This window comes from Lentzea sp. CC55, assembly GCF_021056325.1.
GTDB lineage: Bacteria > Actinomycetota > Actinomycetes > Mycobacteriales > Pseudonocardiaceae > Lentzea > Lentzea jiangxiensis.
In genome coordinates this window covers 1-115343 of record NZ_JAJCXE010000056.1, presented here as the reverse complement: position 1 = coordinate 115343, position 115343 = coordinate 1, and the positions used below count along the sequence as shown (strand labels likewise).

At 71.6% G+C, this 115343-nt stretch carries 78 protein-coding genes (1 of these 78 running past the window's edge); 41 read left to right on the top strand and 37 right to left on the bottom strand.

All coding sequences use genetic code 11. The annotated features are described in order from the left end of the window. The 4 genes in view from L6E10_RS41050 to L6E10_RS35445 are tightly spaced (at most 3 nt apart) and all read right to left on the bottom strand, a layout consistent with a single transcriptional unit that may run on beyond the window. Positions 1–734, bottom strand: partial view of a cytochrome P450 gene (locus L6E10_RS41050; RefSeq protein ID WP_236224536.1) — the 5' portion only. 505 nt of this gene lie to the left of the window's left edge; 734 of the gene's 1239 nt are visible here — the first part of the coding sequence; it begins with the start codon at positions 732–734; its stop codon lies off the left edge, out of view. Beyond that, positions 731–3112 carry an SDR family NAD(P)-dependent oxidoreductase gene (locus L6E10_RS35455; RefSeq protein WP_236224535.1) on the bottom strand — a complete coding sequence of 794 codons (2382 nt, stop codon included), beginning with the start codon at positions 3110–3112 and terminating at the stop codon, positions 731–733. Before L6E10_RS35455 ends, L6E10_RS41050 begins: the two co-directional genes overlap by 4 nt. After that, positions 3109–5349 carry a beta-ketoacyl synthase N-terminal-like domain-containing protein gene (locus tag L6E10_RS35450; protein WP_236224534.1) on the bottom strand — a complete coding sequence of 747 codons (2241 nt, stop codon included), beginning with the start codon at positions 5347–5349 and terminating at the stop codon, positions 3109–3111. The genes L6E10_RS35455 and L6E10_RS35450 overlap by 4 nt, the downstream gene beginning before the upstream one ends. 3 nt (positions 5350–5352) lie before the next feature. After that, on the bottom strand, positions 5353–6576 hold the full coding sequence (locus tag L6E10_RS35445; protein ID WP_236224533.1) for an acyltransferase domain-containing protein: 1224 nt from the start codon (positions 6574–6576) through the stop codon (positions 5353–5355). 503 nt (positions 6577–7079) lie between these two features. Here L6E10_RS35445 and L6E10_RS35440 point away from each other — a divergent pair. Together L6E10_RS35440 and L6E10_RS35435 are read left to right on the top strand one after the other, a co-directional pair. Then, positions 7080–8081, top strand: coding sequence for a hypothetical protein (locus tag L6E10_RS35440; RefSeq protein ID WP_236224532.1), 1002 nt, complete (start codon positions 7080–7082; stop codon positions 8079–8081). A 483-nt stretch (positions 8082–8564) separates the two neighbouring features. Beyond that, positions 8565–9680 carry a helix-turn-helix transcriptional regulator gene (locus tag L6E10_RS35435; protein ID WP_236224531.1) on the top strand — a complete coding sequence of 372 codons (1116 nt, stop codon included), beginning with the start codon at positions 8565–8567 and terminating at the stop codon, positions 9678–9680. Positions 9681–9718: 38 nt separating this feature from the next. Here L6E10_RS35435 and L6E10_RS35430 read toward each other — a convergent pair whose 3' ends face one another. Genes L6E10_RS35430 through L6E10_RS35405 form a run of 6 tightly spaced genes read right to left on the bottom strand, consistent with a single transcriptional unit; the run spans position 9719 to position 19588 of the window. Further along, on the bottom strand, positions 9719–12805 hold the full coding sequence (locus L6E10_RS35430) for an amidohydrolase family protein (protein ID WP_236224530.1): 3087 nt from the start codon (positions 12803–12805) through the stop codon (positions 9719–9721). Positions 12806–12812: 7 nt separating this feature from the next. Beyond that, the gene (locus L6E10_RS35425; RefSeq protein WP_236224529.1) at positions 12813–13679 is read right to left on the bottom strand and encodes a HemK/PrmC family methyltransferase; all 867 of its coding nucleotides are present in this window, start codon (positions 13677–13679) and stop codon (positions 12813–12815) included. Next, positions 13676–15808, bottom strand: coding sequence for an aminotransferase class I/II-fold pyridoxal phosphate-dependent enzyme (locus tag L6E10_RS35420; protein WP_236224528.1), 2133 nt, complete (start codon positions 15806–15808; stop codon positions 13676–13678). The genes L6E10_RS35425 and L6E10_RS35420 overlap by 4 nt, the downstream gene beginning before the upstream one ends. Beyond that, complete coding sequence (gene pabB, locus L6E10_RS35415; RefSeq protein ID WP_236224527.1) at positions 15805–17889, bottom strand: aminodeoxychorismate synthase component I; 2085 nt, start codon at positions 17887–17889, stop codon at positions 15805–15807. The genes L6E10_RS35420 and pabB (L6E10_RS35415) overlap by 4 nt, the downstream gene beginning before the upstream one ends. A gap of 32 nt (positions 17890–17921) precedes the next feature. Next, positions 17922–18221, bottom strand: a complete 300-nt coding sequence (locus tag L6E10_RS35410; RefSeq protein WP_236224526.1) for a chorismate mutase family protein — start codon at positions 18219–18221, stop codon at positions 17922–17924. Between the two features lie 17 nt (positions 18222–18238). Beyond that, the gene (locus L6E10_RS35405) at positions 18239–19588 is read right to left on the bottom strand and encodes a hypothetical protein (protein WP_236224525.1); all 1350 of its coding nucleotides are present in this window, start codon (positions 19586–19588) and stop codon (positions 18239–18241) included. A gap of 202 nt (positions 19589–19790) precedes the next feature. Here L6E10_RS35405 and L6E10_RS35400 point away from each other — a divergent pair, with 202 nt between their 5' ends. Both L6E10_RS35400 and L6E10_RS41045 read left to right on the top strand, forming a co-directional pair. Further along, positions 19791–21479, top strand: coding sequence for a class I adenylate-forming enzyme family protein (locus L6E10_RS35400; RefSeq protein WP_236224524.1), 1689 nt, complete (start codon positions 19791–19793; stop codon positions 21477–21479). After that, positions 21476–22477, top strand: coding sequence for a RimK family alpha-L-glutamate ligase (locus L6E10_RS41045; RefSeq protein WP_236224523.1), 1002 nt, complete (start codon positions 21476–21478; stop codon positions 22475–22477). Before L6E10_RS35400 ends, L6E10_RS41045 begins: the two co-directional genes overlap by 4 nt. Before the next feature lie 14 nt (positions 22478–22491). Here L6E10_RS41045 and L6E10_RS35390 read toward each other — a convergent pair whose 3' ends face one another. Beyond that, entirely contained in the window at positions 22492–23064 is a 573-nt protein-coding gene (locus L6E10_RS35390) for a GNAT family N-acetyltransferase (RefSeq protein ID WP_236224522.1), read from the bottom strand. Positions 23065–23195: 131 nt separating this feature from the next. Here L6E10_RS35390 and L6E10_RS35385 point away from each other — a divergent pair, with 131 nt between their 5' ends. The 6 genes from L6E10_RS35385 (at position 23196) to L6E10_RS35360 (ending at position 34173) form a co-directional block, all read left to right on the top strand. Beyond that, the gene (locus tag L6E10_RS35385) at positions 23196–24425 is read left to right on the top strand and encodes an MFS transporter (protein WP_236224521.1); all 1230 of its coding nucleotides are present in this window, start codon (positions 23196–23198) and stop codon (positions 24423–24425) included. A gap of 143 nt (positions 24426–24568) precedes the next feature. Next, complete coding sequence (locus L6E10_RS35380; RefSeq protein WP_236224520.1) at positions 24569–27778, top strand: amino acid adenylation domain-containing protein; 3210 nt, start codon at positions 24569–24571, stop codon at positions 27776–27778. Further along, entirely contained in the window at positions 27775–29292 is a 1518-nt protein-coding gene (locus L6E10_RS35375) for an argininosuccinate lyase (protein WP_236224519.1), read from the top strand. The genes L6E10_RS35380 and L6E10_RS35375 overlap by 4 nt, the downstream gene beginning before the upstream one ends. Next, positions 29289–30218: a kinase gene (locus tag L6E10_RS35370; protein WP_236224518.1), complete on the top strand. Its 930-nt coding sequence runs from the start codon at positions 29289–29291 to the stop codon at positions 30216–30218. Before L6E10_RS35375 ends, L6E10_RS35370 begins: the two co-directional genes overlap by 4 nt. Then, a complete protein-coding gene (aroF, locus tag L6E10_RS35365; RefSeq protein WP_236224517.1) occupies positions 30218–33334 on the top strand; it encodes a 3-deoxy-7-phosphoheptulonate synthase in 3117 nt (1038 codons plus the stop codon). Before L6E10_RS35370 ends, aroF (L6E10_RS35365) begins: the two co-directional genes overlap by 1 nt. 419 nt (positions 33335–33753) lie before the next feature. After that, on the top strand, positions 33754–34173 hold the full coding sequence (locus L6E10_RS35360) for a DUF1761 domain-containing protein (protein WP_236224516.1): 420 nt from the start codon (positions 33754–33756) through the stop codon (positions 34171–34173). Between the two features lie 125 nt (positions 34174–34298). Here L6E10_RS35360 and L6E10_RS35355 read toward each other — a convergent pair whose 3' ends face one another. The 13 genes from L6E10_RS35355 to L6E10_RS35295 all read right to left on the bottom strand — a co-directional run bounded on the left by L6E10_RS35355 (position 34299) and on the right by L6E10_RS35295 (position 49526). Further along, positions 34299–34484, bottom strand: coding sequence for a hypothetical protein (locus tag L6E10_RS35355; protein WP_236224515.1), 186 nt, complete (start codon positions 34482–34484; stop codon positions 34299–34301). Positions 34485–34542: 58 nt separating this feature from the next. After that, positions 34543–36465 (bottom strand): RICIN domain-containing protein, encoded by a 1923-nt coding sequence (locus L6E10_RS35350; protein WP_236224514.1) that lies wholly within the window; start codon positions 36463–36465, stop codon positions 34543–34545. Between the two features lie 207 nt (positions 36466–36672). Then, entirely contained in the window at positions 36673–37101 is a 429-nt protein-coding gene (locus L6E10_RS35345; RefSeq protein WP_236224513.1) for a hypothetical protein, read from the bottom strand. Between the two features lie 237 nt (positions 37102–37338). Further along, positions 37339–38157: an alpha/beta fold hydrolase gene (locus L6E10_RS35340; RefSeq protein WP_236224512.1), complete on the bottom strand. Its 819-nt coding sequence runs from the start codon at positions 38155–38157 to the stop codon at positions 37339–37341. A gap of 415 nt (positions 38158–38572) precedes the next feature. Next, positions 38573–38794, bottom strand: a complete 222-nt coding sequence (locus L6E10_RS35335) for a tautomerase family protein (protein WP_236224511.1) — start codon at positions 38792–38794, stop codon at positions 38573–38575. After that, positions 38782–42618 (bottom strand): amino acid adenylation domain-containing protein, encoded by a 3837-nt coding sequence (locus L6E10_RS35330; protein WP_236224510.1) that lies wholly within the window; start codon positions 42616–42618, stop codon positions 38782–38784. Before L6E10_RS35330 ends, L6E10_RS35335 begins: the two co-directional genes overlap by 13 nt. 146 nt (positions 42619–42764) lie before the next feature. Continuing rightward, positions 42765–43985 (bottom strand): MFS transporter, encoded by a 1221-nt coding sequence (locus L6E10_RS35325; RefSeq protein WP_236224509.1) that lies wholly within the window; start codon positions 43983–43985, stop codon positions 42765–42767. Continuing rightward, positions 43982–44119, bottom strand: a complete 138-nt coding sequence (locus L6E10_RS35320) for a hypothetical protein (RefSeq protein WP_236224508.1) — start codon at positions 44117–44119, stop codon at positions 43982–43984. Before L6E10_RS35320 ends, L6E10_RS35325 begins: the two co-directional genes overlap by 4 nt. Beyond that, positions 44116–45360: an acetyl-CoA carboxylase biotin carboxylase subunit family protein gene (locus L6E10_RS35315; RefSeq protein WP_236224507.1), complete on the bottom strand. Its 1245-nt coding sequence runs from the start codon at positions 45358–45360 to the stop codon at positions 44116–44118. The genes L6E10_RS35320 and L6E10_RS35315 overlap by 4 nt, the downstream gene beginning before the upstream one ends. Next, positions 45357–46640, bottom strand: a complete 1284-nt coding sequence (locus L6E10_RS35310) for an ATP-grasp domain-containing protein (protein WP_236224506.1) — start codon at positions 46638–46640, stop codon at positions 45357–45359. The genes L6E10_RS35315 and L6E10_RS35310 overlap by 4 nt, the downstream gene beginning before the upstream one ends. Then, positions 46637–47593, bottom strand: a complete 957-nt coding sequence (locus tag L6E10_RS35305) for a PLP-dependent cysteine synthase family protein (protein WP_236224505.1) — start codon at positions 47591–47593, stop codon at positions 46637–46639. The genes L6E10_RS35310 and L6E10_RS35305 overlap by 4 nt, the downstream gene beginning before the upstream one ends. Beyond that, on the bottom strand, positions 47590–48192 hold the full coding sequence (epsC, locus tag L6E10_RS35300) for a serine O-acetyltransferase EpsC (protein WP_236224504.1): 603 nt from the start codon (positions 48190–48192) through the stop codon (positions 47590–47592). The genes L6E10_RS35305 and epsC overlap by 4 nt, the downstream gene beginning before the upstream one ends. A gap of 107 nt (positions 48193–48299) precedes the next feature. Further along, positions 48300–49526 carry an MFS transporter gene (locus L6E10_RS35295; protein WP_236224503.1) on the bottom strand — a complete coding sequence of 409 codons (1227 nt, stop codon included), beginning with the start codon at positions 49524–49526 and terminating at the stop codon, positions 48300–48302. Positions 49527–49686: 160 nt separating this feature from the next. On the opposite strand from L6E10_RS35295, the gene L6E10_RS35290 reads away from it, so the two are divergent. Further along, positions 49687–52761, top strand: a complete 3075-nt coding sequence (locus tag L6E10_RS35290) for an AfsR/SARP family transcriptional regulator (RefSeq protein ID WP_236224502.1) — start codon at positions 49687–49689, stop codon at positions 52759–52761. An 83-nt stretch (positions 52762–52844) separates the two neighbouring features. On the opposite strand, the gene L6E10_RS35285 is transcribed toward L6E10_RS35290, so the two are convergent. Beyond that, positions 52845–53048: a hypothetical protein gene (locus L6E10_RS35285; RefSeq protein WP_236224501.1), complete on the bottom strand. Its 204-nt coding sequence runs from the start codon at positions 53046–53048 to the stop codon at positions 52845–52847. Between the two features lie 188 nt (positions 53049–53236). On the opposite strand from L6E10_RS35285, the gene L6E10_RS35280 reads away from it, so the two are divergent. The 18 genes from L6E10_RS35280 (at position 53237) to L6E10_RS35195 (ending at position 73161) form a co-directional block, all read left to right on the top strand. Beyond that, positions 53237–54121, top strand: a complete 885-nt coding sequence (locus L6E10_RS35280; protein WP_236224500.1) for a hypothetical protein — start codon at positions 53237–53239, stop codon at positions 54119–54121. 55 nt (positions 54122–54176) lie between these two features. After that, positions 54177–54830 (top strand): hypothetical protein, encoded by a 654-nt coding sequence (locus tag L6E10_RS35275; protein ID WP_236224499.1) that lies wholly within the window; start codon positions 54177–54179, stop codon positions 54828–54830. Further along, positions 54827–55021: a hypothetical protein gene (locus L6E10_RS35270; RefSeq protein WP_236224498.1), complete on the top strand. Its 195-nt coding sequence runs from the start codon at positions 54827–54829 to the stop codon at positions 55019–55021. The genes L6E10_RS35275 and L6E10_RS35270 overlap by 4 nt, the downstream gene beginning before the upstream one ends. Positions 55022–55281: 260 nt before the next feature. Next, entirely contained in the window at positions 55282–56592 is a 1311-nt protein-coding gene (locus tag L6E10_RS35265) for an ATP-grasp domain-containing protein (RefSeq protein ID WP_236224497.1), read from the top strand. Beyond that, the gene (locus L6E10_RS35260; protein ID WP_236224496.1) at positions 56589–57818 is read left to right on the top strand and encodes an ATP-grasp domain-containing protein; all 1230 of its coding nucleotides are present in this window, start codon (positions 56589–56591) and stop codon (positions 57816–57818) included. The genes L6E10_RS35265 and L6E10_RS35260 overlap by 4 nt, the downstream gene beginning before the upstream one ends. Continuing rightward, entirely contained in the window at positions 57815–59074 is a 1260-nt protein-coding gene (locus L6E10_RS35255; protein ID WP_236224495.1) for an MFS transporter, read from the top strand. Before L6E10_RS35260 ends, L6E10_RS35255 begins: the two co-directional genes overlap by 4 nt. Then, complete coding sequence (locus L6E10_RS35250) at positions 59071–60129, top strand: histidinol-phosphate transaminase (protein WP_236224494.1); 1059 nt, start codon at positions 59071–59073, stop codon at positions 60127–60129. Before L6E10_RS35255 ends, L6E10_RS35250 begins: the two co-directional genes overlap by 4 nt. 34 nt (positions 60130–60163) lie before the next feature. Then, a complete protein-coding gene (locus L6E10_RS35245; protein WP_236224493.1) occupies positions 60164–61381 on the top strand; it encodes a PLP-dependent aminotransferase family protein in 1218 nt (405 codons plus the stop codon). Next, entirely contained in the window at positions 61378–61989 is a 612-nt protein-coding gene (locus tag L6E10_RS35240) for a disulfide bond formation protein DsbA (RefSeq protein ID WP_236224492.1), read from the top strand. Before L6E10_RS35245 ends, L6E10_RS35240 begins: the two co-directional genes overlap by 4 nt. A gap of 301 nt (positions 61990–62290) precedes the next feature. Further along, positions 62291–62596, top strand: coding sequence for a chorismate mutase family protein (locus L6E10_RS35235; RefSeq protein ID WP_090104770.1), 306 nt, complete (start codon positions 62291–62293; stop codon positions 62594–62596). A 34-nt stretch (positions 62597–62630) separates the two neighbouring features. After that, positions 62631–64667 (top strand): aminodeoxychorismate synthase component I, encoded by a 2037-nt coding sequence (gene pabB, locus L6E10_RS35230; protein ID WP_236224491.1) that lies wholly within the window; start codon positions 62631–62633, stop codon positions 64665–64667. Continuing rightward, positions 64664–65557, top strand: a complete 894-nt coding sequence (locus L6E10_RS35225; RefSeq protein WP_236224490.1) for a prephenate dehydrogenase/arogenate dehydrogenase family protein — start codon at positions 64664–64666, stop codon at positions 65555–65557. Before pabB (L6E10_RS35230) ends, L6E10_RS35225 begins: the two co-directional genes overlap by 4 nt. Further along, the gene (locus L6E10_RS35220) at positions 65554–67233 is read left to right on the top strand and encodes a class I adenylate-forming enzyme family protein (RefSeq protein WP_236224489.1); all 1680 of its coding nucleotides are present in this window, start codon (positions 65554–65556) and stop codon (positions 67231–67233) included. The genes L6E10_RS35225 and L6E10_RS35220 overlap by 4 nt, the downstream gene beginning before the upstream one ends. Positions 67234–67347: 114 nt before the next feature. After that, on the top strand, positions 67348–68406 hold the full coding sequence (gene aroF, locus L6E10_RS35215) for a 3-deoxy-7-phosphoheptulonate synthase (RefSeq protein WP_236224488.1): 1059 nt from the start codon (positions 67348–67350) through the stop codon (positions 68404–68406). Positions 68407–68484: 78 nt separating this feature from the next. Then, positions 68485–70461 (top strand): FAD/NAD(P)-binding protein, encoded by a 1977-nt coding sequence (locus L6E10_RS35210; protein ID WP_236224487.1) that lies wholly within the window; start codon positions 68485–68487, stop codon positions 70459–70461. A gap of 112 nt (positions 70462–70573) precedes the next feature. Further along, on the top strand, positions 70574–71998 hold the full coding sequence (locus tag L6E10_RS35205) for an adenylosuccinate lyase family protein (protein WP_236224486.1): 1425 nt from the start codon (positions 70574–70576) through the stop codon (positions 71996–71998). Between the two features lie 4 nt (positions 71999–72002). Further along, on the top strand, positions 72003–72806 hold the full coding sequence (locus L6E10_RS35200) for an isocitrate lyase/phosphoenolpyruvate mutase family protein (protein WP_236224485.1): 804 nt from the start codon (positions 72003–72005) through the stop codon (positions 72804–72806). Between the two features lie 145 nt (positions 72807–72951). After that, positions 72952–73161: a hypothetical protein gene (locus L6E10_RS35195; RefSeq protein ID WP_090104761.1), complete on the top strand. Its 210-nt coding sequence runs from the start codon at positions 72952–72954 to the stop codon at positions 73159–73161. A 139-nt stretch (positions 73162–73300) separates the two neighbouring features. On the opposite strand, the gene L6E10_RS35190 is transcribed toward L6E10_RS35195, so the two are convergent. From L6E10_RS35190 to L6E10_RS35170, 5 genes are all read right to left on the bottom strand, one after another. After that, a complete protein-coding gene (locus L6E10_RS35190; protein ID WP_236224484.1) occupies positions 73301–74593 on the bottom strand; it encodes an MFS transporter in 1293 nt (430 codons plus the stop codon). A 95-nt stretch (positions 74594–74688) separates the two neighbouring features. Further along, positions 74689–75108 carry a cupin domain-containing protein gene (locus L6E10_RS35185; RefSeq protein WP_236224483.1) on the bottom strand — a complete coding sequence of 140 codons (420 nt, stop codon included), beginning with the start codon at positions 75106–75108 and terminating at the stop codon, positions 74689–74691. A gap of 51 nt (positions 75109–75159) precedes the next feature. Continuing rightward, the gene (locus L6E10_RS35180) at positions 75160–76875 is read right to left on the bottom strand and encodes an AMP-binding protein (protein ID WP_236224482.1); all 1716 of its coding nucleotides are present in this window, start codon (positions 76873–76875) and stop codon (positions 75160–75162) included. 15 nt (positions 76876–76890) lie between these two features. Continuing rightward, complete coding sequence (locus tag L6E10_RS35175) at positions 76891–78816, bottom strand: FAD/NAD(P)-binding protein (protein WP_236224481.1); 1926 nt, start codon at positions 78814–78816, stop codon at positions 76891–76893. 198 nt (positions 78817–79014) lie between these two features. Further along, positions 79015–79305: an SAM-dependent methyltransferase gene (locus tag L6E10_RS35170; protein ID WP_236224480.1), complete on the bottom strand. Its 291-nt coding sequence runs from the start codon at positions 79303–79305 to the stop codon at positions 79015–79017. Between the two features lie 257 nt (positions 79306–79562). Between L6E10_RS35170 and L6E10_RS35165 the strand changes: the two genes are divergently transcribed. Both L6E10_RS35165 and L6E10_RS35160 read left to right on the top strand, forming a co-directional pair. Further along, positions 79563–79802, top strand: a complete 240-nt coding sequence (locus L6E10_RS35165) for a hypothetical protein (RefSeq protein WP_236224479.1) — start codon at positions 79563–79565, stop codon at positions 79800–79802. Positions 79803–82586: 2784 nt separating this feature from the next. Beyond that, positions 82587–83372 (top strand): IclR family transcriptional regulator, encoded by a 786-nt coding sequence (locus L6E10_RS35160; RefSeq protein WP_236224478.1) that lies wholly within the window; start codon positions 82587–82589, stop codon positions 83370–83372. 4 nt (positions 83373–83376) lie between these two features. Here L6E10_RS35160 and L6E10_RS35155 read toward each other — a convergent pair whose 3' ends face one another. From L6E10_RS35155 to L6E10_RS35145, 3 genes are all read right to left on the bottom strand, one after another. After that, complete coding sequence (locus L6E10_RS35155) at positions 83377–84306, bottom strand: ACP S-malonyltransferase (protein ID WP_236224477.1); 930 nt, start codon at positions 84304–84306, stop codon at positions 83377–83379. An 86-nt stretch (positions 84307–84392) separates the two neighbouring features. After that, a complete protein-coding gene (locus tag L6E10_RS35150) occupies positions 84393–88655 on the bottom strand; it encodes a type I polyketide synthase (protein WP_236224476.1) in 4263 nt (1420 codons plus the stop codon). Continuing rightward, positions 88652–93823, bottom strand: coding sequence for a type I polyketide synthase (locus tag L6E10_RS35145; RefSeq protein ID WP_236224475.1), 5172 nt, complete (start codon positions 93821–93823; stop codon positions 88652–88654). The genes L6E10_RS35150 and L6E10_RS35145 overlap by 4 nt, the downstream gene beginning before the upstream one ends. A gap of 456 nt (positions 93824–94279) precedes the next feature. Between L6E10_RS35145 and L6E10_RS35140 the strand changes: the two genes are divergently transcribed. After that, positions 94280–101806: a type I polyketide synthase gene (locus L6E10_RS35140; protein WP_236224474.1), complete on the top strand. Its 7527-nt coding sequence runs from the start codon at positions 94280–94282 to the stop codon at positions 101804–101806. 303 nt (positions 101807–102109) lie between these two features. Here the strand turns inward: L6E10_RS35140 and L6E10_RS41040 are convergent, their stop codons facing one another. Next, positions 102110–103261 carry a DUF418 domain-containing protein gene (locus tag L6E10_RS41040; RefSeq protein ID WP_236224473.1) on the bottom strand — a complete coding sequence of 384 codons (1152 nt, stop codon included), beginning with the start codon at positions 103259–103261 and terminating at the stop codon, positions 102110–102112. A gap of 83 nt (positions 103262–103344) precedes the next feature. Between L6E10_RS41040 and L6E10_RS35130 the strand changes: the two genes are divergently transcribed. The 5 genes from L6E10_RS35130 to L6E10_RS35110 all read left to right on the top strand — a co-directional run bounded on the left by L6E10_RS35130 (position 103345) and on the right by L6E10_RS35110 (position 108534). Further along, positions 103345–103953 (top strand): TetR/AcrR family transcriptional regulator, encoded by a 609-nt coding sequence (locus L6E10_RS35130; protein ID WP_236224472.1) that lies wholly within the window; start codon positions 103345–103347, stop codon positions 103951–103953. 84 nt (positions 103954–104037) lie between these two features. Then, on the top strand, positions 104038–105486 hold the full coding sequence (locus L6E10_RS35125; protein WP_236224471.1) for a hypothetical protein: 1449 nt from the start codon (positions 104038–104040) through the stop codon (positions 105484–105486). A gap of 161 nt (positions 105487–105647) precedes the next feature. Beyond that, positions 105648–106985 (top strand): serine hydrolase, encoded by a 1338-nt coding sequence (locus L6E10_RS35120; RefSeq protein ID WP_236224470.1) that lies wholly within the window; start codon positions 105648–105650, stop codon positions 106983–106985. After that, positions 106982–107899 carry a sensor histidine kinase gene (locus L6E10_RS35115; protein WP_236224469.1) on the top strand — a complete coding sequence of 306 codons (918 nt, stop codon included), beginning with the start codon at positions 106982–106984 and terminating at the stop codon, positions 107897–107899. Before L6E10_RS35120 ends, L6E10_RS35115 begins: the two co-directional genes overlap by 4 nt. Continuing rightward, positions 107896–108534 carry a response regulator transcription factor gene (locus tag L6E10_RS35110; RefSeq protein WP_236224468.1) on the top strand — a complete coding sequence of 213 codons (639 nt, stop codon included), beginning with the start codon at positions 107896–107898 and terminating at the stop codon, positions 108532–108534. Before L6E10_RS35115 ends, L6E10_RS35110 begins: the two co-directional genes overlap by 4 nt. A gap of 171 nt (positions 108535–108705) precedes the next feature. Here the strand turns inward: L6E10_RS35110 and L6E10_RS35105 are convergent, their stop codons facing one another. Next, complete coding sequence (locus L6E10_RS35105) at positions 108706–109305, bottom strand: NADPH-dependent F420 reductase (protein WP_236224467.1); 600 nt, start codon at positions 109303–109305, stop codon at positions 108706–108708. A gap of 76 nt (positions 109306–109381) precedes the next feature. After that, on the bottom strand, positions 109382–110350 hold the full coding sequence (locus L6E10_RS35100; protein WP_236224466.1) for a chlorophyllase: 969 nt from the start codon (positions 110348–110350) through the stop codon (positions 109382–109384). 187 nt (positions 110351–110537) lie between these two features. On the opposite strand from L6E10_RS35100, the gene L6E10_RS35095 reads away from it, so the two are divergent. From L6E10_RS35095 to L6E10_RS35085, 3 genes are all read left to right on the top strand, one after another. After that, positions 110538–111143, top strand: a complete 606-nt coding sequence (locus tag L6E10_RS35095; protein WP_236224465.1) for a TetR/AcrR family transcriptional regulator — start codon at positions 110538–110540, stop codon at positions 111141–111143. A gap of 667 nt (positions 111144–111810) precedes the next feature. Beyond that, positions 111811–112374 carry a papain-like cysteine protease family protein gene (locus L6E10_RS35090; protein WP_236224464.1) on the top strand — a complete coding sequence of 188 codons (564 nt, stop codon included), beginning with the start codon at positions 111811–111813 and terminating at the stop codon, positions 112372–112374. A gap of 10 nt (positions 112375–112384) precedes the next feature. After that, a complete protein-coding gene (locus tag L6E10_RS35085) occupies positions 112385–113254 on the top strand; it encodes a hypothetical protein (RefSeq protein ID WP_236224463.1) in 870 nt (289 codons plus the stop codon). Positions 113255–113556: 302 nt separating this feature from the next. Here L6E10_RS35085 and L6E10_RS35080 read toward each other — a convergent pair whose 3' ends face one another. Continuing rightward, positions 113557–114369 carry a hypothetical protein gene (locus L6E10_RS35080; protein WP_236224462.1) on the bottom strand — a complete coding sequence of 271 codons (813 nt, stop codon included), beginning with the start codon at positions 114367–114369 and terminating at the stop codon, positions 113557–113559. A 387-nt stretch (positions 114370–114756) separates the two neighbouring features. Between L6E10_RS35080 and L6E10_RS35075 the strand changes: the two genes are divergently transcribed. After that, complete coding sequence (locus L6E10_RS35075) at positions 114757–115260, top strand: hypothetical protein (protein ID WP_236224461.1); 504 nt, start codon at positions 114757–114759, stop codon at positions 115258–115260. Positions 115261–115343 lie beyond the last annotated feature (83 nt).

Below are 115343 nucleotides of genomic sequence, written 5' to 3'. Positions count from 1 at the left end.
CCGGTGCCCAGCAGCGATCCGGTGGTCACGGTGCCCGCGCCGAGCAGGAACACCAGGTTGCTCATCAGGTCGCCGGCGCTGAGCCGGCCGTGGCCCGCGAGCGTGCGGACGAGTGGGGTTTCCCCGCCGACCGTGGCGTCCAAGTGCTCCACGAGTCGCGTCGCCGCCTCGTCCGCCACCGCGAGCGCCTTGTCCGGCGGGTGCAGCTCGTTGCGTTCCAGGAAGCTGTTGACCCACCCTGCCAACATCTCCTCGTCGTGCCGCGGCAAGCCGAGCAACTCGCCCATGACCCCGTTGGGAATCGTCGTGAACGTTCGCGCTGCGTCCACCACCGCACGGGCAGCGCCGAACGGTGCCGTGCCGGCTTCGGCGTGCCGGGTGATCATCGGTCGCATCCGCGCCACCTCGTCGGGACCGAAGAAGCGCGCGAGCAGCCGCCGGGCCGGCTGGTTGTCGGGCGCGTTGCGGAAGAGCAGGCTGCGGTAGAGCAGATCGGTCGACGGGAACGTGTGCCACGCCGGCCACAGCCGGTCGGCGCAGTGGCGGTCGGGAACCGGGAACAGCCTGGGGTTCACCAGGACGTCCACGCATTCTTGGTAACCGGTGACGAGCAGGCGCTCACGGGTGATCGGCAGGACGGGCCAGCGCTCGACCAGGTGCCGGTAGTACGGGTAGGGGTCGACGCGTCCCGCAGGCGACAGCAGGCCCAGCAACAGGTCGTGCGGTCCCGTCACGTCACACCGTCCCGTCCGCTCAGCACGAGCCCGGTCAGCGTCACGAGCACAGTGCCGCCATCGGTGGTGGCCACGCCGTTGGCGACGCCTGCCTCATGGGCCACGTGCAGGTGGACGCTCTCCGCCTGGTCGGCCAGCGCGAGGTCGTTGTGACGGGTGTGCAGACGCACCTCCGTGATCGAGAGCGGTGTCGCGTACCGGTGCGGAACGCCGGTGGCACAGGCGGTCTGCAACAGCGCGTCTATCAGCAGCCACGGAAGCCGGTGCGAGGAGAAGAACTCGCGGGCGGTCAGCGACGGCTCCCACCGGGCCGAGGTGGTGTCGCCGACGAGGTGGCAGTCGCGGACCTGGTCGAACAGTCCTGACATGGACATCGTCGCGGGTGCGCGGCGGACGCTCGGCCGAGGTGGCTGGAGGCGGGTGGTCACGTCGTCGCCGAGCGGAACCGCCAGCTCGACGTGGGTGACGCGGCGGTCGCCGTTCCCGGCCTCGAGCTGCGACTGGACGGCGACGCGGACCACGCCGCCGTCCGGGCTCGAAGGCATGAACGACGCCGCGACGGTGTACTCGGCCAGCTGCGGGTCGACGGCGACCGGAGCGCCGAACCTGATGTCCTGGAACCTGTCCACGAGACCGTGCCCGGCGAGGTGGTCGGTGGCGTGCGCGGCCAGTTCCAGCACGAGGGCGCCCGGCACGAGCGCTCGCGACTGGCGGACGTGTCCCCGCAGGTGGTCGTGCCGGGAGAGGTCCAACGGCCAGACGGTGTCGTCCTGACGGGTGTGCGGTGGGCTGCTCAGGTAGGGAAGCCGGATGCCGTCGTCGACCAGGCCGGGGAAACGCGTCCTCACCAGCCGCCGCTCCGCCTCGCCCAGCAGGACCGGCGAAGGGTGCCGCCCGATGCGGTCCGGCGCGACCAGGCTCGCGAACAGCCGCTGCCCTTCCGCGTCACCGAGGAGGCCGAGCTGCCCGGTCTTCGCCGTGTAGTCGGTGAACCCGGTGCGCGGACCGATCCCGGACTCGCCCCACAGGCTCCACCCGATCGCGCACTCGGCGTGCGAGCCGCGGCCCTGCTCGTAGCGGGCGGCGGCGTTGAGCACGTCGTTGGCGGGTCCGTAGTCGATCTCACCGGGCAGGCCGAACGCTCCGGCGACGGAGCTGAAGGTGCACCACGCCGATGGCGCGGGGTCGCGGAAGGCCGCCTTGAGGTTGTGGTGACCCGCGATCTTGGTGTCGCGCACCCGGCGGAACGTCGCGAGGTCTTTGGACCGCAGACGACGGGCGCCGCCGATTCCCGCTCCGTTCACGAGGAGGTCGATGCGCGACGAGTCCGCCGCGACCGTCGCCGCCGCACGCCGGACAGCGGCCGGATCGGTGACGTCGCACCCGAGGTAGCGCACCCGGTCCGCGCCGATCCGCTCGCGCAGGGCCTCGATGGTCGTGAGCGATTCGCGCGCCTGGCGGGCCCGGTCGTAGGTCGCCCGCAGCGCTGCGATGTGGACGCCCGGGTCCTCGAGACGTTTCGCCCGCACGTAGTCGGCACCGCTGAGGTCACCGATCTCCGCGGACAGGGCAGTCATGGCCTCCGGTTCGGTGCTGCCGAGCAACCACAGCATCGATGGCGGAGGGCTCATGCCTTCGAGACATCGCGCGGTGATGCCCCGCGCACCTCCGGCAGCGACCACGACGGGACCCGCGGCACCCGAGTGTCCGACGGCCGCGGCGAGTTCGCCGAACGGGACGAGCCGTTCCTCCCACCGGCCCACCGGGGCCGACGCCGTGCGGTAGTAGGCGACGGGCAGGCCTTTGGCGCAGCCGGACTCCACGCGGAGCTGGGCCACCGCGGCGGAGAAGCCGGCATCGGTGACCAGGGCGTGCACGTGTGTCTCCGGCAGCTCCCACACGACGGACTTCGCCAGGCCGGTCAGCAGTGCGCAGTGCGGGTGCGGCGCTCCCCCGTCCAGGCGGTCCAGCACCAGGATCGCCACCGACGAGTCGTCGTGAGCGGAGCCGGCCAGCCTTTTCAACGCGACGAACACCGTCTCCTGAAGAGCGACCAGGCCCTGCCGGGGCGAGGCGGGCCACTCGGCGTCGCGCAGCGACGTGATCACGCGCAGGTGACCGCCGACCGGCCCCGCCGCGGCGAGGAGGCCTGTCACCGTTTCCTCGTCCGAGGTGGCCATCGTCTCCGGTACGAGCACGACCGTGACGTCGTTCCCGGCGGTGGCGCGTACCCGGTCCGCGATTTCCGCGTCGTCGGTGAGCACGAGCGCGCCGGGCGGCAGCGGCTCGCGCTCGGGGACCCGGGGCGTCGCGGGGCGTGCCACCAGCCTCAGCGCGTACGGCTGAACCACCCCTCCTGCCACGACGGCGGACGTCATGACGGCGGGAGCACGTGGACGGCGGGACCGGACTCGGCCGAGAACCACTGCGGGAACTCTCCCCGCACGACGCACCGCACGACGTCGAACACGCCGTCCGCGGCCCGGTAGCGACCGCTTTCGCGGCGCGACGGCTCCGGCGCCGGGCCGAGGTCGGTCCGGACTCGCGCGAGCACCTCCCAGCCACGGGCCGTGGCGATCTCCCGGCGGGTGAGCGCGACCGCGACCGCGCCTTCGGCGACGTCCTCCTCCCCGATGCCGAGCGAGCGTGCCGCGTCCTGCGGCGCGGAAGCGTTCCACGCCATGACCAAGGCGAGGTCGACGTCGCCGCGACGCAGGTAGCTCCCCGCTGTGTGCAGCGCGGCGAGCCCGGAGGTCTCACCGGTGTCGACCATCATCGTGGGACCGCGCAGGTTCCTCCGGTTGCTGACCCAGCCGAGAGCGGTGGACGACATGCGTCCGACCAGGCTGTACGGGCTGATGGGCGCGACTCGTCCGCGAAGCTCGGCCAGGTAGGCCGCGGCGGCCGCCTTCTCCTCGCCTTCCAGCGTTTCCACGAACCCGTCGCCCAGGCACAGCACGGTGGACTCGACGGCCGACGTGCTGAGGCCGTACTGGGCGCCGAACACGCCGGTGCGTTCCTCGACCCCCTCCCAGAGGGGCGCACCGCCGGCGAGCCTGCTCGCCAGCTCGGCGGTGAGCAGCTGGCTCATGTCCAGCGCGGCCGCGACCTTGGGCGTGATCAGCGTGTCCGGGAACGGCGGAAGCGGGTAGGGGGACTCGAAACGGGTGTCGTCGGCCGGCTCGTCACCTCGGGCCAGCCGGGCCGCGACCTCGTCGTCCGACGGCTTGCCCGGCAGCAACGCGCTCCACCGCACCAGCACCAGTTCGTCACCGAGGTCGGGCAGGGCGGACCTCACGCCGGCCACCTCTCCGCGCGGCGAGCGGAGCAGCTGGTACCCGTTGATGCCGCCGAGCCCGCAGGCGAACACCCCGACGTACGAGGAGTTTTCGTCCGGCAGCCGCGTCGGTGCCGAGGGCACCCGCAGGGACAACGAGCGGGCGTACTCCGGCAACTCCACGTGGTTCGGCTGCCGCGGCACCGTCGACCGGTGCAGGCCGGTCGCGGCCTGGATGAGCGAGACGACACCGCAGGCCATGCCGGTGTGACCGAGATACCCCTTGTTCCCCGTCACCCACGGTTCGCCGCCGGGGTGCGCGGCCGCGATCGACCGCAGCTCCGTCGCGTCACCCGCCAGGGTCGCCGTCCCGTGTCCGATCACCCACGAGACCTCGGCGCCGGTCACCCCGTTGACCGACCTCGCCCGGGTCATCGCGCGGGTCTGCCCCTCCTGGCTCGGCGCGAAGATGGCCTTGCTCTTGCCGTCCGAGGCGGCACCGAACCCGGCGAGCACGGCCAGCACGTCGTCACCGTCCCGCAGCGCGTCGCTCCACCGCTTGAGCACCACCACACCGGCGCCCTCGGAGAACACCGTGCCGTCCGCGTCCACGTCGAAGGCGCGCAGCTGCCCGGAGCGCGACAGCGTTCCCATTTCGGCGAAGTACACCTGCCGCAGTGGCCCGTGCGAGCTCACTCCCCCGCAGAACGCGACGTCCACCGCGCCGTCCAGCAGGTGCCGGACGCCGAGGTCCACCGAGTACAGGGCGGACGGGCAGATGTTGTTCGACACGAGCGTTCTCGTGTCCGGCGGGAGCAGTCCGCGGGCGGCACGCGCGACCTGGCTGTGCGGGAAGAACTCGGTGTGTCCACGGCCCACGCAGGCGTCCGACTCGGCGAACCCGCGCCGGATCGCCTCGTACCGCCGGGCACGCCCGTTCTCCGGCAACCGCGCGGCGACCTGTGCCGCGAGCGTGTCCGCGGCGAGCGCCAGGTCCATCTCGTAGCTCGTGTCGGTCGAGGCCGAGACGAACAGACCGGTGCGGCCGGCGGGGGCGGACGTGGTGGCGAGGCACTGCCGCAGCGCATGGCGCAGCCACCCCACCTGGAGGTCACCTGACCCGTCGGCCGTCAGGTCCGGCACCTCCCCGTACCTGAGGTCGTAGGGCAGACCGGTTTCGCTGTGCTTCAGCGTGGAGGCCAACCCGGTCCCGCTGAAGCGGCCGGAACGGCCGAACAGGATCGGGCCGTCCTGTGCCCGCCGCCACAACTCTTCGACGTTCTCGCACCCCGGCGTCACGACACCGGCCGCGACGAGGCAGACCCGGTCGGTGTGCACGGTTCAGGCCTGTCCCGCCGCGCCCGCGTCCCTGACCATCCCGGCGACCGAGCGGACGGTGATCGTCGCGGGCGACTCGGCACGGCCGAGGTCGACCGACCACCGCTCGGCCGCCTTCACCAGCACCAGGCGGTGCTGCAGGGAGTCGAGTCCGAACTCCGCCTCGAGGTCGACGTCCGGAGTCACCATCTCCTCCGGGATCTCCAGCGCGGCGGCGTAGTTCTCGCGCAGGTAGCCGATCATGTCGTCGTTCGAGTCGGTCATGGCGTGCTCCTCGTGACTGGTGAGGTGGGCGGTGATCTGACGGATCCCGGCTTCGGCCGAACGTTTCCTGAACGGCGCGAACACGCGCGCCCGGTCACCGAGCGCCGCGGTGACCAGCCGTGTCGACGTGTCCTTCAAACCGCATTCGACGAACTGGCCGACCCCGGCCGACCACAACCCGGCGACGGCGCCGTGGAAGTCCAGTGGCCGCACCATCTGGAGCGCGGCGAGCAGGACCAGATCGTCCTCCGGCTCGAGAGCCCTGGCGAGCACCGGGGACCAGACAGCGGTGCGCAGCGGCGCGGCCTGGATGCCTCGCACGGACTGGAGGTAGCGCTCGAACGCGGGCTTGAGAGCGGGGTGGTGCTGGGCGTACGGCCCCGCGCGCAACGGAGTCACGGTGACGCCTCGGGCGACGGCGAGGTCTCCGAGTCGCATCATCTGGTCAGCGGGACCGGACAGAACCACCTGTGCGGGGCTGTTCACCGCCGCGACCGAAACGCCTTCCGCCTGTTCGGCGAACGCCTTTCCCTCCTGTGGCGACACCATGAACGCCGCAGTCGCGGCATCGTCATCCGCGTGGGCCGCGAGCGCGACGGCGCGTTCGCACAGCAGGATCGCGCCGTCCTCGACGGCAAGACCGTCCGCGGCCACCAATGCAGTGATCTCGCCGAGGCTGTGCCCGAGCAGAACGTCCGGACGAACTTCGAACTCGTTCAAGAGGACCTGGTAGCAGGCCAGTTGCGCGTGGTAGGTCTGCAGTTCGAGCAACGGGCTCCACGAGGCGAGATCGGGTCCGGTCAAGACGGACGGCCAGCCGTAGTCCGAACTGACGGCGTCGATCCGCCTCGCGATCCCTGCTGCGATGCCGCGACCGACCGGGTAGTAGGCGAACGGATCGGCGAAAACGGCTCCCGCACCGGAGAAGCAGAAAGCTGTCCGCCAGCCTGCGGAGGTGGGCATCTTCCTCCTCGGGTCGGATACCGGACAGCCGGTAATCGGTCGTGCGCACCGGCATGGTAGGAACACGCTCACACCGCGGCCAAGGCACCGTCTCGTACGTTGGGACCACTGCGGACGGAACCCGCGGCTGTCATCACACTTCGCCTTCATTGGAGGCTGTGGCGGTGGCACGGCGCTTGGACACCGCGCAGGCGCCGTGAGCGTGCTCGCGTGTCCCGTGCATCAGGTCGTCGCGGGCTTTCCGCACCGACCCGGGGTCCCGGCCGGTGATGACGACCGCCGCTCCGGCGCGGCACATCTCCTCCGCGAAGACGCGACCGAACCCGCGGCTCCGCCCGTGGCCAGAACCCCCTGCCTCATCGCGTTCCTCCGGCACCGACGTCGTTCAACTGGTGCACCAGCGCCTTGCCCATGGCGGAACGCGGAATCCGGTCGACCGCGGTGATCGACCGGATCTTCTCGCAGGGCTCTCACCGCGCAGGCTCAGCCCCGCCGCGCAGGAGGTGTTCCGCAGGCTCGCTCTCATCCCAGGAGCCCACTTCAGCGAGGAACTCGCGGCCATCGTCGCGGGCGTCCCCTCGGAGGAGGTCCAGGCACCGCTGGACGAACTGATCGAGGCGTCGGTGCTCACCGTGACCGCGGCACGGATGCGGCTGCAGTTCCACGACCTCGTCTGGTTGTTCGCCCGGGAACGCCTGGCGGCGGAGGAACCGGAGAACGTCCGGGCACAGCTGCAGGACGCCCTCCTCACCCACGTGCTGCGGAAGACCACCGCCGCCGGGAAGCTGTTCCTCACCACGGTGACCGGCGTGTCTGAGGGCAGCCCGTTCGCGTCCCAGGCCGAGGCGGAGGCGTGGCTGGAGCAGGAGGCGACCAGCTGGCTCCCGGTGCTCCGCCGGGCGACGGAGGCCCGCCGGTACCGCGAGGTGGTCGACTGCACCTGGCCTTTGTACAACTACGCGCACGGGCGATACGCGGGGTACCACTGGACTGATGTGTTCGAACTCGGTGTGCACGCTGCGAGGGGGTTGGGAGACCGAACGGCGGAGGTCGACCTGCCCACCCAGTACGGGGCAGCCTTCCAATGGGGCGAAGGTCTTGCGCTCGCCTCCGGGATCAGCGTCAGGGCGTTGCGCGAGCTGGAACGCGCGGTGACGTTGTCGAAATGGGTCGAGCAGGACCGGATCGATCGCGGCGGGATCTCGAGGGCGTTCTCGCGCTCGGTCATGCGCAAGCGGCGGAAGTCCGGGAGACGGCGAGGTGGCCGAAGCGAACGGCCTAGCGCTGCTTCCGCTGCTCTCGGGCAGTTCCGTTCTCGGCGAAGCCGTGAGCAACGGCCTCATCAGGCGGCCGGACACCGATCAAGACGCCCGCACCCGCAACGCCCTGCTCATCGGACACAGCCGCGTCCCGTGGACTTCGCCACCAATCCCACGAATTCGGCCGCATCACCGAAGACGCTCTCGGCATCACACATTTCAAACATGGCCAGCTCACTGAACTGATTGAGCTCACCTCAATGCTGATCCAATCGGGTCGAAGACGAGGAAACCCGGTCGCTGCGAGCGACAAATCCGCCTGAATCCGGCGTCGTTGGTCCACTCAGGTGAACATGTCCACACGATCCAGAATTTCTTGACCCTCAATGGATGGCCTCCTAGTGTTCGAAGCATGCGAGTGTCGGGGGGCGCGCGAAGCGTGAGCGCGGTAATTCACATTTTCGACCTCTGTGAACGGGCTGGTTGTCCGTCCCAGGTCATTCCGAGCTGATCTCGGCGCGCGGCCGGGCGGACGAAATTCCGCCGCGGCGACGACCGCGGCGCGCGGTCTGTTCGTGCGACGTCGTGGAGCGCTCGTCGTACGTGGCCGTGCGCGTCCGTGCGGCGCCCGAGTCCCGAGCACGCCCACTCGTCAGTGGACCTTGTGCAGGTGGACCCCTGCAGCCACATGTAGACGCGTGCAGAACACGCACGCCATCTGGAGGAGCAATGACAGCGGTACATCCGGACGCACCGTGCTGGTCGCGGCGGCCTGCGGAGGCCAGTTCGCTGGAGCGCTACTTCCCCCGCCGAGGTGAGGCCGACGTCGAACTGCCGCTGCCGGAGCGGCACGACCCGGTGGTGGTGGCCTCGCTGATCGGCGCGGACGCGATGGCGCGCGGGCGCAGCGTGATGTGCGTGACCAGCGACGACCAGGTGGACCACGTCCTGGAGCGGCTCGCCGTGCTGCCCGGTCCCGAGGCGGTGGACCTGCACCGGGGTGACAACCCGCTGCGGGACCTGGTGGCCCACCACACCGGGCAGGCGCTGGGGGTGTCCGGTTTCTCCAGCTACTTCGGCCCCAACCCGGGGATCGACCCGGCGGACGTGGTCGTGCTGGACGCGGACCGCATGAACGACACCGTGATCGGCGCACTGTTCGCGGTCCGGGTGGACCGCCGCACGCACCCCTCCGTCCACCGGCGGCTGCGCGAGCTCATCGGCGACGTGCACGCCCCGCAGGTGCTCGAACCCGCGCGCTGGAAAACGCTTGCCGCACGCGTCTGCGCGATGCTCACCCCGGTGTTCTGCGGCGAGGACACGCGGTTCGCCTGGCTGCGGTTGCAGCCGTTCCTCCCCGAGTGCCGCGTCGTGGTGGGCGTGGACGACATCGTGATCAGCCCTCCCGGCAAGCTGCTGCACGCGCTGCCCGGCTACCGGCACGCCAGACAGCGTGTGCACCTGCGCGTGGTGCCCACCCCGGCGGCCGAAGCGGGCGGCGAACCGGACGTGTCCGGTCTGTCTCCCAGCATCAGGTACGCGGTCGACTACCTGCGCACCTGCTTCACCGACCCGGACCTCACGCTGAACCGGGTGGCCAGCGTGGCCTACATGAGCCGCTACCACTTCTCCCGCAGCTTCCACGAGCAGACCGGGCACCGCTTCATCGACTTCGTCACCTCGCTGCGGATGGACGAGGCGCGGCTGCTGCTGCGCGAGTCGTCGACCTCCATCACCGAGGTCGCCCGCGCCGTCGGCTACCGCGAGCTGAGCCACTTCCAGCGCATGTTCAAAAAGCGCTTCGGCATGTCCGCCTCCGCCTACCGCACCGCCGCCGGGAACTAGACGGGCGGCTCCCCACCGGGAGCCGCCCCCGGGCCACCTCAGTCGCAGCACTGCTCCCGAGCCCACTCCGGGCGGTGCCAGTAGTGCTCCGGCCGCACCGCGGCCGAGGCGAACGGCGGGGCCGTGGTCACCGCGCCACCCGGCGCGGCCGCGGTCGCCGCGCCGGCGAAGGGTGCCAGCAGGCCGGGCACCGTGTGCCGCACCCCGCCCACGAACACCTCGCGCACGGCGGCCGCCGCGCGGATGTCGGTCAGCGGGTCGCCCTCGACGGCGATCAGGTCGGCGAGGTGCCCCGGCGCCACCGCACCGAGCGTGCCGGCGTAGCCGAGGGCCTTCGCGGCGTTGCCGGTGGCGGTGATCAGCGCCTCTCTCGGGGTGAACCCGTACTTGACCAGGGCCCGCAGGTTCTGGTGCGCGCTGATGCCGATGTCGTCCAGCGGCGCGTCCGTGCCCGAGACCACCAGACCGCCCGCCCTGTGCACGCGCAGCAGCGCGTCGGCCATGCCCGCGGTGATCCGCTGGTACAGCGGGGCGTACGGGCCCGCCGCGCCGTCGGCCTTGGCGACGAGCCGGGCGTACTCCCAGTCGGGGTACAGCGTCCTGGTCCGCTCGTCGAGCACCAGCGAACGGTCCTCGGCGAGCAGTTCGGAGGCGAAGATCATCGTGGTGGAGACCCACATCCCGCTCGCGACGAGCACCGCGACGGCTTCCTCCGACAACCGGTACCCGTTGTGGCTGAGCGTGCGGGAGTAGCCGAGGCGGTGCCCGCCACCGGGGTGCTCCATGCCGTCCAGGCCGCTGTGCGCCGCCGGGTAGAGGTAGTGCGAGGCGACCGGGATGCCCTCGGCGTGCGCCCGCTGCACGGCTTGGCGTTCGAACGGCACGGGCAGCCGCATGTAGAGCTTGACCATGTCGTAGTCCAGGGCGGCGGCGCGGTCTAGTTCCCGGTCCAGCGCCTTCGCGGACATCACGGTGCGCACGAAGTTGTACGAGGCGCGCGTGCCGTCGAGGGCCTCGCCCGAGCCGAGGTAGCGGGGACCGACGCGGGTGCCCGCCTCCACCGCCTCCCGGTTCTCCACCATCTGGTAGGCGGGGTCGCCGGGAGACCGGCTGGTGGTGACGCCGTAGGACAGCCACAACCTGCCCTGCCGGTCACCCCACTGCCGCCCGCGCATGTGCCAGTGGTTGTGCGTGTCGATCAGGCCGGGCAGCACCGTCAGCCCGGACAGGTCGACCACCTGGGCGCCGCTCGTGCCCTGGCTGCCCGTGGGGACGATCGCCGCCACCCGGTCGCAGTCGAGCACGATGTCGACATCGCGCCGCAGCGCGCTCGCGGTGCCGTCCCACACCGCCCCGGCGCGCAGCACCACCTTGCCCTGCGCCCTGGCGGGCTGGTACCGCAGATCGGCCCGCAGGGTGCGGGTGGTGCCGCCGCGGGTGAGCCGCAGGGCGCCGTTGTTCAGGTGCAGCAGCGTGCGGCCGTCCGAGGTCGCCGCGACGGAGTCGGTCACCTCGTCGGTCAACCGCACCGGCGCTCCGGTGATGGTGCCCGCCGCGTCGGCGGGCACTCGCCAGGCGAGGCTCTCGGCCACGAGGACGAACCCGTCCCGCGTCCACACCGGACCGTCGTCGCCGCGGGTGGAGATCGAGCGCTCCGGGGCGATGGCCTGGTAGCGCAGCACTCCGGTGGACAGGTCGACGGTGAGGATCTGGTTGTGGCCGGTCGCGGTGCGCCGGGAGTAGGGCACCAGGGCGGCCACCGCGAGCTTGCCGCCGTCAGGCGACCAGGCGGGCCTGCCCGGCTGGTAGAGGGCGGGCAGCACCTGGCGCGTGGTCCGGGCCGCGAGGTCGAGCACCCAGGTCGCGCCGGACTCGTCCTGGTAGGCGACCTTGGTGCCGTCCGGGGAGATCCGGGGCAGGAACTGGCCGTTCGGCGCGTCGGTGAGCCGCTCGGACCGGCCGGAGCCCAGGTCGAGCCGCCACAGGTTGATCGTTCCGGCGCGATCGCTCGCGTAGACGAGCGATCGGCCGTCCGGTGCGAAGTCCGGGTCGGTGGCGACGTAACCGTCGTCGACGACCTTGCGGGCGGTGCCGCCGACCGGCAGCAACCACAGGGCGTTGAGCGCCCTGAAGGCGACCTGCGTGCCGTCGGCGGACAGCACCGGGCCGACGATTCCCTTGGCCTGCCTGGCTTCGGTGGCCCGCAGGTCGCGCGGGGCGCGCCGGTACGGGGCGGCGGCCAAGGCCAGCTCGGCGGTGAACGGGACGTCGACGGCGGCGCCGTCCAGCGCGCGCCTGCGCACCTTCCCGCTCGCGCTGTAGAGGAACTCGCGGGCCGACACCCACGCCACCGGCAGCGGGGCGAGGTCTTCGCCGGTGACCACGGTCCGATCGCCGACGACCAGGTCGGTGGCGGCGCCGTCGATGCGGACGTAGGTGAGGCCGGCACCGTCCGGGGTGAAGCCGGGCGCGGCGAGGACCACCTCACCCGCGACCGGCCGGGTGCGCGCACCGGAGGCCAGGTCCAGCACCTCGATGGCGGTGTCGCCGACGAGGTAGGCGAGCTTGGTGCCGTCCGGCGACCACGCGGGACTGGTGTGCACCTCGTCGGTCTCCGTGACGGCGGTCAGCGTGCCAGAGGCGGTGTTCAGCACGTAGATCCGGCTGACGTGGTCGCGGTCGGAGGAGAAGGCGACCTTGGTGCCGTCCGGGCTGAAACGGGGCTCGGTGTCGTACCCGGGCCCGGAGGTCAGCCGGGTCAGCGCGCCGTCGCCGACGTTGACCGTCCAGGCGTCGAAGGCACCGTCGCGGAAGGACTGGAACAGGATCCTGCGGCCGTCGGGGGCGAACTGCGGGCGCGAGGCGTCGTGCTCCAGCGGCGTGACCAGCCTGGCCGCGCCGCCCGCCACGGGCAGCACCCAGATGCCGCCCGAGACGTCGATCGCGAGCGTGCGCCCGTCCGGGGAGACCGCGACACCGAGGTTGGCGCTGTCCGAGACGGTCACCACGCGGCTACTCGAGCCGCCGTCCGGCCGCGCCGACGCCGGGACCGGCCCGGTCGCCAGCCACAGCGCGCTCGCGGCCGCTCCGCCCAGGCGCAGCGCTCCGCGTCGAGAGATCTCCATGTGCGTCCTACGCCTTCCGCGCCGTGGTGTACCTGGGCAGGTCGTTGTGGTCGGTGTGGTCGGCGATGTCCTCGAACACACCGAGGTCGTCGAGCAGGGACATCACCGCCGGGGCCTGCTCGTCGTCGTGTTCGATGGCCACGCCGCCACCGGGGCGCAGCAACCGCGCCGCCGCCGAGGTGACCGCGCGGATGACGACGAGGCCGTCGTGCCCGGAGAACATCGCCGGGTGCGGCTGGTGCTGCTGCCACTCCGGTGGGAGGACCCGGCCGTCGACCACGAACGGCGGGTTGGCCAGCAGCAGGTCCACCCCGCTGTCGAGCTCGGCGAACAGGTCGGGAGCGGTGACATCACCCTCGTGCAGCGTGATCGGGGTGTCCCCGGCCTCGGCTCTGGTTGCCGCGTTGCGCCTGGCCCAGACCAGCGCCTCCGGGGACAGCTCGACCGCGTGCACCCTGGCGTCCGGGCGTGCGTGCGCCACGGCGAGCGCGATGGCCCCCGATCCCGAGCACAGGTCGACCACCACGGGGTCGGCCACCTGCCGGATCGCCGCCAGCCCCCACGCCAGCAGCGGCTCGGTGTGCCTGCGCGGGACGAAGACGCCGGGTCCCACCTCGACCTCGATGCCGCCGAGCCGCGCGCGGCCGGTGAGGTACTCCAGCGGTACCCGCCCCACCCGCCTCGCCACCAGGTCCCGCACCCGTTCGGCGGTGGTGGCGTCGAGCCGCGTGTCGCCGAGCAGCTCCCCGGCCGGACGACCGAGCGCGTGCGCGGCGAGGGCCTCGGCGTCCGCGCGCGGGGCCGAGACATCCGCGTCGGCCAGCGCCTTCTCGGCGTCGTCGAGCAGCTCTGCCAGTGTCGGCGACTCGGTCATGCGTATCGGGTCCCTTCCAGGATCTTCGCCGCGGTCTCCAGGTCGGCGCGCTCGTGCAGGGCCGAGAGCGCGAAGCGGACGAGACCGGTGCCCTTGGCGACGGTGGGGAAGAAGGCGGGCAGGATCAGCACGCCCGCGTCCTTGAGCGCGGCCGTGGTGGCGAACGCCTGCTCCTCGGTGGCGAAGTGCGCCCCGCGCACCGGCGACCGCAGTCCGGCGTTGACCAGCCGGCCCCCGGTCAGCTCGTCGAAGTCGGCCGCGTTGTGCCACAGCCGCTCCTGCAGCCGCGCGACTTCGCCGTCGACGTGCAGCCGTGCGGCGGCCACGTTCGCGGCGAGCAGCGGGAGCATGATCGAGTGGCCGAACACCAGCGGGTTGGCGAACTTGCGCAGCACGCGCACGTCGGCCTCGCCCGGCACGAGGGCGAACCCGCCGGAACCACCGAACGCCTTGGACAGCGAGCCCGCGATCACGACGTTGTCCGGCAGCCGGTCGCCGAAGGTGTCGAAGGCGTACCCGGCGCCCAGCGGGCCCGCGATGGAGATGCCGTGCGCGTCGTCGACGTAGAGGTGCCCGCCGTACGGCCGCAGCGCCTCCAGCACGCCGGCCACGTCGATCAGCCCGCCCATGGAGCCGACGCCGTCGACCAGCGCGATCGGGGTGCGGCCGGTGGCCGCGACCTCCCGCAGCGCGGTCTCCATCGAGCCGGGCTCCTCCAGGTCGAACCGGCGGGCGGGTCCGATCTGGCCGAGCAGTCCGCGCAGGATCTGCATGGACGAGTGCGCGGTCTTCTCCACCAGGAACGCCGCGCCCGCGGGAGCGATCGGGTAGCTCGGCAGCGCGCCGCTGCCCAGCAGCGGCAGCACCCCGAGGTGCACGGTGCCCACCGAGGTGAACGCGACCGCCCGGTTGCCCCGGTAGACCTGCCCGAGCAGGTCCTCCAGCTCGGGCAGGTAGTGCGGCCGCATCCGGTTGCGGGAGGAGGAGAAGTGCACGCCGAACCGGTGCAGCGCGTCCTCGGCGGCCCCGATCAGCGCCGGGTGCTCCTCCAGGCCGAGGTAGGAGCAGGAGACGAACTCCAGCGCCTCCCCGCCCTCGGCGAGCCACACCCGCTTGCCGCGGCGGGCGGTGATGGTGTGCCCGGTCAGGCCCTGCTCGAAGGCTCGGTCCAGGGCGTCCGAGGTCCGGCTGATCCTCGACTCGACCCAGTTCGCGGTCTGGGTCGCCGATTGCTGGGTCATGCTTCCTCGCTTGGCGGTAGATCCCCGCTGGGGGGTGGATCGGAAGAGCTGGGCGCAGTGGTCGGCGTGCGGGGACAGCTCCGGGCCGAAGTAGTCGCGAAGCCGGGCGAGCGCGGCCCCGAAACCCGCCTCGTCGCCCCGGTCGACGAGATCGGCCACCTGGCGCAGGCCGTCGGCCAGCGCTGATCGGGTGGCCCGCCCGCGCGGGTTGGCGGACTGGACGTCCCAGTAGACCTCCGGTGTGCCCGCCGCGATCCTGGCCAGCAGTGCCAGCAGGGTGCGGTGCGGCGGCGTGGCCAGCGGCGCCACCTCGCCGACCCCCTCGGTGAGCTCGGCGAGCGCGAGGCCGAAGCCCAGCACGGCGGCGTGGGTGAGCACCTGGGTGGCGCCCGCGAGCCGGTCGTGGTCGGCGGCGGACAGCCGCACCACGTGGGCACCCCACTCTCCCACCAGCGCCAGCAGCTCGGTGGCCTTCGGTCCGTCGTGGACCACGACGGCGGCGACCGACTCACCCGCGAACCCCAGTGACGGGGCGAACATCGGGTTCAGGCTCACCGCCTCCACCTCGCGCAACCCGGCCAGCACCGGTGCGACCGCGCTCTTGACCGACAGCGTGTCGGCGACCAGCGCGCCGGGCCGCACGTGCTCGGCCAGCACCGGCAGCGCGGCGAGCGCGACCCGTTCCGGCACTGCGAGCAGCACCAGGTCGGCCGCGCCGATCTCGGTGCGCAGGGCGGCGTCCGGGGCTGTGGCGTCACCGCTGCCGGTCGCCGGGTCGGCGACCACCACCTCGGCCCCCGCTTCCCGCAACGCCCGCGCGAACAGTCCGCCCACCGCGCCCGAGCCGCCGAGCACGACGCAGCGGCGCAGCGACCGGACGCCGCTCACAGCGCGCCGCCGACGGCGGGCCGCAGCGCCGTCTCCGCCACGGCGGTCAGCACGGCGCGGGACTTCACAACGGTCTCCTCGAACTCCGCGACGGGGTCCGACATGGCCACCACCGCGCCGCCGACCCCGAAGCTCAGCCGCTCGCCGTCCACGACCAGCGTGCGGATCACGATGCTCAGGTCGGCGGCGCCGGAGAGGGAGAACCAGCCGATCGCACCCGAGTACACCCCGCGCGGCCCTTGTTCGAGCCGGTCGATGATCTCCATCGTGCGCACCTTCGGCGCGCCGGTCATGGAACCGCCGGGGAACGCGGCGCGCACGCAGCTCACCGCCGTCTCCCCCGCCCTCAGCGTGCCCCGGATGGTGGAGACGAGCTGGTGCACGGGGGCATAGGTCTCCACGTCGAAGAGCACGGGCACGTGCACCGAGCCGATCTCGCACACCCGGTTCAGGTCGTTGCGCACCAGGTCGACGATCATCAGGTTCTCCGCGCGGTCCTTCTCGTGCGCGGACAGGTCGAGCCGCAGCAGCTCGTCGTCCTGCGGTGTCGCGCCGCGCGGGCGGGTGCCCTTGATCGGCTTGGACTCCGCGACGCCCGCCGCGTCGATGGACAGGAACCGCTCCGGGGACGCGCTGAGCACCGCCAGGTCACCGAAGTCGAGGAAGGCGCCGTAGGGCACCGGGCTGATCCGCCGCAGCGCCTCGTAGGTGCGCCGCGGGTCGATCCGCTCGTCGACCTCGACCGCGTTGGTCAGGCAGATCTCGTACGACTCGCCGTGCCGGATCTCCTGCAGGCAGGTCGCCACGCGGTCGAGGTAGGCGGCCCTGTCGTGCCTGGGCCGCACGGTGTCCAGCCGCACCATGTCGGTGCCCGCCTCGGCGTCGAGCGCCTCCACCACCGAGTTCCCGCCACCGGCCGCCGGCAGCGCGCACAGGCGCGTCGCTGTCTCGTCGAGCCAGGTCAGGGCGGCGGCCTCGGTCTCGGCGGTGGCGAGCGCGAGCAGGTACGAGCGGTGGTCGGCGTGGTCGATCGCGAGCATCCGGTCGGCGAACAGCAGGGCCGCGTCCGGGGTCGGCGACCGGTGCGCGGCGGAGCCGGAGGTCTCCGCCTTCAGCTCGTAGCCGAGGTAGCCGACGTACCCGAGGTCGAACTCGAACGGCAGACCGGGCGGTGTCGGCACGGCCCGGCGCTTGACCTGCTCGTCCAGGTAGCCGAAGAAGTCCTGGCCGACGTGCTGCTCGCTGCCGTCGGCCCGGCGCACCCGCACGGTCCGCTCGTCGACCCGGTAGGTCAGCGTCTCCGCGTGCGGGCCGCGGTCGTCGCCGAGGAAGGAGAACCGGGACTGGCCGGGCCGGACGTCGCTGGTGTCCAGCCAGAAGCTGTGCTCCGCACCCGCGAAGAGCTCGCGGTGCGCCGCGGCGGCATCGGGCTCGCGGTCGATCTCCCGCATGTGCACGCGCCACGCGGCGCGCTCCGGCGCCACCGCCGGCGCCGGGCCGGCCGAGCCCCACGACAGCGCCAGGTCGCGGAAGTTGGCGAGCAGCTGCCTGCCGTACTCGCTGCTGATCGACTCGGGGTGGAACTGCACGCCCCACAGCGGCTCGCTGCGGTGCCGCAGTCCCATCAGGATGCCGTCCTCGGTCCACGCCAACGCCTCCAGCTCGTCGGAGAGCCGGGTGACGGTCAGCGAGTGGTAGCGCACCACGGAGATCGGCGACGGCAGACCGGCGAACACGTCGGTGCCGGTGTGGTAGACCAGCGAGCTGCGGCCGTGCATCGGCTCGGGAGCCAGGTCGACGGTGCCGCCCAGCAGGTGCGCGATGCCCTGGTGGCCGAGGCAGACGCCGAGCACCGGCAGGCCGGACTCCTTGATGGCCTGCGCGCTGATGCCGACGTCGCGGCCCCGGTCGGGCCGCCCCGGCCCCGGGGAGACCACCACCGCGTCGAAGTCGTCGGCCACCCCGGCGGGCATCGCCTCGTCGTTGCGCACCACCACCGGCGCCCGGCCGGTCACCTCGCCCAGCAACTGGTGCAGGTTGTAGGTGAACGAGTCGTAGTTGTCGATCAGCAGCGTCCGCATCGCGGCCCGTCCTCCAGTTCCTCCGCCGTGGCTCACGGTGTCGTTCGCGCGCCGATGACCTCGTCCTCGACCCGGCAGGTCTCGCCGATGACCAGGTCGTAGAGCGACCGCAGGAACGCCTGGTCGATGCCGTGGCTCGCGCCGTAGCGCGCGGCGCGCTCCTGCACGACGCCGATGCGGTGCGGCTGCATCATCGGCACGTCGAACTCGCGCTTGTGCTCGGCGATGCGCACGCACAACCGGATGCGGTCGCGCAGCGCGTCGAGCAGGCGCAGGTCGATGCCGTCGAGCTCGGCCCGCAGTGCTTCCAGCCGGGCGTCGGGATCGGACATGTCTCGCTCCTCCTGGGTCATCCGGCACTCGGGTGGGTGTAGAGCACGGGGACCTTGCCCCGGTCGGTGCGCGCGAACAGCTCGGCGGGCACCCGCTCGACGCTGAAGCCGAGGCACTGCGCGCTGGTGAGCACCGCGCGCAACTGCTGGGCGTCGCTGAGGCAATCCACCACCGCCTGGGTCGTGATCCACTCGGGGGTGCGGCTCGAGAGCAGCAGGCGCAGCCGGTGGCCGTGCGGCTCGGGCAGCACCTGGAGCTGGCAGTCGGCGGGCTCGGTGATGCCGAGCCTGCCGAGCTGGCCGAGCAGCAGGTCGGACGAGACCACCTCGGTGTCGATGTTGAGCGAGGTCGCCGTGCGGCCGTGCAGGGTCAGCAGCCGCGCGGCGCTGCCGCACGTGCACGGGCTGGTGCGGAACGCGCCGACATCGCCGATGCGGTAACGGAACAGCGCCATCCCGGTGTCGCTGAGCGCGGTGATGACCACCTCGCCGGTGGCGCCGTCGGGCAGTGGCTCCCCCGTCCGCTCGTCGACGACCTCCACCACCACCGCGTCCTCGTGCACGTGGTGCGTAGCGCCGGACAGCTGCTCGCACTGGTAGCCGATCGGGCCGGTCTCGGAGGTCGAGTAGGCGAGCGAGCGGACGGTGAGCCGGGGCGCGGCCTCCGCGATCGCCGCGCGGCGCGCCTCGCCGAGCAGTTCGCCGATGTAGAAGAAGTACCGCAGGGAGGCGATCAGCTTCGGTGAGGACCCGGTCAGCACCTCGACCCCGTAGCCGGGGTTGGCCGCCAGCGCGTCCACGGCGTGCTCGGCCACGACCGCCGCTGTCTCGGCCGGGCTGGTCTGGCTCGCGAGCGGGTAGGAGCGGGCGTTCGCGAGGCGGATCACGTCCTGGGTGAACAGGAACGCGCCACCGCTGAGTTCGGCCGGGTAGAAGCAGTTGGCGACCCGCCTGGCGGGCGCGGACCGGGTCGCGGCGAGCAGACCCCGCGCGCCCAGCGTGCCGACCTGGTGGTTGAACTCCCAGGAGTGGTACATCATCTTGGGCTTGCTCGCGGTGCCGCTGGAACGCAGGACCATGCCGGGGCCGTCGCCGCCGAGCTGGAACTCCGGCGAGTGCGGCGGGCTGCCGTCGGCGAGTTCGCGGCTGCTGAGCAGCGGGAGCCGCCGCAGGTCGGCGGTGGTCATGCCGGGCGCGAGGTCCGGCCAGCGGCGGCGCACCGCCGGGGTGGCGAGCGCCGCGTCGACCATCGCGGTGAAGTTGAGCTCCCGCAACCGGTCCAGCTCTGCGCGGTCGACCACGTCCTGGTCGCCGGCGAGCCGGATCCGCGACGCCCGGTGGCTTCCTGGGGTGCCGGCCGCGTTCATGGGCGTGCTCCTCTTGGCGCTGCGGTGATCGGGTTTCCCAGATATACCGCGCACTTCCGGCGCCGGGACCGGTTCTGGCGGTGCCCGGCAACAAACGCGGCGTGCTCCGGTGCGACAGGGCACAACCGCAACAAATCCCTCGCGGCGGCGGGTGTGGGTGAGCACGATCGGGACGAGCACACGGACCCGAAAGGCGCACCCCATGTCTGCGATGGCCCTGTCCGCCAGAACCCTGCTGTCCCCGGACGGTCGCGCGGCCCTCGCGGCGGACCAGGACCTGGGTGGCGGGAACGTGCTGCGGTCGGCGCTGGCCGTCGCCGCGCACCCGGACCTGCCCTTCATCAGCTCCGGCAGGCCGATCGCCACGCCTCGGGGGCAGTGGCGGAGCGAGTTCAGCCTGCTCGACCTCGACGAGCTCGCGCAGAGCTGGTCGGTGCACTACCTGGAACTCGGGGTGCGGCCGCGGGACCGGGTGCTGGTGTACCTGGAGGACTCCTTCGCCTACTCGGTGCACTTCCACGCCCTGGCGCAGATCGGTGCGATCGGGGTGCTGGTCAACAGCAAGGCGCCCAGGGCATCGGCGCTGCACCTGTGCCGGCGCACCACTCCGGTCGGGCTGTACACCACCCGAACGCGACTGGCCGCGCTCGGTCCCGAGTTGTCTGAAGTGGACAGTCTGCGGTGGACGCTCACCGCGGAGGACCTGCCCGCCCCACCGCCGGCACGGCTGCCCGATTCCGCCCGGTTCCGGCACGCGCCGGAGGACCCGGTGTCGGTACTGCACTCGTCCGGCACCACGGGCTTCCCGAAGCCGGTGATCCAGACGCACCACTCCAGCATCGCCGGCCCGAGGTTCAGGCTCACCGACTTCGTCGACGGGCCGGAGGCGGTGATGATGGCCGCGCAGCCGCAGTCGCACCTGGGTTCGGTGATGTACGCCAACTACGCGATCCTGGCGGGCACCCCGCTGGTCCCGCTCTACGACCCGACCGGCGCCGAGCTGGCGGGCGCGATCGCCGAGTACCGGCCCACCACGGTGATGGCGTTCGCGCACGCCTTCGCCGAACTGGCCGAGGTCGAGGTCGCCGACGGCGCGCTCGACTCGGTGGACGGCTGGGTCACCATGGGCGACGCCATCCACGAGGCGCACCTGCGGGCGATCCTCGCCAAGCGCAACCCGGAGCTGCCCCCGGCGGTGTTCTACGACCGCTTCGGCGCGACCGAGCTGGGCTGGGGAATCATGGTGCAGCCCCGGTCCCTGGCCTCTCAGCGCAACGACCGCTGCGTCGGCCGCCCCGACGCGGTCGCCGAGGTGGCGGTGCTGCGGCCCGACGGCACCCGCGCCGAGCCCGGCGAGATCGGGTTGTTCGGGGCGAAGGGCCCCACCATCACCGCGGGCTACTGGAACGACTCCGACGCCACCTACCGCAGCAGGCTCGGCGGCTGGTGGCTCTCGGGAGACCTCGCCTACCAGGACGCCGACGGCGACTTCTACCAGGTCGACCGGGCGGTGGACGCGATCGAGACCGAGCACGGCACCGCGCATTCGGTGCGGCTGGAGGAGTTCCTGCTCAGCGAGGTGCCGGTGATCTCCGACTGCACCGTCGTCGCCGGGCGCCACCGGGGCCGGACGGTGCCGGTGGCCGTGGTCGCCACCGCCGACGCGGGCCTGACCCCGGACACGCTGCTGGACACCGCGAACGGGGCGCTGCGCTCGGCGGGTTTGCTGGAGCTGGCTGTGCTGGAGCTGGCCACGGACGAGGGCGACATCCCGCAGGGCGTGACCGGCAAGGTGCTCAAGCGGCAGCTGCGGGACAAGTACGCCGCCCTGGAGGAACTGCTGGCCGCGGGCTCGACCTCGAAGCTCGCCACGACCCTCTCGGAGGCGTGATCGTGTACTCGCCGTTGCGGCCCGCCGACCCCCGTTCGACCGCACCGGTGGAGCGGGTCGTCAACTGGGTCTACAACCCGGACGACTTCAACCCCAGCCACCTCGACAAGATCATCGCGGACATCACCGACAGGTGGAACGCCCAGGCAGCCCGGCACGGGTTCGGCTTCCGGTTCATCCCGGCGAGCGAACTCACGCCGACCTGCGTCGACCGGCCCCGGCTGTGGCGCGGCGGGGTGGACCTGCTGGAGACCCGGCAGTGCTACATCGTCGACGACATCGGCAACGACCAGCAGGCGGTGTCCTACCTGCACGGGATCTCCCGGATCATCGACGCCAGCGACTCGCTGGTGCTCAACCACGCCATGGCCGCGCCGGAATGGCTCGAGCGCGACAAGCTCGCGATGATCGGGCGGGCGGCGCAGCTGGGCCTGGCCGTGCCGAAGACGGTCGCCCTGCCGTTCCGCAGGCACGCCCGCGAAGGTCTGGCGGTGGTGCGCCGCGAGATCGGCGACGGCCCCTACATCCTCAAGGCCCGCGAGTCCGGCACCGGGTTCGGCGTGCTCAAGGTCGACACCTTCGAACAGTTGCGGTCCGCGGTGGACATCGCGGCGCAGACCGGCAAGGGCTACCTGGTGCAGGAGTTCCTGCCCAACACCGGCGACCTGAGGGTCGCGGTGGTGGAGGGCGAGGTGGTCACCGGGATGCTGCGCGAGCAGGTCGCCGGCCGGTACCTGTCCAACATCGCCCAAGGCGGGGAGGCCACCCCCGACACCGATCTCTCCGGCGTGCTCGACGACTGCCTGCGCGTGGTCGGGGCGCTGGGCGCCGACTACCTGTGCGTGGACTTCCTCATCACCGAGCGCGGTCCGGTGTTCGGTGAGTGGTGCACGGTGATGGCCAACTTCTCCCAGTTCCCCGAGCCCGCGCGGACGGACCTGGCGGACGCCTTCTTCCGGTGGGCGGGCCGGTTGCTCGACCAGCGCAGCCGGGGCTGAGCGGGATGCCCCGCTCAGCCCCGCGCGGCCTGCTCGGCTTGCTCGGCCGCCATCCACTCGGTGGCGAGCATCGCGTACACGGCGAGGTCGACGCGCTCGCCCTTGAGCATCTCGCCCTGCACGAAGAACGCCTCCCGGCGCATGCCGAGGCGCTCCATAAGCCGCTGGGAGCTGTGGTTTTCGCCGTTGCACAGCCCGATCACGCGGTGGAAGCCGTGTTCTTCGAAGGCCAGGCGCAACACCTCGCGCCCCGCCTCGGTGGCGTAGCCCCGGCCGGCGTGCTCGGGGTTCATCACGAACCCGATCTCGGCCCGGCCCAGCTCGGCGCTGATCCACTCCAGGTTGAAGTCACCGATCAGCTTGCCGGTCTCGCGCAGCACCACCGCGATCGCCAGGTTGTCGCCCTCGGCGCGCAGCTCCGTCTGGCCCACCCTGGTGGCGAGCGCGGCTTGGACCTCCTCGCGCGAGCGGGCGTGCCACAACACGTACCGCGCGACGTCGGGGCGGCGCTGGATGTCGTGCAGGTCGTCGAGATCGGACTCGGTGAACGAACGGAGCAGAAGTCGTTCCGTCACAACGGGTCGCATGGCTGGAGTAGCTCCGAATCGTTGGCTCACTTGGGAAATCACGGCGCGCGGTGGTCCCGGGCGCTGCCGTGGCGCTGCGATGCTAGCAGTCCCCGGCGAAGCGGTGCGGCCGCGCGGGCGGGGTGTGGCCGATGAGCAGGACCCCGCTGGTCGCGCTGATCGGCGCGGGCGCGATCGCCACGGTCGGCTCGACGATGACGCTGATCGCCGTGCCGTGGTTCGTGCTGCAGACCACCGGCAGCGGCCTCACCACGGGTGTGGTCGCCGCCGCGGAGACGCTCGGGTTGGTGCTGTCGGTCGTCCTGGCCGGACCGCTGATCGACCGCTACGGCGCCCGGCGCGCGAGCATCGCCGCCGACCTGTTCACCTGCGTCGCGGTGGCGGCGATCCCGCTGGTGCACCACGCGATCGGGGTGCCGTTGTGGCTGCTCGTGGTGCTGGCGTTCGGGGTCGGTGCCGGACGTGCACCGTCCCGCAGCGCGAAGCAGGTGCTCATGCCCGCCGTGCTGGCCGTCACCGGCACCAAGGTGTCCCGGGGCACCGGCGCGGAAGAGGCGGCGCAACGGGTCGGCGACCTGCTCGGCGCGGTGCTCGGCGGTCTGCTCATCGCGGCGACCAGTCCCACCGCGGTGTTGCTGGCCGATGGCGGAGCGCTGCTGGTCGCGGCCCTGTTGGTGGCGTTGTTCGTGCGCGTGCCCAGGACGCGGGGCAGCGGCGGCACCAGCTACCTCCAAGAACTGCGGGAGGCGTTGGCGTACCTGCGCCGCGATCGGCTGCTGGTGGTGCTCGGCGCGAGCAACGCGAGCGCCAACGCGCTGACCACCGGCCTGCTCTCGGTGCTGCTGCCGGCCTTCGGTGTGCTGGTGTGGCACGACAGCACGCTCGTCGGCGTGATCATCGGTGCGGCCAGCGGCGCGAGCGTGCTCGGCACCGCCTGCTACGCCCTCTGGGGATCCGGGGCGCACCGCTGGCGCACCTTCGCGTTCTGCGGCCTGGTCTCCGGGCCACCGGTGTACCTGGTGGTGGCGCTCGACCCGGCGCCGGTGGTGCTGGTCGGGCTGCTGGCACTCGGCATGCTAGCCAACGGCGCGATCAACCCGGTGATCGCGGCGGTCAAGTACGACCGCGTGCCGGAACCGTTGCGCGGCAGGGTTTTCAGCGCCCTGCACGCCGTCGGCAGCGCGGCGATGCCGATCGGCTCGTTGGCGGCGGGGGTGCTGCTCGACGGCATCGGCCCGCACGGCGCGGCATACGCGTTCAGCGGGTTGTGCCTGCTGGCCGCACTGTGCCCGTTCGTTTTCCCCGTGTGGCGGCAGATGGACGACGTGCCGGCCGCGCAGGGCGTCGATGCGCCGGGCTGACCGCACGTGCCGTCCGCAAGAACCGCTGTGTCCGTGCGCAACAAAGCCGGTTCGGTGCGTCCGCGTGATGCCTAGTGTGAAAGGGAAAGGGGGATCCGCGCTGTCGCCTCCGGCGCGGACCGCTTGCTGCGCAGGGAGATCACGTGTACCTGAGTTCGCCTGATCCGGCCTCGGAGCGGGTGGCGAGCACCGGCCCGTCACCGGGGGTCGTCACCGCCGTGCCGCGCTGGCCCGCTCCCGGCCCCGCCGTCCCGGTCGACTGCCACCGGGAGGTTCCGGCGCCGCTGCGGCACCGGCTCGGCGCGACGGCCGACGCCCTGGGCACGACCGTCGACGCGCTGCTGCTGGCCGCGCACCTGGCCGTGCTGCGGGCGATCACCGCCGAACCGGCCCCCGTCACCGGACTCGTCACCGGTGCGGCCGTCCGCGCGGTCTCGGCGCAGGTCGCCGGCAGGCGCTGGACCGAACTGGTGAGCGGCGCCACCGAGGTGCGCGGCGCGCCCGGTGGCCAGGCACTCGGAGGCGCACCACGCGGGGAGCAGCAGGTCGAGGCCGTGCTCGACCTGTCGCCGGAGGGTGCGCGCCACGAGGCCGTGCTCGGAGTGCGTTTCTTCGCGGGCGCTCTCACCGTGACCTCGCGCTCCGACCTGCTCTCCGCCGACGCGGTGGCCAGGATCGCCGGGTACCACCTGGCCGCCGTACGGCTGCTGTGCGCTGACCCGGACGCCGTCCACCGCGTCGAGGACCTGCTGGACGCGGCGGAGATCCGCCACCAGCTCGACGAGCTGTCGGGACCGCGCGTCCCCCTCGGTGACCGGATGACCGCTCAGCTCATCGCCGAGCAGGCCGCGCGCGAGCCGGACGAGGTCGCTGTCTCGCACCGCGACCGGAGCTGGACCCACGGGGAACTGGACGCGCGGTCGGCCGAGGTGGCCGCCGCCCTGCTGGAGCGCGGGCCGGCGGTCGGCGAGATCGTCGCCGTCGTCACCGATCGCGGCCTCGGCTGGGCCGCCGCCGTGCTCGGCGTGCTGCGTGCGGGCGGCGCCTACCTCCCCGTCGACCCGGAGGCGCCGGCGGGGCGGATCGCCTCCGTGCTCGACCGGGCCGGGTGCCGGGTGGTGCTGACCGGGCAGGGGGTCGAGCCCGGCGCGTGGGCGGCAGGGCGCGCGGTGCTGCCGATCGACGGGCTCCTCGGCACCGGCGCCCACGCCGACCCGGTCCCCGTCTCCCCCGGTTCCCTGGCCTACGTCTACTTCACCTCCGGCTCGACGGGGACGCCCAAGGGGGTGATGTGCGAGCACGGCGGCCTGCTCAACCACCTGCTCGCCAAGATCGCCGACATGGAGCTCGCGGCGGGCGAGGTAGTGGCCCAGACCGCCGCGCAGAGCTTCGACATCTCGCTGTGGCAGCTGCTGGCGCCGCTGCTGTGCGGGGGCAGTTCGCGGATCGTGGACGCGGAGGTGCTGCTCGACGCCGACGCCTTGGTCGAGGAGCTGACCACCGGGCGCGTGCGGGTCGCCCAGCTGGTGCCGTCCTACTTCGAGGTGCTGCTGGACCGGCTGGAGAGAGGGCCGGGCGGGTTGGGTGCCGTGCGGGCGCTGTCGGTGACCGGCGAGGTGCTGCGCCCGGACCTGGCGCGCCGGTGGTTCGCCTGCTGCCCCGGCACCACGCTGGTCAACGCCTACGGCGCCACCGAACTGTCCGACGACACCACTCACGCCGTGTTGCGGCACGCGGACGAGCAGGTGACCCTCGGACGTCCGGTGCGCAACGTGGAGGTCTCCGTCCTGGACGACACGAAGTCGTTGCTGCCGCTCGGTGCGCCGGGCGAGATCGCCTTCTCCGGTGTCTGCGTGGGTCGCGGGTACCTCGACGACGAGGAGCAGACCGCGCGGGCCTTCGTCCCCGACCCGCACCGGCCGGGCAGGCGGCTCTACCGCACCGGGGACATCGGCCGCTGGCTGCCCGGCGGGCGGCTGGAGTTCCTGGGCCGCCGCGACGAGCAGATCCGGGTGCGCGGTGTCCGGGTCGAGATCGGCGAGATCGAGCACCGGCTGGCCGGCATCGACGGGGTCACCTCGGGCGCGGTCGTGGTCGACAGCGGCGCGGGGCGCGAGCCCATCCTGGTGGCGTTCTTCACCGGGTCCGGCGCGCTCGACGGTGGAGCGGTGCGCGGGCGGCTGTCCGAGCAACTGCCCGACCAGCTGGTGCCCACCTACGTGCACCGCCTGGACCGGCTGCCGCTCACCGCGAACGGCAAGATCGACAAGGTGGTCCTGGCGACCGTCGCGGCGACGCTCGGGCACGCCGACGGGCCGTACGCGGCGCCCGTCACACCGACCGAACGCGCGCTCGCCACGGCCTGGGCCGAGGTGCTGCACGTGCCGCTGGAGCGGATCGGGCACGCCGACCACTTCTTCCGGCTCGGCGGCACCTCGCTGTCGGTGGTGCGGTTGCTGCTGCGGCTCGACGGGCTGGTGTCGCTGCGCCAGGTGCTCGCGCACCCGGTGCTCTCCGAGCTGGCGGCGGTGATCGACGAGCAGCGCCCGACGCCCGCGCCGCCACTGCTGCACCAACTGTCCGATGTGGACCACGAACCGGTCGCGACGCTCGTCTGCTTCCCGCACGAGGGCGGCAACTCGGTCAACTTCCACGAGCTGGCCCGCGAGCTGCGCGAGCACGGGGTGCGGGTGCTCGCGGTCGAGTTGCCGGGGCACGACCTCGACGCGGAACCGGGGCAGCTGGCCGAGGTGCCCGCCATCGCCGAGGCGGTGCGGGCGGAACTGCGGGCCCACCTCGGGGCCGACGCCCCGCTGCTGCTGTGGGGCCACAGCAGCGGCGCCGCGCCCGCGCTGGCCCTCGCCCGTCTCCTCGACCGCGACGGCGAGCCCGCGCGGCGGGTGTTCCTCGGCGCGGTCCGGCCCGCCACCGACTCGGAGCTGCGCGCGGAGGACGTGCGGGTGGCCGCCCTGGACGAGCGCGACCTGGTCACCGCGATGCTGGAGGACAGCGGCTACATCGAGGTCGACGGCGGCAGTCCGCGCCGTGCCCGCGTCGTCGGCGCCGCCTACCGCCACGACGTGCGCGCCGCCAACCGGTTCTTCCGCGACGTGCTCCGCGACCCCGGGGCACACCGGGTGGCGGCACCGGTCGACATCGTCGTGGCGGCCGACGACCCGCACACCGCCGGGGCGCGGGAGCGCCTCCCCGCCTGGGCCGGCCTCAGCGACGTGCTGACCCTGCGGGAGCTGCCGGAGGGCGGCCACTACTTCCCGAGCAGCCGGGCCGCCGAGGTCGCCCGGATCGTGCTGGGGGCCTGTCCACGCCCGACGAGCCCGAGGAGCCTGGTGTGAGCACCGACCACGTGGAGCTGACCGGCCGGATCTCGGCGGGGCCCGACGACCTGCTGCGCACCGAGGTCCTCGAACCGCAGTTGCGCTTCGAACTCGCCACCCTGCTGCCGCAGTACGTGCGGCTGGAGAAGGTCCTGCTCGTCGAGTACGCGCGAATGGGCCTGCTGACCGGCGCGCAGGTCGGCGACATCGACATCGCGCTCGACGCGGCGACACCGGAGGCGGTGGGACGCGTCGCCGGGGCCGCCATGAGCGATCTGGCGTTCGGCCTGGAGCGGTTCGTGACCACGCGTCTGCCCGGCGTCCCGCCCGCCTGGCACGTCGACCGCAGCCGCAACGACCTCCAGGCGTCCGCGCAACTGCTGCACGGCCGCGCCCGCCTGCTGGACACCGCAGACCTCCTGGTCGAGCTGGGGCGGGCGGCGAGCAGGCTCGCCGCCCGCACCGCGCACCTGGTGATGCCGGCGTACACCCACTCCCAGGCCGCCCAGCTCGTCAGCCCCGCGTTCTACTTCTCGGCGCTCACCGAGCAACTGCTGCACACGCTGTCGCGGCTCGAACCGGTGTACCGCACCGCGAACACCTGCCCGATGGGCGCGGGCGCGATGGCCGGTCAGGAGTTGGCCTGGGACCGCGACCGCATGGCACGGCTGCTCGGGTGCGACAGCGCCCAGCGGCACGCGTTGCGCGCGGTGTCCCAAAGGGACTGGGCGCTGGAGGCGTGCGCGGAGTTCTCCATGCTGGGCGTGGCGCTGAGCCGCTTCGTCACCGACCTGATGACCTGGGGTGGCACGGGCTACGGCTTCATCGACCTGCCGGACGACTGGTCCGGCATCTCCTCGGCGATGCCGCAGAAGAAGAACTTCCCCGTGCTGGAGCGGATCCGGGGCCGCACCGCGCACCTGCACGCCGCCTACCACGGCATCGCCACCGCGCAGCGCGCCACGTCCTACAGCAACTCCGTCGAGGTGTCCAAGGAGGCGAGCGCGCAGGTGCCCGCCGCGTTCGACCACCTCGCCTCGATCGCGCGGCTGCTCACCGGCGTGCTCGACCGGCTCTCGTTCGCCGAGGATCGCCTCGCGGCGGCGTGCGCGGCGGAGTACTTCGGCGGCTTCACCCTCGCCAACCAGCTGACCTTGCGCGCGGACGTGCCGTGGCGCACCGCCCAGGTCGTCGCCGGGCGGTACGTCGTCGCCGCCGTCGGCGCGGGGCGAGCGCCCACCGATCCCGATCCAGCGCTGCTGGAGGACGCCCTGGCCGATCACGGGTACCGCACGCCGCACTCGGCCGCGATCCTGCGCGAGTCCATGGACGTCACCACCGCGCTCGCGGCCAAGCGCACCGCCGGGTCCACGGGGCCGGGGCCGGTGCGCGACCTGCTCGCCGCGCAGGACGCCGAACTCGACCGGCTGGCGGCGGACTGGGCCGCGCGCCGCGCCTGCGTCGCGGACGCCGACACCGCGCTCGCGGCCGCACTCGCCGAGGCGCGGCAGGACAGGCGGGTGCGGTCGTGACCGGGACGGTGGGCAGTCTCGCCGGTCCCCGACCGCTCTACCGGGGCGTCACCGGCGTCGGCACCGCTTTCGGGGTGTTCGGCGAACTGCTGCAGGGCGTGCTGCCCGAGCAGGACGGCGACTTCCTGGTCACGCTGCCGATCGCGCGCTGGTCCGTGGCGACTTTCCGGGGCAGCGCCGAGGCGGGCGAGCTGACCGTGTGGCCCCCGCACAAGACCAAGGCGCTGCGGCTGGCCGGGATGGTCCTGCGGGACGCGGGCCGCCCGGTCGCGGGCGAGATCCGGATCGACAGCGGCCTGCCGGAGGGCAAGGGCATGGCCAGCTCCTCCGCGGACCTGGTGGCCACCGCCCGCGCCGTGGCCACCGCCTTCGGGATCGACCTGCCGCCCCGGCGTCTCGAGACCTACCTGGCGGGCATCGAACCCACCGACGGCGTGCTCTACCCGGGGGTGGTCGCCTTCTACCACCGCAGGGTGGCGCTGCACTCGGTGCTCGGCTCGCTGCCGGCGATGACCGTCGTCGGGGTGGACGAGGGCGGGCAGGTCGACACCGTCGAGTTCAACCGCATCCCCAAGCCGTTCACCCTCGCCGACCGGCGCGAGTACGCCGGGCTGCTGGCGCGGATGACCGACGCGGTGGGCCGCGGGGACCTCGCCGAGGTGGGCCGGGTGGCCACCCGCAGCGCGCTGATGAACCAGGTGCTGCGCCCCAAGGCGCTGCTGGAGCGGGTGCTCGAGGTGTGCCGCGAGGTCGGCGGGCTGGGCGTGGTCGCCGCGCACAGCGGGACCAGCCTCGGGGTGCTGCTGGACCCGGCGGTTCCGGGCTACCCGGAGCAGGTCGCGGCGGCGGCGGGCGCGTGTTCGTCCATCGCGGGCAACGTCGCGGTGTACCGGTGTTTGAGTTTCGACGGACTGGAGCGGCGCTGATGCTGAACGAGAGCCTGATCGACGCGATCGGCGGGACCCCGCTGGTGCGACTGCGGACCGGTTCCGAGCGCGGCGTGCTCGTCCACGCCAAGCTGGAGATGCAGAACCTGTTCGCGATGAAGGACCGGGTCGCCAAGAACATCATCACCCGCGCTCGCAGGTCCGGCGAACTGGCCGAGGGCGCGCCGATCGTGGAGAGCTCCTCCGGCACGATGGCGCTGGGGGTCGCGCTGGTCGGCACCCTGCTGGGCCACCCGGTGCACATCGTCACCGACCCGCGCATCGACAAGATCACCATGGCCAAGCTGACCGGTCTCGGGTGCTCCGTGCACGTGGTGTCCGAGATGGACGGCAACGGCTGGCAGGGCGCTCGACTGTCCAAACTGGACGAGCTGATGACCACGCTGCCCGGCGCGTTCTGGCCGAGGCAGTACTCCAACCCGGAGAACCCCGCCGCCTACCGCGCACTGGCCGACGAGCTGGTCGCCGAACTGGGCGAGGTCGACGTGCTCGTCGGCGCGGTCGGCAGCGGCGGCTCGCTCTGCGGCACCTCGCGGGCGCTGCGCGAACGCCTGCCCGGCCTGCGGGTGATCGGTGTGGACTGCGTCGGCAGCGTCCTGTTCGGACAGCAGGACTGGCCGCAGCGGCTCCAGAGCGGGCTGGGCAACAGCCTGCACCCGCCGAACCTCGACCACGAGGTCATCGACGAGGTGCACTGGCTCAACGACCGCGAGGCGTTCGAGGCGACCAGAGCGCTGACCAGGGAGGAAAAGCTCTTCGGCGGCAACACCTCCGGCTCGGTGTACCGGGTGCTCACCTGGCTCGCCGCCACCGCGCCGCCCGGCACCCGCGTCGTCGGCATCCTCCCCGACCGGGGCGACAGGTACTCCGACACCGTGCACGACGAGGCGTACTGGGCCGAGCGCGGTCTGCCCGACCTGCCGCTCGCAACCACCCCGCGCCGGGTCGCGGCGGGCGTCCAGGTGTCCAGCTGGTCCTACCGGGTCAACGACAGCGACCGGCCGCCGCTGTTCGTCTTCGTCGAGGCGAACACCACGGGCACGGGCATGCGGGCCCTCGGCGTCGCCCGCGAACTCGGCTACCGGGCGGTGCTGGTGACCAACCAGCCGGAGCGCTACCACGGGCTGGCCGACACCGGTGCCACCGTCGTCACCTGCGACACCAACGACGAGGACGCGCTGGCGCTCGCCGTCGCCAGGGTCTCGGGCAGGGACCCGGTGGCCGCCGTGACCACGACCAGCGAGTTCTACCTCGCCACGGCGGCCCGGCTCGCGGCCCGGCTCGGCCTGCCCGCCGCCGACGCCGACGCCGTCGAGCGCTGCCGGGACAAAGCCGCGCTGCGGAGCGCGCTCGCCGACGCGGGGGTGCGGCAACCCCGCTTCGCCGTGGTCACCGAGGCCACGACGACCGGCGACGCCGTCGCCGTCGCCGGACTGCCGTGCGTGGTGAAACCGGTCGGCGACTCGGGGTCGACGAACGTGCTGCGGTGCGCGACCACGGCGGAGGCGACAGCGCAGGCCGCCACGATCCTCGCCGTCACCGCGAACGCCCGGGGCCAGGCCACCCGGCGGGCCGCGCTGGTCGAGCAGTACCTGGACCAGCCGGAGTACAGCGTCGAGATGTTCGGCACCGGCAAGGAGCAGCGGCTGCTCGGCATCGTCGAGAAGACCGTCACCCCCGGCCCGCACTTCGTCGAGACGCGGCACGTCCTGCCCGCCGCGCTGCCCGCCCCGGTGGCCGAGGAGGTGGCATCGACGGTGCGCGCCGCGCTCGCCGCGGTCGCACTCGAAGCGGGTCCCAGCCACACCGAGGTCAAGATCGGCCCGGACGGCGCGTCCGTGGTCGAGATCAACCCGAGGCTGGCGGGCGGCATGATCCCCGAGCTGTTCCGGCTGACCACCGGAGTCGACCTGCTCGACGCGCAGGTCCGCGCGGCGGCCGGCGCGGAGGTCGAGCTGCCGGAGTCGGTCGACGGCCACGCGGGCATCCAGTTCCTGCTGCCGCCGGAGGCGGGCGTGCTCGACGAGGTGACCGGCGTGGCACTGGTCGAGGCACTGCCCGGCGTACGAGCGGTGACGATCACCGTCCAGCCGGGGCAGCAGGTGGCGCCGCCCGTCGACTTCCGGGGCAGGGCCGGGTACGTGATCGCCACCGCGCCCACCCGCGCCGAGCTGGTCGAGACCCTGGATCGAGCCGCCGCGCTGATCGGTTTCCGGCTGCACCAACCACAGGCGCGCCCGGTGTCGGCCTACCCGCTGGTCGACCGCGCCGCGCGGGAGACCCGCTCCACCGTCGAGGTCGGCGGGGTCGCCATCGGACCGGACACCTTCACGCTCGTCGCCGGCCCCTGCGCGGTCGAGTCCCCGGAGCAGACGATCGAGGCGGCGAGGCTGGCCAAGGCGGCCGGCGCGGTGCTGCTGCGGGGCGGCGCGTACAAGCCGCGCAGCTCCCCCTACGGCTTCCGGGGCCTGCGGGCCGACGGGCTGCGCATCCTCGCGGAAGTACGCGCGGAGACCGGGATGCCGGTGGTCACCGAGGTGGTCGACAGCCGCGACGTGGAGCTGGTCGCCGACTGGGCCGACATGCTCCAGGTCGGCACCAGGAACATGCAGAACTTCGGCTTGCTCGAAGCAGTGGGCGACAGCGGGAAACCGGTGCTGCTCAAGCGCGGCATGAGCGCGACCGTCGAGGAGTGGCTGTTGGCCGCCGAGTACATCGCGTTGCGCGGCAACAGTGACATCGTGCTGTGCGAGCGCGGCATCCGCACCTTCGAACCCTCGGTCCGCAACACCCTGGACCTGTCGGCGGTGCTCCTCGCGCAGGCCCGCTCGCACCTGCCGGTCGTGGTGGACCCCTCGCACGCCGCCGGACGGCGTGAGCTGGTGCGACCGCTGGCCCGCGCCGCCGTGGCGGCGGGCGCGGACGGCGTGATGATCGACGTCCACCCGGACCCGGCGTCGGCGCTGTGCGACGGCCCGCAGGCACTCACCTCATCCGACCTGTCCGGCCTGGCCGGGCAACTCGAGGACTGGGCCGCGCTGGCCGGCCGCCTGCCCCGGCAGCTGCTCGACCCGGAGCGCGGGGCGGTGCGGTGATTCAGCTCTGCGTGGAGGCGCGGGCCTCCACGGCGTCTCCGTCGTGGAGCGCCTGTGCGTCGAGGCCGGGGAGCCGGTCACGCTGCACCCGGTCGGCGACGGCGGCGGGCTGACCGAGCCAAGGCGCACAGGGCAATCCTCGACCACATCAGGGACTGGTAACCCCACCCGCCGCGGGCATCTCACACAACCGGCGACGGCACAGCGGAGGTACGCGGCGTACCTCCGCTGTGCGTTCGTTCGGGGCTTTCGCCCACGTCCGCTCCCACAGCCGCCGCTCTGTGCAGGAACGCCCCGGACGAGCTGTGTCTGAGGACACTGCAGAACTCCTGGGGGTAGAGGACGAACCCTGTCCTACCGGGTCGCGAGAGTAGACCCGCACACGGCACCAGGCCGTTGTTATCAAAGGAAAAGCGGACATGAATGTGGTCAGTGCGTTGGGTTCGGTCAAGTGGATCGCCGTGCTCCTCGCCGTTGTCGCGTACACCGTTCTGGGCGGTGTCTGGTTCGCCGGCTTGTTCGCCAAGCCGTACGCCACGGCCCTCGGCAGGGAGAGCACCCCGAAGCCGACCCAGCCGGCGTTGTTCTTCGGCGGTCCAGCCGTCGCAACGTTGTTCGTCGTGACGACCACGGCGGCGCTGATGTCCGCGCTGGGCATCGAGACCGTCGTCGACGCGGTCGTGTTCGCGCTGGTGGTCGGGATCGGTTACCTGGCCGCGAACACCGTCATCATCGCCATCAACCCGAACATGCCGCGACCGCTGTCCTACAGCCTGATCTCCGGTGCCTACCACCTCGTCGGCATCGTGATCACCGCGCTGATCCTGGTGGCGTTCTGATCAGGTAAGAAGCCGCTGCGGAGTCGTTGTGCCGTCTGGTGAAAGACTTGATCAGCGTCGCGGTCGGCGCGGACTACGTCCACCCGCTCGAAGTGTCGGCACCCTTGCCGCATTCCCTCAGGGCGTCACGGCCGACTCTCGGCGGTGACCATCCGGATGAGCGTGCCGACCAGCTCGTCGGCACTGGTACGCCACTCGTCCGCGCCGAGGTGCCCGCTGTGCTCCCACCCTGCGATGCCGTGCGCGCCGGTCAGCAGCAACGCGCGGTATGGCTTGCGGATGCGCGGGCGCCACTTGGCGAGCAGCTCCATGACCTCAACCCGACGACCACCCACCACCCCGGGTGGTCGTCGGTCTTCCGCGCGGGCGCTACGAGGTCGGGGGTCCTACCGGGACACGTCGATCGCCGAGGTGGTTCACCAGCTGCACAGCAGGAGAAGTGCCGTTGGTGACCATGGTGGTCGTGACGGTGATCTGGATCAGGCCTGGCTGCGCGTGGTGGAATGAACCGTTGGCGCACTGGGTGTTCACCAGCTGGTAGTCGTCTGTTGTGGACTGTGCCGTCACCGACACGTTGCCCGCCTCCAGCACCGCCACGTCCATGTGCCCGTGGAAGGTCGCGACCGGGGTGGACGTCGACACCGCAGGGTTGAAGACGTTGAAGCCGACATCGGTGTTCATGGTCTCGTTGGTGGTGCCGTAGGTGATGCTCGACCACGCCGCCAACGGCCGGGTCGCCGCACCGGCGACGAAGCTCGTCTGGTTCCAGGTGCACGCCGTCACCGACAGGTCGTCGGGGGTCTGGTTCCAGATCGTCGTGTACAGCGTGTTGGCGTCGCAGTCCTGGTAGTGCGTGTACAGGCTCCACCCGTTCTGGTTGCCGAACACGTCCTGCGGCAGCGCGCCGTTGTTCCAGATGTCGGCCAGCGCCGCCTCGCTGGGGCAGTCGCCGGAAGAGGCGCCCGAGGCGAGCAGGTTCACGTCGTAGGCCCCGCCGGGCAGGGCGACGCTGTACTGCGCGCCCTGCGGGCCGTTGACCGGGCCCTGCGACTGCGGGTATTGCGCCCACAGCTGGTTGCCGTACCGCGACGGGATCAGCGCCTGCATGATCGCGAGCGAGTAGCCGGGCGTGGCCGCTTCCACCAGTTGCCCGGTCAGCTCGGCCGACCAGTTCAGCTCGCCGTCGGCGATGCCCGACTGGAAGGCCTGCATCTGGGCCCAGCTCTGCAGGACCGAGTTCTCCGTGGACCCGGCCGCCGCCAGGATGCCGGTGTAGGCCTCGCTCAGCGCGCCCCACAGGTCGGCGAACGCGCCCTCGAACGTCGCCAGGGGGTTCTTCGTGGTCGTCTCGTAGACGTTGTAGGCCGTGCTCATCAGGTTCGCCACCACCGAAGCCACCGGCCCCAGCGCCGACAGCGCGGTGTAGACGGTGCCCTCGACCAGGGCGAGGACCGTGGCGCCGGTGTGCGACTGGGACCCGAGGCCCACGTCCGCGCCCAGTTCGTCCAGCAACGCCTCGCTGTCGATGAAGAACGAGTTGATGAACCCGGTCAGCTCGCCGAACAGGCGCTGGATGTCGTCGGCCAGGCTGAGCTGCTGCTGCAGCGAGGTGACCACCGCGTTCCAGTCGGTGGCCGACACCCCCGTCGGGCACGTGGCCGAGGAGCCGATGAACAGCGACAGCGTGAGCGGGCTGATGGTGAGGTCGCTGTAGGACTGCTCGACGGTCATCGTGCGCGGCAGCAGGTCGGCTTGCTGGAGCTGCTCGTTGATCGAGTCGTAGGCGTTGCCCTGGCCGCCGGTGTAGGCGGGGAACTGCCCGGCCGGCAGCCCGAGGATGCCCTGCACCGGGTAGGTGGGCCACAGTGCCCAGGTCTGCGCGGGCGACCCGGTGTAGGTGTCCACCACCACGGGTGTGCCCGCCGCCGTCGACCCGCCTTGAACGGTGAGCGCGAGCGTCCCGTTGCCCAGCGAGCTCATGAACGCGCCGTCGGTCAGGGTGAAGACTTCGTTGTTCTCACCGTTCGCACGCCAGGCGATGACCTGGGTGCCCGGCGTGGTCAGACTCGCGGTGACGTTCGCGCACAGGCCGTTCAGCCGGTTGACCAGGAGGTTGCCGTTGACGCACCACAGCTGGTTGGGCCGTGGACCTTGCGGCGCCGGCGTGGAGGTCCGCGGGTTGAGCACCAGCGGTGTCAACGGCTGGCCATCGGCACCGGCCAGGTCCAGGACGAACTTCGTGCCGGTCGGCTCGGACAGGTCGCTCACCACGAACGAGTGCCAGTTCTGCATGACTGCCCACTTCCCACGGCTGGATTACGCGACCGATGGCAACACGTCCGCCCCGAACCCGCCAGGAGGGTCACCCGGAGGTGTGTCACCTTGAATTGCCACACCTGGCACGCGCGGTGATCCTCATCGCGACGGCTCAGCCCGCCCTGCCGGGCGGTTCCGCGCGAAGAGGCTGCCTGTCCCACCTCCGGCACATGACCGGATCGCTCAGCCGGTGAGCGACTTCCTGATGATCGGGCGGCTCGCCGGGGTGGCGTGCACCCGGTCCTGATCGCGCGTGCCGGCGTACCGGACGGCCAGCCGGCGGCCGTCCGGGCAGTCGAGCGCGGTGACGAACGACTCCGCTCGCCGGCTCCTCCCCACCGGTCCCGCCCGGCGGCGAGGAGCTTCGCGGCACCGCTGCACGGGCGCCGGCACCAGCTCCGCCAGCGCCCGGGAACCGCGTCGATCCGCACATCCTCTGTCCCGCAACGCGAAGACGCCGTGCCCACCGGCCGGCGCGACGAGGACCGGCAGGGTGGACTCGCGGCCGAACGCGATCCAGCCGAAGCACTCGGACTCCGGAAAGCGGGCATTCGCAACGACTCCAGCGTCGGGAGACCCGGCGTTCTCGACTACAGAAGGCCTGGTTCGCACGCCACAACGGTTCGGACCTCACCCTTGGGAGTGGAGTGGAAGTGGGATCTCCCCACAGTCGATTCGCCGGCAGCTCACACTCTCACCACCATCCCCCGCGACTCGGGAAAGCTCCCGCTGAAAACGCAAAGTCCACCGCGAATGGAAACCGGCGCACGCATCGCGCCGCTCGGGTGAGCAACCTTCTCGTTCCACAGCTCGATCTCGCTCGCGGGTGACCACCGCGCACGCTGACGATCAGTCCCGGAGGAAGGCGGCCACCGCCGCGCGGAAGTCGGGGCTGCCGCCGACGATCGCGTGATCGCCGGCGACGAGCACGAGGCGGGCGTCCGGGATCGCGTCGGCGAGCACTTCGGGCCGGGCCGCGAGCGGGTCCCGGTCGCCTGCGATGACGAGCGTCCGCGCGGTGATGCGCGCGAGCTCGACTCCTCCGGTGTGCACCGCCCGTGCCTGCGCGGCCAGGGACGGGAGGTCCGCGCCCACCGCCTGCGCGAAGGTGCGCATGCCGGCGACCTCCGGCGGGAGGGAGCCGGGGTCGTCGACGAGCAGTGCCTCCGCGAGCACGTCGTTGGGCAGCACCCGCGTGTCCACCCCGCCGAGCTCGACGACCCCGGCGCCGACACCGCCGACGACCAGCTTGCGCACCTTCGGTTCCTCCGCCGCGACGAGCAACGAGATGATGGACCCCATCGAGTAGCCGACAAGATCTACCTCGTGTGAGTCGAGAAGATCGATCACCGCGCGCAGGTCCCGTGCCATGCGCGGTTCACCGTAGCGGCGGGGATCCGGGGACTTCTGCGACTGGCCGTGGCCGCGGGCGTCGACTCCGACGACCGTGCGGCCCACCGCGGTCAGTGCCGTCACGGTGCCACTGCCGGCCCAGTCCACCATCGTGTTCGCCGTGAACCCGTGCTGCAGGACGACCGGAACGGGATGTGCCCGGACGCCGGAATCCGGCTCCCAGCGGTGGTACGCGATCTCCGTTCCGTCGTCCACGACGAGCACGGCCGTCCGCGGTTGTGGGGCCGCGGCGAGGGCGGGCACGGGATCAGTCATCGAGGACCTCGAAGGACATACCCGTGACAGTAAGGGAACGCCGGGCTTCTTCCCACAGGTCTCCGCGACTTCGCCGCCGGACGACTGGCCGCGCGGGTAGGTGCGCGGGCCTGCCGAACCGATCGAGGAACAACCGCCGGACGTTCTCGGTGCCGGCGGCCGTCTCGATCCCGTAGCCCGTGGGAGTGCACAACAACTCCGCTCGTTCTCCGCGCACGGAGCGACGCGGCCGGCGAACCGCTCGCGTTGACAACGGGCGGGCTGCCCGGGCCTGCCGACGAGCGTTGCGACGAACACCGCGATCGGCGCCGCTACAGGGCGTTTGCGGTGGACATAGCGGTGGGACCGGCTCAGAAGACGCCGAACGGCCTGTCGCCGAGGTCGTCGACAGGCCGTTCGCAACGCGGGGTGAGCGTCAGTACCGCGGCTGTTTGAGCAACGAGTCCCGCCCGGCGATCTCGGGCTGGTACACCTGCTCGTCCCAAGCCTCGGCCGGCACCGGCTGCAGCGCGATCGAGACGACGTCGTCCGGACATCCGAAGGCCTCGGTGATGGCCGAGGTCAGCGCGGCCGACAACGCGGCCGACCGCTCCGGGGAGAGCGTGGCGGGGAAGTGCTTGACGGTCACGTGCGGCATCGAGGGCCTCCTTGGACGGAACGGATGTGTTCGACGAGCGTGTCGACGAGCGGAGGGCGGAGCATCCCGTAGTGGTCCGCCGGCACGTCCACGAAGGACACCGAGGCGCGCACCGCCGGGCGCTCGATGAACGACGGCTGGTCGCCCACAGCGCGGAACACGGTCACGGGGGCCTCGATCGCGCGCATCGCCAGGTCGCGGTCGGTGTGGTCGAAGCGGTACGTCTGGTGCACCACGCGCGCGATCCTGCGGACCAGTTGCGGGTCCAGGTCCAGGCGTGAGCTGACGAACGCGGTGAACGTGGCCTCGTCCCGTGTCGCGCGCAGGCACTCTTCCAGCAGGTCGCCGGAGACGGCGCCCGCGAAGACCGAGAACAGGATCGTGACGTAGCCGCGGCTGCGCCAGCTCGGTGTCCGGTCGGTGCCGCCGGCCCCCGGGTTGCCCGGCGCGATCAGGAAGAGCTGTTCCACGCGCTCTCCGTCCCGCTCGAGTTGGCGGGTGGCCTCGAAGGCGACACGCGCGCCGAACGAGTAGCCCCACAGCGTGTACGGGCCCTGGGGTTGTCTGCGGCGCATCAACTCCAGGTCGCGGGCGGCCATCTCGGCGATCGACGGGTACGCGGTCTCGCCGGCGTTCACACCGTGGGCCTGCACGCCGTAGAACGGGCGGCCTGCTCGCGCGGCCAGCTGCCGCAGGTTCATCGGGTAGCCGCCGAGGCCAGGCCAGCAGTACACGGGTTCGAGGCTGCCCGCGGCGGAAAGCCTGATGAGCCTGGACGTCGTGTCCGCGGTGCCACCCTCCACCACCTTCGCCAGGGCCTCGACGGTCGGTGCGTCGAACAGCACCTGCAGTGGCAGGGTCAGGCCGAAGTCCCGGTTGATGCGGTTCACGAGGCCCACCGCCAGCAACGAGTTGCCGCCCGCGGCGAAGAAGTCGGTCCGCACCGAGACCGTCTCGACCTTCATGAGCTTGCCCCACATCTCACCGATGCGGCGTTCGGACTCGGTGCGCGGTTCGACCACCGGCTGGTCGGAGAAGTCGGCGGCGGCGAGGTCCGACCCGGCCAGGGAGCGCGTGTCGATCTTGCCGTTCGCGGTGTGCGGCAGGCGGTCGAGCACGATCACCTTGTTCGGCATCATGTAGTCCGGCAGGAACGAACGCAGGTCGTCTCGGATCAGCTCGGTCGGCCCCTTCATGTGCACCGCGTCCTCCTTCATGCCCCGGTGGCGGATCTGCTCCTCGCTGACCTTGCCGCCGATGAAGAAGTACGACGGGCCCACCGGCAGTCCCCGCTCGGCCAGCAACGCCGTGAGCCGGCGGTGCGAGGGCAGGTCGTGACCGCTCTTCGAGCTGTAGCCGGAGGACATGAGTCCCAGGCCGCGCACCGCCTGGTAGCGGTGCAGCACCCGGCCGAGCTCCAGGTAGGAGAGCCAGTCCTGGCCGGTGCGGCTGACCAGCGCGACGCCGAACGCGGCGCGTTCGTAGGCCTGCTGGTTGATGGCGATGACGTGCCTGCGTTCGATCACGCCGTCCGCGACTCGCTCGAAACCGCCGCCCTCGAACCGGTAGAGGCCTGCCGGCAGACCGGGGACGCGGTCGCCGTGCGCCTGCACGTACACGTCCACGGGTTCCTCGGCCGGTTCCGGGTGCGCGGGCACGAAGTCGAACGCGCCCAGGTAGTAGTCCTCGGGGGCGCATTCGAGGTGCGCCATGACCTCGGGTGCGTGCCCGGCGGCGCGGACGGTCAGCCCGTGCTCCGGCAGGATCTGCTCGAACAGGCCGACCATGTGCCCCGCCTCGATCTCCAGGACCTCGACGATGTTGGTGCGGTACACCGGTTCGACGGCTCGCCGCCTGCCGACGAAGTGCACGCGGGCGCGCTGGTGCGGACCGGCGGCCTTCGGCTGGATGAGGTACAACCGGTGCTCGACCGGGTGGTAGTAGTAGAACCCCGCCTCCAGGCCGAACAGGCCGTCGACCTCCAGGTACAGCTGGGTGGCGTAGAGCGAGCCCGGCGAGGCGTACCCGTACTTGGGCAGCAGCCGCTTGACGCTGTGGAACTGCCCGAAGTACCGCATGATGCGGCCGAACTCCTGCTGCCCCACCGACGCCGGGTCACGGGAGGTGGTGGCGGTCGTCCGCGTCCGCAGCAGCTTCAAGACGTCGTCGCTGGAGACGGTGCCGCCCTCGTAGAAGCGGTAGGTCTTGCGGGCGAACACCGTGCGGCGCTGCAACGCCGTCGGCTCGCGGCCGGGCAGGTCCAGCACCGGCTTGCCGCTCAGCTCGCCGGATTCCCGGCACCCCAGGTTGGACAGCTGCGCGCGCAGCTGCACCCGGCCTTCCTTGGACTGGTGGTGGGCGCCGTGGCTGCCCTGGTCCATCAGGGCGGCCTCCTTGGGGTTCAGCTCGACGAACGCCACGAGGTTCTGGAACCCGGTGCGCGGGTCGTCGCGCACCACCACGGCCGCGTGCTTGATCCACTCGTGCGTCTCCAGCGCCAGGCGCACCTCGTCGAGCTCGACCCGGAACCCCCGCAGTTTCACCTGGTTGTCCGTGCGGCCGACGAACACCGCTGTGCCGTCGGGGTTCCAGTACGCCAGGTCGCCGGTGCGGTACAACCGGGGCGAACCGAAGTCGGCGTGGAACGGGTTGTCCACGAACCGGTCCGCGGTCAGGTCCGGCTTGCCGAGGTAGCCGCGCGCGAGCTGCCGCCCGCCGATGTACAGCTCGCCGATCTCGCCGACGGCGACCGGTCGTCGATCGCCGTCCAGGACGTAGTACTGCGTGTTGTGCACCGGTGTGCCGATCGGCACGGTCGGCGGCCCGTCCGCGACCACGGCCGGGTCCACCCGGTGCGAGGACGAGTTGATCGTGCACTCGGTGGGTCCGTAGAGGTTGACCAGCTCGCGGTCGGGCAGCTCGGCGAAGAACCGCTGGGCGAGCGAACGGGAGAGCGCCTCACCGCCGCAGAAGACCTGCTGGAGCGTCGTGCACTCGGTGATCCGCTCTGTGTCCACGATGGCCTGCAGCAGTGTCGGTACGCACTGCAGCGTCGTCACGCCGTGCGCCTTGATGGTGTCCACGAGCGCGTCGGGGTCGCGGTACACGCCGGGCGCGCCCATGACCACGGTGCTGCCGCAGGCGGACGCCAGGATCTCCCACTGGGCCGCGTCGAAGCTCATCGGTGTCTTCTGCAGCACGACACGGCGGTGGTCGATGCCGTGCGTCTCGGCGAGCCAGCACATCTGGTTCACGATCGCCCGGTGCTCGATCATCGCTCCCTTGGGCTTGCCCGTGCTGCCGGACGTGTAGATCACGTAGGCGAGATCTCCCGGCGAGGGCGGCACCGGCGGGCCCGCGGGGGTGCCGATGTCGTCGAGCACGACGACGGTGGTCTGCGGCGGCACCATGCGGCGCAGCTTCCCGGCGAGCTCCCGCTGCGTGAGGACGAGGTCGCCGCCGAAGTCCTCGACCATGTACCGGAGGCGGTCCTCCGGGTACTCCGGCGCGAGCGGGAGATAGGCGCCGCCCGCGTGCAGCACTCCCCACGCGCCCACGATGAGATCGGACGACGGGTGCACGAAGAGTCCGACGCAGTCGTCTTGGCGCACCCCCAGGTTCCTCAGGTGGACGCCCACGGCCGTGGCCCGTGCCGAGAGCTCCGTGAACGTCAGCCGCTCGTCGCCGTGCACCACCGCGATGTCCTGGCCGCGCCGGCGCACCTGCTCGTCGAGCAGGTCCACCAGCGTCCGGTCCGGCACGTCCCGCAGGGTCCGGTTGAACTCCCGCGTGTGCGCATCGGCGTCCAGCAAGGCGCGTTTCACGTCGACCCCCTTCGTTGCAGCGGCCCTTCTCCCTGTCAGGTTCAGAAAGAACGCTGTCGAAGCGCTATCGGTCCGGTAAGGACGGCGGAGAAGCGAGAACGCCCGGCGGGTGAACCCACCGGGCGTTCTCAGTCCACAAAGGATTTTCAGGCCGGTTGCGGCACCGGGACCGCGATGCGCACCGCCTCCTGCGGCAGCCTGGGTTCCAGGCGCACCAAGGCCAGCGCGGACGCGGTCACGCCCGCGGCCAGCACGAGCCACATGCCCGTCGCCGAGAACGTCATCAGCCACGTCAGCACCGCCGGTGCCAGGGCGGTCGGGATCGCCCAGGAGAACTGGTACACCGACAGATGACGCCCACGCGTCTCGGTCGGTGCCGCGGAGGACACCAGCGCCGAGGCGGTCGCCCCGTGCATCAGCTCCCCCAGCGTGAACAACGCCGTGGCGGCGAACGCGCCCACGAGCAGCACGGCGGTCGACGACGACACCACCCCGAGCGCGGCGAACACGACGAACGACACGCCGATCACCACCGCACCCGCCGCCGTGGTCCTGGTGCGCTGGTACCGCACCAGGTACCGGGTGACCGGGATCTGCAGCAACGCGATCCCGATGGTGTTCACCGCGTACAACGTGCCCACGAGACTGGTCGGCGCACCGAGCTGCGTGGTGATGTACACCGGCAGCGCCACCGCCAGCACCATGTACCCGAAGGCGACCGGTACGTTCAGCGCGGTCAGAACCATGAACGGCCGGTTCGCCAGCACCGTCCGGTACCCGCCGCGCGCCGGGGTTCTCACCCGGGGCGCCGCCGGCCGGTACCGGATGGAACCGACGATCACCGCCGCCAGCACGAACGCGAGGCCCGTGCCGAGCACGATCGCCTGGTACGCCGCGTCACTGCCGAGCGTCAGCGCGCCGGCCGCGACCAGACCACCCGCACCGAGTCCCGCGTTGCGCAGACTCCGTTGTGCGGCGAGCAGCTTGTCCCGTTCCGCGCCTTGGGCGATGTCGGCCACCAGCGACTGGATCGACGGGGAGAACGATCCGTCGCCCACCGCCACCAGGGCTACGGCGAGGAACATGCCGGACGCCGAGTCCACGAACGGGTAGAGCCCGAACCCGAAAGCCCGCACCAGGTACCCGCCGACGACCACGGCCCGTGCACCGAACCGGTCGACGAGCACCCCGGCGATCGGGTTGCCCACCAACGCGAACAGCGCGCCCGCTGTCATCAGCACGCCGACCCGTTCGATCGGCAACCCGGTGACGTGGTGGAAGTACAGCAGGGACAACGGCAGGTACATGCCCGCACCGGTCGCGTCGACGACCATCCCGGTCAGGTACCGGGTACGCCAGCCGTTCATCGCCGGTCCTTCCTCCGCTGTTCGGGAATCCGCGCGGCGGGCCGCTCGACGCGGGCGCCGCTCGGGTTGGCGGCGACGAGCACCAGGTCGACGGATGTGAGGACGTCCATCTCCGGCAGGGTGTGCTTCTTCACGACGATCCCTCCTGGACTATGCGTGTCTGGGTCTCGAACCTGGCCCCGAGCGCGCGCAGGCGGGACTCCGCCTCCGCCCGGTCGGCGCCGGTGGCCACGGCGGCGAGCAGGAAGTCCGCGGACCCCGCTGCCGGTGGGATGACGTCGCCGACGGCCGCGTAGCGCCAGAACCGCGCCAACCAGGGTTCGACGACCGTCGACGGCAGCGCCTCCACGAGACCCGGCCGCTTCATCATCAGCACCTGCCCGGACATCCGGGCGGGGACGGGCGGAGGACCGCCGGCGAGGGTGTCGGCGAGCAGCGGCAGGGACAGGCCCAGCTGCGCACGCGTCACGTACTCGCCGTGGTTGATGCCGAAGATCGCGGCACCGACCTCGCGGATCTTGGCCCCACCGGTCCTGGCCGCGATCTCGCACACCACGAGCCGGTCGTCGGGCGTGTGGAACACCTCGGCGTGGAAGGCGTGCTCGAGGTGCCGGTCCGACGTCCGCAACGCGGTGACGGCTCGCCCGGTCAGCTCCAGCAGCCGCGCCGACAACGGGTCCGCCACGTCGAGCGTCAGGTCGACGCGCGCACCCGGATCGGAGCCGAACGACGAGAGCGAGTACTGGTACTGCGACGCCCACTGCAGCACGACGCGCCCGCCGACGACCAGGCCGTCGACGTGGCACATCCGGCCCGGCACGAAGGCCTCCACGAGCGCCGGACCGCGGAGCTCCAGCGGCTCCGGGCCGTGCAGCACGCGCAGGCCGATCGAGTTGAACCCGGCGACGTCCTTGACGACGACCGGGAACCCGTTCTCCCCGGCGAACTCCCACACCTGCGCCGCGCTCGAGACCACGGCGTGGCGTGCGACCTCGATCCCGGCGGCGGCGAGCATCCGCTTCATGACCGACTTGTCCCGGTACGGCACGGTGTCCGCGGTCCACGCGCCCGTGAGACCCAGGTTCTCCCGCACCCGCGCCGCGACCAGCAGATCGGCCTCGTGGTGCGCGACGACGTGCGTCACCTCGAACTTCACGGCCAGCGTCAGCGCCTGGTCGAACACGAACTCCTCGTCGTGGAAGTCCGCCACGACCTCGAGGTGGGTCAGCCCCAGGTGATCGGCGGGAACCTCCTCCCCGGCACCGGTGATGCGGTCACGAGCGGCGAGGACGACGACGTCGTCGTCGTACCCGGACAGCCAGTGGCGGTACGGGAACGGTTCGAACGGGTTGCGGTGGATGATCAGCACGCTCATGCCGGCACCGCCTCGGCGATCTCGGCGGCACCCGCGCGCACGACGGTGCCGTCCTCGGTCTCGACCTGGATGTCGATCACCGACTCGATCAGCCTGGCGCCGTTCGCGACGGCGTCGTCGGCGTCGAGACCGGTGACCGCGACCAGCCCGAGCCGGTCCCAGTTGTCCCGCAGTGCGCGGACCTCGTCGCCGGGCTTGGCGCTCACCCGGACCACCAGGGCCACGGGTGCGGCGGCAGCGGCCTCGACACCCGAGACCGACAGGACGCGGCCGGGCGTTCCGACGACGAACCGGGTGCTCGCGCCCGCGCGGGCCACGGGCCGTTCCGGGAGTTCCGGGACGAGACCGAACGGCCAGCCGACCGAGTACGTGATCAGGTCGATCCCGTAGGCGCCCTCGACCAGGTCCGTGATGGCGTCACCGGCGACCCGGTTGTGGCTCTCGATCACCGCCACCCCGCGCGAGCCGACCCGGACCTCGGTGTGCGCGACACCGTCGCGCAGCCCCATGGTGGTCAGGAACCGCGGCACCTCCGCCCGGATCAGTTCCTCGTCGGCCGCGCTCATCCGCGCCGGCACGACGTGCCCGACCTCCGCGAAGGACCGGGGCTCGACCCACTTCTCCGTCACCGCGACCACGACGTGGCGCCCGTTGAAGCTGAACGTCTCGACGCTGTACTCCTCGCCGTCGATGTACCGCTCCATCAGGAACTCGCCCAGCAGGAACAGCGTCGAGACGCGGTCGGTGCGAGTCCCGCGAAGACGGGTCACGTGCTCCCACGCGCGCTCGAGCTCGTCCGGCCCGTCGACCTTCAGCACCCCGATCCCGGCGGTCGCGTCCGTCGGTTTGACGATGAACGGGAAGCCGTGGCGCGCCGCGTAGGCGTCGAGGTCACCGCGCTCGGCCAACGACGCCGCCGGCACCGCCGCGGGGTCGTGCAGCGCCAGATGTGCCCGCATGGCGAGCTTGTCGCGGAACAGCCGGGTGACCGCGAGACCGGTGCCGCCCAGACCGAACCTGTCGTTGATCCGCCCGGCGTTGTCGAGACCCGGTTCGGTCAGTGACAACGCGACGTCGAAGCCGTGGACGTCCCACAGCTCCTCGGCCACCGGCTCGACCGCGGACCAGCTCGTGAAGTCGACGATCCGGACGGCGTCGGCGGACGCCTCCTGGATCGCCGAGATCTTGGTCGGGTGCTGCAGGAGCAGCACCGTGACGCCGAGCTCCTTCGCTTTGACGACCGTGTCGTCCGTACCTCCGACCAGCAGCAGTGTGCTCATCGGTCAGCTCCCCTCGTGATGCCGGCCGACGTCAGCACGCTCAGGTAGCGCTCACCGGTGTCGGGCAGGATGGTGACGATCGTCTTGCCTTCGTTCTCCGGCCTCTCGGCGACGCGCAGCGCCCCGAAAGCGGCGGCACCGGACGAGATCCCGGCGAGCACGCCGGCCTGCCGGGCCAGCCACAGCGCGGTGTTCGCGGCCTCCTGGTCGGTGACCGTCAGCACGTCGTCGATCAGCGCGATGTCCGTCGTGGCGGCCACGAACCCGCCGTTGAGGCCGGGGATGGCATGGCTGCCCGCGTACCCCCGCGACAGCAGCGGGGACCCTTCCGGTTCCACGCCGACGGCCTGCACCAGCGGGTTGCGGGACTTGAGGTAGGCCGCGGTGCCGCAGAGCGTGCCTCCCGTGCCGATGCCGGCGACGAGGACGTCGACGGTGCCCGCGGTGTCGGCCCAGATCTCCGGCCCGGTGGACTCGAAGTGCGCGGCCGGGTTGTCGGGGTTGGCGTGCTGCTGCGGGAACCACGAGCCGGGCGTCGCCTCGTGCAGTTCCCTGGCCCGGTCGATGCAGCCCTGGTAGCGGAGCTCGGCCGGAGTCAGCACCACCCGCGCGCCCAGTGCCTCGAGCAGTCCGATGCGCTCGCGGGTGGCGTTGTCGGGCAGCACGATGACGCACCGGTAGCCGCGTGCGGCGCTCAACGCGGCCAGCGCGATGCCGGTGTTGCCGGACGTCGCCTCGATGACGGTGCCGGAACCGGGGGTGAGCAGGCCGTCGCGTTCGGCGCCGCGCAGCATCCACAGCGCCGCCCGGTCCTTGACGCTGGAGCCGGGGTTGGCCGACTCCAGCTTGGCGAGCACCGTCGCGTTCGCGGTGGGCAGCCGCAGCAGCGGTGTGTTGCCGACCAGCTCGTCGATCGACTCGGCTACCCGCGGGGTGCCCAGGGTCGTGGTCATGACGCCGCCCTCCGGAGGGTGTGGCCGGTGGACACCGCCGCCGTCGGCGCGAGCGCCGCGGCACGGCCGGGCACGTCGGCGACGACGAGAGCGCAGGCCCCGATGACGGCGTCGTCGCCGACGCTGATCGGGCCGAGCACGGTGGCACCCGTGCCGAGAACGACGTTCCTGCCGATCACGGGATGCCTGCGTTCGCCGGACGGGCGCAGGTTGTCGCGCCACCAGCCGACCGCGCCGAGCGTCACCTGGTGGTAGATCGTGACGTCGTCGCCGACGACGGCCGTCTCCCCGATGACGACGGCCGTGCCGTGGTCGATGAACACCCTGCGGCCGAGCCTCGCGCCGGGATGGATCTCCACCCCGGTCGTGGCACGCACGAGCAGCATCAGCGCGCGTGCGGTCCGCCGAAGTCCGCGGTTGTGCAGGAGATGCGCGACGCGATGGGCCCACATCGCGGGCAGCGCAGGGTGCAGCAGTCCTTCCACGTGGCCGCGGATCGATGGATCCCGTTCGACCACGGTGTCCCAGTCTTCACCGCACAGGCGCAGCAGTCCGAGCTCGGTGCCCGGCGCCGGCGCGGCTGTGGTGACCCGCTCCATCTGAGGGCCTCCTCCCATCCGTCGGTTGTCAGCAACCTCAGGGTGGGCGGAGGCCCTTTGGGTCGGCTTTCGGCGACGGACCGCCGGCCGATAGCGGATCGATAGAGCTAAACCGCCTGTTCAGACGGCACTGGACGGCTGCGGCGTGCCCAGGCGACCGCCGGACCGGTCGCCAGCGCGGCAGCCAGGAAGAGGCCGCCGAGCACCAGCCAGCCCACGGCACCGCCGTCGATCACCAGCGCGGTCAGCGCCAGCGGGCCGAGCGTCCTCGCGACCGCGATGCCGCTGCCGAAGAACCCCTGGTACTGCCCCTGCTTGCCCTCCACCGCGAGACCGAAGCTGATCTCCCAGTAGCCCGAGGCCAGCATCATCTCGCCGGCGACCTGCAGCACGGCGCCCGCCGCCAGCACCACCGCCGCGACCCAGGCCGCCTGGTTCCCCGACGAGAACGCGAACACCACGCACGCGGCGAGGAGGAACAACCCCGACAAGCGCACGATCCGGACCGCGCCGGCCAAGTCGTGCACCCGGTTCGCCACCGAGACCTGGAACAGCACCACCGCCACCGTGTTGATCACCATCAGCACGGACACCATCCAGCGCGGCGCCCCGGTGTGCCCGACCACCCACAGCGGCAGCACGACGCTCAACAACGGCATGTACAGCATCAGCACGGAATTGAGCGCCGTCAGCACCGCATAGGGGCGATCCCGCAGCACGACGAGCACCGGCTCGCCTTTCCCTGCCTTGGCGACCCCCGGAACCCGGGGCAGACGCCTCAGCACGAGTGCCGCGGCCAGGAATGTGGCGGCGTCCAGCGCGAACGCGATCAGATAGGCGGCCTCGGTGTCGAACTGCAGTGCAACGCCACCGATCACGGCGCCGATGGCGATGCCGGCGTTCGCCGTCGACTGCATGTAGGCGCGTGCCTTCGTCCGTCCGGCCGCGTCGACCACTCCCGCGAGAAGGGCTTGCCTGGCCGCGACCAACCCGCATTGGCAAATCGTGTAGACGCACGCGACAACGAGGAACGCGGGGAAGGACCGCACCAGCGCGAATGCCGCGACCGCAATCGCCGTGGCCGCCGCGAGCGCCACCGCCACGCCACGTGGACCACGCCGATCCGCCAAGTGCCCGAGCGGGACGCTCGCCAGCGTTCCCAGGGTCCACCCCAGGGTGAGACCCAGGCCCACCTGTGTGGGCGTCAAGCCGACTATTCGGGTGAAATACAGGACCGAACAAACATAATAGGCACCATCACCAATCGCATTGGTCAGCTGTGCAACGGCCAGACCTTGGGACGGCCCCGCCGGAGGGAGCAATTTTCTAAACATCGAGCTCCTTCTTCCTCGTCACGTGACATCATCACTCGGGAACCACCGCACCGTGGGCAGGTCGTCATCATCGGCTCACGGGGCAACGCATATCCGGTTCTTTCAGAACAGAAGAGACAAATCGGACTGCACTGGTGGGCAGTTGAGGGGCGGACTGGTCATGCTGAGACTTCTGGGACCAGTGGAACTGGTCGTGGACCAGCGTTCGCTCGATCTGGGCGGGCCTCGCCAGCGGGTGGTGCTGACGATGCTCGGGCTCAACGCCAACCGCGTGGTGCCGGTCGACCAGCTCATCGACGCGGTGTGGAACAGCTCCCCTCCCTCCACCGCGAAGGGCCAGATCCAGATCTGCATCTCGGCCCTGCGCAAGGTGTTCACCGACGCCGGCCTCCCCGAGGCGATCCGCACCAGGCCGCCCGGTTACACCCTGGAGATCCCCGACGACGCCCTCGACAGCACCCGGTTCGCCGCGCTCGTCGCGCGCGCCCGCGAGGAGAGCGACGCCGGCTCCGGCGAGATCGCGGCCGCCACGCTGCGCTCCGCGCTGGCGCTGTGGCGGGGTTCCGCGCTGTCCGGCGTCGCCAGCGACCTGGTCCAGCGTGCCGCGGTGCCGCTGGACGACCAGCGCCTCGCGGCCGTGGAGGAACGCATCCGGCTCGACCTCCTGCTGGGCAGGCACGAGGAGATCTGCGGGGAACTGCGGACCCTCGTGGACGACAACCCGTTGCGCGAACGGCTGCACGGCTTTCTCATGCTCGCCCTCTACCGCGCGGGCAGGCAGGCCGACGCGCTCGAGGTGGGCCGCGCCGCCCGCACCGTGCTGATCGAGGAGATCGGCATCGAGCCCGGCCAGGAGCTGCAGGACCTGGAACAGGCCATCCTCAACCGCTCCCCCTCCCTCAACGCTCCCCCGGCGCGTCAGAAGGCCCCGGCCGGCCAGGCCGCACCGCCCGCGACCGAGGCCCCGGCGACCATCCCGCGCCAGCTGCCCGCGAGCATCACGGACTTCACCGGGCGCGACGACCTGATCGAGGTGCTGCGCGCGGGCCTCGCGGCCGAGTCCGAAGAAGAGCGTTACGCCGTGCCCATCATGGCCATCTCCGGCAAGGGCGGGGTCGGCAAGTCCAGCATCGCGGTGCGGGTCGCGCACGAGGTCGCCGACCGGTTCCCCGACGGCCAGCTCTACGCCGACCTGCGCGTGCAGAGCCCGGACGACCGCACCGGAAAGCTGCTCGCCCGGTTCCTGCGATCGCTGGGGGTACCCGGCACGGCGGTGCCCGACGACATCGGCGAGCGGGAGGAGCTCTTCCGCAGCAAGGTGTCCGGCAAGCGGCTGCTGCTCGTGCTGGACGACGTCACCAGCGAGAACCAGGTGCTGCCGTTGCTGCCGGGCAGCGCGTCCTGCGCGGTGATCACCACGAGCCGGGCGCGGCTGTCCGGGCTGCCGGGCGCCCAGTGGGTCGACGTGGACGTCTTCGACGTCGACCAGTCCGCGGACCTGCTCGCGCGGATCATCGGCCAGGAACGGGTGAACGCCGAACCGGAGGCCGCGGTCGAGCTGATCACGTTCTGCGGCGGTCTGCCCCTGGCGTTGCGCATCGCGGGGGCCCGGCTCGCGTCGCGGCCGCACCTGCGCATCGACGGACTGGTCCGCAGGCTGCGCGACGAGGCGCGGCGGCTCGACGAGTTCCAGCACCACGGGCTGGAGCTGCGGTCCAACATCGGCCTGACCTACAAGGGCCTCGCCCCGGACGCCCAGCGGTTGTTCCAGCTGTTCTCGCTCATCCGCGCGCCCGAGTTCCCCGCGTGGACGGCGGCCGCGTTGCTGGACATGGACATCTACGACGCCGAGGACATCCTCGAAAGCCTCGTGGACGCGCAGCTCGTCGACACCGTCGAGTACGCCGACGCGACGGCCACGCGCTACCGGTTCCACGACCTGATCCAGGTCTACGCCAGGGAGAAGCTCACCGAGTCGACCACGCAGGAGGAACGCACCGAGGCCCTCGCCCGGCTGCTGGGCGCGTGGCTCTCGCTCGCCGAGGAGGCGCACCGGCGCGAGTACGGCGGCGATTACACGATCATGCACGGCGACGCTCCCCGCTGGGCGGACGCCACCTGGTCGAACATGGGCCTGACCGCGAACCCGATCGACTGGATGGAGAGCGAGCGAAGATCGCTCGTCGCCGCCGTCCGCCAAGCGGCCGGCGCGGGGTTGGACGAGTTGTGCTGGGACCTCGCGCTGACGTCGGTGACGTTGTTCGAGTCCAAGGGCTACTTCGACGACTGGCTGGAATGCGCGAGAACCGCCGAGACCGTCGCCAGGGTCGCCGGCAACGACGTCGGCGTCGCGGCGATGCGGTACTCGCTCGGCACGCTGCACATGTTCCAAACCCGGCTGCAGGAGGCCGCGCAGTGCTTCGGCGAGGCGCTGGAGGGGTTCCGGGCGGCGGGTCACGAGCACGGCCAGGCACTGGTGCTGCGCAACGACGCCCACGTCGACGGACTGCGTGGCGACATCGGCTCGATGCTCGTCAAGTACGGCGCGGCACTGGTGACCATGCGCGCCTCCGGTGACCGCATCGGCGAGGCGCACATCCTGCGCAGCCTGGCGAAGCACCACCTGGAAGAAGGCGACACGACCACCGCGCGGGGACTGCTCGACGACGCGGTGCGCATCACCCGCGAGGTCAACTGCCTGCGCGCCGAGGCCCAGGTGGAGCACCGCGTGGCGGAGCTGCACGTGGTGACCGGCCAGATCGACCAGGCGCGCAAGTCGTTGCACCGCGTCCTGCAGATCGTGCGCGACACCGGCGACCGCATCGGCGAGACCTACGCCCTCTACAGCCTGGGTGTGGTGCGGCACAAGGAAGGCCGCCTCGACAACGCCGAGACGACCCTGGTGCACGCCCTGGACCTGTCCCGCAAGATGGGCGAACGGCTGATCGAGGCGAAGACGCTGTACTCCCTGGGGCAGATCGCATTGGCCCGCGGCGGTGGCGCGGCGGGCACCACGCATCTCGAACGCGCGCGGCAGCTGTTCGAGGACCTGGGTTCGGCGCTCTGGCAGGCGAAGACCCTCCTCGCGCTGTCCGAGGCCTCCGAGACCGGCGACGACGCGCTGGCGGCCGTGCTGCGCGCGGCCGAGCTGCTCACGCCGCTCACTTCCAAGGAATCCGCCCAGCTGCTGGCCGAGGTGGAAATGACCCGCGCCGCGCTCTCGTCCTCCGTTTAGGAACGCGGCCCGGAGCGTTGTGCGCGACGTTCCGGGCCCGTTGGGTGCGAAATAGTGAATTCTCTTCATTTCTTGCCTGGTCACTAGTGCGTGTCTTCGACGCAGACCAGGAGGTCGGCGCTCCAGTGCGTGTCCTCGGGGCAGTCGTTCGGTCCCTGAACGGTGACGCCGGTGTTCTTCCCGTGCGTGTCGGCGGAGGCGGTGCCGCTCGCGATTCCGAGGACGGCGATCGTCGCGATGATGGCGGAGACCAGCGTCGAGGCGGCGGACTTGCGGCTGGCGAACATTTCTACCTCCGGGTTGTTCGGGGGTGTTCCCCCTGGCTGACACCAGTTCAGCCACCGGCTCCCTCGATCCTCGTTCCGTCCGCCATCGAGGTGCCTTAAACCGGCCGATAGAACCTTGAAAGTCGATCGACAGCCCGCCCCTGCAACGTTCGTCCCGTCGAGTTCAACGAACACGGGAGGGACCGGCGATGAACGCCACGACACTCCGCCTCAGCAACGACGACCTCCGACGTGTGGTCGAGGACGGCGACGCGGTCCAGGCGGTGGCGACGGCGTTGATCGCACGTTCAGCGGGCCGCGAGGACCTCACCGGCCTCGCAGCCGATGGTGCGACCGTCCGCGACGACGGTGAGACCGCGATCTACGAGACCGCGCAGGACAGGCAGCTGTGCGTGATGTCCGCCGCCGGCCTGCGTGAGTACCGGCTCGCGGTGCTCACCGCGCTGGCGACCCGTCACCTGGTGGTGCCCGGAGTCGTGACCGCCTCGGTCATCGGCTCGGGGTTCGCGCTGGAACTGCAGCTCACGATCCTGCGCACCCACGTCCCCAACGTCAGCCACGTAGCTGTGGCGACGACGGGGAACCAGCCGCCCGACAGGGCGGTGCTCGACCGGCTCGACCGCGACGGCATCGGGTTCTCCCTGGTGGAGACCCCCGCCGACGCGATGTTCGGCGCCAACCTCGTCGTGCTGGCCGGGGTCACCCGGCTCGACGCGCTGCGGCTGGCGAAAGGCGCGGTCCTCGTCAACACCACCGGTGCCGACCTGCCCGTCTCCCTGCTCGACGGCGTGCACGCGGTCTTCGTCGACGACCAGGAAGGGCTCGCCGGCAGCGGTCGGACGTTCGCCGGAACCCACCGGGCGGCGCGCAGGGGCGGTCGTGGACACAGGTCCCCGTCCGTCGTCGCCGACCTCGGCCGGGTGCTGGCGGGCGAACACCCCGGTCGCACGGACCACGACCACGTCCTGCTCGTCGAGCTGATCGGCGGCGGGACGGAGCTCGACCCCGTCCTCGCGGGCCGCATCCACCAAGCCGCCGCCGCGGCCGGACTTGGAACCTTCGCCGACCACTGATTCCACCCGAGAAATGTCCGTTCGCGGCGAGCAGCCGATACCCAAGGAGCCGACCATGTCCGTGTCCCAGAGCCACTGCGAGTTGCGCATCGTTCCTTCCTGCACCTCGACTGCGCGATCCGGTTCGCGCAGCTGCGACCAGTGCCGCCAGGCCCTGCGCGACGAGCTGCGGGCGCTGCCCGGACTGCACGAACAGTGCGCCCAGTCGCTCACGCCGGGTCGCCGGCCCGAGGTCGTGCAGATCAGGAACTCACGCGTGCCCGGTGGGTTGAGCCTCAACCTGACCGCTGTCTCGGTGCGCACGAGCATCCTCGGCGTGCTGGCCTCGTGGTCGTCGATGGTCATCGAGGAGACCGGCACCGTGAAGCCGCCCTCACGCCGGGTGCACGTGCTGTCGACGTTCCTGTACCGCAACCTCGACTGGATCCTCAACCACGAGGTGGCGCAGGACTTCGCCGAGGAGATCACCGACCTGGCCGACGCGGCGCGTGCCGTGCTGGACCCGTCGATGAGTGAGCGCCTCGACCTCGGCCCCTGCGGCGAGACGGGCTGCGGCATGACCGTCTACGCGGCGATCGGCTCCGGCGCCGACGCGGGAGCGCACGCCGCCTCCTGCGGCGCCGGCCACCACATCTCGGCCGGCCAGTGGCTGCTGCTCGAGGAGTCCGACGACGTCCAGCAGCACTCCGCGCAGGGGACCGTGGCATGAAACAGCGGACGCGCGGGCGAACCGTGCCGACCGAGCTCGCGGCGCTCGCCGCCGGAGTGCCGGCCGCCACCATCCGCAAATGGGCCAGCCGGGGAAGGCTCACCCGGTACGGCAGCAGGAACAAAGCCGAGTACAGCCTCGACGAACTGCGCGAGGTTCTGCGCGAGAACGCGGCGAGAATTGCAGTCTGAAACACGGCCACGAACAGGGTCCTTCCACACGGGAGGGCCCCTGTTCGCATGTCCGAAAAATGCGGGTAAAACTCCACAGGGATTTTGTCGGACAAAGGGTTGACCGCTCACCGCCGAAGTGTCACGCTGTTCTCGGGGCACCGCTTTGCCCGCTCGGCGGGCAGACACCGGAACCGACCCCGATTCCTTTCCTCCCACGCGACTGGATGCGCGTTGCGGAGATGACTGCATTTACTTGATTCTTTGTCTGGAGCGCCGCCATGTCCGAACCGTCGTTACCGAGAGCATTCATCCTGGCCGGTTCCTTGCTGGCCGTCTGCCGCGCGCCGCGTTATCTCGCGGAACTGCGCGAGCGCGGACTGCGGGTACTGCTGATCACCTCGGCGAACTGGCGAGCCGAGGCGGAGCGGGTGGCCGGGGACGCCGGCCACCCGCTCGCGGGCGTCGAGGACATCGCGTTCGTGGACGGTGGCGTGCGCCACGAGGGATCGCTCATCGCGGGCCCGATCGCCGCGGCGCTCGCCTGGCGACGCCGGTACGACGTCGTCGGCGCCTACGCGGTCGGCGAGACCATGGTGGAACCGGTGGGCCTGATCGCCGACGCGCTCGGCGTACCGGGGCCAGGCCTGCGCGCCAGCCGCGTGTGCCGCAGCAAGTACCTGCAGCGCTGGTACCTGCCGGAGTTCAGCCCCCGGATGGCCTTCGCCGGGGACGACCTGTCCGGCGTGCGGTTCCCCGCGGTGGTCAAGCCGTCGGGCCGGCACTCCAGCTCCGGTGTCGTCACCGTGACGGACGCCGAGTCGCTGCGCGCCGAGCTCGCCGCGTACGGCGACCAGGAGACGGTGCTCGTCGAGGAGAAGGTCGCCGGCCAGGAGTACTCGGTGGAAAGCCTGGTGCAGCACGGGAAGGCCATCTTCGCCTCGGTGACCCGCAAGGACACCAACGACCACGACGGCAGGCACTTCGTGGAGCTCGGGCACACCGTGCCGAGCGACCACGCGGCCGTCACGGAGCTCCTGCTGGACGCCAACCAGGCGGTCCTCGACCGGCTGGACGTGCGCGACGGGATCACGCACGCCGAGTGGCGGGTCACCGCGCACGGGCGCCCGGTCCTGATGGAGATCGCGGCCCGCCCGCCGGGTGACGGCCTGTGCTCGCTCTACGAGCTCGCCACCGGTCGTCCGCTGGAGACCGAGGTGCTGCGCATCGCGCTCGGCGAGCACGCCGACTACCCGGCGCCGCGGCGCCACACCCGGCAGGTCTACGTCGAGCACCCCGAGGGCGTGCTCGACGACGTCGTCGCGGACTGGCCGGGAGCGCGGGTCGAGTGGGTCGGTGAGGCCGGTGTCTGGGAGCAGCCCGAACCGCTGCCGGCGGACGCACCCGCCACGCTCCACGCCGTGCACGTGCACGCCGAGCGCGGCGCCGTGCTGGGCCCGATCACCTGTTCCGAGGACCGCTCCGTCACGTTCCTCGTCGACGCGCCCACCGCGGCCGGCCTCGACGAGATCACCGAACGCGTCCGGCGCGCCATCGACATCCGCACGACACCGAAGGGGGCGTCGGCATGAGCAACCTGCTGATGGTCATGCCGTACCGCGCCTACCTGGCGAAGGCCAGGGCCGAGGGTTTCCGCGTCGGTGCCGTCTGGGACCCGAAGGTGGCGATCGAGATCTTCGGCGGGCTCGCCGACCGGTACCTCGAGGACGTGCGGGCGCAGGCCGACGCGTTCTGGGAGGCCGACTTCGCCGACCCCGCGGGGTACGAGCAGGTGCTGCGCGAGGCGGCACGGGAGTTCGGCGCGGACCTGATCTGCCACGTCGGGCAGGAGGAGAGCATGGGCCTGGCCGTCCGGGTCGCCGAGGACCTCGGTCTCGCGGCGAACTCGGCGGAGTCCGTGCACCGCCTCAACGACAAGGTCGCGCTGCGCCGGCTGCTGGACGAGCACGGCCTCTCCCCCGTCCGGCACGCCGACGCGGCGGACTGGCGGTCGGCCGCCCCGCTGCTCGCGGGCTTCGAGCTGCCGGTCGTGGTGAAGCCCACGCAGCTGTCCGGCAGCCGCGGGGTGGTGCTGGTGCGCGACCTGGCCGAGTTCGAGGCCTGGGGCGCCGCGTTGGACGAGACCGGCTACACCGGTCCCGTGCTGGTCGAGGAGTACCTCACCGGCCAGGAGTACAGCGTGGAGACGATCAGCGTGCGGGGCAGGCACCACGTGATCGGCGTGACGCACAAGAGGCTCGGCGCGCCGCCGCTGTTCGTGGAGGCCGGGCACGCCCATCCCGCACCGGAGGCCGATGACGCCATCGGCGCCACGGTGGTGGCGATGCTCGACGCCGCCGGGTACCGCACGGGCCCGGCGCACACCGAGCTGCGCGTGACCCCGGCCGGACCGCGGATCATCGAGTCGCAGGCCCGGCTGGGCGGCGACCGGATCCCGCGCCTGGTGGAGCTCGCCACCGGCATCGACCTGGAGCGCGCGGTGTTCGCCGCGCTGGCCGGACGTGACCCGGCGCCGCGTGCGCGGCGGGACGTGGCGTGGATCCACTACTTCGCGCTGCCGCCGGGCGTGCTGCGCTCGGTGAGCGGCCTCGACGAGATCAGGGCGCTGCCCTTCGTCGACGAGCTGTCCTTCCCGTTCGAGCCCGGTGCGCGGGTGCCGTTCACGGTGGACTGGCGTTCGCGCCACGGTTTCGTGGTCGTGTCTGCCGCCTCGCACGAGGAGGCGGCACGCCGGGCCACGAACGTGGAGGCGCTCCTGCGGGTGACCGTCGACGATCTCGCGGAGGTGTCGCCATGAACGTCAGAACGCTGCACCCGAGCCTGCGCGTGCGCATCGGCGTCGGGTTCGTGAACCGGCTCGTGGACTCGATGATCACGTCGTTCATGGCGGTGCACCTGGCACTGGCGTGGGGCGTGGCAGCCGCCGGCCTGCTGCTGATCGTCGTGGTGGCGCTCGGCGTGGCCGGGATGCTCTTCGGCGGTCACGTCGCGGACCTGCACGGCAGACGGCGCACACTGCTCGCCGCCGAGGCGGGCGCCGCGGTCACGTTCGGCGTGATGGCGCTGGCCGACTCGCCGGTGCTGTCGAGCGCGCTGCTGGTATACCTGGCGTACGTGGCGAACAAGTTCGCCGCCAGCGTCGCCCTGCCCGCCAACGACGCGATGATCGTGGACCTGACCTCGCCGGAGACGCGCAAGGGCGTGTACACGATCAACTTCTGGGCGACCAACCTGGCGCTCGCCATCGGCGCGCTCGCCGGCGCCGCGCTCTACTCGCGGTTCGCGGTGGTGCTCGCGGTGGCGGCGGGGGCGACGCTGGCGGTGCTGGTCACGACGTACTTCCTCATCGCCGAGTCCAAACCGGACAGCGAGGTGCCGCGCGCACGCCCGCAAGGGGTCCGCGCGCTGCTGCGGGAGTTCGGGGACGGCTACCGGCTGGTGCTGCGCGACCGGCTGTTCCTGCGGCTCATGGTCGCCGGGACGCTCACGCTCGCCGTCGAGTTCCAGCTGGTGAACCACATCGCGGTCCGCCTGGCCACGGACTTCCCGACGCAGCAGCTGCTGTCGTTCGCGCCCGCCGTGGACGGGGTCGGGATGATCGGCCTGCTGAGGGCCGAGAACACGATCCTGGTCGTGGCGCTGGCGTTGTTCTCCACCGTGCTGTTCCGCGGGGTGTCCGACCGGGCCGGCCTGTACCTCGGCACGGCGTTGTTCGTCGGCGGGTACGCGGTGATGGCGGTGAGCGCGTCCGGCTGGGTGCTGATGGCGGCCGGTCTGGTGTTCACCGTCGGCGAGCTGATGAGCGTGCCGGTCAGGCAGGCGATGCTCGCCAACCTGGTGCCGGACCACAGCCGCACCCGCTACATGGCCGTCTACAACCTCAACATCCGGGTCGCGCAGGGACTTGCCGCCGGCTGCGTCACGCTCGGCGCCCTCGTGCCGGCCTGGGGCATGGCCGCGCTGTACGTCGCGCTCGGCGCGGTGATCGTGTGGCAGTACAGGTTCGTCCTGGCCGGAAGGCCGGTCGCCGAGCAGGTGGGGGTGCCGTCGTGATCCGTCCCGTCGTCGAGTCGCTGCCGACGTTCAAGCCGGGGCCACCGGTCGTCTCGCCTGCGGGCGAGACGTTCCTGTTGGCCGCCAACGAGTCCGCGGACGGCCCACTGCCCTCGGTCACGGCCGCGATCTCCCGCGCGGCCGCGGACGCGCACCGCTACCCCGACTACACCTCGGCCGAGCTGGTCGGCGAGCTCGCCTCGTCGCTGGGGGTCGCCCCCGGTCAGGTCGCGGTCGGCTGCGGGTCGTGCGGCGTGATCGCGAACCTGCTGTCCGCGGTGGAGGAACCCGGCGGCGAGGTCGTGTTCCCGTGGCGGTCGTTCGAGGCCTATCCCACGATGACCAAGCTCGCCGGCATGAACCCGGTGCCCGTGCCGCTGCTCGACGAACGGCACGACCTGCCCGCGATGGCGGCCGCGGTGACGCCGCGGACCCGCGCGGTGATCGTGTGCAACCCCAACAACCCCACGGGGACCAGCGTGCGCCGGGCGGAGCTGGAGTCCTTCCTGGACTCCCTCCCCCCGGACGTGCCGGTGCTGCTGGACGAGGCGTACTTCGAGTACGTCCGGGACGGGGAGTCACCGGACGGTCTGACGCTGCTGGCCGGACGGCCGTCGCTGGCCGTGGTGCGCACGTTCTCCAAGGCGCACGGCCTGGCCGGCCTGCGCGTCGGGTACCTCGTCGCGGACGAACGGCTCGCCGGTGCGGCGCGCACGGCGAGCCTGTCGTTCGGCGTGAACCGGATCGCGCAAGCCGCCGCCGTGGCGTCCCTGCGGGCAGGCGACGAGCTCACCGCCCGCGTCGAGGCCACGGTGAAGGAACTGGCCCGCGTCCGGGCCGCTTTGCTCGACCAGGGCCGGACCGTGCCCGAGTCCGAGGCCAACTTCGTGTGGCTTCCCCTCGGTGAGGAGTCGGTCGCGTTCGCCGCCACCTGTGCGGCGGCCGGGGTGGCCGTGAGGGCCTTCCCCGGCGAAGGCGTCCGGGTGTCCATCGGCGACACCAGGGCCAACGACGCCTTCCTCGCGGCGGCGGAGCACCACTCACGCTGCCACTAGGGCTGTCGCGACACACTGAGAGGAGGAGTCCGTGATGGATCCCTCGGAGAGATTCAGCATTCGCAGCCGGGGCCTGCGCGCCTCGGAGATCCGGGCGCTGTTCGCCGTGGCGGCGCGCCCCGGCGTGGTGTCACTGGCAGGCGGCATGCCGGCCGCGGACGCGCTGCCCAGCCAGGTGCTGGCGCGCATCCTCGGTGAGGTCGCCGCCGAGCCCGGCGCGCTGCAGTACGCCACCGGGCAGGGCGCTCCCGGCCTGCGCGAGATGATCTGCGGCGTGATGGCGGAGGAAGGCATCGCCGCACACCCGGACGACGTCGTCGTCACCACCGGCGCGCAGCAGGCGCTCGACCTGGTCACCGCCGTGCTGGCCGATCCAGGAGACGTCGTGCTCACGGAGTCGCCCGCCTACGTCGGCGCGCTGGCCACGTTCTCCGCGCACGGGGTGCAGGTCCGGCACGTCCCCGACGACGGCGCGGGCCTCAGCGGTTCCGCCATCGCCGAGGCGGTGGACGGGGCGCGCAGGTCCGGCCGGCGGGTGGCGTTCCTCTACACGGTGCCGAACTTCGGGAACCCCTCCGGCGTCACGCTCAGCGCGGCGCGGCGGGCCGAGGTGCTCGCCACGTGCGACCGGATCGGGCTGCAGGTGGTGGAGGACAACCCGTACGGGTTGCTGCGCCTGGAGGGCGAGCCACTGGCCGCGTTGCGCGCCGCGCACCCCGGCGTGGTGTACCTCGGGTCGTTCTCGAAGATCCTGGCGCCGGGGCTGCGGGTCGGCTGGGCACTCGCCCCCGCGGAGGTCACCGCCAAGGTGGTGCTGGCCGCGGAGGCCGCGATGCTCTGCCACTCGGGGCTCGCCCAGGTCGCCGTCGCCCGGTACCTGGCGGACGAGCCGTGGATCGACCACGTCAAGGCGTTGCGCGAGCTCTACTGGGAACGCCGGCAGACCATGGTCGCGGCGCTCTCGGCACTGATGCCGCGCGGCACCCGGTGGCAGGTCCCGGAGGGCGGCTTCTTCCTCTGGCTCGCGCTGCCGGACGGCGTGCGGGCCAAGGCGATGCTGCCGCGGGCGATCCAGGAAGGGGTGGCATATGTCCCCGGAACGGGTTTTTTCGCCGACGGCAGCGGTGACGACCACCTCCGGGTGTCGTATTCCTATCCAGAACCGGATGCCATCACGATCGGCGTGCGCAGGCTCGCCCGCGTCGTGAAGGAAGCCGCCGAACCGCAACCGAACCGGAGAACACCCCCATGACGGCCCAGAAACCGCGCGTCGACTTCTACTTCGACCCGGCCTGCCCGTTCGCCTGGATCACGTCCCGCTGGATCCTCGAGGTGGAACAGCACCGCGACATCGACCTCTCCTTCCAGGTGATGAGCCTGTCGGTGCTCAACGAGCACAAGGAGGTCGAGCCCTGGTACCGCGAGTTCTGCGACCGCGCCCGGGGCCCGGTGCGGGTCGCGATCGCCGCCGCCGGCAAGTACGGCGACCAGGTCCTGCGCGAGCTCTACACCGAGCTCGGCACGCGGATCCACAACGGCGGCAACAAGGACTACCCGTCCGTCATCGCGGAGGCGCTGGCCGCGCTCGACCTGGACCCGTCCCTCGCCGAGGCCGCCGGCTCCGACGAGTACGACGAGAGGCTGCGGGCCTCGCACCACCGCGGCATGGACCCGGTCGGCGAGGAGGTGGGCACGCCGACGATCCACATCGACGGCGTGGCCTTCTTCGGTCCGGTCTTCCTGTCGATCCCGCGCGGCGAGCAGGCCGCCCGGTTGTTCGACGCGGCGGTCGAACTGGCCGCGTACCCCCGGTTCTTCGAGCTGAAGCGGACCCGCACGGGCGAGTTCGACTTCAGCTAGCTCCCCCCACCGGCGAGGCCCCTGGCGAGACACGGCCAGGGGCCTCGCCGCGTACCCACAGACCCCGCACCTCCCGCTGGCGCCGCCCTCGGACGCACGAGCCACGCCGCACACCACCAGACCCCACACCTCCCGCCGACGAGGCCTCCGGACGCACGAGCCGGAGGCCTCGTCGCACACCCAGTCGGCGGCCCCCCGGACGTAACGAGCCAGGGGCGCCGCACACCCCTTGCTCCATCCCGCCGACGAGGCCTCCGGACGCACGAGCCGGGGGCCTCGTCGCACGTCCGGAGGATCCGACATGACCGCTCCGACCACCGTCCCCGTCACGAACGACGCCCTGGAAGCCCTGCGCGCCAAGCTCGACGCGATCGACGTCGTGCTGCTCGACACGCTGCGCCGGCGCATCGAGGTGTGCGTGGACATCGCGGTGCACAAGCGCGAACACGACGTGCCGATGATGCAGCCGCACCGGATAGGCATCGTCCAGCGGCGGGCGGCCGACTACGGCCTCGAGCACGGCGTCGACCTGGACTTCCTGCGCACCCTCTACGACCTGATCATCGCTGAGACCTGCCGCGTGGAGGACGAGGTCATCGGCGCCTGAGCCACCGCGAGAGCTGCGAAAGGGCGGCCCCACCATGCGCACGCTTCTGATCGACAACTACGACTCCTTCACCTACAACCTCTTCCAGCTGCTCGGCGAGGTCAACGGCGTGGCGCCCACCGTGGTCCGCAACGACGTCGACTGGTCTTCGATCGACGTGGGCGAGTTCGACGCGGTCGTCATCTCCCCCGGTCCCGGCAGCCCGGACGTCGACACCGACTTCGGGGTGAGCGCCAAGGCGATCCTGGAGAGCGGACTGCCCGTGCTCGGCGTCTGCCTCGGCCACCAGGGCATCTGCCACCTCTTCGGCGGCACGGTCGGGCTGGCGCCGGCGCCGGTGCACGGGCGGGTGTTCCCGGTGGAGCACACCGGCGTGGACGTCTTCGCCGGGCTGCCCTCGCCGTACAACGTGGTGCGCTACCACTCGCTGGCCGCGACCTCGCTGCCCGACTGCCTGGAGCCGATCGCCTGGACCGACGGCATCGTCATGGGCGTCCGGCACCGCAGCCTGCCGATCTGGGGCGTGCAGTTCCACCCTGAGTCCATCAGCAGCGAGTACGGCCGCGAGCTCCTCGCCAACTTCCGCGACCTCGCCCTGTCCCGCAGCCGCGGTTACCAGGTGCACGTGCGCAAGGTGGCGGCGCTGCCGGACACGGAAGCGTTGTTCCGCAAGCTCTTCGCCGGCGGCAGCCGGCCGTTCTGGCTGGACAGCAGCTCCGTGGTCGACGGCCTGTCGCGGTTCTCGTACATGGGTGACGCCTCCGGGCCGCTCGCCGAGTACCTGAGCTACCGGATCTCGGAGAACACGGTCACCGTCGAGAAGAACGGCACCACCACCGAGGTCGAGTCGCCCTTCTTCGCCTACCTCGACGAGCAGCTCGCCCAGCGCGTCATCCCGACACCGGAGGGCGTGCCGTTCGACTTCAACCTCGGCTACGTCGGCTACCTCGGCTACGAGCTCAAGGCCGAGTCCGGTGCGCACGCGGTGAACCAGGCGGAGGAACCGGACGCGGCGATGGTGTTCGCCGACCGGCTCATCGCGGTCGACCACGTCGCGGGCGAGACGTACCTGCTCGCGCTGAGCCTCGACGGCGTGGACGCCGACGCCCTGGCCTGGCTCTCGGTCATGGGCGACCAGGTCGCCGCCACGACGAGGGCCGGGGAGAACGCCGCGCGGACGACGCAGTGGTCCGACATGAACTCGCCGGCGGCGCGCAAGATCGCCGTGCTGCGGCACGACCACGACGCGTACCTCAAGCGCATCAACGAGTGCTTCCACGAGATCGACCACGGCGAGTCGTACGAGGTCTGCCTCACCAACGAGGTGAGCATGGACGTGCGGATCGACCCGCTGACCACCTACACGCACCTGCGCGGCATCAGTCCGGTGCCGTACGGCGCTTTCCTCGACTTCCCCGGTGTCTCGGTGATGAGCGCCTCACCGGAGCGGTTCCTGTCGATCGGTGTGGACCGCGTCGCCGAGGCCAAGCCGATCAAGGGCACCCGGCCGCGCGGCGCCACACCGGAGGAGGACGAGGCCCTCAAGGCCGACCTGTTCTCCAACGAGAAGGACCAGGCCGAGAACCTCATGATCGTCGACCTGATCCGCAACGACCTCAACGTCGTGTCGGAGATCGGCTCGGTGCACGTGCCGAAGCTGTTCGACGTGGAGACCTACGCGCCGGTCCACCAGCTGGTGTCGACGATCCGCGGCACGCTGCGCGCAGACCAGTCGTCGGTGGCCTGCGTGCGGGCGGCGTTCCCCGGCGGCTCGATGACCGGTGCGCCGAAGCTGCGCACGATGGAGATCATCGACCGGCTGGAGGAGGGCCCGCGCGGCGTCTACTCCGGCGCGATCGGCTGGTTCGGCCTCAGCGGCGCGGTGGACCTCAACATCGTCATCCGCACGCTCGTGGCGACCGCGTCCGGTGTCCGCTTCGGCGTCGGTGGCGCGATCATCGCGCTGTCGGACGCCGAGGAGGAGTTCGCCGAGACCGCGGTGAAGTCCCGCGCCATGGTGACCGCGGTCGTCGACACCGCCCTCGAAACCGCGATCGGGGACGTGGCATGACGCCCCGCTGCGTCGTCGCCGGCGGGGACGGCGCGGTGGGCACGTTGTTCGTCGAACTGCTGACGGCCTCGGGCGCCGAGGTGCACGTCGCGGACAGCGCGTCCGGAGCCGACATCACCGCTCCGGACGCGCTGCTCGCGGCCGAGCTCGCCATGGCCGACGTCGTGGTGCTCGCGGTGCCGGAACCCGTGGCGCTGCGAGCACTCGGACCGGTCGCGGCGGTGCTCTCGCCCGGCTCGCTGGTCGTCGACACGCTGTCGGTCAAGAGCCGCTATGCCTCAGCGGCGACTGTCGTCCGGTCCGATGTGGAGCTTCTCGGGCTCAACCCGATGTTCGCCCCCTCACTGGGTTTCCCCGGCCGTCCGGTGGCCGCCGTGGAGCTCGCCGGCGGCCCGCGCACCGAGGAGCTGCTCGACCTGCTGACCGGCGCGGGTGCCCGTGTCGTCCGTGTGACAGCCGACCGGCACGACCGGCTGGCTGCCGCGACTCAGGCGCTCACGCACGCCGCCGTCCTGTCGTTCGGCGCGGCACTGGCCGAGCTCGACGTCACCGCGGACGAGCTCGCCGCGCTCGCCCCACCCCCGCACGCGACCCTGCTGGCACTGCTGGCGCGGATCGCGGGCGGTACCCCCGACGTCTACTGGGACGTCCAGTCGGCGAACCCGTTCGCCGAAACCGCCCGCGACGCTCTGCGCGCGGGCACGGCCACCCTTGCCGCCGCGGTCGGCGCGGGAGAGGCCGAGTTCACCGATCTTCTGTCGACTCTGCGTTCCGTGCTGGGCGATCGACTGCCCGGGTACGGCGCCCTCTGCGCCCGGATGTTCCAGGGGCAGAACGAAGCCGGCCAGAGCGAAACACCTGTCAGCACCGCGAGAGGGGAATCTTCATGACCACGTTCGCACCCACCGTCCTCAACGTCGAACAGCGCGCCGCCGTCGCCGCGGACCCCACGATCGGCGGCGGCAACCTGCTCGCCTCCGCCATCGCCGCGAGCCCGGCTCCGGACCAGCCGTTCCTCCGCACCCTGAAGCCGCTGCTGAACACCAGGGGCGAGCCCCAGAACGAGTTCAGCCTGCTGCAACTGGACGAGCTCGTGCAGAGCTGGGCGGTCTGGTACCACGACGAGAAGGGCGTCCGCCCACGCGACCGCGTGGTCGTGTGGATCGAGGACACCTTCGCCTACCACGTCCACTTCTACGCACTGGCCCAGATCGGCGCCATCGCGGTGCTGATCAACACCAAGGCGTCCCAGGAGATCGCCGAGTCGCTGACCGGCCAGACGACCCCGGTCGGCATCTTCGCCGGACAGTCCAGGATGGACGTGTTGGCGGACTTCGCGGCGACCTTGCCGTCCGTCCGGTGGACCCAGGTGGCGGAGGAGCAGCCCTTCCCGCCACAGGCCGAGCTGACGACGGAGATGAAGTTCCGCCACCACGACGAGGACCCGGTCACGATCCTGCACTCGTCGGGCACCACCGGCCTGCCCAAGCCGACCATCCACACCCACGGCTCCATCGTCGCGGGCCCGAAGTTCCGGCTGGTCGACTTCAAGGAACAGCCGGGCTCGATGACCATGACCAGCCTCCCGCAGTCGCACCTGGGCTGCATCGCCTACACCGTGTACGCGGTGCTGTCGGGCTCGCAGACCACCGCGGGCTTCGACCGTCCCGGCGAGGAGATGGCCGGGGCGGTGGCCGAGTTCAAGCCGACCACGGTCATGTCTTTCGCCCACGCCTACTCCGAGATCCCCGCGCTGGACCTGGCGCCGGGAGCACTGGACTCGGTCAACGTGTGGGTGTCCATCGGTGACGCGGTGCACGAGGCGCACATCAAGGACATCCTCGGCCGGCGCAGTCCGGACCTGCCGCAGTCGGCGTTCTTCGACCGGCTCGGCACGACGGAGCTCGGCTGGGGTGTGCTGCTCAAGGTCCGCACGCTCGACACCGAGCGCAACGACCGGTGCGCGGGCAAGCCGGTCGGGGTCGCCGAGGTGACGATCCTGCGCCCCGACGGCACCTACGCCGACGACAACGAGGTCGGCCTGCTCGCGGCCAAGGGGCCGGCCATCACGCCGGGCTACTGGGACAACCACGGCCTCAACTACGGCAGCCGCCTGTCGGGCTACTGGCTCACCGGCGACAACGGCTACCGCGACTCCAACGGCGACCACTTCCTGGTGGACCGGACGGTCGACGCGCTGGTCACCCCCGAGCGCACCGGTTACTCGGTGTTCATGGAGGAGATCCTGCTCGCCGACGTGCCCGACGTCGTGGACTGCGCGGTCGTCGCGGGCCGGGCCGGCGGGGACGTCGTCCCGGTCGCGGTGGTCGTGCCGCAGCCGGGCACCGATCCGAACCCGGACAAGATGCTGCGGCTCGCCAACGAGGAACTCGCCCGCGCGGGCCACCTCACGCTCGGCGCGCTCGAGCTGGCGCGCACCGACGAGGACTTCCCCGTCGGCGTCACCGGCAAGGTGCTCAAGCGGAACCTCCGCGAGAAGTTCGCCGACCTGCCCACCTACACCACGTCCGCCGACCCCCGGTCGTTCGCCGCGGTGACGGCCTGACCGGTCGGTCCCACCCCTGCTCGTGCCCCGCGGTGGTCCGTTGCCGCGGGGCACGAGTGTCCACACCGCAATTCCTTCCACACCAGACTTTCTTCCGCGCCCAGGAGGTTCACCGTGTCCAGTCAGTCGATCCTGTCCTTCGCCCCCGGCACCCCGGCTTCCCGCCTCAACGAGTGGCTGCAGTTCTTCGACACCAACGGCACCACCGCCGTCCAGCAGTTCCTGGGTGACGCACCGGTGATCCTCGCCCACGGTCCGGGTGTCGAAACCAGGGCACCCGCGTCGTTCACCGCACCGGTGGCGAAGGTCGCGGTGACCGGCGACTTCCGGCTGGGCCGCAGGGAGCTGCGCCCTCAGGGAACGATCGTGCGCATCGGTGACGCGGCCGTCGGCGACGGTTCGCTCAACGTGTTCGCCGGTCCCTGCGCGGTGGAGAACGAGCAGCAGCTGCTCGCCTGCGCCGACGTCGCGGCCAACTACGGGTCGGTCGGCCTGCGCGGCGGCGCGTTCAAGCCCCGCACGTCGCCGTACTCCTTCCAGGGCCTCAAGTGGGCCGGCCTGGAGCTGCTCGCCGGAGCCCGCCAGCACACCGGCCTGCCGATCCTCACCGAGGTGCTCGACCCCCGCCACGTCGAACGGGTCGCGGAGATCGCCGACGGCCTGCAGATCGGCGCGCGCAACATGCAGAACTTCGAGCTGCTGACCGAGGTCGGCAAGTCCGGCCGGCCGGTGGTGCTCAAACGCGGCTTCGGCTGCACCGTCGACGAGACGCTGGCGGCCGCGGAGTACGTGCTGGCGCAGGGCAACGACCAGGTCATCCTGTGCGAGCGCGGCATCAGGACGTTCGAGCACGCCACCCGGTTCACGCTCGACATCTCGGCGGTGGCGCTGATGAAGCAGCGTTCGCACCTGCCGGTGATGGTCGACCCGAGCCACTCCGTCGGCATCCCGGCACTCGTCGAGCCCGTCTCGATGGCCGCGGCCGCTGCCGGCGCGGACGCCCTGCTGATCGACGTGCACGTCGCTCCGGAGCAGGCGCTGTGCGACGGCAAGCAGGCGCTGCTGCCGTCCGACTTCGGCGCTCTCATGGGCAAGCTCGAGCTCCTCGCGATGGGTCTCGGCCGCAAGATGGCGGGCGTCATGCGCCCCGTGCTGGCCGACGTCGAGCGCTGATCTCCCCTTTCCCGACCTTTTCCGACCGACTCCCCCACCGCGAGGGGCCGAGTGTGGTCGTGCCCACTGGAGGACACCGTGACGCACATCTGCATCATCGGCGCGGGGCCACGCGGGTTGTCGGTGCTGGAGCGCCTGCACTCGACGGCCGCGGCGCAGAACCCACCCCAGTCGATCACCGTCCACGTCGTGGACCCGAACCTGCACAGCGGTAGCGCGGTGTGGCGCGTCGACCAGTCACGAGAGCTGCTGATGAACACGGTCGCAGCCCAGATCACCATGTTCGCCGACGAGACCGTCACCTGCGCGGGGCCGATCGTGCCGGGACCGAGCCTGCACGAGTGGGCGCGGTTCGCCGAACACCTCGGCAAGGAGGACCTGCTGCCGGACTGGGTGCGCGCCGAATGCCGCGACCTCGGTGCGGACTCCTACCCCACCCGCGCGCTGTACGGCCACTACCTGCGGTGGGTGCTGCGGCACCTGCTGCGGACCGCCTCGGCCAACCTGACCATCACCCTGCACACCGCGACCGCCGTCAACCTGACCGACGCCGAGGACGGGACGCAGGTCGTCGATCTCGGCGACGGCACCGTCCTCGACGGACTCGACTCGGTGGTCCTCACCCAGGGCCACCTGCCGACGATGATGTCCGAGATGGAGCTCGAGCTCGCCGAGCACGCGGCCCGCAACGGGCTGAACTACGTCGCTCCCGGCAACCCCGCGAACGCCGACCTGTCGTTCGTCCAGCCCGGCGACGAGATCGCGCTGCGCGGCATGGGCCTCAACTTCTTCGACCACATGGCCCTGCTGACCACAGGACGCGGCGGCCGGTTCGCCCGCTCCGACGACGGATCGCTCACCTACCACCCGTCCGGCGCGGAACCGGTGCTGATCGCGGGCTCCCGCCGCGGCGTCCCGTACACCGCCCGCGGCGAGAACCAGAAGGGAGCCTTCGGCCGCCACGAACCGCTCTTCCTGACCCCGTGGGTGATCCGCACGCTGCGCCGGCGCGCCGAGCGGGGCCGTCCCGCCGACTTCCGCACGGAGATCTGGCCGCTGATCGACCGCGAGGTCCGTTCGGTGTACTACACGGCACTGGTCGCCCAGCGCTCGTGCTCCTGCGAGGCGGAGGTGTTCTCCCGGCGGTACCGAGCGGTGTGCGAGGAGGAGTTCGCGAACACCCCCATCGGAGAACCGTTCGACCAGCCGAGGTCCGACGCGGAGAACATGCTCCTCGACCGCTTCGGCATCGCGGAGGCCGACCGCTGGGACTGGAACGCCATCTCCAAGCCGTACGGCGACCAGGAGTTCGAAGACGCCGGCTCGTACCGCGCGTGGCTCGTGTCGTACCTGAAGGACGATGTGCGGGAAGCGTTGCGCGGCAACGTGCAAAGCCCCGTCAAGTCCGCTTTGGACGCCATGCGCGACCTGCGCAACGAGATCCGCCAGATCGTCGACCACTCCGGGATCAGCGGCGACTCGTACCGCGACGACCTGCAGAAGTGGTACACGCCGTTCAACGCCTTCGTGTCCATCGGCCCGCCAGTGCGGCGGATCGAGGAGATGATCGCGCTGATCGAGGCCGGCGTGCTGCGCGTGATGGGACCGGGCATGGAGGTCCGCCCGGCTCCCGACGGGGCCTCGTTCCTGGTGAGCTCGGCCCGGGTGCCGGGAGAGCCGGTCCAGGTGACCACGCTGATCGAGGCGCGGCTCCCGGAGCCGGACATCCGCACCACCACGGACCCGTTGCTGGGCGGACTGCTCGCCCGCGGCGAGTGCGTGCTGCACCGCATCCCCCTCTCCGGCGGCGGCCACTACGAGACGGGCGGCCTCGCCGTGGGCCCGCGCCCGTACCCCGTGCTCGGCCCCGGACGGGTGCCGCACCCGCGCCGGTTCGCCTTCGGCGTTCCCACCGAGACGGTGCACTGGGTGACGGCGGCGGGCATCCGTCCCGGCGTCAACTCGGTGATCCTCGCCGACGCGGACGCGGTCGCCCAGGCGTGCGTCGCGGCGACCGTGGCCGTGCCGCGGTCGTCGCTCATCGCCGGCTTCTGAGCCGGCCGGTCCCGATCCCGCGGGACGCCGCACCTCCCCTGGCGGCGTCCCGCTCCCTCCCACCCGCTCCCCCACCAGCCTTCTCCGACCCCCTTCCACCCAGGAGTCCGTCATGCCCGACAGCGCTTCCCGTGACAGCGCTTCCCTCGACAGCGGGCTCCTCGCCCCCGTGCGCGCGGGCGTCGTGGCCGCGTCGCTGACCGACGACGCCGCGTGGTTGCGCGCCATGCTCGACGCCGAGGCCGCCCTGGTGCGCGCCCAGGCGACACTCGGCGTGGCACCGCGCCACGCGGCCGACGTCATCACGGAGGTCGCCGGCACCGCGGAGTTCGACCTCGTCGCCCTGGCCAGGGCGGCCCGCGGTGCCGCGAACCCCGTGGTGGCCGTGGTGGGCGCACTCGGCGCGGCCGTGGCGGAGGTCGACCCCGCAGCCGCGCAGTACGTGCACCGCGGCTCGACGAGCCAGGACGTCCTGGACACCGCCGCCATGCTCGTCGTGGCGCGCACCAGCACCGAGATCCTGGAAGACCTCCGGCGGGTCGAGACCGCCGCGCTGCGGCTCGCCGCGGCACACCGCGACACGCTCATGGCCGGCCGCACCCTCGGCGCGCACGCCGTCCCCGTGACGTTCGGCCTCAAGGCCGCGGGCTGGGCGACGGCCGTGCACGACGCCGCGAAGCGGTTGAGCAGACTGACGTTGCCGATCCAGCTCGGCGGCGCGGCGGGCACTCTCGCCGGCTACCTGGAGAGCGCGAAGGCCGAGTCCGGCGGCGAGGTCGCCGAGGACTACGCGCGGCTGCTCGGTGAGGAGTTCGCCAAGCAGACGGGACTGTCGGCACCACTGCTCCCCTGGCACACCAACAGGATTCCCATCGCCGAGACCGGCTTCGCCGCGGCACTCGTCACCGGTGTGCTCGGCAAGATCGCCGTGGACGTGCAGGTGTTGTCGCGCACCGAGATCAGCGAGGTCGCCGAACCCTTCGCGGAAGGCCGCGGAGTCTCGTCCGCCATGCCGCACAAGCGAAACCCGGCACTGGCCACCCTCATCCGCGCGGCCGCCACCCAGACACCGGGCCTCATCGCGACCCTGGCGTCCTGCCTGCCCGCGGAGGACGAGCGCCCCGCCGGCGCCTGGCACGCCGAGTGGCACCCGCTGCGCGAGCTGCTCCGGCTCACCGCGGGCGCCGCCGAAACCGCCGTGGAGCTGGTCGAAGGCCTGACCGTGGACACCGAGCGGATGCGCGACAACCTCGACCTGACGCACGGCCTGATCGTCTCGGAGCGCCTGTCCGCCACCCTGGTGCCGCGCCTCGGCCGCACCGAGGCGGTCACGGCGATCCGCGCCGCGTCCCTCACCGCCCACCACACGAGGACGCCGTTGCACGACGTCCTCGCCGCGGACCCCGCGGTGACCGCGCACCTGACCGCGACGGAGCTCGCCGACCTGACCCGGCCCAGTGGCTACCTGGGCGCGGCGCGCAGCCTGGTCGACGACACCCTGGCCGCTCTGGCCTGGCCCCGCACAGACACCGAATGAGGCGATGACGGTGAACCAGAAAGCGACTACGTTCCGGGGCCTGCACGACGACGGCCTGCTGATCCTGCCCAACGCGTGGGACGCGGCCAGTGCCGCGCTCGTCGAGCGGGCGGGGGCGAAGGCGATCGCGACGACCAGCGCCGGTGTGGCCTGGTCACTCGGCCGCCGCGACGGTCAGGGACTCAGCCGCGCGGAGGCGGTCGGTGCCGTCGCCAGGATCGCGGCGGCGGTCGGCGTGCCGGTCACCGCCGACGTCGAAGGCGGCTACGACGACCTGGCCGCCACCGTCAGCGAGGTGATCGGTGCCGGCGCGGTCGGCGTCAACGTCGAGGACTCGAAGGACGACGGCACCCTGTTCGGCATCTCCGAACAGGGTGAGCGCCTGGCCGGGGTTCGTGCCGCGGCGGCCTCGGCAGGGCTACCGGAACTGCTGGTCAACGCGCGGATCGACGTCTACCTGCTCGGCATCGGGGCGCCGGGGGGACGGCTCGACGAGGTGCTGGCCCGTGCCGCCGCGTACGCGGACGCCGGCGCGGACTGCCTCTACGTCATCGGGCTCAGCGACCTCGACGCGATCAGCCACATCGCCGAGGCGTCCGCACTGCCGCTCAACGTGCTGGCCTTCCCCGGCGCACCGGCCGCGGCCGAGTTCGCGGCGGCGGGCGTGCGCCGGCTCAGCGTCGGCCCGCTCGTCGCCCAGGCCGCGTACGCCGTCGCCGAACGTGCCGCCGCGGAACTCCTGGCCACAGGCACCTGCGAGGAGCTGGAAGGGGGTGTCGACTACGGCACGCTGAACGCCCTTTTCTGAAGGCGGCAGACCCGCCTCCCCCGCTATCGACCCGCTATCGACCCACCCTGCACAGACCGACAGAGCGCCGATCGAGGACCGATGGAGCCGGTGGCTGAACTGGTGTCAGCCAGGGGGAACGCCCCCGAAAACACCGGAGGTAAAGATGTTCGCCAGCCGCAAGTCCGCCGCCTCGACCCTGATCTCGCTCATCATCGCCACGCTCGCCATCCTCGGAATCGCGAGCGGCACGGCCTCTGCGGCTGACACGCACTGGAACACCCCGGCGACCACCACCGAGGGCCCCGGCGACTGCCCGGAGGACACCCACTGGAGCACCGACCTCCTGGTCTGCGTCGAGGACACCCACTGGTGAACCTGCACCACCGCGAACCCCCTGACGAACCCCCGTCCTGAAGCCTCAGGACGGGGGTTTTTCGTGTTCCACGGCCCTTGGCCGAACAGCCGGAACGGCCGGGAAGCGTCTGCTTCCCGGCCGTTCCGGATCGGCGAGGTCAGCCGACCGGCTGCTCCTTCGGCATCATCAGCGCGGAGGCGACCGCGGGCACCGCGCCCACGACGAGCATCACCACCGGCCACGACGACACCGACAGCACGATCGGGATGATCAGCGGGGTGACGAACGCGCCGCCGAACACCATCGTGTTCTCCAGGCCGAGCGCGGTACCCGACCGCTCGGCGCCCGCCATCGTGGCGATCTCGGCGTAGTGCACGCCGTGCCAGCCGCAGGCGAGGAAGCCGGCGGTGACGAAGAGCGCGATCACCAGCCACGTCGGCGCGAACGAGTAGCCCGCCACCCCGACGAATGCGACGGCGATCGCCCAGCTGTACCCGCGCACGAGGGTCCTGCGGTACCGGCCTCCCCGGTTGTCGGTCCACCGGCCGCTCCACACCCGCGAGGCGGCGGCGAGGACCTGGACCACCACGAGCGCCACCACGACGCCTTCGATCGGCAGGCCGATCTCCGAGGTGAGGAACACCGTGCCGAAGGTGAGGACGGTGAACTGCGGGAGGTCGAGCAGGAACGCGGTGATCGCGACGCGCCAGATGTCCCAGCGCCGCAAGGGGCTGATGGTCGTCGTCGCCGCGATGCCGCCGGACGCCTTGGTGCGCGCGATGGGCGGCTCGTCCAGCCACAGCACGACGGCGACGGTCGCCGCGAGCATGAACACCGTCAGGAACGCGAACACCCACCGGAAGCCGGCGCCCAGGGCGAGCGAGGGCAGGATGGCGGCACCGAGCGCGCCGCCCAGCGGCACGGCGGCGACCCTCAGGCTGATGGCGAAGCCCCGCTTGTTGGCCGGGAACCAGCCCATGACCGCGCGGCCGGACGCTCCGTTGACACAGCCGCCGAGCGCACCGGACAGGAACAACACCGCGGCCAGTGCCCACGCCGCGGGAGCCGCGCCACCGCCGGGAACCAGGAACGCGGTGACGTAGGCGAGGGTGGCGGTCGTGCCGCCGAGGCCGACGATCAGCACGGTGCGCTCACCGATGCGGTCCGAGAGGATCCCCCAGAACACGTCGGTGACGAAGATGCCCGCCGTCACGGCCGCGAGCACGAGCCCCAGCTGGGACAGGGAGTAGCCGTAGGCGGCGGCGAGGATGGAACCCGAGGTCGGGATGCCCTGGAACGCGGCGCTGAACGCCGCCTGGGCGAAGATCCCGATGCCGAGGATGCCCCAGCGGTAGCGGGGCGAGTGCCTCTTTCCGGTGCGCCCGATGACGATGTCGTCGGTCCGCGGGGGCTGGGTGGTCTGTGGTCGGTCCTGCGTCTGCTGGGACATCGGAGGTTCTCCTGGGTCGTTGCACGGGGTCGCCGGTCGTGAGGACACGGGCGTGGTGCGGTGGGGCCGGAGCCCGGCCCCACCGCGAAGGGGACCTACTCGGCCGCGGCGCTCGCGGCGACGGTGGCGCTCACCTCGTCGTCGGTGAGCCGGCGGGTGCCCTTCTCCCGCACCACGAGCGCGTAGCACCCGGTCGGAGACGACACCTGGTGCACGCTCTCCGGCTTCTCGATGAACATCGTCCCCGCCGGGTAGCGGTCGCCGTTGTCGTTGTGCAGCTCGCCTTCGAGGATGAGCAGCAGCTCGAACCCGAGGTGCTCGTGCAGGTCGCCGTGCGAACCGGGCTTGAAGTGGGCGATGTAGGCCTCGGCACCGGTCGGACCGGTCTCCGCCGCGGTGTAGAGCCATTCCACGTCCACCTCGTTGCGCCCGGGCTGGACGTACTCCTCCCACTTGATCTGGCCGTTGTGCAGGCCGCCGGCGAAGAGGGACGAGTAGATCTTGATGTCACGCATGGCAGTTCTCTCCTGGGTGTCGTGGTGCGGGGGTGGTAAGACTGGTGTCTCTCAGCCGATTCCGGGAGCCGCGGGCAGCGCGGTCTCCAGCAGTTCGTCGGCCAGGTACTCGGTCGTGCCGGGGAACTCGGTCCCCGCGGCCCGCTCGACGTCGCGGGCCCGCAGCTTGTTCCGGCGGATCTTGCCGGAGGTGGTCTTCGGCAGCGTCGTGAACTCCAGGCGGCGAACCCACTGGTGGGGAGCCAGGTTCGCGCTGGCGTGGCTGAGGATCCGCCGCGCGGTGCCGGCGTCGGGCAGTTCGCCCGCCGCGAGTGCGACGTAGGCCTTCGGCACCACCAGACCCACCGGGTCGGGAGCGGGCACCACCGCGGCCTCCGCCACGGCGTCGTGCTCGAGGAGCACGCTCTCCAGCTCGAACGGGGAGATCCGGTGGTCGTAGGACTTGAACATGTCGTCCGTGCGTCCCAGGTAGTGCAGGTAGCCGTCTTCGTCGCGGTGGGCGATGTCACCGGTGTGGTAGTAACCGCCGGCGAACGTCTTGGCGTTCTTCTCGTCGTCGTCGACGTAGCCGGGCATCACGCCCAGCGGCCGCGGCGTGAGGCTGACGCAGACCTCGCCGTCGTCGCCCGCCGCGCCCGTGGCCGGGTCGACGAGCACGATGTCGTAGCCGGGCAACGGTTTTCCCATCGATCCCAGCCGGACGGGCAGTGTGGGACTGTTGCCGATCTGCGCCGTCGTCTCGGTCTGCCCGTACCCGTCCCTCACGGTCACGCCCCAGGCAGCGCGGACCCGTTCGACCACCTCGGGGTTGAGCGGCTCACCGACGCTTCCCGCCTCCCGCAACGACACCTGCCAGTGCCGCAGGTCCTCCTGGATGAGCATCCGCCACACGGTCGGCGGTGCGCAGAACGTCGTCACGCCGTGCCGGACCATGCGGTCCAGCAGGTCCTTGCCGTTGGGGGTGGTCACGCTCAGCACCGAGGCCTCGGCGTTGAGGGGCACGAAGAACGAGCTCCACGCGTGCTTCGCCCAGCCCGGCGCGGAGACGTTCAGGTGGACGTCTCCCGGGCGGACACCGTTCCAGTACATGCCGGACAGGTGCCCCACCGGATAGCTCACGTGGGTGTGCCGCACCAGCTTCGGGCGCGAGGTCGTGCCCGAGGTGAAGTACAGGAACAACGTCTCGTCGGCCCGTGTGGGCGCGTCGGGGGTGAAGCCGGCGGGAGCCGACCGCAGGTCGTCGAGGGCGAGCCAGCCGGGCACCCGGCCCGCGCAGATCCTCGTCACGTGGCCGGGCAACCACTCGAAGCCCTCGGTCAGCTCGGGCGTCGTGAGCACGTGCCGCACGTCGGCCCGTTCGACGCGGTCGACCAGGTCGGCGCCGGACACGGTGGTGAAGGTCGGGACGACGACCGCGCCCAGCTTCATCGCGGCCAGCTGCGCCTCCCAGACGGCGAGCTGGTTGTCGAGCATCATGAGCAGTCGGTCGCCACGCCGCACACCGGCGGCGCGCAGGCCGTTGGCGAGACGGTCGGACCGTTCCGAGAGCTCCGCGTAGGAGACCTTCTCCTCGGTCCGGCCGCCCACGACGTGCAGCGCCGTGCGGTCGTTCCCGCTCGCCACGGCGTCGAACCAGTCGAGCGCCCAGTTGAACTCGTCGAACTCCGGCCACCTGAACTCGGCGTGGGCCCGGTCGTGGTCGTCGCGGAGCTCCAGCAGCAGATCCCGCGCGGCGCGGAACTTCTCAGTGGCTGTTCTCGGTGACATGACAGGTCTTTCCCCTCAGATCGCGGCGGCCGGGTGCGTGGCGGTGGACGCCTTCGGCGTCCGGACGGCGGGGCGGTGGCGCAGCACGTCCTCGGCGATGCCGTCCGCGTCGGTGTGGAAACCGGTCATCGGTCCGGGCCTGCCGGTGCCGATCTGCGTGAACCACCGCGTGTTCTCGGTGGGCACGCCCAGCGCGTACAGGTCGGGGTCGGGGTTGCCGAGCACGTCGATGACGTGGAACGGGCTCCTGGTGACCGCGACGCTGCCGGCGCGGAACCGCACACCGCTCGACAGGTCGGCGTTGACCATCTCCGTGATCAGCCCGTCGGACACCAGACCCGCGATGAGCGCGTCGGTGTTGGACGACAGCGTCGACCGCGGGATGCGCGCGTCGATCAGCGTGGAGACCTCGCGCCGCGATCCGGTGACGCAGGAGGACTCCAGCACGAAGGCGCCGCTCGAGTGGTCCGCCCTGACGGACGTCCCCGGGCCCACCACCGTCAGCAGCCCGGCGCGGATCACGGCGGCCGCCTGGTCCACCCGGATCCAGGGCGGGCCGGCGGACACCATGGTGTTGATGGGGTTGAACCACGTCACGAACTCGCGGTGCGACTCGGGCCGCAGCCCGGCGAAGTCGACGGCCTGCCGCACCATCCCGCGGGTGTCGCGCAGGATGTCCAGCGACGCCTTGAGCGGGTTGTCGACGTTGCCCTCGCGGGCCTCGGCGACGTCCTGCCGCAGCAGCTCCAGCAGCTCGTCGTGGAAGGCGTCCGGGCTGTCGAACTCCCTGTCGACGAACGGCCGCGCGATCTGCTCGAGGTCCAGCGGCGGCACGTCCCCGAGGTCCCACGCCGCCAGCAGCTCCTCGCGGTCGTCGGACGCCAGGTGACCGGCCGCGAACCACTGCGCCGCCTCGTCCCCGTGCCTGCGCCGGACGTGCGCGGTGTAGTAGACGTGCTCGACCTCCAGGCGCAGCAACGACAACACGTCCCGCACGAAGTCGAGCTGCGCGGAGCCGGTGATCCGCTGGGCACCGCGCCGGGCCCGCACGATCGCCGCCCCGGTCACGAACTTGGCCTGGTAGCGGTAGGTCGGGGCCTTCTGGTTGCGGCCGCGCGCCAGCATCACCAGCCCGCTGCGAGAACCCGCGACCAGGTGGGGCTCGCGTCCGCTGGGCAGGTACTCGGTCTGCCCGTCGCGCTCGACGAACCTGCCGCCCCGCCCGATCGTCAGCTCCGCGAGGACGTCGAAGAACGTCAGCCCGAGGCCGATCACGCCGACCTGCTCCCCCGGAGCGATCACGCCCAGCGGCATGTCGGCCGCGGAGTCGCCGCGCAGGTACGTCAGGCCGGACCGGTGCCGGGCGAACGTGAGGAGCTCCTTCTCCCCGTCCTCCGGCCTGACCCGCGGGTGCCCGGTGGTCAGCACCACCTTGTCGGCGCTCACCACCGTGCCACCGGACCCGGTCACCGTCGTCAGCCCGAACTCACGGGTGAGCGACACGGCCTTCTCCGCCACGTGCCGGACCGTCACGCCGTCCGGCGCGTTGGCGACGATCGCCTCGAACGCCATCCGGAGGTACTCGCCGTACACGGCCCGCGGACCGTAGTCGTCGGGTCCGACACCGGACCAGCGCGGATGGGTCGAGAGCCAGTCCGAGAACGAAGGCCCGGACCCCGCCCTGGCAGGGCCACCGTCGGGCCCGGCGGAGAACACGCTCACCTCACCGGCGGCGGTGTTCATCAGGAAGCACACCGACTGCGAGGTCCTCCAGATCCGCCCCGCACCCGCCTCGTCGGGGTCGAACAGGTGCACGCGCACCTCTCCGTCCCTGGGCGTGTCCGCCAAACGCGCGACCAGCCGCTCCAGCACGGAGAGTCCTCGCGGACCCGCGCCGACGATCACCACGTCCAGGTCGGCTCGCGGAATGAAGTCAGTCATGGCTTTCCTTTCCAGGGGCCGACGTGTCCGCTCGAGGTTCGCGGCAGTCGGCCCTATCGACACGGCTCCGGCCCTGACCACGCAGGAGCAGGTGACGAGGCGTCCCCGTTCCTCTTCCCCCGTGTCTGTCGGGCTTTCTGTTGCCACGATGGGCATTCCGGCTGTCGACCCGCTATCGATCAGGTATGGGTCCCCGGTTCACGGCCTTTCGGAGCACAGGACTTCATCCTGTTGACGACCTGCTCGCCGCGGATGGCGGGCGAACAGGCCTGCGGCTTCGGCTTCGGGGGGTGCGGTGGCCGATGGTGATGGCGGCAGCCCGACCGGCTGGTCGAAGTCGAGCAGCCGGCGGCTCGGCGCCGAACACGTCTCCGGTTGGGTGATGTGAGCTTCCACGATGTCGCCGTTGTCGTTGTGCGCCAACAGCAGACGGCTGTGCGCGACGGCGACCTGGCGATTCCGTGGACGTTGCACCCCGGCCTCGGGCATGAACAGCACCGCCCGGCGGGGAGGAGGTCTACCTCGGCGTGCCGGTGGTGATGTGCGAGGACGCGTCAGGCAAGGCCCTCGGGGCGTCCACCCGAGTCAGCACCGAAACCGACGGGAAGAGAACCGTGGAACCCGGCAGCCCCGGGTCGTGCGGCAACCGCACCGACCACCCGCGAAGGTACAGCCACACCCGGTCCGGTCAGTGGAGTCGAACGCACCTGGGATTGACGGAAGCTGTTTCCGGGTACCGAAGACCCGTGGAAGCCGACGCATCCAAGGACTTCGACAGCCGGTCGCCCTTCACCTGGAGAGCTGCGACAACGACGGCGATGGCCCTCATAGCGGTGATAACAGGCATCAGCATCGTCATCTCCAGCGGTGAGGGGATCGGGTGGTTGTTCCTGGCGCTCGGACTGGTCGGTGCTTTGATCGCCGCCTTGATCTTCCGTCTCGCCCGGAAGCACCGCCATGTGCAGAACGGGGCCAACAGGCTCTGAACGTGACTCGACCGGCGATCTTGATCCGCTCAGGTGGCCGGGGTCTGCGTGCTGCCGTTTCCGGTCGATCTGTCCGACCGGCCGGCTGCCGTCCTCGTTCCGGGTGATCGCCTCTCCCCACGCCCCACCGCCCGCTGCGCAGGCCGGGGAAAGACCACCCGCTGAACGGGATTCCTCGCCCACCTCACCGAAACCTGCTCACCCGAAAGCACCAACGTGATCACGGTCGAGCCTGCTGCCCGCCGGGTACCACGTCGACGGTGGGGACATCTCTCTGATCCATCTGTCCCCGGACCGAGGTGAGCGCTCAGCACTTCGGAAGCAGACGACGCGGCCGGATCCGGTCGCTCCGAACGCACGCTCATGCCGGTGAGCGGATGGTCGAACGAAAGCGAGCCATCGCGCTGTCGTGGACGCGGTACCCATCAGGTGCGTGCCCGCCGGAGCCAGTAGGCCCCGAGGTACCGGGAACGGGTTCGAGCCGCGGCTGCTCCGCTCGCCGTGGCCGTACCGTGTGGGTGCAGTCGTCTTCGGCGACCAGGTTGCCGGAGCTCAAGAGCGGCGTGGTGCTGAACGCATCGACCTACATGCAACGGCGTCACGGTGACGCCGCGAGAGGTGGCGAGGTCTTCGAGCCGCTTGAGTTGGTCGGCGCGACCCGGCAGGGCCACCCGTGTCGTTCGCACGGCAGGACCACTCCCCTCTCGGCCATCAGGCCGCCTGTGGCCACCATGACGGTGACCTCACCGGGGCTGTGCCCGAGCAGCACATCCGGGCGAACGTCGAAAGCTGTCCGGAAGAATTCGCACTGCGCAGTGATCGATTCATGGTTGTGACCACTCACACCGGGGGTCGGGCAGGTTCCTGCGGAAAACCACAGTGCGAGCTGACAGTGACTCATGTTGCGGGTAGCTGATGGATGAGGGGAAGCCCTGATCGCGGAGCTGCCACAGGACGAGGATCCACTTGCCGCTGCGGACCCGGCGTTCAGGACCGACTACCCCACGGCCACCGCGCACCGCGGCGACCGGAGTGCTGTCCGCGTTGCAATCTTCGGCGACTGCAACGACCCAGTGAATGCTTCGATTCTTGCGGGCCGAAGCTCTTGCCGACATGGCCGACAACCGGTTCTTCCTCACCTCGAGGTCGCTGGAGCCGGCCAGTCTCCGTCCCGCCGGCCCTGCCGGACCAGGTGTTGCGGCAACGTGGAGCGCGTGCGCGACAGGCGATCCAGCGACGTCGCCGCCAGGTTCCGGACTCCTATGCCGCTGCACTGCCGAGTGGCACGACTCACGGCTCGCACACCTGCGATCATCACGTTCCGGGAGCGCCTGATTTCTGGGCTTGCGGAGGTACGGGGTGCCTTCGACCGCGGTGAGTGGTCCTGTCGCATCACCGGCGTGGCTGCAGGATGGATCTCGCCGGAAGCCATCTCGGTGATCGGAGCGCCGGACGCCTGATGCCTGACGCCGTGACCCCGCACGTCAGCCGCGCCGCCGAGATCGCCTCGCGCGAGCCCTGCTCCGGTACACCGTTGGCCGCACACTCCCGGCTCGTTGGCGCAACGCCGCCCAAGCCGGCCAGGCATCGCAGATGCACCGAGAACTCCGCTTCAACGGCAGAATGTTCCGGGATGAGGCGCGGACAACTTCCTGCGGGGATCGTTCGGCTTCGCCGCCCCGCAGGTCCGCAGAACTGGGCGGTACCACCGGCGGGGACGGTGATCCCAGGTGAGCGCGGCTTTCTCGGACTCTGCCCGTGAACTGACTTCACCGTCCACATCAGACCAATGGCACCACTCCCCCTCCCTGATGAGCAAATGTGCTCGAACGCAGAGCACGCCCAGATCATCGGCCTCAGCGGACCGGCGCCTTCCCGGCCAGGTGCTGAATGCGAGCCGGTCAAGACGAACCCCGAACTCGTCCGGAGGAATCACGAACGCCGGCTGACGTCGCGGATGCGGAAATGTGGTCGCGCTCCCACAAAGAGCGCAGAAGCCGCACAAGATCTGATTGAACCAGGAAAACCCGTGGTGTTACCGCAATCCTGGCTGTGGCAACGCACACACGAGCGTTCGCGGACGTTACGGAAATCCGCAGTAAAGCCCGACCACATCGGCCATATCGTCGATACGACCGATGGACTGGGAGGGTGCCTTGATCGACGAACCACCTTGCGTCGAAGAACCGCCCGCCGCCGTGAAGGCGGTGCCGAAGCCCGAAGATCTCAGGGCCTCACGGCGCACCGCGGCGACAAAGGTGTTGTCGGTCGTGCAGTCCTCCGATGGCTGCCGAGGTCGGCGGTCCACCGGACGGCCGGGTTCCTGCGAACCGCAGAGCCTCGTCGAGATGGCCTGCCCCCGCCTGCGGGGCGAGGTTGCCGCCGGTGCTCGCCGACCTGCACGAGGCGGCTCAAGAAACTGCGCAACTGCCGGTGCGCTGAGGCACTGTGGCACGCGTGCACGGCAGGCGGTCCGTGGTTCCGCGGTCCCCTTCCGCCGCTCTGCACTGCCGCGGGGCCGCACGCAGGTGCGGAATCGCCTCCTGCCGCGGTGAGTGGTCTCGCGGCGGCACCGGTCTGGGCACCGGGGCAGGTCGTGACGGCCTCGCGTGAGCCGTGCTCCGCGGCGCCACCGGCCGCGAACTCCGAACTCGTCGGCTGAGCGGTGCACCCGCTCGGCCGAGTACGCCGATTCATCAGGAAGTTCCCTCTCGAAGGTGAGGTCGTTGCAGGGTGAGGCACGAACGATCGGCACGGTCATGCGGGGTCCACCGGTCCGCGGGGGTGATCGCGGAGCCGCTGCCGAAGCTCGAGACCGCCGCCGGACGGCCGTTGCGCAGGGCACTGGCCTTGATGGAGGTGCTGGCCAGGGCTGACGGGCCGATGTCGCTGTCCGACCTGGCCCGCCGCACCGGGGAACCCAAGTCGTCGGTGCACCGCATCCTCGGGGTGCTGACCGACCTGAACCTCGCGGCCCAGGCCGACGGCGGTTTCGTGGTCGGGGGCTACCTCTCCGACATGACCCGGCACAGCGACCACGGCAGAGCCGAGCAGCTCCGGCGGGCTCTCACTCCGTTGCTGATGGACCTCCAGGACCGCACCCGCGGAGTCGTCCTCATGGGGGTCCTCGACGGAACGCACGTCCGCTACGTCGAGCAGCTCTACCGCGGTGAGCTCAGCGACTACGTGCAGAGCCAGCCGCTCCTGCAACCCGCGTCCGCGACCGCGACCGGGCACGCGCTCCTCGCGTTCCGGACGGACCTGCTGGACCGCGTCGACGAGTTCGCCGCCTGCACGGGGACGTCACCCACGCGGCTGCTGGTCGATCTCCAATCCGTGCGCAAACGCGGAATCGCGGTCGTCACCAAGAACTCCGCCCACGGCGGTGCTGCCGTGGCCATGCCCGTCCGCATCGGCGACGACCGCCCCTTCATCAGCCTGGGGGTCGCCTACCCCGGCCGGATCGACCTCCCGCGCACGACCCTTGCCCTGCGGCGGGCGGTGGCGACGGCCGGAGCCATCGCCACCGCCCAGTCCTGCGGACCGGTCGAGCAACGACCGGCGGGATGAGCGCTCACGCCGCACCGGGCGCCGCCGCACCGTCGAGTTCCCGTGCCGACCGCACCAGGTTCGTCAGCACCGCCTTCCCGCCGCATTCCAGGTAAACGCGGTGGCCCTGCGCGTTCAGCGACTTCAGCGCGTCGCGGAAACCGACCGGGCGCACCAGGTGGCTCGCGAGCACCTCGCGGACGTCCGCCGGCCGCCGCACCTCGCGTCCGAGCACCGGTGAGTGGACGGGAACCTCCGGCGCACGGCAGTCGATCGTGTCCACGACGGCGGAGAACCGCGCCGCCGCGTCGGCGAGCAACGCGTTGTGGAACGGGTAGGGCACCTGCAGCCAGGTCACCTCCACCCCCGCGTCGGCGGCACACCCGGCGAGCCGCCGCAGGGGTTCCGCGAGACCGGACACGACGACCTGGTCCTCCCCGTTGTCGACGGCGAGCACGGTGTGGTCGTCGTCCAGCCCCGCGAGCAGCCGGTCGGCGGTTCGGCGATCAGCGCGCAACGCCACCATGCCGCCCTGCCGCAGCCCGCTGGAGCGCAGTGCCTCGTCGCGCTCGACGATCAGCCGGACACCGGTCTCTGGCGACAGGCATCCGGCGGCCACGAGAGCCGCGAACTCCCCCAGGCTGTGGCCCACCAGGACCGCCGGGGAGAGTCCCCAGCTCCGGGTGTAGATCTCGTGCAGGCAGAGCTCGGTGGCGAAGATCGCCAGGTGCAGCCTGCCGGGATCGTCGTCGACGAGACTGCGCAGGGTCGGGGCCGCGCGGTCGGTGAGCAGCTCGGCGACGTCGGGGCCGCCTGCCGCGCGGGACGCCGCGGTGATCCGCTCCAGGACGGACGGCAGGCCCGCGAAGTCGTCGGTGAACTCCTGCAAGCCTCCCGGCAGGTAGCCACCGTGGCCCGGGAACAACAAGACCGGGTTGGCGGGTGCTCGGTTCATGAGGTCGTCCTCTGGTCTCCGGCTCGTCGGCGGTGGTGGTCCGGGGATCCCCGGCGGCCGGGTCCCGCACCGGACCCGGCCCACCTCTAGTTGCCCAGCAGTGCCCGGAGGTCGTCATCAGGCGTCAGGTAGCGGCCCGACAACGAATCCGCGGCTCCGGAGGCGAGGGTGAGCAGCAGCCGCACCGCCTGCTCCGGCGCGGAGAACCGGCCGTGCTCACGCTGCTCGCTCAACCAGTCGCGCACCTCGTCGCCCCACGTGTCCCCGGTCGGTCCCCGGTCCAGGTGCTGCTTCGTCAGCCCGAGGTCCACGAGGCCGGGGTGGAAGCTGAAGACCGAGACCCCGGTGCCGTGCAGCTCGGGATCCAGGTTGTCGGCCACCTTGATCAGGGCCGCCTTCGACACCGAGTAGGACGACAGGTTCGGCCAGCGGTGCCGGCCCGCGGAGCTGACGACGTTGATGATGCGGCCGGCGCCACGGGACACCATGCCGGGCAGCACCGCACGGCAGACCTTCAACGTGCCGCGCACGTTGACCTCCATGGCCCGCCACCACTCGCCCTCGTCGGTCTCCCACATCGGCCCCATCGGGCCGGAGACACCGGCGTTGTTGACGAGCACGTCGACCTTGCCGAACGTGTCGACCGCGCGCTGCACCGCGGCGGACATCCGTTCGGCGTCCATGACGTCCGCGACCTCGTGCCGCACCTGGCCACCCAGCGCCCTGACGTGCTCCGCGACACCGGCCAGCGCCGTGCCGTCGCGGCCGGTCAGGACGAGGTTCGCGCCGGCTTCGGCCAGGGTCTCGGCGAACAGGCGGCCCAGTCCGCCGGTCGCCCCGGTGAGCAGGACGGTGGTTCCCGCCAGCGACACCGGAGCGGAGGTGGCGGGGGCCGCGGACGCCTCGAGCCGCTGGCGCAGGTGCTTGGCGAGCGCCTGCGGCGACGGGTGGTCGAAGATGGCCGTGACCGGCAGGGACAGGCCGGACTCCCGCTCGATCCAGTTGCGCAGTCCCAGCGCGCTGAGCGAGGTGAGCCCGATCTCGAACAGGGCCACGTCCGGCGAGATGTCCTCGACCGCACAGCCGAGCAGGTCCGCGGCGGTCGCCGTGATCGCGTCGGCGAGCTCGTCCGCGCCGAGACCGGTCAGCCGGGGCGTCGCGGTGCCCGGGGCGGTGCGGACCCGCAGCGGCGGGTCGGCGTCCACAGTGGACAGCACCGGTTCCGGTGGCACGGAGGCGTCCGCGGCGGTGAGGACGACCGGACGGGCGACCAGCTCGTCCGCGGTCAGCACGGGAGCGCCGGTGCCGTCCCAGGCGGTCAGGGACACCGAGTCCTCGCCGGTGGCCGTCATCCGCACCCGCAGCGCCGTGGCACCCGCGGTGTGCACCTCGACACCGCTCCACGAGAACGGCACCCGCACACCGGCGGAATCCGGGAGCAGGAAGCCGAGCGCCAACGGGTGCAGAGCCGCGTCGAGCAGCGCGGGGTGCACCAGGTGCTCCCCCGCCCCCAGCGGCGAACGCACCTCCAGGAACAGCTCGTCATCCCGGCGCCACAACGCTTCGAGACCGCGGAAGGCAGGTCCGCACGACAGACCGCGCCCGGCGAGCAGGTCGTGCAGGCCCGAGACCGGGACGGGCACGGCGCCGGCCGGAGGCCAGGCACCGGCGAGCGGTGCGGGGGCCGCGCTCGCCCCGGTCACCGTGGCACGGGCGTTCTGGGTCCACGGCGACTTCTCCGAGGACCGCGAGTGCACCGCAACGGCACGGTCGCCGTTTTCGTCCGGTGTGGACAGTTGCAGCTGCACCTCGGCCGGAGCGGTGATCGGGGCGGTGAACACCACGTCGGCGACGCGCGCCGCAGGGTCGGTCCGCAGCACCAGGTCGAGCAGCGCGGTGCCGGGAACCACCACCTCGCCGCCGACGCGGTGGTCGTTCAACCAGCTCTGGCGCTCCACCGACACGTGGCCGGTGTGCAGGCTGCCGCCCGTCGCGAGGTCGACGGAGGACGTGAGGAGGGCGGAGGCGCCGGCCGCCGCACCGCCGTCGATCCAGTAGCGGCGTCGCTGGAACGCGTAGGTCGGCAGCGGCACCGTGGTTCCGGTTCCGGCGAACGCGGCCGCGAGGTCGACCTCGGCGCCGTCGACGAACAGCGCGGCCAGAGCAGCGCACAGCCGCGCCCGCCGCGCAGTCGCCGGACCGAGCTCCACCCGGTTGGCCGACGCGTCCGGCTCGGCCGCCGCGCTCCAGCCCGAGGCACTGGCGAGGTCCCGCACCAGCGGGGACGAAAGCCCCCGGTAGCCCACGGATTCGCTGGTCCGGGCGAACTCCGCCGCGGACACCGCCATGGCGGTGACCAGGCGAGCGGCGTCCGGCAGCGCCAGCAGCCCGGCGACGTGGGCGGCGGCGATCTCGCCCACACCCCCGCCCCACAGCCGGTCGGGCCGCACCCCCCACGAACGCAGGAGCCGGAACTGCGCCACCTCGAAGGCGAACAGCGCGGGCAGGGCGAACCTGATCTCCCGCGCCTGTTCGGGCTCCTCCAGGACGACCGGACGCAGAGGCCGGTCGAGGAGCGCGTCGAACGCCTGGCACGCGGTGTCGAACGCCTCGGCGAACACGGGATGCGCGTCGTGCAGCTCGCGCCCGAGCTCCAGGTCCGGGCCGTGTCCGGGGAACACGACCTCGACCGGTGCCGACCCTGTCACCCCCGTCCGGACGCCGGGCGCGGTCTCTCCCGCCGCCAGCGCGCTCAGGCCCGCGAGCGGGTCTTCTCCCGCCACGAGTGCCCGGTGCCGGAACGGCGTCCGCCCGGTGAGCGACACGGCGACATCGCCGGGATGCAGGCCGGGGTGTGCGCTGAGGTGGTCGCGCAGGCGGGCGGCCTGGAGACGCAGGGCCTCCGCGGTGCGCCCGGACAGCACGAACGGTGTCGCGACGCGCTCGACCGGTGGCCGCTCACCCTCGGCCTCGGGCGCCTCCTCCAGCACGACGTGGGCGTTCGCACCACTGATCGCGAACGCGGACACACCGGCCCGGCGCGGTTCGGCTCCGCGCTGCCAGGGCTTCGCCTCGGTGAGGAGATCCAGCTGACTGGTGGACCAGTCGAGGTGGGAGGTGGGGCGGCTGATGTGGAGGCTGCGCGGCAGCACGCCGTGGCGCAGGGACTGCACCATCTTGATCACGCCGGCCACCCCGGCCGCGGCCTGGGTGTGGCCGAGGTTGGACTTCACCGAGCCCAGCAGGACCGGCCGGTCCCGGTGGGAACCGAAGACCGCGTCGAGCGCCTGGACCTCGATGGAGTCGCCCAGTTGGGTGCCGGGGCTGTGCGCCTCCACGGCGTCGATCTGGTCGCCGGTCAGCCCGGCGTCCTCCAGCGCCGCGCGGATGACCCGCTGCTGGGCGGGGCCGCTCGGGGCGGTCAGGCCGCTGCTGGCACCGTCGGAGTTCATGGCGGTGCCCCGCACGACCGCGAGCACGGGGTGGCCGTTGGCCTGGGCGTCGGAGAGGCGTTCGAGCAGGAGCATGCCCGCGCCCTCGCCCCACGCCATGCCGTCCGCGTCGTCGGAGAACGGCTTGCAGCGGCCGTCGGGCGCCAGCGCCCGCAGGCGGCTGAACTCGGTGAACGAGCCCGGTGTCGCCATCACCGTGACGCCGCCCGCCAGCGCCATCGTGCACTCGCCGGACCGCAGCGCCCTGGCGGCCAGGTGCAGTGTGACCAGTGACGACGAGCAGGCGGTGTCGACCGTGGAGGTGGGGCCCTCCAGCCCGAGGACGTAGGAGACGCGACCGGAGGCGATGCTCCCCGCGATGCCGATGGTGAGCTGCCCCTCGACGTCCGGGGGCGCGAGGTGCGACGGCGGCCCGTAGTCGTGGTACATCACGCCGGCGTAGACGCCGACCTGCTTGCCGCGCAACGAGCGGGGGTCGAGGCCGCTGCTCTCCACGGCCTCCCAGGAGGTCTCCAGCAGCAGCCGCTGCTGGGGGTCCATCGCCAGGGCCTCCTTCGGCGAGATGCCGAAGAACGGCGCGTCGAAGTCGGCGACACCGTCGAGGAACCCGCCCCGGCGCGCGTAGCTGCTCCCCGACTTCGCGGGATCCGCGTCGTACAACGCCTCCAGGTCCCAGCCGCGGTCGTCCGGGAACTCGCTCGTGACATCGCGCTCCTGCACGAGCACCTGCCACAGGTCCTCGGGCGAGCGGACGCCGCCGGGGAAGCGGCACGCCATGCCGACGACGGCGATCGGTTCGCTCGCGCGGTCCTTGACCGCGCGCAGCTCCTCACGCGTCTGGTGGAGGTCGACGGCCAGTTTCTTGACCGCGGACCTGAGTTTGTCGTCGTTGCTCATGAGGACACCCCGAACTCGCGGTCGATGAGGGCGAGCAGCTCGTCGTCGGAGGACGAGTCGATCTCGTCGGCGAGGGAGCTCGCGGCGGGCGCGGCCGCGGCGGGCGCGGTCTGCTCGTCCGCGCACAGGAGGCCGACCAGGTGCTCGGCCAGCGCCCTGGGCGTCGAGTGGTCGAACAGCGCGGTCGCGGGCAGCTTCAGCTTCGCCGCGCTGTTGAGCCGGTTGCGCAGCTCCAGGGCGGTGAGCGAGTCGAAGCCGCTCTCCATGAAGCCGCGGTCCGGTTCCACCGAGCCCGGCGACGCGTGGCCGAGCACGGCGCCGACGTGTTCACGCACCACCGCCACCACGAGGTCCACGCGGTCCTCCGGCGGTGCCGAGGCCAGGCGTCCCGCCAGGGTCGGACCTTCCGCCGCCACCACCCTTCCCGCGGGTGCCCGCTTCACGCGGACGAAGCCGCGCAGCACCGGGGAGGCCGTGCCGTCCTGGGGCACGGAGAGCCGGGCCGGCACGAGGAGCGCGGGGCCGGAGCCGGCCGCGTCGTCGAACAACCGCAGCCCCTCGTCACCGGAGATCGGGACGACGCCCAGCCGCAGCAGGCGGTTGCGGTCGACCTCGCTCAGCCGGGCGGCCATGCCGCCGTCCTGCTCGGTGCCGGCCCACGGACCCCACGCGAGCGAGGTGGCGGGCAGTCCTTGCGCACGGCGGTGGTGGGCCACCGCGTCGAGGAACGTGTTCGCGGCCGCGTACGCCGCCTGTCCCGGCATGCCGAGCAGTCCGGAGGCCGAAGAGAACAGCACGAACGAGCGCAGGTCGTGCTCCTTCGTCAGCTCGTGCAGGTGCCAGGCCGCGTCCGCCTTGGGACGCAGCACCGCGTCGACGCGCTCGTTCGTCAGGTCGCTGACCACACCGTCGTCGACGACGCCGGCGGCGTGCACGACAGCGGTGAGCGGGTGCTCCGCCGGGATCGCGGCCAGCGCCGCGGCGAGCGCCTCGCGGTCGGCCGCGTCGCAGGCGGCGGCGGTGACCGTCGCACCGGCCTTCGCCAGCCGGGTCCTGAGCTCGGCGAACCCGTCGGCGGCCTCGCCACGCCTGCTGAGCAGCAGCAGGTGCCGGGCGCCGTGGCGCTCGACGAGGTGGCGGGCCAGCAGGCGGCCCAGGCCACCGGAACCGCCGGTGATGAGGACGGTGCCGTCGGGGTCGAGCAGCGTCCCGTCCGCGGCGGAGGTGCGGGCGGGCGTCAGCCGGGGCACGAGAACGCGGCCGGCGCGCAGCGCGAGCTGGGGTTCCCCGGTCGCCAGCGCGGCGGGCAGGCTCCGGTGGAACTCCTCGTCGGGAGCGTCGACCAGGACGAACCGGCCGGGGTTCTCCGACTGCGCGGACCTGACCATGCCCCACACCGCGGCCGCGGCGGGGTCGGCCGGATCGTCGTCCGAGCCGATGACCACGGCACCGGTGGTGTGGAACACGACCGGGCCGTCGGCGTTCTGCACCGTGCGGAGCGCGAGGTCGAGCACCTCACGGGTCCGCGTCACGGGATCGGTGCCCGTGGCGGACAGCCGCACCACGGGCGGCACCTCACCCGCGGGCGCCTGCCCCACCGGCACGGGCTGCCAGTCGAGCTCCTGCAGCATCCCGCCGCTGGTCGAGGTCGAGGCGCGCAGCTGTTCGGACGAGACGGGCCGCAGGGTGATGGAGTCGACCGTCGCGACGGGGTTGCCCTCCACGTCGGTGATGTCGATGGCCATCGTGTCGACGCCCTGCTGGGTCAGCCGCACGCGCACCGAGCTGACACCGGTGGTGTGCAGCGTGACACCGGACCAGGCGTAGGGAACGCGCACCTGGTGCTCGGTGCCGGGCTCGGAGCCGACGGCGGCGAGCTGCAGCGTGGCGTCGAGCAGTGCCGGGTGGACGCCGTAGGTGTCGAGGTCGGCCTCGGCGTGCAGGGAGACCTCGGCGTAGCGGGTCGAGCCGTCCTTCCACCCGGCCCGGATGCCGGTGAAGTAGGGCCCGTACCCGAGCCCGGCGTCGGCCAGCCGCTCGTAGAACGGGGCGATCGGGATGACCTCGGCCCCGGTCGGCGGCCACTGCTCGACGGGCCTCGGGGTGGCGCCGTCGCGGGCGATGGCCCCGGTGGCGTGGTGGATCCACTCGTGTGCGGCCTCGTCGGTGAAGCGCGAGTGGACCGTGAAGGCGCGCAGGCCGGTGTCGTCGGCGGGGTCGACGACGAGCCGCAGCTGGCGGACCCGTCCCGGCTCGCCGGAGACGAACACGTGGTGGTTGATCTCGTCGATGCGGCCGCAGCCGAGCCGGCGTGCGGCCCACAGCGTCATGTCGACGAACGTGGTGCCCGGCAGGATCGGCTTGCCGTGCACGCAGTGGTCCGGCAGCCAGGCCGGCGTGTCGAGCGACAGGACGCCGGTGAAGACCGTCGTCCCGTCCGGCAGCTCGACCACGCTGCGGATCAGCGGGTGGTCGGACGAGTCCTGGCCGAGGCCGGACGCGGAACCGGGCCGCGCCTGGCCCGACGGCCAGAAGCGCTGGTGCTGGAACGGGTAGACCGGCAGGCCGGGAACAGCGGCCGGGCGTTCCCGGAAGAGGCGCTCCCACGCCACGTCGTGCCCGCGCCGGTACATCACCGCGAGGGCGCCGACCACGCCGGCGTCCTCCGCCTGCCCGGCCTTCACCGCGCCGATCACCGTGCCGTCAGCGGTCTGGGCGGCCAGGGGCGTCAGCACCGTGCTCGGGCCGATTTCCAGGATCGTCGTGACCCCGTTGTCCACCAACGAACGAACGCCTTCGTGGAACCGCACGGCGCCACGCGCGTGGTCGACCCAGTAGCGCGGGTTCGCCAGGTCCTCGGCCGTGACGGGACGACCGGTCACGTTGGAGACGAGCGGGATGATCGGGGCGGAGTGCTCGATCGAGCGCACCACGTCCTCGAACTCGGCGAGGATCGGGTCCATCAACGGCGAGTGGAAGGCGTGGCTGACCTTGAGCCGGGTGGTCCGGCGGCCCTCGGCCCGCCACTTCTCCTCCAGGCCCGCCACGGCCTGCTCGTCCCCGGACAGCACGACGGAGCGCTCGCCGTTGACGGCCGCGACGGAGACCCGGTCCCGCAGCCCGGACAGGTCGATCTCGTTCTCGGCCGCCTGCACGGCGAGCATCGCGCCGCCTTCGGGCAACGACTGCATGAGCCGGGCCCGTGCGGAGACGAGCCGGCACGCGTCCGTCAGCGACAGCACACCCGCCACGTGGGCGGCGGTGATCTCGCCGATCGAGTGGCCCAGGACGTGGGAGGGGACCACGCCGAAGTCCTCGAACAGCCGGTACAGCGCGGTCTCGAACGCGAAGAGGGCGGGCTGGGTGTACCCCGTCCGGTTCAGCAGGTCCGGGTCGTCACCGAACATCACGGACTTGACGTCCACGTCGAGCTGACCGCAGACGTCGTCCAGCGCCTTGGTGAAGACGGGGAACCTCTCGTAGAGGCGGGCTCCCATGCCGAGCCGCTGCGCGCCCTGTCCGGAGAAGAGGAACGCCAGGGCGCCGTCGCGGCCGCTCGGCTCGACCTGCGCGAGCTCCTCGAGCAGCTCCTCCCGGTTCGAGGCCGTCACGCCGGCGCGGCGGGTGAACCGCGTGCGGGTCGTGGCCAGGGCCGCGGCCAGGCCGGTCAGGTCCGCCTCGGGGTGCCCGGCGACGAACGCGCGGAGCTGTTCGGCCTGCGCGCGCACCGCGTCGTCGGTCTTCGCGGAGAACACGAAGGGCGTGGCGGGAAAGGACGTCGAGGCCGCGGGCCCGGCTGCCTGCTCGGGTGCTTCCTCGATGATCAGGTGGGCGTTCGTCCCGCTGATGCCGAACGACGACACCCCTGCCCGGCGGGGCCGCCCGGTGCGCGGCCAGGCCACGTTCTCGGTGAGCAGCGCGACGCCCGACCAGTCCACGTCGGGCGTGGGCCGGTCGACGTGCAGCGTCCGCGGCAGCTCGCCGTGGCGCAGCGCCTGCACCATCTTGATCACGCCGCCGACGCCGGCCGCCGTCTGGGAGTGACCGATGTTGGACTTGAGCGATCCCAGCCACAGCGGGTGCTCGCGTCCCCGGCCGTAGGTGGCCGCGAGGGCACGTGCCTCGATCGGGTCGCCCAGCGTGGTGCCGGTGCCGTGTGCCTCCACGACGTCCACGTCCGACGTCGTGAGCCTGGCGTTCGCGCAGGCCTGCTTGATGACGGCTTCCTGGGCGGGACCGCTGGGCGCGGTCAGCCCGTTGCTGGCGCCGTCGGAGTTGATCGCCGAGCCGCGGATGACCGCGTGCACGGGGTGGCCGTGGGCGATCGCGTCGCTCAGCCGCTCCAGCACGACGATCCCGGCGCCCTCGCTCCACCCGGTGCCGTCGGCTCCGGCGGCGAAGGACTTGCACCGCCCGTCGGGGGCGAGTCCGCGCTGCCGGCTGAACTCCACGAAGGTGCCGGGCGTGGCGATCACGGTGGCACCGCCCGCGACGGCGAGCCCGCACTCACCGCCGCGCAGGGCGTTCACGGCCTCGTGGATGGCGACCAGCGACGAGGAGCACGCGGTGTCGATGGTCATCGCCGGTCCGCGCAGACCCAGGGTGTAGGAGATGCGGCCGGACGCGACGCTGGTGGCGTTGCCGGTGAGCAGGTAGCCCTCGGTCTCCCGCACCCCGCGCAGCAGCGACTCGTAGTCGTTGTGCACGGCACCGACGAACACGCCGGTGGACGTGCCGCGCAGCTCGCCGGGCACCAGTCCGGCGCGTTCGAGCGCCTCCCAGCTGACCTCGAGCAGGAGTCGCTGCTGCGGGTCCATGCCGAGGGCTTCGCGGGGACTGATGCCGAAGAAGTCCGCGTCGAACCCCGCGGCGTCGTCCAGGAAACCACCCCGGCGAGTGCTGGTCGTGCCGGGCGTCTCACCCCCGGGGTCGTAGCCGACGTCCCAGCCGCGGTCGGCGGGGAACTCCCCGACCGCGTCGACGCCTTCGCGCACGAGCTCCCACAGGCCGTCCGGGGTCGACACCCCACCGGGGTAGCGGCAGGCCATGCCGATGATCGCGACCGGTTCGTGGTTGCGGTTCTCCGCGGCCGTCAGCTTTTCGCGCGCCTGCTGGAGGTTCGCCGTGGCGCGCTTGAGGTAGTCGCGAAGCTTGCTCTCGTCGGTCATCGGGAGTCACCCTTTTCGGTTCGGACGGTGGCGGGCCGGCCCGGCAGCTCGGTGCTCGCACCGAAGGCCTGCCGTCGCGGGGTGACGTCGGGGTCGCGGTTCACGGGGGAATTTCTCCGGCTTCGGGTGCTCGGTGCGGTGATCACCGCCCTGACGCGTTCCACCCGGCCGTGCCGCGAAGGCGCGCACCGGTACGACGTCCTGACGGGCCCCGCCGCGAAGGACGCCGGGGAAGCGCATTCCACGGCGAGTGGCAGGGGTGTGCCGACGTCAAGCTAGGAGTTCCCGCGACGCCTCCCAAAACAGCCGTTCCGTTTTTCGGTACGCGCGGCACCCGGCTCGACGCGGGAACGGCCACGGGTCCCGAAATTCGGAACGGTCGTTGGCCGCCGCGCCCGGCCGTCGTCTTACATCGGGCGACACTCCCCGCCCAGCGAGATTGACGAGGGCCCATTGATGAAGGCCGCCCAGAGCCACCCGCGCGGCGCGATCGCCGTCGTCGGCATGGCGTGCCGCGTACCCGGTGCGCGAGACCTCGACGAGTTCTGGCGGCTGTTGCGCAGCGGTGAGGACGCCATCTCGACCGTGCCGCCGGAGCGCTGGGACGCCACGCTCGAGCCTCGGGACGCCGCGGCCCGTTTCGGTGGTTTCGTGGACGACGTCGCGGGCTTCGACGCCGAGTTCTTCGGCGTCTCACCGCGCGAGGCCGCCGCGATGGACCCGCAGCAGCGTCTCGTCCTCGAGCTCTCGTGGACCGCCCTGGAGAACGCCGGCATCGTGCCCGCGACGCTGGCGGGCCGCAACGTCGGTGTCTTCGTCGGCGCCCTGCGCGACGACTACGCCGTGCTCAGCCACGTGCACGAAGACTCCATCTCGCCCACCACCATGACGGGCACCCAACGGGCCGTCATCGCGAACCGCGTCTCCTACTTCCTCGGCCTGCGCGGTCCCAGCCTCACGGTCGACACCGCGCAGTCCTCCTCGCTGGTCGCGGTGCACCTGGCGGCGACCAGCCTGCGCGCCGGCGAGTCCGACCTGGCGGTCGTCGCGGGCGTGAACCTGAACCTGCTGCGCGCCGCCGCGGTGACCGCTTCGCGGTTCGGCGGCCTGTCCGAGGACGGCCGGTGCTTCACCTTCGACGAGCGGGCCAACGGTTTCGTCCGCGGTGAAGGCGCCGGTGTGGTGGTGCTCAAGCCGCTGGACAAGGCGATCGCGGACGGCGACCCGGTGCACTGCGTGCTCCTGGGCACCGCGGTCAACAACGACGGGGCGACCGAGGGCCTCACGGTGCCCAGTGCCGAAGCGCAGGCGGACGTCGTGCGCGCGGCCTGCGCCGACGCCGGGGTGGCGCCGTGCGACGTCCAGTACGTCGAGCTGCACGGCTCCGGCACCAAGGTCGGCGATCCGCTGGAGGCAGCGGCGCTCGGAGCGGCCCGCGCGGGCGCGGGCACGCTGGCGGTGGGGTCGGTCAAGACCAACATCGGCCACCTCGAATCCGCGGGCGGCATCCTCGGCCTGATCAAGACGGCGCTGAGCCTCGGCCACGCGGAGATCCCGCCCAGCCTCCACCACGACCGCCCCAACCCGGACATCGCTCTGGACGAGCTGGGCCTGCGCGTCGTCACGGCGGCGGAGCCCTGGCCCGTGGCGGAGCGGGGGCGGCTGGCCGGGGTCAGCTCGTTCGGCATGGGCGGCACGAACTGCCACGTCGTGCTCGGGGCCGCGCCGGCGACCACCGAGGCCGGGTCCGGCACCACGGCGGAGCCGGGTGGCGCCGTGCCGCTGCTGCTGTCGGGGCGGACGGAGCAGGCGCTGCGGGACCAGGCCGACCGGCTGCTGTCCCACCTCGCCGCGGCACCGGAGGCCGGCGTCGCCGAGGTCGCCCGGGCCGCGGCGCTCACCCGCACGTCGTTCCGGCACCGTGCCGTCGTGGTGGCCGCCGACCGCGACGAGCTGGTGCCGTCGTTGCGCGCGCTGGCCGACGGGCTGCCGGACCAGCGGGTCGTCCAGGGCCGGGTCCGCACGCCCGGCCGGACGGTGTTCGTCTTCCCCGGTCAGGGGTCGCAGTGGGCCGGCATGGCCGCGGCGCTGCTGGAGTCCTCGCCGGTCTTCCGCGCCAGGGTCGACGACTGCGCACGGGCGCTGGCACCGTTCACCGACTGGTCGTTGCACGACGCGTTGACCACCGGCGAGGGGCTGGACCGCGTCGACGTCGTCCAGCCGGCCCTGTTCGCCGTCATGGTGTCCCTGGCGGCGGTGTGGGAGTCGCTCGGCGTGCGCCCGGACGTGGTGGTGGGCCACTCGCAGGGCGAGATCGCCGCTGCCTGCGTGGCGGGAGCGCTCACCCTCGACGACGCGGCGAAGATCGTCGCGCTCCGGTCCCGTGCGCTCACGGTGCTCGCGGGCACCGGCACGATGGCCGTGGTGTCGCTGCCCGAGGCAGAGGTCCGGGCCCGGCTGACCGCCTTCCCCGGCCTCGAGGTCGCGGCGCTCAACAGCCCGACCTCCACCGTGGTGTGCGGCCCGGAGCACGACGTGAACGGGTTCGTGGCGGCGTGCCAGGCGGAGGACCTCCGCGCACGCCGGATCGCCGTCGACTACGCGTCGCACTGCTCGGCGGTGGAGGCGGTGCGCGAGCAGTTGCTGCACGACCTGCGGGACGTGGCTCCGTGCGAACCCGGGATCGCCTTCCACTCCACGGTCACCGGCGAGGGGCTCGGCTCGCGCCGGGTCGACGCCACCTACTGGTTCGACAACCTGCGCCGTCCCGTCCTGTTCGCCCCGGCCGTCACGGCCCTGCTCGACGAGGGGTGCTCGGTCTTCGTCGAGATCAGCCCGCACCCGGTCCTCACCGGTGCGGTGGGCGAGATCGCGGAGGCGGCGGGCACCGGGCTCGTCGTCTCCGAGACGCTGCGCCGCGACGACGGCGACTGGTCACGGGTGCTCGGCTCCGCCGCGACGCTGCACACCGCCGGGGTCGCCGTGGACTGGCAGCGGGCCCTCCCCGAGTCCACCGGCGGACGGTTGCGGCTGCCGGCCTACCCGTTCCAGCGCAAGGCCCACTGGCTCCCGCTCTCGTCCGCTCCGTCCGCGCTGCCCGTCGCCGCACACCGGGACGTCCCGCCGCCGGAGCCCGCCACCGACGAGCCGGTGGTGGACGTCCGCCAGCTGCTCAGGCTGGTCCGGGCGCACACCGCGATCGTCCTGGGCCACGCCGACGCGGCCTCGGTGGAGCCGGACCTCACCTTCAAGGAGATGGGGCTGGACTCGCGCATGGCCGTCGAGCTCCGCGGCCGCCTCAACGACGCCACCGGCGCCGGGCTGCCCACCGGCGCGGTGTACGACCACCCGACCCCGGCCCGCCTGGCCGAGGCCGTGCACGCGCGCCTCGGCGGCGAACAGACCCCCGCTGCGGCGCCGTCAACGGGGACGGCGGCCGAGGAGGACGACCCGATCGCCGTTGTCGCGATGGCGTGCCGGTTGCCCGGCGCCGACTCGCCGGACGAGCTCTGGCGGATCCTCTCCGACGGCTCCGACGAGACCGGCGGTCTTCCGCTCGACCGCGGCTGGGACCTCGACCACCCGGTGCGCATCGCCACCGCGCGCGGAGGTTTCCTCGACGGCGCGGCGGAGTTCGACGCGGACCTGTTCGGGGTCTCGCCCCGTGAGGCCGCCGCGATGGACCCGCAGCAGCGTCTGCTGCTGGAGCTCGCGTGGGAGTCGTTCGAACGCGCGGGCATCGACGCCACGGCGCTGCGCGGCAGCCGGACCGGGGTGTTCGCCGGCGTGATGGCGCAGGACTACGGGCCCCGCATGCACGCACCGTCCGAGGAGCTGACCGGTCACCTGCTGACCGGCGGGGCCACCAGCGTCGCCTCCGGTCGCATCGCGTACACGTTCGGGCTGCGCGGCCCGGCCATCACCCTCGACACCGCCTGTTCCTCCTCCCTGGTGGCCGTCCACATGGCCGCACGGTCGCTGCGGGCGGGCGAGTGCACCCTGGCGCTCGCCGGCGGGGCGACGGTCATGGCCACCCCGGGCTTGTTCGTGGAGTTCGAGAAACAGGGCGGTCTCGCACCGGACGGCCGCTGCAAGCCGTTCTCGGCCGCGGCCGACGGCACCGCCTGGGGCGAAGGCGCCGGGCTGGTCCTGCTGGAGCGGCTGTCGGACGCCCGGCGCAACGGGCACCCGGTGCTCGCGGTCGTCCGGGGCAGCGCGGTCAACTCCGACGGCGCCAGCAACGGTCTCACCGCGCCGAGCGGTCTCGCGCAGGCCGAGGTCATCCGCGACGCGCTGGCCGCGGCGGCCCTCACCGAGAGCGACGTCGACGCCGTCGAGGCGCACGGCACGGGCACGGTGCTGGGAGACCCCATCGAAGCCCAGGCACTGCTGGACACCTACGGCCGCGCGCGTTCCGCGGAACGACCTGTGTGGCTCGGATCGCTCAAGTCCAACATCGGGCACGCGCAGGCCGCGGCCGGTGTGGCCGGGCTGATCAAGATGGTGCTCGCGCTTCGCCACGGCCTGCTCCCCCGCACGCTGCACGCGCAGCAACCGACGCCCCACGTGGACTGGTCGCCCGCCGCGCTGCGGCTGCTGACCGAGGCCGTGGCGTGGCCCGCGGGCCGGTCCCCGCGCCGTGCGGCGGTGTCGGCGTTCGGCATCAGCGGCACCAACGCCCACGTCATCGTCGAGGAGGCTCCCGCCGCGGACGCCCCGGTGCCGGAGCCCGGCGGAACCGCGCTGGTCGCGTGGCCGTTGTCCGCCGCTACCCCGGCGGCCCTGCAGGCCGGGGCCAGGCAGCTGCACGAGTTCGCGGACGGCCTTGGCGATCTGTCCGAGGCCGCGGTCGGTGCGGCCCTCGGCCGGCGGCGGAGCGCGTTGCGGGAACGTGCTGTCGTTCTGGCCGAGGACCGGGCGGCGCTCCTGCCCGCCGTGGCGGCGCTGGGCGCCGGCGACCCGGCGGAGGACGTGGTGCGCGGCCACGCGACCGGCGGCGGCACGGCGTTCCTGTTCCCCGGCCAGGGCTGCCAGCGCGCCGGCATGGGAGTCGAGCTCGCGGCGGCCTTCCCGGTGTTCGCCGAAGCCCTGCGGGAGGCCTTCGCCCACCTCGACCCGGAGCTGCCCCGGATCATCGCGGAGGACCAGGACCGCCTGAACCGGACCGAGCACGCCCAGCCGGCCCTGTTCGCGATCGGGGTGGCGCTGTACCGGTTGCTGCGCGACTGGGGCCTGACGCCCGGCTTCGTGGCGGGTCACTCGATCGGCGAGATCGCCGCCGCGCACGTCGCGGGTGTGCTGTCGCTGCCGGACGCGTGCCGCCTGGTGACCGCGCGGGGTCGCTTGATGCAGGCACTTCCGGCCGGTGGCGTGATGGTCGCGGTGCGGGCCGCGGAGGAGGACGTCGTTCCCCTGCTCGCCGGCGAAGTGGCCATCGCGGCGGTCAACGGCCCCCGGTCGCTGGTGCTCTCCGGTGCGGAAGACGCGGTTGTCGCGGTCGCGCGGCGGTTCGGTCCGGTCAAGCGCCTGGCGGTGAGCCACGCGTTCCACTCGCCGCTGATGGAGCCGATGCTCGCCGAGTTCCGGCGGGTGGCCGAAGGGCTCACGTACCTCCCGGCGCGGATTCAGGTGGTGTCGACCGTGACCGGTCGCCTCGCCGCGGGAGACGACCTGCGCTCGGCGGACTACTGGGTCCGGCACGCCGCGAACGCCGTGCGGTTCCACGACGCCGTCACGACCCTGGCCGACGAGGGCACGCGCACCTTCCTGGAGCTCGGTCCCGACGGAGTTCTCAGCGCACTGGCCGCGGCCGGTCTGGAGTCGGCGGACGACTGCCTGTTCGCTCCCCTGCTGCGTCGAGGCCGGGAGGAGGCCCGGGCGGCGGTGACCGCAGTCGCTTCCGCCCACGTCCGCGGTGCCGAGGTGGACTGGACGCGGGTGAACGGTCTCGAACTGGCTCCGATGGTCGATCTGCCGACGTATCCCTTCCAGCACAAGCACTACTGGGCGAACGCCGTGCGGGAGAGCCGGGACGCCGCCGAGCTGGACACGCGCGCCTGGCGTTACCGGGTGGCCTGGCAACAGGCCCCGGCCCGATCCGCGGCGCGCCCGGCGGGCACCTGGCTGGTGCTGGCGGACGCGCGTCACGACCAGGCGTGGACGCGAGCGGTGGCCTCCGGGTTGATCGACTGCGGTGCGCACGTCAAACACGTGCTGCTCGAGGAGGACGGCCTCGACGGCCTTCCGGCGCGACTCGGTGGGATCGGCCCCGTCACCGGGGTCGTCTCGCTGCTCGGACTGGCCGATCGTCCGGTCTCGGGTGTCTCCGCAGGGCTCCGCTCGACGTTCGCCCTGCTCCGCGCGGCCGGCACGCTGGGAGCCCCGGTCTGGCTGCTCACCGAGCACGCGGCCGGGACCTCGGCGGGCGACCCCGTGCGCAACCCGCGGCAAGCGCAGGTGTGGGGCGTCGGCCAGGTGGCGGCTCTCGAGCAGCCGGAGTCCTGGGGCGGTCTCGTCGACCTGCCCGCCGACCCCACCGCGGACGCGGTCGACTCCCTGCTCGCGGTGCTGGCGGATCCGGCCGGTGAGGACCAGTTCGCCGTGCGCGCCGAGGGCGTGCTGGTACGACGGGTCGTTCCGGTCCGGCACGAGCGGGCGAAGCACTCCCGCCGCTGGCGTCCCGAGGGCACCGTGCTCGTCACGGGCGGCACCGGCGCGCTCGGCGCGCACCTGTCCCGCTGGCTGGTCGCCGAAGGCGCCGAGCACGTCGTGCTGGCCAGCAGGCGGGGTGCGGCAGCCGTGCCGTCCGGCGGCCTCGCGCACCAGGACGACCGGGTGACCGCCGCGTCCTGCGACGTCTCGGACGAAGCGCAGGTCAAGAACCTGATCGCGGAGCTCGCGGCGCAGGGACGGCCGGTGCGCACGGTGGTGCACGCGGCAGGGGTGAACGTCACCCGCCCGCTGGCCGAGACCTCGGAGGCCGACCTGACCGCGGTGCTCGCGGCCAAGGTCGTGGGGGCACAGGTGCTCGGCGACCTGCTGGTCGCGGGCCAGGTGGACGAGCTCGTCCTGTTCTCCTCGGCCGCCGGTGTCTGGGGCGGCAAGGGACAGAGCGCGTACGCCGCGGCCAACGCGGGCTTGGACGCGCTCGCCGGGAACCTGCGCGCCCGGGGCCACCGCGCGACCTCGATCGCCTGGGGCATGTGGGCCGGCGAGGGCATGGGTGCCGACGACGCGCTCGCCACCAGGCTCGCCCGGTCCGGGATGCGCGCCCTGCGACCCGAACCGGCACTGCGGGCACTCCACGAGGCGCTCACCGCGGACGAGCCGGCGCTGACCATCGCCGACATCGACCGCCAGCGGTTCGCGTCGCTGTTCTCCTCCGAGAGGGAACGCCACCTCCTGGACGAGTTCCTGGACGCCCCCGCCGTCGACACCACGACGCAAGGCGGCACCAAGCTGGCCGACCAGCTCGCCGCCCTGCCGGCGGACAGGCGCCACGGTCACCTGCTCGACCTCGTGAAGGGCGTGGCGGCGGCCGTCCGCGGCGAGGACGACGCCGCCCTCATCCCGCCGGACCAGGCGCTGAGGGACCTCGGCTTCGACTCGCTCATGTCGGTCGAGCTGCGGAACAGGCTGGCCACCGCGACCGGCCTGACGCTGGCGAGGACGCTGGTGTTCGAGCACCCCACCGTCGAGGCGCTCGCCCGTCACCTCGGTGAGGAGCTGCGCGGCGAGGACGAGGACGTCCTGGCGGTCCTGGGCAAGCTCGAGGCCGCGGTGGCCGCGAACCCGGACCACCTGCCCGACGTGGTCACGCGTCTGCAGGGGCTGCTCACCCGGCTGGGTGGCCACACCCCCGCGCCCGGCGGGGGGCTCGACATCGCCACCGACGACGAGCTCTTCGAGCTCATCGACGGCGAGCTGTCGTTCGAGACCCCCGTGAACGGCCTGGCGTCCGAGGAAGAACACGGCAGCTCCTGATCGGCGGTTCCGGTAGCGAGAACGTTCGACGCCGGCCCGGTCACCCTGTGGGGTGGCCGGGCCGGAGGCCGCACGGCGCCGATTCGCTCTCAACGGCAGCCAGGGAGGCGTTCCAGAAGTCGGCGTAGCGGCCGCCACAGCACAACAGCTCGTCGTGGCAGCCTTCTTCCACTATCCGACCGCCATCGAGAAGAGGGATGCGATCGGCGCGTCGGACCGCCCGCATCCGGCGCGCAAGTCTTGAACCGCACCGGCCACAGTTCCCGAGCACCCGCCGCGGCTTCGAACGGATGCGGACGGAGGTCACCTGCGAACGACAGCGGGCCATCTACCTGTGGTCACCGTCCGGAGAAGCCATTCCAGCGGCCCGTAGCGGTGGCTGCGAAGCCACAGCGCGCTGAGCACGAGCTGGATCGCGTAGATGCCGAGGACGACCCCGACGACCGCGACGTAGGACAGCCGGCCCACCAAGCCGAACCCGTACGCGGTGAAGACGACGCCCAACATGACCGATTGCAGGATGTAGTTCGACAGCGCGACGCGGCCCGCCGGGGCGAACACCTCGGCGACCCGTGTGTCGAACAGGCGCAGCAGCGCGGCGACATAGGCACCGGTGAGCAGTGGCGCGGTGAGGATGCTGACGCCCATCGCGAGGGTTTCGAGGCCGCTTCCCGGGCGGTTCACCACGACGTAGGCGTAGAAGGCGGCTCCGGTGAGTCCGATCGGCGCGCCGACGCGCAGCAGCCACGACCACAGTGCCCGGTACCGCCACGGTTCGGCGAGCACCTGCCGCTTGCCTGCCGCGAACCCGAGCAGGAACATCGCCATTGCGCTGGGGGCCTGCACGAACACGACGAGTTGGAGCGTTTCGGGCAGCCGCCGCAGGTGTTCGGCGACCACCGTCTCGGGAGTCCCCTGGTAGGCGGCCACCGTTTCGGCGACCCGTGCGGACACCGCGGTGGCGTCGATCGGGGTGTGGGTGAACACGTCGAGGACTCCCAACAGTGTCCACAACACGCCACTGACGCAAAGCAGGCTCACCGCCAGCCACACCGCGCGCTGGGGAGAGATGCCGCGCAGCATCAGCAGTACGAGGCCGAGCACTGCGTAGGTGGTGAGGATGTCGCCGTGGAACAGCAGCACGGCGTGCGCGGAGCCGATCGCCATGAGCCCGGCGTGCCGTCGCAGCATCCGCGGCCAGAACGCGGCGCCCGCGCGGGCCGCGGAGTCCATCTGCAACGTGAAGCTGTACCCGAACAGGAACGAGAACAGCAGGTAGAACTTGGTCTCGAAGAACATCGAGACGATCCACTGGATGACCGGATCGCGTGCCGGGTCGGCGATCCCGGAGACGTAGTAGCCGGTCGCGAACGCCCACACGTTCACAGCCAGGATGCCGAACAGGGCGAACCCGCGCAGCGCGTCCAACCGCACGAGGCGGGAGTTGGTCGTCACGACGTACCTTTCATAGATCGATCAGTCGGTCTAATATTGATGGCGGTGATCCTCCCCCGTCAACCTCCTGGTTGAATCGAGCCATGCGCACCGTCGACCCAGCCAAGCGCCAGGCGAAGCGACTCCAGATCCTGGAGGCCGCGGCGCGGTGCTTCGCGCGAGCTGGGTTCGGTCAGACCCGCACCGCCGACATCTGTGCCGAGGCGGGCATGAGCCCCGGCAACCTGTTCTACTACTTCGGCAGCAAGCAGGAGATCTTCGCCGCGGTCGTCGAACAGGACGGTGTCGACACGTCGGCACTGTTCGCCGACCTGTCCACCGCCGAGCCCTGGGACGCGCTGACGAGGTTCTTCGACCTGGTGATCGACCTGGCTTCGGACACGGAGTACGCCCGCCTCGTCCTCGAGATCTCCGCTCAGGCCCACCGCGACGAACAGATCGCGGCATTGGTCGCGACCAACGACCGGTCGGTGCGGTCCGGTCTGGCCGACCTCGTCGAGCGAGCCACCGAGGCGGGCCGGATCGACCCCGGACTGGACCCGGTGACGACCGCCACCTGGCTCGCCACCCTGGTGGACGGCTTGTTCAACCGCGTCGCGGTGGACGCGAGCTTCGCACCGGAGCGCGAACGCGAAACACTACGACTGGTTCTCAGCCGGCTTCTGCGCCCTGCGACCCGAGCCGAATCCTGACGTTCCAGTGGTGTGGCGCCCGGTACGGCCGGCGCCGGTTCATTTCGGATGACCGCCGGACGCGCAGCCGCCAGAATCTGCCGCATGCTGAATCCGCCGCAGATCCGCAGCCGCCTGGGTGAGAGTGCCGCTGCGGCCTGGCAGGGCGACCGGTTCGTCCTGGACGAGACCGCGTCCTGGCTCACCTCGGTGACCGCACGCGAGTTGCTGCGGATCGACCACGATGCTCGCCGGTTCCGCTACGAGGTGCCGGCGTTGGGAGAGCCGGAGAAGTGGACGAGCGAGGTTCTGGCGAGTCCGGTGCCTGTCGTCGCGGTGCTGGCCGGCATGCACCCGAACGGATACGTGCGTGAGCGCGCCGTTCGGTCGCTGGTCACCTCCCCCGCTGCGTTGAGCGATCGCGCGCTGGCAGTCCGGGTCAGCGACCACGTCAAGGCGATCCGCGAAGTGGCTGTGCGTGAGGTGCTGCGACGACGGACGTTGGACAACGCCGACCGCGTGGTGCCGCTGCTGCATCGCATCGAGCAGCGCGGCCGGGGCTTCGAGGTCCTGGACCTGTACCTGCGCGCATTGGTCAGCGAGCACGGTGAGGCGAACGTGTGGGCCCGCTTGCGGAGTTCCGCGGACCACGACCTCCGGCGCGCCGCCTTCCGGCACAGCTTCGACTCCGGACTGCTCGGGCTGCCGGACGCGATCGCGCTGCTGCCCGGCGAGAGGGACCAGGTCGTCCGGCAGCGGCTCATCGGCATCATCGCCGGCTCGGCGGCTCCCGACACCATCTCCAGGGTGTTGCTGCGAGACCGGGCCGCCGAGAGCCGCACCCTGGCCTTGGTGAAGCTGACGGCCGCGCAGCTCGACCCGGCCGACGTGGAGCGGCTTCTGCTCGACTCCTCTGTGCTCACCCGCGTGTGGGCTCGTCGTCGCTGGCAGGAGATGGGACGCGATCCAGTCGCCGTCTACGCCACGTCCGCGCGTTCCACCGCCACGCCGGTCGTGCGCGCTCGCGCCTACATCGGCCTCGCCGAGACCGGCACCGCCATCGAACGCCGGGAGGTCGTCGCTCTCGTCCGCGGCACGGAGCTTCCGCTGCGGAAAGCCGGCCTGTCGTTGCTGCGGAGCCGTGCCACCGCGGAGGACATCCCGTTGTTGCTCCAGTCGGTGGCCGGCGACCACTCACGAGTGGCTCGCCTGGCCGGCGAGGTCCTCGTCGACAACCCTCGCTTGTGGACAGTCACCGAACTGGCCCCGCTCAAGGCGGCCGAGGACCCGGAACTCCGCCGCCGGGCCTGGTGGATCCACCGCCGCCGCGGCGGCTGGGAGGCGGTCATCGCTGATCTCGAGCTCCTCCACGACTCCGACCCGCGGCTGGCCGGCTTGGGCCGGCAGCGCGAGCTGCCGATGTACTCGCGGCCGACCGCCACGCAGCAGCGGCGCATCACGGACCTGCTTTCCACCGCTCCCCTCGATCGCCGTCAACGTCGCTTCATCGCGTTCGCTGCCGGACTTCCCGACTTGGCTGAGCGGCTGAGCTGAACAGACGTCCGTGTTGGCGTGCTGTGCGCAGATCCTGCGCCGTCAAGACGACGAGTGGCCGGCTCGATGGAACTGAGTGCGAACCCCCGACGATCGGCAGGGGTGATCGTGGTCGATCGGCGGATCCGGCGACGACCTCCTGATCCATAGCGTTCTGGCACATGAGGACCCTCGTGGCCGGGCTGGTGCTGGCCTCCTTCCCCGGCCCCGCTCCGGCATCGATCGACACCTATCTGGACCAAGCGCTCGACGCGACCGGGCTGCCCGGCGTCTCGGTCGTCGTCACCCGCGGCGGCGAGATCGTGCACGCCACCGGTGCCGGGCACGACGCGCACGGCGATGCCGTCACCGCGAACACGCCGATGCGGGTCGCATCGGTCAGCAAGTCGTTCACCGCCGCCGCGGTGATGACGCTCGTCGAGGACGGCCGCGTCGGGCTGGACGACGAGGTGCACGACCACCTCCCCCAGCTCCCGCCGCGCATCACGGTGCGCCGCCTGCTGAACCAGACCTCCGGCATCTCCGACGCGTCCGTCGACATCGGACAGCTGACCGGGGCGCGGACGCTCGCCGAGTACGTCGACCTCCTGCGACCCGTCGACGCAGCAGAGCCGGGCACGCGATTCGCCTACAGCAACGTCAACTACAACGTCGCCGCCCGGCTGGTCGAGGTGGTTTCCGGTCAATCCTATGAGGACTACCTGCGCCAGAACGTGTTCGAGCCGCTCGGCATGCACGACAGCCGGGCGGGCGGCGACGCGCCGAACGGCTTCAACTCGCTCTACGGCGTCTGGCTCGACCGGCCCGAACTGGGCGACGGCCCGGCGGTCGGCGGGTCGGGCACGGTGATCACCACCGCGCACGACATGGGCCGCTGGCTCGTCGCGCAGAACGGCCACGGCCCGTTCGCCACCGAGTCGCTCGCGACCATGCACGAGCCGTCTGACGTGCACGACTACGGCATGGGCTGGCAGCCCGACGACAACGGCATGCTCGTGCACAGCGGCAACCTGTGGACCTACAACGCGATCCAGGCCATCGACCCCGAGTCCGGTCACGGCTACGCCGTGATGACCAACGGCGCCGGCCTCGTCGATGACACCGGCACGATCCTCGCCGGCCTGATCGCGCTGAGTCGCGGTGAGACACCGGCGAGGCCCGGCAGCTCACGGCAGCTCGTCGAGTGGGTGCTCGCCGCGATCGGGCTGCTGGCCGTCGCGCTCGGTGTGCTCGGGGTGGTGCGGGCACGGCGCTGGGCGCGACGCCAGAGCCCTCGTCACCCGTGGCTGACGGTCGCGCGGCTCGTGGTCGTGGCGCTGCCGGCGGTGCTGTTCGCGCTCTACCCGCAGGTCGTGTCGTTCGTCAGCTCGGGCCGGACGGTGCTGTGGGCGCAGCTCTGGTACTTCGCGCTGCCCCTCACGGTCACGCTCGGCGCCGCCGCGCTGGCCGGGATCGCGGTGCTCACCGCACGCGTCGTGCGGCTAGTGTCGGTCCGGTGAGTCTCGGGGTCCTCGCGGTTCTCGGCCTGGCCGGCGGGCTGAACACGGAGGGCGGCCTGCCGGTCTGGCTGGTGTGCGCCTGGCTGGTGCTGGCGGCGCTCGCGTACCTGCACGGCAGGCACGTCAACGCGCGCTTCGGCTGGCACGTCCTCACCGGGGTCGCGATCGCGGGCACAGCGGTCGTTGCTCTCCTGAAGCCCACCGAGGTGATGACGGCGCTGGTCGTCCTGCTGATCACGGTCGTGCTGCCGTGGCTCGCCGGGCGGTACCGGCGGCAACAGGCACTGCTGATCGAGGCCGAGCAGGAGCGGGTGCGGCAGCTGGAGCGCGAGCAGGAGCACGTCGCCGAGCGGGCGCGGCTGCAGGAGCGGGGCCGGCTCGCGGCGGAGCTGCACGACTCGCTCGGACACGACCTCGCACTGATCGCGCTGCGCGCGGGCGCGCTCGAGCTGTCACCGGGTCTGACCAGTGAGCACGCTCGCACGGCGAGTGCGGTGCGGGCGTCGGCGGTGGCGGCGACGGACCGGCTGCGGCAGGCGATAGCGATGGTGCGGGAACGCGACGACGTGCCACCGGTCGCAGACCTGGTGGCGAACGCGCGGCACGCGGGCATGTCCGTGACGGTCGACGGGCTCGCCGAGCTGCCGGACGTGCTGGACCAGGCCGTGCGCAGGGTCGCGCGGGAAGCGCTGACGAACGCGGCCCGCCACGCGCCGGGCGAGCCGGTGACGATGGTGGTGACGGTCGCGCAGCGGCTGGTGACGGTGGAGGTCAGGAATCCGTTGACAGGTCCGGTCGGCAGGGGCAGCGGTCTCGCGGGGCTGGCGGAGCGGCTGCGGCTGCTGGGCGGCGAGTTGGCGGTGACGGCAGAGGACGGGCTGTTCACCCTGGTCGCACGGATGCCGCTGACGTGATCAGAGTGCTGCTGGCCGACGACGAGGCCATGATCAGGGCGGGGCTGGCAGCGGTGCTGGCGACGGATCCGGAGATCACCGTGGTGGCGGAGGCGGACGACGGGCGCGCGGCCGTGGAGCTGACGCACGCGCACCGGCCGGACGTCGTGCTGATGGACATCCGCATGCCGCGCCTCGACGGCCTCGCCGCGGCCCGCGAGCTGCGCGACGTCGCCCCGGTGGTGATGCTGACGACGTTCGACGAGGACGAGTACGTGGCGCGGGCCCTGGAGGACGGCGCGAGCGGCTTCCTGCTCAAGGCAGCGGACCCGCGGGAGCTGCTGATCGCGGTGAGAGCGGTTGCCGACGGTGCCGCGTACCTGTCACCACGGGTCGCCCGCCGCGTCCTCGCCGGCCTGCGGTCGGGACTGACGCGACCGGCGGCGGCGAAGCGCAAGGTGGGGGCGCTGACCCCGCGCGAGCGCGACGTGCTGGCCCTGGTCGGGCGCGGTCTGTCGAACCAGGAGATCGCGGCACGCCTGCGCCTCGCGGAGGGCACGGTGAAGGCGCACCTCTCCGCGATCCTGCGCGGGCTGGGCGTGCAGAACCGCGTACAGGCGGCCATCACCGCATACGAGGCCGGCATGACGGAATGACCCGCTCCGGCTCCGCGACCACCGCGTCAGCCACCGCACAACATGATCCACCGAGGTTCCCCGGTTGCTCGGAGACTTCCGAACATGGTCCGGCAGGACCAGGAGGCAGTCGTCCGCGACAGCACGTGAAGCTCGTTGCGGCGGGTCCCGCGGTCGAGCGCGGTTCACCTCCTACCGGGAGATGGAGATCGCGAACTTCGCGGTTCCCAGGGCACCGGCGGTCGCGAAGAACAACGGGGCGGCATGCTCGGTGGCCAAGGCGGTGTGGACGCCGCCCAGGTCCAGGACGCTGCTTTCGGGCCATCCCAGGTCACCGAGCAAGGCTGTGACCACGGTCTTGGCTGCGCTGTCGTCGCCACTGACGAAAACGGTGGCTTGGGGCAGTGACGCCAGTGGGTCGACCATGATGGTGAAGTTCATCGTGTTGAGCGTCTTCACGACACGGGCCCGCGGGAAACGCGCCTGCACCTGCTGGGCCACGCTGTCGCCGGGGTAGGCCATCGTCATCTGCGGCGTGAGAGCCGCCGAGGGGTCGAGCACGATTCTCCCGGCCAGCACGTCATCCCCGACGGCTTCCAAGGCGCCGAGCACGGCCGTGCCCGGGATGGCGGTGACGACGACTTCACCGGACGCGACAGCCTCGCGCGGGCTCAGGGTTCCTGCTTCACCTGCGCGCGTCCGTGAGCCGTAGACCACGTGGTGACCGGCGGACGCCAGTCGTGTCCCCAGTGCGGAGCCGACCTTGCCCGTGCCGAGGATCGCGATTCTCATGGGTTCTTCCTGCAGAGGTTCGGGTGATCGACCTGTGGGGTGCGGTGCCGAGCGACGAGCAGCCGCACGTCGCGGGCTACTTGGTTTCGACCTTCGCCACAGGCGTCTCCCGGGTTTGCAGGGCCTTCACGGCGATGTCCCAGGACGTGTCGCCGGGGAGCAACCGGGAACGCAGGTAGGCCCACACCAGCGCTCGCAGCGCGGCCACTCGTCCGGGGTTCTCGTCGGAGGTCTCTGCGGCGTCGTAGCCGGAGATCCCGCCGAACAGGTGTCCCGCGCCCAGGAAGGTCAGCAGTGTCTTGTTCCCGCCGGGGCTGTGGGTGTAGGCGTCCCAGCGGTAGCTGAGCCGGGAGGAGAAGTGGGGGTTCAGGTCCTCGTCGCCGGCGATGACGAGCGCGGTGCCGGTCATCTGCCCGAAGTCGATGTGCTTCATCATCGGGTACCGCTCGGCGGCCCACGGCGAGAAGTGCTCGTCGGCGATGCCCGGTGCTCCGATCATGACGCCGGCCTTGACGCGGGGATCGGAGAGGTCCTTCTCCCGGAGGTCGTTCGGGTCACCCACCCGCGAGCCCAGCAGCAGCGAGACCGTGTGGCCACCGGCCGAGTGCCCGACCGCGGCCACCTTCTCGGTGTCGACACGGCCCGGCAGCCCTGGAACCGCGGCGAGCACCTCCTCCAGGTGGTCGAGGACGGTGTGCATGTCGACGGCGCGGTCACGCCAGAACAGCGGCGCGTCGGGCAGGTCCTGGTCGCGCAGCCCGAGCGCTGTGGAGTCCAGGTGCGTCGGCTGGACGACGACGAACCCGTGAGCGGCCCAGAAATCCGCGACGGGGCCGTAGCCGCGCAGCGAGGAGATGAAGTTGGCCATGCCGTGCCCGTGCGAGAGCAGCACCACCGGCAGGTCGGTCCCGGTCACGGGCGCCGAGATCTTGATCTCCAGCGGCACGGGCCTGTCCGGCACCTCGAGCGATACGGGGCTGTAGCTGAGGATGGGGGTGGGGTCGCTGACCGGGAAGCCGGCGGCGTCCGCGTAGGACGTGCTCATGGGTGTTCCTCTCAGACCGTTCGTCGATGAACCCGTTGCTTCACGGACTCGTGGGTGATCGACTCGACCGCCCGGCAAAAGATTGCCATGGACGGCAAGTTTGCACAAGAGTGCATTTTAGCGACGGGGTGCATGTATGCTGAGGCCTGCGCAGACGGCGATCGACGGAGTGCGGGAGCGTGGGACGGTGACCAGTGACGGTCCAGGACTTCGAGAACGGTCGAAAGCACGACGACGGCGCCTGATCCTGCACACGGCCCTGCGCCTGTTCACCGAACACGGGTACGAACGGACCACGATCGCCGACATCGCCGAGGCGGCCGAAGTCGCGCCGCGGACCGTGACGGGCTACTTCCCGTCGAAGCTCGACTTCATCACCGAATGGCCGGCGGCCATCGAGCGGCGGATCATCACGTTGCACCAGGAGGATCCCACCCTGGCGTTCATCGATCTGGTGGACAGGTGGTGGCACGACCTGCGCGACAACGTCGACCAGGAGGAAGCCGCGCTCACCCGCGCCATGGCCCTGGTCAACCCCGGCGTGGTCGCCATGGCGGAGGCCGAGGTCTCCCAGCGGACCCCGGGAACCGGCTTCCCCTTCGACGGAGCCGATCGCGACGACCTGTTCGGAGCCGCGGGCCGAGCCGCGATCAGGGGCATCACCCACGTGTTCCTCCGCGGCGTCGCCGAGGGCCGCATGACCGACGAACTCCACAACGACCTGCTGCACCTGATCCGCGTCATCGCCGACAGCACCGACGTCGGCCACGGCTCGCTCAAGCTGGACCCCTAGCGATCGAGTGGAACGAGTCGGCGTCTCGGCTCTGCCTCACCGGGCAGGACGTTCAAGATCGCGGCGGGCGCCCGGAGGGGACCACGCGGGGCCGCGCCCCGGTCGACCGGCGCAAGCTTGGTTCCCGGCACCACCTGATCACCGACGCCACCGGCGTTCTCGATGGTCGTGCTCGTCGGCGGGCATCGCAACGACGTCACCCAGTGGATCTCGCCGATCGACGCGGTCCCGCCGATCCACGGCGTGGCCGGCGACCCCAGCCGAGGGGATCGACGTGCGGCGCGCACCGGCGACAGGCCGCGGCCCGCGCGTGGATCGGCGCAGTTGCCGGAGAGCCCGCGACTACCGGAAACCTCGTGCGTTCACCTCAAAGTGTCCAACTCACCCTCGCATTCCCGTGGACGGGAGCGGACGGTGGCCTTTTCGACCGCCTTCGGCACCGCAAAGAGTGCAGTTCTGCAACTTTCACGGAAGAGGACGGAATCAGCGGAAGTACCGGCGGATCGTTGTTGATGTTCGACGATTCATGACTTCGGCATGGCGATTCACATTTCATGGCATTCACTCTTGCGAGCGTATTTGTACGCCGTTTCCGCAGGGCAACGAAATTTCGCGCTTTCATGTCCTCAGGTCTCCCGGTACTCATCTCATGCAGGAGGACAGGGAAATGGGTGGATCCAGATTCGCGATCACGGCGTCGGCCATCGCGCTGACGACCTCGGGGTTGCTCGTGGCCGCGGCAGGCGCGGCTCAAGCGGAATCGGGGTACGACAACATCAGCATGTACAAGCAGGAGAAGAGCCAGTGGTGCTGGGTCGCCTCCGGTCTGACGATCGCCAGGTACCACGGCGTCGGCAGCACGCAGACGGACTTCTGCAACCGGGCCCAGCCCTACTACGGCTGCAACAACCAGCCGGCCACGCTCGACGACATGGCCAGGGGCTGGAACAGCCTCGGCATGGCCCACCCCGGCTCGGGCCTGAACAGCGCGGCCTCGTTCAACCAGGTCTACACCGACGTCAAGGCCGCCCGTCCCGTCGGTGCGCGCATCGGGTGGACTTCGGGCGGGGGCCACATGAACGTCGTCTACGGCTTCGACACCTCGAAGAACACCATCGCGGTCGCTGACCCGTGGCCGGACACCGCCACCTACACGTGGTGGAACTACAACGACTACGTCAACAACAGCTCGTTCAAGTGGACCCACTCCCGGATCGGCATCTCCCGCTGAGGCAGGCATCATGCGTGAACCAAGAACGTCCGGACGGTGGGCAGCTTCCCGCCTTTCCCGCCTGACCGCTGTGCTGGCGCTGGGCGCATCCGCCCTGCTGTCCGCCACCGGTCCCGTCCACGCGGCCCCGGTCAACGACCCGCTCCCGGTGGACATCCCCGACTACCAGGCCGCTCTCGACGCTGTGAGGTCGACCGACGTCCGCAACGCCGTGTGCCGCTTCCTCAGCGTGCCGGTGCCCCAGGGCGGGTCCGACACGGTGCACACGATCCCGGACAAGGCCGATCCGTGCGAAGGCATGCCCGCCTTCACGATCAAGGATCCGCTGCCGGTCAGCGAGATCACGCCGGGCTTCGTCGCGGGCACGTCCCAGCCGATCGCCGCCGAGGCGGTCAAGTTGACCCGCCTGGTGTCCTCGCTGGACAGCACTGTCAACGACCGCCAGGTCACCGTCATGCTCGCCCCTACGCAGGGCGGCGGATGGCACCTGGCGGCGGTGCGCGAAGGTGACGACGACACCACCTACGCCGCCAAGGCCGGTGCGGGGACCCTGGTGTTCGCCGAGCCGCAGATCCGCGGCTGGTACCTGCTGAAGCTCATCACGGTGGAGCCGCTCAACGACCAGGCGCGGGAAGGACTGGGCGGCGGGTCGTCGATGTCGCTGAGCGACTACCAGAAGCTGGTCAAGGCCCGTTATGCCGACAAGCTGCCCGCATCGGAGTACGACACCAAGGGAATGTCGAGCGGCTACGGCAGCGCGAGCGGGGCGGAAGGCGCGTCGTCCACGGCGCCGTCCCTCGTCGGCGGTTCAAGCGCGGCGCTCGTGCTCGTGGCCGGCGCCTTCTTCCTCTTCCGCCGCCGACGCAACACCACCGGCTGAATCTTCCGCTTCGCCCCGGCACCCGGCATCCGGCCGGGGCCAGGGCGAAGCCGGGCGGCGGGTCAGCACGCGATCTGTTGCGATGCACCGCGTCTTGCAGCGCTGATCGGCATGGTGGGACGCGCATCCAGCGCGTGCGCATCTCGGGTTGCCGAGCCCGGAAGCGGGCACCACCGAAGTGCTCGAGGTCGAGGTGTGGGAGTGCACCCTCCGGCCATGGTGGCCTGACCTCGGAGGCCCGCCCTTCCGACAAGCCACATCCCGAACCTGCACCCGCGAGCCCACCACGGCTTGGACCCGTTTCAGCGATTCCGGAGCCGGGTGAGCTCGAGGCGAACGGGGTAGGTGCCGTCGTCGAAGGTTCCGGTGATCACCAGTCGATCGCCGGACTGCTCATAGACCCCGTTGGACAACAGGGGCTTGTCCTTGCGGAGCCACTGTTCCCACATCCGCAGCTCTCGCCGCGCGGGATCAACCTCGAAGTGGTGCTCGATCCACTGGTCACCGAAGCGGAAGACCACCAGGTGGGCTCGGTTGCGCTCGAAGTACAGGCGCTCAAGAGGTCGAGCAGTGCCGGCGGGTTGGTAGGTCCCGGCACGGACGTCCCAGGCACCGTCCAACGGCGTCGGCGCACGGTTGTTCTCATTGGCGATCCAGTAGGTGCCGGCGAACACAGCGACCAACACCGCGACTTGGATGACCACCCTCACGATGACCTCGCGCACACCTCGTGCGTCGGTGGAGCGCTGGTCGGTCCAGAGCACGCGCACGAGGTCAGCACGATGCCGGGCCACGACGAAACCCAGGCAGGCGGTGGTTGCCGCGGCCATCACGGTACCGCCGGCGTCGACGCCGTAGGTCAGATCGATCAGCGTGATCGTGGCGAGCACGCCCAGTCCGCCGCACGCGGCCATCAACGTGGTCTTGCGCCAGCACAGCAGTACTCCGAGAGTGATCTGGACCAGCGCGACCAGCGTGCCGAAAATCGACGAGAAGCCGAAGTAGTGCCAGGTCAGCCAAAAACCTGAGACATCACCCATCGGCTTGTCCAATTCGGACGACAGAACGGTGAACTGCGATCCGTTGAGCTTCGCGAACCCGTACAGGACGAGCACGAACGCAGCCCCGTATCGACAGAACGCGTACAACGTCCACCCCCACCGCATCGCTGCTTCTGACAACCGTGATCGCCGGACACCTGCCTGGAAGCAAAGCATCAGGTGCGAGCGTCTCATGCCCTCGGCAGCACCTCACCGCTTCTGCAAACACATTCGAACCGGCACGAGGTCGAGGTGCGGAGGCGCACCCTTCGACCATGGAGCAAGCTGTCGGGTGACAAGCCAGCGGCCTGCGTCCGCCAGCTCTGAGGTCTGCGTCTCTGAGTGATCGGACGTTAATCAATCAGGCTGACTGGTTTGCTCCACGGTGTATTTCGACGCCGACGATCTTCTGGCCCGAGTAAGTTCGATCGCGAAAGCATGACCTCCAAAAAGGGGTTCGACATGTTGAACGTCGACGACAAGAGCACCTCGGTTCGGACCACCGCACAGTTCAACTTCCTCGTTCCGCGGGCGCCGCTCATCCGTTTGTGGGCGTTGAAGACGCACTACGTCGAGGCGCCGTACATCACCGACTACGGCTCCACGGGAGGTTGTCTGGCGGTCAAGCCGAACGAAGAAGGCTCCTTCCCGTTCGAAACTGACCGTTACAACTCCGACGCTTGGACGACAGCGGAGGTCACCGACTTCGAGTTCCGGTTGCTGGGTACGAAGGACGCGCCGGTGAAGGCGTGGATCAACGTGTCGCTGGGCGAGGGCAAGCCTCCGAAGTACACCGTTTACGCGTATGACGACGGAAATTTCGCCGGCACCGTGTTCGGTCCCTACATCGCGCCCGGGATGAAGCCGAAAGCCTTCCCCGACGGCGGTGACAACTACTTCGCCGAGATGACGGACCTCGAAGGCCACTGGCTCTGGCTGTACCGGCTCTACGCGCCCGCGTCCTAGGTGTACTTGGTCATGAGGTTGGTGACTGAACGCGGCTGATGGGTGGGTGCCCGTCGAGTGCGTGGTGACCGCGTTCAGTGTTG

What these genes read in the sequence shown, in the direction of transcription:
- L6E10_RS35270 (WP_236224498.1), top strand. Translation starts at nt 54,827, where the DNA reads ATGAAACAGCGGACGCGCGGGCGAACCGTGCCGACCGAGCTCGCGGCG.
- L6E10_RS35075 (WP_236224461.1), top strand. Translation starts at nt 114,757, where the DNA reads ATGTTGAACGTCGACGACAAGAGCACCTCGGTTCGGACCACCGCACAG.
- L6E10_RS35200 (WP_236224485.1), top strand. Translation starts at nt 72,003, where the DNA reads ATGACGGTGAACCAGAAAGCGACTACGTTCCGGGGCCTGCACGACGAC.
- L6E10_RS35150 (WP_236224476.1), bottom strand. Translation starts at nt 88,655, where the DNA reads ATGAGCAACGACGACAAACTCAGGTCCGCGGTCAAGAAACTGGCCGTC.
- L6E10_RS35340 (WP_236224512.1), bottom strand. Translation starts at nt 38,157, where the DNA reads ATGACTGATCCCGTGCCCGCCCTCGCCGCGGCCCCACAACCGCGGACG.
- L6E10_RS35195 (WP_090104761.1), top strand. Translation starts at nt 72,952, where the DNA reads ATGTTCGCCAGCCGCAAGTCCGCCGCCTCGACCCTGATCTCGCTCATC.
- L6E10_RS35410 (WP_236224526.1), bottom strand. Translation starts at nt 18,221, where the DNA reads ATGTCCGATCCCGACGCCCGGCTGGAAGCACTGCGGGCCGAGCTCGAC.
- L6E10_RS35355 (WP_236224515.1), bottom strand. Translation starts at nt 34,484, where the DNA reads ATGGAGCTGCTCGCCAAGTGGCGCCCGCGCATCCGCAAGCCATACCGC.
- L6E10_RS35145 (WP_236224475.1), bottom strand. Translation starts at nt 93,823, where the DNA reads ATGACCGACGAGAGCAAGCTTCGCGACTACCTCAAGCGCGCCACGGCG.
- L6E10_RS35170 (WP_236224480.1), bottom strand. Translation starts at nt 79,305, where the DNA reads ATGCCCGAGGCCGGGGTGCAACGTCCACGGAATCGCCAGGTCGCCGTC.
- L6E10_RS35315 (WP_236224507.1), bottom strand. Translation starts at nt 45,360, where the DNA reads ATGAGCGTGCTGATCATCCACCGCAACCCGTTCGAACCGTTCCCGTAC.
- L6E10_RS35225 (WP_236224490.1), top strand. Translation starts at nt 64,664, where the DNA reads ATGACGCCCCGCTGCGTCGTCGCCGGCGGGGACGGCGCGGTGGGCACG.
- L6E10_RS35285 (WP_236224501.1), bottom strand. Translation starts at nt 53,048, where the DNA reads ATGTTCGCCAGCCGCAAGTCCGCCGCCTCGACGCTGGTCTCCGCCATC.
- epsC (WP_236224504.1), bottom strand. Translation starts at nt 48,192, where the DNA reads ATGGAGCGGGTCACCACAGCCGCGCCGGCGCCGGGCACCGAGCTCGGA.
- L6E10_RS35220 (WP_236224489.1), top strand. Translation starts at nt 65,554, where the DNA reads ATGACCACGTTCGCACCCACCGTCCTCAACGTCGAACAGCGCGCCGCC.
- L6E10_RS35290 (WP_236224502.1), top strand. Translation starts at nt 49,687, where the DNA reads ATGCTGAGACTTCTGGGACCAGTGGAACTGGTCGTGGACCAGCGTTCG.
- L6E10_RS35140 (WP_236224474.1), top strand. Translation starts at nt 94,280, where the DNA reads ATGAAGGCCGCCCAGAGCCACCCGCGCGGCGCGATCGCCGTCGTCGGC.
- L6E10_RS35295 (WP_236224503.1), bottom strand. Translation starts at nt 49,526, where the DNA reads ATGTTTAGAAAATTGCTCCCTCCGGCGGGGCCGTCCCAAGGTCTGGCC.
- L6E10_RS35130 (WP_236224472.1), top strand. Translation starts at nt 103,345, where the DNA reads ATGCGCACCGTCGACCCAGCCAAGCGCCAGGCGAAGCGACTCCAGATC.
- L6E10_RS35325 (WP_236224509.1), bottom strand. Translation starts at nt 43,985, where the DNA reads ATGAACGGCTGGCGTACCCGGTACCTGACCGGGATGGTCGTCGACGCG.
- L6E10_RS35245 (WP_236224493.1), top strand. Translation starts at nt 60,164, where the DNA reads ATGGATCCCTCGGAGAGATTCAGCATTCGCAGCCGGGGCCTGCGCGCC.
- L6E10_RS35235 (WP_090104770.1), top strand. Translation starts at nt 62,291, where the DNA reads ATGACCGCTCCGACCACCGTCCCCGTCACGAACGACGCCCTGGAAGCC.
- L6E10_RS35180 (WP_236224482.1), bottom strand. Translation starts at nt 76,875, where the DNA reads ATGTCACCGAGAACAGCCACTGAGAAGTTCCGCGCCGCGCGGGATCTG.
- L6E10_RS35390 (WP_236224522.1), bottom strand. Translation starts at nt 23,064, where the DNA reads ATGCGACCCGTTGTGACGGAACGACTTCTGCTCCGTTCGTTCACCGAG.
- L6E10_RS35425 (WP_236224529.1), bottom strand. Translation starts at nt 13,679, where the DNA reads ATGACCGAGTCGCCGACACTGGCAGAGCTGCTCGACGACGCCGAGAAG.
- L6E10_RS35400 (WP_236224524.1), top strand. Translation starts at nt 19,791, where the DNA reads ATGTCTGCGATGGCCCTGTCCGCCAGAACCCTGCTGTCCCCGGACGGT.
- L6E10_RS35105 (WP_236224467.1), bottom strand. Translation starts at nt 109,305, where the DNA reads ATGAGAATCGCGATCCTCGGCACGGGCAAGGTCGGCTCCGCACTGGGG.
- L6E10_RS35190 (WP_236224484.1), bottom strand. Translation starts at nt 74,593, where the DNA reads ATGTCCCAGCAGACGCAGGACCGACCACAGACCACCCAGCCCCCGCGG.
- L6E10_RS35085 (WP_236224463.1), top strand. Translation starts at nt 112,385, where the DNA reads ATGCGTGAACCAAGAACGTCCGGACGGTGGGCAGCTTCCCGCCTTTCC.
- L6E10_RS35280 (WP_236224500.1), top strand. Translation starts at nt 53,237, where the DNA reads ATGAACGCCACGACACTCCGCCTCAGCAACGACGACCTCCGACGTGTG.
- L6E10_RS35100 (WP_236224466.1), bottom strand. Translation starts at nt 110,350, where the DNA reads ATGAGCACGTCCTACGCGGACGCCGCCGGCTTCCCGGTCAGCGACCCC.
- L6E10_RS35265 (WP_236224497.1), top strand. Translation starts at nt 55,282, where the DNA reads ATGTCCGAACCGTCGTTACCGAGAGCATTCATCCTGGCCGGTTCCTTG.
- L6E10_RS35360 (WP_236224516.1), top strand. Translation starts at nt 33,754, where the DNA reads ATGAATGTGGTCAGTGCGTTGGGTTCGGTCAAGTGGATCGCCGTGCTC.
- L6E10_RS35305 (WP_236224505.1), bottom strand. Translation starts at nt 47,593, where the DNA reads ATGACCACGACCCTGGGCACCCCGCGGGTAGCCGAGTCGATCGACGAG.
- L6E10_RS35430 (WP_236224530.1), bottom strand. Translation starts at nt 12,805, where the DNA reads ATGGAGATCTCTCGACGCGGAGCGCTGCGCCTGGGCGGAGCGGCCGCG.
- L6E10_RS35260 (WP_236224496.1), top strand. Translation starts at nt 56,589, where the DNA reads ATGAGCAACCTGCTGATGGTCATGCCGTACCGCGCCTACCTGGCGAAG.
- L6E10_RS35090 (WP_236224464.1), top strand. Translation starts at nt 111,811, where the DNA reads ATGGGTGGATCCAGATTCGCGATCACGGCGTCGGCCATCGCGCTGACG.
- L6E10_RS35445 (WP_236224533.1), bottom strand. Translation starts at nt 6,576, where the DNA reads ATGCCCACCTCCGCAGGCTGGCGGACAGCTTTCTGCTTCTCCGGTGCG.
- L6E10_RS35205 (WP_236224486.1), top strand. Translation starts at nt 70,574, where the DNA reads ATGCCCGACAGCGCTTCCCGTGACAGCGCTTCCCTCGACAGCGGGCTC.
- L6E10_RS35455 (WP_236224535.1), bottom strand. Translation starts at nt 3,112, where the DNA reads ATGACGTCCGCCGTCGTGGCAGGAGGGGTGGTTCAGCCGTACGCGCTG.
- L6E10_RS35125 (WP_236224471.1), top strand. Translation starts at nt 104,038, where the DNA reads ATGCTGAATCCGCCGCAGATCCGCAGCCGCCTGGGTGAGAGTGCCGCT.
- L6E10_RS35310 (WP_236224506.1), bottom strand. Translation starts at nt 46,640, where the DNA reads ATGAGCACACTGCTGCTGGTCGGAGGTACGGACGACACGGTCGTCAAA.
- L6E10_RS35335 (WP_236224511.1), bottom strand. Translation starts at nt 38,794, where the DNA reads ATGCCGCACGTGACCGTCAAGCACTTCCCCGCCACGCTCTCCCCGGAG.
- L6E10_RS35275 (WP_236224499.1), top strand. Translation starts at nt 54,177, where the DNA reads ATGTCCGTGTCCCAGAGCCACTGCGAGTTGCGCATCGTTCCTTCCTGC.
- L6E10_RS35185 (WP_236224483.1), bottom strand. Translation starts at nt 75,108, where the DNA reads ATGCGTGACATCAAGATCTACTCGTCCCTCTTCGCCGGCGGCCTGCAC.
- L6E10_RS35155 (WP_236224477.1), bottom strand. Translation starts at nt 84,306, where the DNA reads ATGAACCGAGCACCCGCCAACCCGGTCTTGTTGTTCCCGGGCCACGGT.
- pabB (WP_236224527.1), bottom strand. Translation starts at nt 17,889, where the DNA reads ATGCGGACGCTGCTGATCGACAACTACGACTCGTTCACCTACAACCTG.
- L6E10_RS35435 (WP_236224531.1), top strand. Translation starts at nt 8,565, where the DNA reads ATGACAGCGGTACATCCGGACGCACCGTGCTGGTCGCGGCGGCCTGCG.
- L6E10_RS35350 (WP_236224514.1), bottom strand. Translation starts at nt 36,465, where the DNA reads ATGCAGAACTGGCACTCGTTCGTGGTGAGCGACCTGTCCGAGCCGACC.
- L6E10_RS35175 (WP_236224481.1), bottom strand. Translation starts at nt 78,816, where the DNA reads ATGACTGACTTCATTCCGCGAGCCGACCTGGACGTGGTGATCGTCGGC.
- L6E10_RS35240 (WP_236224492.1), top strand. Translation starts at nt 61,378, where the DNA reads ATGACGGCCCAGAAACCGCGCGTCGACTTCTACTTCGACCCGGCCTGC.
- aroF (WP_236224517.1), top strand. Translation starts at nt 30,218, where the DNA reads ATGCTGAACGAGAGCCTGATCGACGCGATCGGCGGGACCCCGCTGGTG.
- L6E10_RS35255 (WP_236224495.1), top strand. Translation starts at nt 57,815, where the DNA reads ATGAACGTCAGAACGCTGCACCCGAGCCTGCGCGTGCGCATCGGCGTC.
- L6E10_RS35405 (WP_236224525.1), bottom strand. Translation starts at nt 19,588, where the DNA reads ATGAACGCGGCCGGCACCCCAGGAAGCCACCGGGCGTCGCGGATCCGG.
- L6E10_RS35385 (WP_236224521.1), top strand. Translation starts at nt 23,196, where the DNA reads ATGAGCAGGACCCCGCTGGTCGCGCTGATCGGCGCGGGCGCGATCGCC.
- pabB (WP_236224491.1), top strand. Translation starts at nt 62,631, where the DNA reads ATGCGCACGCTTCTGATCGACAACTACGACTCCTTCACCTACAACCTC.
- L6E10_RS35120 (WP_236224470.1), top strand. Translation starts at nt 105,648, where the DNA reads ATGAGGACCCTCGTGGCCGGGCTGGTGCTGGCCTCCTTCCCCGGCCCC.